Source organism: Myxococcus qinghaiensis, assembly GCF_024198215.1.
Taxonomy (GTDB): domain Bacteria; phylum Myxococcota; class Myxococcia; order Myxococcales; family Myxococcaceae; genus Myxococcus; species Myxococcus qinghaiensis.
Genome location: NZ_JAKCFA010000002.1, coordinates 459,655 through 573,964, shown reverse-complemented (window position 1 = coordinate 573,964; position 114,310 = coordinate 459,655). Strand labels below are relative to the sequence as shown.

General features: G+C 68.4%; 92 protein-coding genes and 3 pseudogenes (2 of these 95 running past the window's edge). 50 read left to right on the top strand and 45 right to left on the bottom strand.

Annotated elements, in window-relative coordinates:
- A protein-coding gene (locus tag LZ199_RS04855; RefSeq protein WP_323389218.1) for a ParA family protein crosses the window boundary here: on the top strand, positions 1-42 show its 3' portion. The gene continues 723 nt to the left of window position 1, outside the view; 42 of the gene's 765 nt are visible here — the last part of the coding sequence; its start codon lies off the left edge, out of view; its stop codon occupies positions 40-42.
- Positions 43-91: 49 nt separating this feature from the next.
- Here the strand turns inward: LZ199_RS04855 and rnk are convergent, their stop codons facing one another.
- Together rnk and LZ199_RS04845 are read right to left on the bottom strand one after the other, a co-directional pair.
- Complete coding sequence (gene rnk / locus LZ199_RS04850) at positions 92-508, bottom strand: nucleoside diphosphate kinase regulator (protein WP_253992454.1); 417 nt, start codon at positions 506-508, stop codon at positions 92-94.
- 102 nt (positions 509-610) lie between these two features.
- Positions 611-3,415, bottom strand: a complete 2,805-nt coding sequence (locus tag LZ199_RS04845) for an ELWxxDGT repeat protein (RefSeq protein WP_253992453.1) — start codon at positions 3,413-3,415, stop codon at positions 611-613.
- Between the two features lie 225 nt (positions 3,416-3,640).
- On the opposite strand from LZ199_RS04845, the gene LZ199_RS04840 reads away from it, so the two are divergent.
- A complete protein-coding gene (locus LZ199_RS04840; RefSeq protein ID WP_253992452.1) occupies positions 3,641-4,252 on the top strand; it encodes a hypothetical protein in 612 nt (203 codons plus the stop codon).
- A 3-nt stretch (positions 4,253-4,255) separates the two neighbouring features.
- Here the strand turns inward: LZ199_RS04840 and LZ199_RS04835 are convergent, their stop codons facing one another.
- Positions 4,256-5,716, bottom strand: a complete 1,461-nt coding sequence (locus LZ199_RS04835) for a glutamate synthase subunit beta (RefSeq protein WP_253992451.1) — start codon at positions 5,714-5,716, stop codon at positions 4,256-4,258.
- A 3-nt stretch (positions 5,717-5,719) separates the two neighbouring features.
- A complete protein-coding gene (gene gltB / locus LZ199_RS04830) occupies positions 5,720-10,279 on the bottom strand; it encodes a glutamate synthase large subunit (RefSeq protein ID WP_253992450.1) in 4,560 nt (1,519 codons plus the stop codon).
- Between the two features lie 314 nt (positions 10,280-10,593).
- Between gltB and LZ199_RS04825 the strand changes: the two genes are divergently transcribed.
- The 5 genes from LZ199_RS04825 (at position 10,594) to LZ199_RS04805 (ending at position 16,681) form a co-directional block, all read left to right on the top strand.
- Positions 10,594-11,082 carry an NUDIX hydrolase gene (locus LZ199_RS04825; protein ID WP_253992449.1) on the top strand — a complete coding sequence of 163 codons (489 nt, stop codon included), beginning with the start codon at positions 10,594-10,596 and terminating at the stop codon, positions 11,080-11,082.
- 129 nt (positions 11,083-11,211) lie between these two features.
- Positions 11,212-12,078: an energy transducer TonB gene (locus LZ199_RS04820; protein WP_253992448.1), complete on the top strand. Its 867-nt coding sequence runs from the start codon at positions 11,212-11,214 to the stop codon at positions 12,076-12,078.
- Between the two features lie 8 nt (positions 12,079-12,086).
- A complete protein-coding gene (locus tag LZ199_RS04815; protein WP_253992447.1) occupies positions 12,087-13,526 on the top strand; it encodes a PepSY-associated TM helix domain-containing protein in 1,440 nt (479 codons plus the stop codon).
- 231 nt (positions 13,527-13,757) lie between these two features.
- A complete protein-coding gene (locus tag LZ199_RS04810) occupies positions 13,758-15,983 on the top strand; it encodes a TonB-dependent receptor (protein ID WP_253992446.1) in 2,226 nt (741 codons plus the stop codon).
- Between the two features lie 17 nt (positions 15,984-16,000).
- Positions 16,001-16,681 carry a Fe2+-dependent dioxygenase gene (locus LZ199_RS04805; protein WP_253992445.1) on the top strand — a complete coding sequence of 227 codons (681 nt, stop codon included), beginning with the start codon at positions 16,001-16,003 and terminating at the stop codon, positions 16,679-16,681.
- A gap of 6 nt (positions 16,682-16,687) precedes the next feature.
- On the opposite strand, the gene LZ199_RS04800 is transcribed toward LZ199_RS04805, so the two are convergent.
- Positions 16,688-18,478 (bottom strand): DEAD/DEAH box helicase, encoded by a 1,791-nt coding sequence (locus LZ199_RS04800; protein WP_407667166.1) that lies wholly within the window; start codon positions 18,476-18,478, stop codon positions 16,688-16,690.
- Between the two features lie 66 nt (positions 18,479-18,544).
- On the bottom strand, positions 18,545-19,393 hold the full coding sequence (locus LZ199_RS04795; protein WP_253992443.1) for a metallophosphoesterase: 849 nt from the start codon (positions 19,391-19,393) through the stop codon (positions 18,545-18,547).
- 192 nt (positions 19,394-19,585) lie between these two features.
- On the opposite strand from LZ199_RS04795, the gene LZ199_RS04790 reads away from it, so the two are divergent.
- Positions 19,586-21,046, top strand: a complete 1,461-nt coding sequence (locus LZ199_RS04790) for a hypothetical protein (RefSeq protein ID WP_253992442.1) — start codon at positions 19,586-19,588, stop codon at positions 21,044-21,046.
- A gap of 16 nt (positions 21,047-21,062) precedes the next feature.
- Here LZ199_RS04790 and LZ199_RS04785 read toward each other — a convergent pair whose 3' ends face one another.
- Positions 21,063-23,819 (bottom strand): phospholipase D-like domain-containing protein, encoded by a 2,757-nt coding sequence (locus tag LZ199_RS04785; RefSeq protein ID WP_253992441.1) that lies wholly within the window; start codon positions 23,817-23,819, stop codon positions 21,063-21,065.
- 326 nt (positions 23,820-24,145) lie between these two features.
- On the opposite strand from LZ199_RS04785, the gene LZ199_RS04780 reads away from it, so the two are divergent.
- The 3 genes from LZ199_RS04780 (at position 24,146) to LZ199_RS04770 (ending at position 27,947) form a co-directional block, all read left to right on the top strand.
- A complete protein-coding gene (locus tag LZ199_RS04780; RefSeq protein WP_253992440.1) occupies positions 24,146-25,234 on the top strand; it encodes a hypothetical protein in 1,089 nt (362 codons plus the stop codon).
- 82 nt (positions 25,235-25,316) lie between these two features.
- Positions 25,317-27,023: a glycoside hydrolase family 71/99-like protein gene (locus LZ199_RS04775; RefSeq protein WP_253992439.1), complete on the top strand. Its 1,707-nt coding sequence runs from the start codon at positions 25,317-25,319 to the stop codon at positions 27,021-27,023.
- Between the two features lie 171 nt (positions 27,024-27,194).
- On the top strand, positions 27,195-27,947 hold the full coding sequence (locus tag LZ199_RS04770) for a carboxylesterase family protein (RefSeq protein ID WP_253992438.1): 753 nt from the start codon (positions 27,195-27,197) through the stop codon (positions 27,945-27,947).
- Positions 27,948-28,090: 143 nt separating this feature from the next.
- Here LZ199_RS04770 and LZ199_RS04765 read toward each other — a convergent pair whose 3' ends face one another.
- Positions 28,091-29,920, bottom strand: coding sequence for a Hint domain-containing protein (locus tag LZ199_RS04765; RefSeq protein WP_253992437.1), 1,830 nt, complete (start codon positions 29,918-29,920; stop codon positions 28,091-28,093).
- 31 nt (positions 29,921-29,951) lie between these two features.
- On the opposite strand from LZ199_RS04765, the gene LZ199_RS04760 reads away from it, so the two are divergent.
- Together LZ199_RS04760 and LZ199_RS04755 are read left to right on the top strand one after the other, a co-directional pair.
- Positions 29,952-30,167: a hypothetical protein gene (locus LZ199_RS04760; RefSeq protein WP_253992436.1), complete on the top strand. Its 216-nt coding sequence runs from the start codon at positions 29,952-29,954 to the stop codon at positions 30,165-30,167.
- A 210-nt stretch (positions 30,168-30,377) separates the two neighbouring features.
- Positions 30,378-30,577 (top strand): annotated as a pseudogene (locus LZ199_RS04755) (transposase); the annotation flags it as partial.
- Positions 30,578-30,698: 121 nt separating this feature from the next.
- On the opposite strand, the gene LZ199_RS04750 reads toward LZ199_RS04755, so the two are convergent.
- The 7 genes from LZ199_RS04750 to LZ199_RS04720 all read right to left on the bottom strand — a co-directional run bounded on the left by LZ199_RS04750 (position 30,699) and on the right by LZ199_RS04720 (position 37,693).
- Positions 30,699-31,556: a PA5033 family protein gene (locus LZ199_RS04750; RefSeq protein WP_253992435.1), complete on the bottom strand. Its 858-nt coding sequence runs from the start codon at positions 31,554-31,556 to the stop codon at positions 30,699-30,701.
- Positions 31,557-31,712: 156 nt separating this feature from the next.
- Positions 31,713-32,723 carry an MlaD family protein gene (locus LZ199_RS04745; RefSeq protein ID WP_253992434.1) on the bottom strand — a complete coding sequence of 337 codons (1,011 nt, stop codon included), beginning with the start codon at positions 32,721-32,723 and terminating at the stop codon, positions 31,713-31,715.
- The gene (locus tag LZ199_RS04740) at positions 32,716-33,474 is read right to left on the bottom strand and encodes an ATP-binding cassette domain-containing protein (protein ID WP_253992433.1); all 759 of its coding nucleotides are present in this window, start codon (positions 33,472-33,474) and stop codon (positions 32,716-32,718) included. Before LZ199_RS04740 ends, LZ199_RS04745 begins: the two co-directional genes overlap by 8 nt.
- A complete protein-coding gene (locus tag LZ199_RS04735; protein WP_163867163.1) occupies positions 33,471-34,217 on the bottom strand; it encodes an MlaE family ABC transporter permease in 747 nt (248 codons plus the stop codon). The genes LZ199_RS04740 and LZ199_RS04735 overlap by 4 nt, the downstream gene beginning before the upstream one ends.
- Entirely contained in the window at positions 34,214-35,020 is an 807-nt protein-coding gene (locus tag LZ199_RS04730; protein WP_253992432.1) for an MlaE family ABC transporter permease, read from the bottom strand. Before LZ199_RS04730 ends, LZ199_RS04735 begins: the two co-directional genes overlap by 4 nt.
- On the bottom strand, positions 35,017-35,715 hold the full coding sequence (locus LZ199_RS04725) for an ABC transporter ATP-binding protein (protein ID WP_253992431.1): 699 nt from the start codon (positions 35,713-35,715) through the stop codon (positions 35,017-35,019). Before LZ199_RS04725 ends, LZ199_RS04730 begins: the two co-directional genes overlap by 4 nt.
- Positions 35,716-35,734: 19 nt before the next feature.
- Positions 35,735-37,693: a putative metal-binding motif-containing protein gene (locus LZ199_RS04720; RefSeq protein WP_253992517.1), complete on the bottom strand. Its 1,959-nt coding sequence runs from the start codon at positions 37,691-37,693 to the stop codon at positions 35,735-35,737.
- Positions 37,694-37,895: 202 nt separating this feature from the next.
- Here LZ199_RS04720 and LZ199_RS04715 point away from each other — a divergent pair, with 202 nt between their 5' ends.
- From LZ199_RS04715 to LZ199_RS04705, 3 genes are read left to right on the top strand one after another with little or no spacing between them, the layout of a single operon-like run.
- Positions 37,896-39,353 carry a TolC family protein gene (locus LZ199_RS04715; protein ID WP_253992430.1) on the top strand — a complete coding sequence of 486 codons (1,458 nt, stop codon included), beginning with the start codon at positions 37,896-37,898 and terminating at the stop codon, positions 39,351-39,353.
- A gap of 5 nt (positions 39,354-39,358) precedes the next feature.
- The gene (locus LZ199_RS04710) at positions 39,359-40,570 is read left to right on the top strand and encodes an efflux RND transporter periplasmic adaptor subunit (protein ID WP_253992429.1); all 1,212 of its coding nucleotides are present in this window, start codon (positions 39,359-39,361) and stop codon (positions 40,568-40,570) included.
- The gene (locus tag LZ199_RS04705) at positions 40,567-43,701 is read left to right on the top strand and encodes an efflux RND transporter permease subunit (RefSeq protein ID WP_253992428.1); all 3,135 of its coding nucleotides are present in this window, start codon (positions 40,567-40,569) and stop codon (positions 43,699-43,701) included. Before LZ199_RS04710 ends, LZ199_RS04705 begins: the two co-directional genes overlap by 4 nt.
- Before the next feature lie 47 nt (positions 43,702-43,748).
- Here the strand turns inward: LZ199_RS04705 and LZ199_RS04700 are convergent, their stop codons facing one another.
- Positions 43,749-44,741 carry a right-handed parallel beta-helix repeat-containing protein gene (locus LZ199_RS04700; RefSeq protein ID WP_253992427.1) on the bottom strand — a complete coding sequence of 331 codons (993 nt, stop codon included), beginning with the start codon at positions 44,739-44,741 and terminating at the stop codon, positions 43,749-43,751.
- A gap of 302 nt (positions 44,742-45,043) precedes the next feature.
- Here LZ199_RS04700 and LZ199_RS04695 point away from each other — a divergent pair, with 302 nt between their 5' ends.
- The gene (locus LZ199_RS04695) at positions 45,044-45,502 is read left to right on the top strand and encodes a DUF2267 domain-containing protein (RefSeq protein WP_163867169.1); all 459 of its coding nucleotides are present in this window, start codon (positions 45,044-45,046) and stop codon (positions 45,500-45,502) included.
- A 61-nt stretch (positions 45,503-45,563) separates the two neighbouring features.
- On the opposite strand, the gene LZ199_RS04690 is transcribed toward LZ199_RS04695, so the two are convergent.
- Positions 45,564-46,115 carry a glutathione peroxidase gene (locus LZ199_RS04690; protein ID WP_253992426.1) on the bottom strand — a complete coding sequence of 184 codons (552 nt, stop codon included), beginning with the start codon at positions 46,113-46,115 and terminating at the stop codon, positions 45,564-45,566.
- A 267-nt stretch (positions 46,116-46,382) separates the two neighbouring features.
- Here LZ199_RS04690 and LZ199_RS04685 point away from each other — a divergent pair, with 267 nt between their 5' ends.
- Positions 46,383-47,048 (top strand): hypothetical protein, encoded by a 666-nt coding sequence (locus tag LZ199_RS04685; RefSeq protein WP_253992425.1) that lies wholly within the window; start codon positions 46,383-46,385, stop codon positions 47,046-47,048.
- A 70-nt stretch (positions 47,049-47,118) separates the two neighbouring features.
- Here the strand turns inward: LZ199_RS04685 and LZ199_RS46630 are convergent, their stop codons facing one another.
- The gene (locus LZ199_RS46630) at positions 47,119-47,259 is read right to left on the bottom strand and encodes an Imm52 family immunity protein (RefSeq protein WP_253992516.1); all 141 of its coding nucleotides are present in this window, start codon (positions 47,257-47,259) and stop codon (positions 47,119-47,121) included.
- A 407-nt stretch (positions 47,260-47,666) separates the two neighbouring features.
- On the opposite strand from LZ199_RS46630, the gene ygfZ reads away from it, so the two are divergent.
- The 3 genes from ygfZ (at position 47,667) to bsh (ending at position 50,187) form a co-directional block, all read left to right on the top strand.
- On the top strand, positions 47,667-48,572 hold the full coding sequence (gene ygfZ, locus LZ199_RS04675) for a CAF17-like 4Fe-4S cluster assembly/insertion protein YgfZ (RefSeq protein WP_253992424.1): 906 nt from the start codon (positions 47,667-47,669) through the stop codon (positions 48,570-48,572).
- A 14-nt stretch (positions 48,573-48,586) separates the two neighbouring features.
- Complete coding sequence (locus LZ199_RS04670) at positions 48,587-48,988, top strand: VOC family protein (protein WP_253992423.1); 402 nt, start codon at positions 48,587-48,589, stop codon at positions 48,986-48,988.
- A 251-nt stretch (positions 48,989-49,239) separates the two neighbouring features.
- Complete coding sequence (gene bsh / locus LZ199_RS04665; RefSeq protein WP_253992422.1) at positions 49,240-50,187, top strand: choloylglycine hydrolase; 948 nt, start codon at positions 49,240-49,242, stop codon at positions 50,185-50,187.
- A 104-nt stretch (positions 50,188-50,291) separates the two neighbouring features.
- On the opposite strand, the gene maiA is transcribed toward bsh, so the two are convergent.
- Positions 50,292-50,948 (bottom strand): maleylacetoacetate isomerase, encoded by a 657-nt coding sequence (gene maiA / locus LZ199_RS04660; RefSeq protein WP_253992421.1) that lies wholly within the window; start codon positions 50,946-50,948, stop codon positions 50,292-50,294.
- A pseudogene (locus tag LZ199_RS04655) lies at positions 50,945-51,253 on the bottom strand (fumarylacetoacetate hydrolase family protein); the annotation flags it as partial. The gene maiA and the pseudogene LZ199_RS04655, both read right to left, overlap by 4 nt.
- 4 nt (positions 51,254-51,257) lie before the next feature.
- Here LZ199_RS04655 and LZ199_RS04650 point away from each other — a divergent pair.
- Genes LZ199_RS04650 through LZ199_RS04640 form a run of 3 tightly spaced genes read left to right on the top strand, consistent with a single transcriptional unit; the run spans position 51,258 to position 51,945 of the window.
- The gene (locus LZ199_RS04650; RefSeq protein WP_407667169.1) at positions 51,258-51,458 is read left to right on the top strand and encodes a TetR family transcriptional regulator C-terminal domain-containing protein; all 201 of its coding nucleotides are present in this window, start codon (positions 51,258-51,260) and stop codon (positions 51,456-51,458) included.
- Between the two features lie 40 nt (positions 51,459-51,498).
- Positions 51,499-51,726, top strand: coding sequence for a hypothetical protein (locus tag LZ199_RS04645; RefSeq protein WP_253992419.1), 228 nt, complete (start codon positions 51,499-51,501; stop codon positions 51,724-51,726).
- A 3-nt stretch (positions 51,727-51,729) separates the two neighbouring features.
- Positions 51,730-51,945, top strand: a complete 216-nt coding sequence (locus tag LZ199_RS04640; RefSeq protein ID WP_253992418.1) for an alpha/beta hydrolase — start codon at positions 51,730-51,732, stop codon at positions 51,943-51,945.
- A gap of 329 nt (positions 51,946-52,274) precedes the next feature.
- On the opposite strand, the gene LZ199_RS04635 is transcribed toward LZ199_RS04640, so the two are convergent.
- Both LZ199_RS04635 and LZ199_RS04630 read right to left on the bottom strand, forming a co-directional pair.
- The gene (locus LZ199_RS04635; protein ID WP_253992417.1) at positions 52,275-52,661 is read right to left on the bottom strand and encodes a hypothetical protein; all 387 of its coding nucleotides are present in this window, start codon (positions 52,659-52,661) and stop codon (positions 52,275-52,277) included.
- Positions 52,662-52,839: 178 nt separating this feature from the next.
- Complete coding sequence (locus LZ199_RS04630) at positions 52,840-54,054, bottom strand: benzoate/H(+) symporter BenE family transporter (RefSeq protein WP_253992416.1); 1,215 nt, start codon at positions 54,052-54,054, stop codon at positions 52,840-52,842.
- A 397-nt stretch (positions 54,055-54,451) separates the two neighbouring features.
- Here LZ199_RS04630 and LZ199_RS04625 point away from each other — a divergent pair, with 397 nt between their 5' ends.
- The 3 genes from LZ199_RS04625 (at position 54,452) to LZ199_RS04615 (ending at position 61,855) form a co-directional block, all read left to right on the top strand.
- On the top strand, positions 54,452-55,507 hold the full coding sequence (locus LZ199_RS04625) for a hypothetical protein (protein WP_253992415.1): 1,056 nt from the start codon (positions 54,452-54,454) through the stop codon (positions 55,505-55,507).
- Positions 55,508-55,794: 287 nt separating this feature from the next.
- Positions 55,795-58,770 carry a Vps62-related protein gene (locus tag LZ199_RS04620; RefSeq protein ID WP_253992414.1) on the top strand — a complete coding sequence of 992 codons (2,976 nt, stop codon included), beginning with the start codon at positions 55,795-55,797 and terminating at the stop codon, positions 58,768-58,770.
- 151 nt (positions 58,771-58,921) lie between these two features.
- On the top strand, positions 58,922-61,855 hold the full coding sequence (locus LZ199_RS04615; RefSeq protein ID WP_253992413.1) for a Vps62-related protein: 2,934 nt from the start codon (positions 58,922-58,924) through the stop codon (positions 61,853-61,855).
- A 442-nt stretch (positions 61,856-62,297) separates the two neighbouring features.
- Here the strand turns inward: LZ199_RS04615 and LZ199_RS46625 are convergent, their stop codons facing one another.
- Complete coding sequence (locus LZ199_RS46625) at positions 62,298-62,624, bottom strand: ATP-binding protein (protein WP_323389200.1); 327 nt, start codon at positions 62,622-62,624, stop codon at positions 62,298-62,300.
- A gap of 6 nt (positions 62,625-62,630) precedes the next feature.
- Between LZ199_RS46625 and LZ199_RS04605 the strand changes: the two genes are divergently transcribed.
- On the top strand, positions 62,631-63,344 hold the full coding sequence (locus LZ199_RS04605; protein WP_253992412.1) for a hypothetical protein: 714 nt from the start codon (positions 62,631-62,633) through the stop codon (positions 63,342-63,344).
- Positions 63,287-63,520: pseudogene (locus tag LZ199_RS04600) on the top strand (tyrosine-type recombinase/integrase); the annotation flags it as partial. The gene LZ199_RS04605 and the pseudogene LZ199_RS04600, both read left to right, overlap by 58 nt.
- Before the next feature lie 266 nt (positions 63,521-63,786).
- Here the strand turns inward: LZ199_RS04600 and hflC are convergent.
- From hflC to LZ199_RS04585, 3 genes are all read right to left on the bottom strand, one after another.
- The gene (gene hflC / locus LZ199_RS04595) at positions 63,787-64,728 is read right to left on the bottom strand and encodes a protease modulator HflC (protein WP_253992411.1); all 942 of its coding nucleotides are present in this window, start codon (positions 64,726-64,728) and stop codon (positions 63,787-63,789) included.
- On the bottom strand, positions 64,725-65,771 hold the full coding sequence (gene hflK / locus LZ199_RS04590; protein WP_253992410.1) for an FtsH protease activity modulator HflK: 1,047 nt from the start codon (positions 65,769-65,771) through the stop codon (positions 64,725-64,727). Before hflK ends, hflC begins: the two co-directional genes overlap by 4 nt.
- Before the next feature lie 178 nt (positions 65,772-65,949).
- A complete protein-coding gene (locus tag LZ199_RS04585; protein WP_253992409.1) occupies positions 65,950-66,693 on the bottom strand; it encodes a hypothetical protein in 744 nt (247 codons plus the stop codon).
- A gap of 236 nt (positions 66,694-66,929) precedes the next feature.
- Between LZ199_RS04585 and gspG the strand changes: the two genes are divergently transcribed.
- The 4 genes from gspG (at position 66,930) to LZ199_RS04565 (ending at position 69,464) form a co-directional block, all read left to right on the top strand.
- On the top strand, positions 66,930-67,349 hold the full coding sequence (gene gspG, locus LZ199_RS04580; protein WP_253992408.1) for a type II secretion system major pseudopilin GspG: 420 nt from the start codon (positions 66,930-66,932) through the stop codon (positions 67,347-67,349).
- A 270-nt stretch (positions 67,350-67,619) separates the two neighbouring features.
- Complete coding sequence (locus tag LZ199_RS04575) at positions 67,620-67,949, top strand: YgdI/YgdR family lipoprotein (protein ID WP_253992407.1); 330 nt, start codon at positions 67,620-67,622, stop codon at positions 67,947-67,949.
- Positions 67,950-68,418: 469 nt separating this feature from the next.
- A complete protein-coding gene (locus LZ199_RS04570; protein WP_253992406.1) occupies positions 68,419-68,838 on the top strand; it encodes a DUF4189 domain-containing protein in 420 nt (139 codons plus the stop codon).
- Positions 68,835-69,464, top strand: a complete 630-nt coding sequence (locus LZ199_RS04565; protein WP_253992405.1) for a hypothetical protein — start codon at positions 68,835-68,837, stop codon at positions 69,462-69,464. The genes LZ199_RS04570 and LZ199_RS04565 overlap by 4 nt, the downstream gene beginning before the upstream one ends.
- A gap of 206 nt (positions 69,465-69,670) precedes the next feature.
- On the opposite strand, the gene LZ199_RS04560 is transcribed toward LZ199_RS04565, so the two are convergent.
- The 3 genes from LZ199_RS04560 to nhaA form a co-directional block, all read right to left on the bottom strand.
- Positions 69,671-69,991, bottom strand: a complete 321-nt coding sequence (locus LZ199_RS04560) for a hypothetical protein (protein ID WP_253992404.1) — start codon at positions 69,989-69,991, stop codon at positions 69,671-69,673.
- A 109-nt stretch (positions 69,992-70,100) separates the two neighbouring features.
- A complete protein-coding gene (locus LZ199_RS04555) occupies positions 70,101-71,792 on the bottom strand; it encodes an ABC1 kinase family protein (RefSeq protein WP_253992403.1) in 1,692 nt (563 codons plus the stop codon).
- Between the two features lie 35 nt (positions 71,793-71,827).
- Positions 71,828-73,183 carry a Na+/H+ antiporter NhaA gene (gene nhaA, locus LZ199_RS04550; RefSeq protein WP_253992402.1) on the bottom strand — a complete coding sequence of 452 codons (1,356 nt, stop codon included), beginning with the start codon at positions 73,181-73,183 and terminating at the stop codon, positions 71,828-71,830.
- Positions 73,184-73,334: 151 nt separating this feature from the next.
- Between nhaA and mutS the strand changes: the two genes are divergently transcribed.
- On the top strand, positions 73,335-76,106 hold the full coding sequence (gene mutS, locus LZ199_RS04545) for a DNA mismatch repair protein MutS (protein ID WP_253992401.1): 2,772 nt from the start codon (positions 73,335-73,337) through the stop codon (positions 76,104-76,106).
- Between the two features lie 19 nt (positions 76,107-76,125).
- On the opposite strand, the gene LZ199_RS04540 is transcribed toward mutS, so the two are convergent.
- Positions 76,126-77,811, bottom strand: a complete 1,686-nt coding sequence (locus tag LZ199_RS04540) for a HEAT repeat domain-containing protein (protein WP_253992400.1) — start codon at positions 77,809-77,811, stop codon at positions 76,126-76,128.
- A gap of 227 nt (positions 77,812-78,038) precedes the next feature.
- Between LZ199_RS04540 and LZ199_RS04535 the strand changes: the two genes are divergently transcribed.
- The 4 genes from LZ199_RS04535 (at position 78,039) to LZ199_RS04520 (ending at position 82,502) form a co-directional block, all read left to right on the top strand.
- Positions 78,039-79,061: a DUF3616 domain-containing protein gene (locus LZ199_RS04535; RefSeq protein ID WP_253992399.1), complete on the top strand. Its 1,023-nt coding sequence runs from the start codon at positions 78,039-78,041 to the stop codon at positions 79,059-79,061.
- 73 nt (positions 79,062-79,134) lie between these two features.
- On the top strand, positions 79,135-79,794 hold the full coding sequence (locus tag LZ199_RS04530; RefSeq protein WP_253992398.1) for a hypothetical protein: 660 nt from the start codon (positions 79,135-79,137) through the stop codon (positions 79,792-79,794).
- A gap of 57 nt (positions 79,795-79,851) precedes the next feature.
- The gene (locus LZ199_RS04525; protein ID WP_253992397.1) at positions 79,852-80,616 is read left to right on the top strand and encodes a DUF3592 domain-containing protein; all 765 of its coding nucleotides are present in this window, start codon (positions 79,852-79,854) and stop codon (positions 80,614-80,616) included.
- 86 nt (positions 80,617-80,702) lie between these two features.
- Positions 80,703-82,502, top strand: coding sequence for an N-acetylmuramoyl-L-alanine amidase (locus LZ199_RS04520; protein ID WP_253992396.1), 1,800 nt, complete (start codon positions 80,703-80,705; stop codon positions 82,500-82,502).
- 4 nt (positions 82,503-82,506) lie between these two features.
- Here LZ199_RS04520 and LZ199_RS04515 read toward each other — a convergent pair whose 3' ends face one another.
- Together LZ199_RS04515 and LZ199_RS04510 are read right to left on the bottom strand one after the other, a co-directional pair.
- On the bottom strand, positions 82,507-82,986 hold the full coding sequence (locus LZ199_RS04515; protein WP_253992395.1) for an anthrone oxygenase family protein: 480 nt from the start codon (positions 82,984-82,986) through the stop codon (positions 82,507-82,509).
- A 15-nt stretch (positions 82,987-83,001) separates the two neighbouring features.
- Complete coding sequence (locus LZ199_RS04510) at positions 83,002-83,889, bottom strand: NAD(P)H-binding protein (RefSeq protein ID WP_253992394.1); 888 nt, start codon at positions 83,887-83,889, stop codon at positions 83,002-83,004.
- Between the two features lie 159 nt (positions 83,890-84,048).
- Here LZ199_RS04510 and LZ199_RS04505 point away from each other — a divergent pair, with 159 nt between their 5' ends.
- On the top strand, positions 84,049-85,023 hold the full coding sequence (locus LZ199_RS04505; RefSeq protein ID WP_253992393.1) for an AraC family transcriptional regulator: 975 nt from the start codon (positions 84,049-84,051) through the stop codon (positions 85,021-85,023).
- 39 nt (positions 85,024-85,062) lie between these two features.
- Positions 85,063-86,049 carry an RNA ligase family protein gene (locus LZ199_RS04500; protein WP_253992392.1) on the top strand — a complete coding sequence of 329 codons (987 nt, stop codon included), beginning with the start codon at positions 85,063-85,065 and terminating at the stop codon, positions 86,047-86,049.
- A gap of 40 nt (positions 86,050-86,089) precedes the next feature.
- Here the strand turns inward: LZ199_RS04500 and LZ199_RS04495 are convergent, their stop codons facing one another.
- On the bottom strand, positions 86,090-87,091 hold the full coding sequence (locus tag LZ199_RS04495; protein WP_253992391.1) for a Xaa-Pro aminopeptidase: 1,002 nt from the start codon (positions 87,089-87,091) through the stop codon (positions 86,090-86,092).
- 155 nt (positions 87,092-87,246) lie between these two features.
- Between LZ199_RS04495 and LZ199_RS46620 the strand changes: the two genes are divergently transcribed.
- The 4 genes from LZ199_RS46620 to LZ199_RS04475 all read left to right on the top strand — a co-directional run bounded on the left by LZ199_RS46620 (position 87,247) and on the right by LZ199_RS04475 (position 92,728).
- Entirely contained in the window at positions 87,247-88,281 is a 1,035-nt protein-coding gene (locus LZ199_RS46620) for a HEAT repeat domain-containing protein (RefSeq protein WP_253992390.1), read from the top strand.
- A 218-nt stretch (positions 88,282-88,499) separates the two neighbouring features.
- Positions 88,500-89,495 (top strand): efflux RND transporter periplasmic adaptor subunit, encoded by a 996-nt coding sequence (locus tag LZ199_RS04485; RefSeq protein WP_323389187.1) that lies wholly within the window; start codon positions 88,500-88,502, stop codon positions 89,493-89,495.
- A gap of 55 nt (positions 89,496-89,550) precedes the next feature.
- A complete protein-coding gene (locus tag LZ199_RS04480) occupies positions 89,551-90,495 on the top strand; it encodes an efflux RND transporter periplasmic adaptor subunit (protein ID WP_253992388.1) in 945 nt (314 codons plus the stop codon).
- Positions 90,485-92,728, top strand: coding sequence for a peptidase domain-containing ABC transporter (locus tag LZ199_RS04475; protein ID WP_407667165.1), 2,244 nt, complete (start codon positions 90,485-90,487; stop codon positions 92,726-92,728). Before LZ199_RS04480 ends, LZ199_RS04475 begins: the two co-directional genes overlap by 11 nt.
- Before the next feature lie 200 nt (positions 92,729-92,928).
- Here LZ199_RS04475 and LZ199_RS04470 read toward each other — a convergent pair whose 3' ends face one another.
- The 5 genes from LZ199_RS04470 to LZ199_RS04450 all read right to left on the bottom strand — a co-directional run bounded on the left by LZ199_RS04470 (position 92,929) and on the right by LZ199_RS04450 (position 96,725).
- The gene (locus LZ199_RS04470) at positions 92,929-93,111 is read right to left on the bottom strand and encodes a hypothetical protein (RefSeq protein WP_253992387.1); all 183 of its coding nucleotides are present in this window, start codon (positions 93,109-93,111) and stop codon (positions 92,929-92,931) included.
- Between the two features lie 111 nt (positions 93,112-93,222).
- Complete coding sequence (locus tag LZ199_RS04465) at positions 93,223-94,644, bottom strand: radical SAM/SPASM domain-containing protein (protein WP_253992386.1); 1,422 nt, start codon at positions 94,642-94,644, stop codon at positions 93,223-93,225.
- A gap of 205 nt (positions 94,645-94,849) precedes the next feature.
- Positions 94,850-95,209, bottom strand: a complete 360-nt coding sequence (locus LZ199_RS04460) for a hypothetical protein (protein ID WP_253992385.1) — start codon at positions 95,207-95,209, stop codon at positions 94,850-94,852.
- Positions 95,210-95,392: 183 nt separating this feature from the next.
- A complete protein-coding gene (locus LZ199_RS04455) occupies positions 95,393-95,983 on the bottom strand; it encodes a hypothetical protein (RefSeq protein WP_253992384.1) in 591 nt (196 codons plus the stop codon).
- A 259-nt stretch (positions 95,984-96,242) separates the two neighbouring features.
- Complete coding sequence (locus LZ199_RS04450; RefSeq protein ID WP_253992383.1) at positions 96,243-96,725, bottom strand: hypothetical protein; 483 nt, start codon at positions 96,723-96,725, stop codon at positions 96,243-96,245.
- A 326-nt stretch (positions 96,726-97,051) separates the two neighbouring features.
- Here LZ199_RS04450 and LZ199_RS04445 point away from each other — a divergent pair, with 326 nt between their 5' ends.
- The gene (locus LZ199_RS04445) at positions 97,052-97,495 is read left to right on the top strand and encodes a hypothetical protein (RefSeq protein ID WP_253992382.1); all 444 of its coding nucleotides are present in this window, start codon (positions 97,052-97,054) and stop codon (positions 97,493-97,495) included.
- Between the two features lie 388 nt (positions 97,496-97,883).
- On the opposite strand, the gene LZ199_RS04440 is transcribed toward LZ199_RS04445, so the two are convergent.
- Both LZ199_RS04440 and LZ199_RS04435 read right to left on the bottom strand, forming a co-directional pair.
- Entirely contained in the window at positions 97,884-99,509 is a 1,626-nt protein-coding gene (locus tag LZ199_RS04440; protein ID WP_253992381.1) for a hypothetical protein, read from the bottom strand.
- 272 nt (positions 99,510-99,781) lie between these two features.
- Positions 99,782-100,561, bottom strand: coding sequence for a DNA/RNA non-specific endonuclease (locus LZ199_RS04435; protein WP_253992380.1), 780 nt, complete (start codon positions 100,559-100,561; stop codon positions 99,782-99,784).
- 171 nt (positions 100,562-100,732) lie between these two features.
- Between LZ199_RS04435 and LZ199_RS04430 the strand changes: the two genes are divergently transcribed.
- Positions 100,733-101,617, top strand: coding sequence for a beta propeller repeat protein (locus LZ199_RS04430; protein ID WP_253992379.1), 885 nt, complete (start codon positions 100,733-100,735; stop codon positions 101,615-101,617).
- A 142-nt stretch (positions 101,618-101,759) separates the two neighbouring features.
- Here the strand turns inward: LZ199_RS04430 and LZ199_RS04425 are convergent, their stop codons facing one another.
- Positions 101,760-103,523 (bottom strand): family 43 glycosylhydrolase, encoded by a 1,764-nt coding sequence (locus tag LZ199_RS04425; protein ID WP_253992378.1) that lies wholly within the window; start codon positions 103,521-103,523, stop codon positions 101,760-101,762.
- Positions 103,524-103,657: 134 nt separating this feature from the next.
- On the opposite strand from LZ199_RS04425, the gene LZ199_RS04420 reads away from it, so the two are divergent.
- The 4 genes from LZ199_RS04420 (at position 103,658) to LZ199_RS04405 (ending at position 107,049) form a co-directional block, all read left to right on the top strand.
- The gene (locus LZ199_RS04420; RefSeq protein WP_253992377.1) at positions 103,658-104,995 is read left to right on the top strand and encodes an AHH domain-containing protein; all 1,338 of its coding nucleotides are present in this window, start codon (positions 103,658-103,660) and stop codon (positions 104,993-104,995) included.
- A gap of 12 nt (positions 104,996-105,007) precedes the next feature.
- A complete protein-coding gene (locus tag LZ199_RS04415; protein WP_323389179.1) occupies positions 105,008-105,586 on the top strand; it encodes an imm11 family protein in 579 nt (192 codons plus the stop codon).
- 159 nt (positions 105,587-105,745) lie between these two features.
- The gene (locus tag LZ199_RS04410) at positions 105,746-106,555 is read left to right on the top strand and encodes a VOC family protein (protein ID WP_253992376.1); all 810 of its coding nucleotides are present in this window, start codon (positions 105,746-105,748) and stop codon (positions 106,553-106,555) included.
- 5 nt (positions 106,556-106,560) lie between these two features.
- Positions 106,561-107,049, top strand: coding sequence for a VOC family protein (locus LZ199_RS04405; protein WP_253992375.1), 489 nt, complete (start codon positions 106,561-106,563; stop codon positions 107,047-107,049).
- Positions 107,050-107,143: 94 nt separating this feature from the next.
- Here LZ199_RS04405 and LZ199_RS04400 read toward each other — a convergent pair whose 3' ends face one another.
- The 4 genes from LZ199_RS04400 to LZ199_RS04385 all read right to left on the bottom strand — a co-directional run.
- Positions 107,144-107,662, bottom strand: coding sequence for a hypothetical protein (locus tag LZ199_RS04400; RefSeq protein ID WP_253992374.1), 519 nt, complete (start codon positions 107,660-107,662; stop codon positions 107,144-107,146).
- Positions 107,663-107,918: 256 nt separating this feature from the next.
- Complete coding sequence (locus LZ199_RS04395; protein WP_253992373.1) at positions 107,919-108,419, bottom strand: hypothetical protein; 501 nt, start codon at positions 108,417-108,419, stop codon at positions 107,919-107,921.
- A gap of 190 nt (positions 108,420-108,609) precedes the next feature.
- The gene (locus LZ199_RS04390; RefSeq protein WP_253992372.1) at positions 108,610-111,423 is read right to left on the bottom strand and encodes a M20/M25/M40 family metallo-hydrolase; all 2,814 of its coding nucleotides are present in this window, start codon (positions 111,421-111,423) and stop codon (positions 108,610-108,612) included.
- 62 nt (positions 111,424-111,485) lie between these two features.
- Positions 111,486-114,310, bottom strand: the 3' portion of a protein-coding gene (locus LZ199_RS04385; RefSeq protein WP_253992371.1) for a pyruvate carboxylase. It continues 679 nt past the right edge of the window; the window shows 2,825 of its 3,504 coding nt (coding positions 680-3,504); its start codon lies off the right edge, out of view; the stop codon is at positions 111,486-111,488.

Sequence of the window (114,310 nt, the reverse complement as noted above, 5' to 3'; positions counted from 1 at the left end):
GCCCTGGCGCAGGAGCTGGCGAAGCGCGTGGGCCTGCGCTGACGGCGTGGGCACCCGCCCCGGGAGCACGGGACGGGCGCCTTCGCTCGAATCAGAGGTGGTAGTGGCCGGCCGCTTCGGGCTGGTAGGGCACGGCGACGATGCGCAGTCGCTTGGTGCGCCCGCTCGGCAGCGGCCAGGCGATGGACTGCCCCACGGACAGGCCGATGAGGGCGCTGCCGATGGGGGCGAGCACGGAGATGCGGCCCTCGTCGCTCTTCGCGTCCCTCGGGTAGACGAGCGTCACCTGCCGCTGCTCGCCGGTCTGCTCGTCCTCGAACAGCACGGTGCTGTTCATCGTCACGACGCTGGGGGGAACCGTCTCCGAGGACACCACCTGGGCCCGGGACAGCTCCGAATCAAGCATCTCCGCGAGCTCGGCCGTGCGGCCCCCTCCATGGTGGTCGATGACCTGGCGCAGACGCTCCAGGTCGGTCTCAGTCACGATGAGGGACTGCTCGCTGGTCATGTCGATGGCTCCTGAAAATAGAGAACGAGAATAGGGTCAACACGGCGGCAACGGCTGGGCGAAATATCTATTCCCGGCGAGCCCGGAGAGCCATGCGGGGGCTCAGCCGCCGTCGCTCGGGAGCTTCAGCACCCACCACTCGATGCCCTGCGCCCCGTCGTCCGCGAGGAAGAAGACCTTCCGCTCCGCGCGCGTGAAGAAGTAGGGGAACGAGCCGAGCTGTCCCGGGGCCAGTTCCTGTCGCAACCGCGTGCCCGGCTTGGTGCCGTCGGTCTCCCAGAGTTCCGCGCCGTTGACGCCGTCATCCGCGTGGAAGAGGGCCGTCGTGCCCACGCCCGTCATCCAGCGGGGCTCCGAATGCGCGGGGCCCGGCTGGATGTCCTTCACGAGGAATGCGCTGCCGGGCGTGCCGTCGGCGCGCCACAGCTCGATGCCGTGGGTGCCGTCATCGGCGCTGAAGAGGACGCTCGAGCCGAGCGCGCCGAACCAGAGGGGATAGGAGCCCTCCGGACCGGGCTGCACGTCGAAGGCGAGCGCGGTGCCGCTCTCGGTGCCGTCGCTGACCCAGGGCTCGCGGCCCGTGGTGGGGTCCGCCGCCGCGAAGAAGACGCGCGCTCCCGCCACCGTGAAGGTGTCCGCGAATGAGCTGCTCGGGCCCGGCCAGATATCCCGGAGGAGCCGGGTGCCCGCCTCGGTGCCGTCGCTGACCCAGGGCTCCTCGCCGTGCTCCTCCTCGTTGGCCGCGAAGATGAGCAACGTGCCGAGCGCGGTGAGCGACGTCGGGAACGAGCCGGTTGGCCCCACGAAGATGTCCTTCAGCACGTGTGTCCCGGCCTCGGTGCCGTCACTGACTCCCAGCTCCCAGCCGAGGTCCGGGAAGTCCGCGAGGAAGAAGAGACGCGAGCCCACCACCGTGAGGGCGCGCGGCGAGCTGTCCTCCGCGCCGGGAGCCAGGTCCTTGACGAGCGTGGTGCCCGCCGTGGTGCCGTCCGTGCGCCACAGCTCCTCGCCGTGGCTCGCATCGCGCGCATTGAAATAGGCGAAGCCGTCCATTACGACGGGCGCCCCTTCTCCCTGGCTGCCGCCGGAGCCGGGCCGCAGGTCCTTCACCAACACGGTGCCTTCGGCGGTGCCGTCAGTGCGCCACAGCTCGCGGCCCCGGACGCCGTCGTCCGCGAAGAAGAGGACCCACGGGCCGACGACGAAGAACTCGGAGGGCTCCGAACCCACGGGGCCCGGTCGCAGGTCCTTGATGAGCACGGTGCCCTCGGGCGTGCCGTTGGTGCGCCACAGCTCCTGGCCAATGCTGCCGTCGTCGGCGTCGAAGTAAAGCGTGTCGCCTCGCGTCGTCCATGAGCGGGTATTCGCGCCGCCCGAGCCCGGGAAGATGTCCTGGATGAGTCGGGCATACGCAGTGGAGTGCAGCGTGTCCTCGTCGTCGCCCGTCCATAGGAGATGACGGGTGGCGACGCGGAAGTCGTAGCCTACGTCTCTCGCCCACAGCTCCGCGCCGGTGCCTCGCTCGTTCGCGGTGAAGAACACGCGCCGACCGCTGACGGTGAAGTCGCGCGCGGCGGATGAGAACGCACCAGGGGCCAGGTCTTCCAGGCGGGAGGTGCCGCGTCCGGAGCCATTGCTGCTCCAGGGCTCGTGTCCCTTCCCGGGCTCGCGCGCGGAGAAGTAGAGCCGGCCCTTGGCCTCGCGCAGGAAGGCAATGGCGGAGCCCTTGGGACCGGGGACGACGTCCTTGACGAGCACGGTGCCCGAGGAGGTGCCGTCGCTGCGCCACAGCTCATCGCCGTGCTCGGGAGTCCAGGCGGAGAAGTAGAGGCGCCCATCCATCGTGGTGAGCTCACGTGGGTTGGAGCTGGCGGGGCCCTGCGCGATGTCGCGCACGGGGAAGGTGCCGAGCACGGAGCCATCGCTGCGCCACAGCTCATCGCCGTGGTCGGGGAAGCGGGTGACGAAGAAGAAGAGGTTGCCAGCGGCGCGAGCGCGCAAGGGCGCGCCGAGGGACGGGAACGGGAGGTCCTGGAGCCGCACCGTTCCATTCGTACCGCCGTCGCTCGTCCAGAGCGCGAGTGTCGAGGGGGCGCCGGGGACGTCCTCGTCCTGCTCGTAGCTCACGAAGAAGAAGAGGCGTCCGTTCACCTCGGTGAGCGCAGTGGGGCGCACGGTGACACCAGGTGGAGGGGTGATTCCCTTCACCGCGACGGTGCCGACCGTGGTGCCGTCGCTGCGCCAGAGGGTCCGGTCGACGAAGAAGTAGAGCCGGCCTTGCGCCGCGACGAGCGGAGAGGGGTAGGCACCGGAGGGACCTTCCGCGATGTCCTTCACCAGCGCGGTGCCCGCCTCGGTGCCATCCGTGCGCCACAGCTCGATGCCGGTCTGGCCGTCATGGGCGAGGAAGAAGAGGTGTGCTCCGAGCTGGATGAGGCTCTCGGGATTCGAGCCCAAGGGGCCGGGACGCAGGTCGACGACCATTCGGGTGTTCGAGGCCTTGCCGTCGCTGCGCCACAGCTCTTCTCCATGAACGCCGTCATGGGCGACGAAGTAGAGCGTGTTCCCCACGGCGGTGAGGTCGCGAGGCTCCGAGCCGAGGGGGCCGGCGCGGACGTCCTTGACGAGCAAGGTGCCCCGGTTGGAACCATCGCTCTTGAAGAGCTCGGCGCCTCGCGAGCGGTCCGTGGCGACGAAGTAGAGGACTCCGCTGACGTCGGTCAGCTCGCGCGGTCCACCGCTGAGGCGGCCTCCGGCGATGTCGTCCACGGGGTAGGGCGAGTCCAGCACGTCGGGGGTGGTACCCAGCCTTCCCATCGACAAGGTGTCATCGGCTCCACCTTCACAACAGAGGGCGGAGACGAGCAGCGTGAGGATCAGTGACAAAGGCAGGAGCGGCAACGCCATGTTGGACACCGTTCTTCGCGCGACAATTCTCGCGCGAGTGGGCGCCAAAGGTGGCTCGCCGCCGCCGTGTGAAAAGTCACCCTCCAGGGAAGGGGGATTGATGGCCTGGGGACATCGCCACGGTCGCTCAGAGACGGCTCAGAAGCCGAAGCCGCGTCGAGGGTCGCGCCACGGTGGATGGAACAGTGTCAGCTTGGGGACCGCTGGCTGGTCCTGAGGTCCAACATGGCCACGCCCTTCGAAGACCTGTCGTCCTTCCTCACGCCGTTTGTTCCCCGCAACTACTGTGACCTCCTGCCCCAGGAGGACCTCCAACCCGCGGACCTCGTCACACTAGGCATGGGCCTGGCGTGGATGCTGGAGCAGAAGCGGGATGACCTGGCGGGGTGGTATCGGCCGTTGAGCCTCGCGGTATTCGAGCGCTTCGGACTCATGGAACTCCCTCAGCACCAGGCGATGCGGGATCAGGCGTCCGGTGTCGAGTTGCTCAAGGTGCTCGGTGTCGTCGGCTCGCCGGGATTGGTCGATGGCCTGGGACGCGCGTGGTTGATGCGCGGCAGGCTCCTGGCGCTGCCCCAATGGGCCTCGGGAGTGCTGGCGGGGCACCCGTTCCAGCTCTCCGTCCTGCATCGAAAGATGCCCACCGAGCTGCGCCCCATGGCCGAGGAAGTGGCGGATGCGCTGGCCGTTCACGCCTCTTCGGCGAACAAGCTCGCGCGGAAGCTGGACCGCTCCATCGTCGCGCTGTGGGGGTGCCCGCTCGAAAAGCTCGACCCATCCGTCACGGTGGCCGAGCTCATCGTCGAGGGGCTTCAGTTCCAGTCGTTCGAGGATTGAAGCTCAGAACGGACTGTCCGCGCCGCGTGTCGGCAACACCGACACGCCGCCGGACAGGTATGCGTCGATGGACTTCGCGGCCTCGCGTCCGTCGGACAGCGCCCAGACGATGAGGCTCGCGCCCCGGCTGGCGTCCCCGGCGCTGTAGACGCCATCCGCCGAGGTGGCGAAGCGCTTGTCCACCTGCACCGTGCCGCGAGGCGAGAGCGCCACGCCCAGGTCGTCCACCAGTCCTGTTGTCTCCGGGCCGGTGAAGCCCATCGCGAGAATCAGCAGGTCCACCTCGAGCGTCGTCTCGGAGCCGGGGACCTCCACCAGCCTCGGGACGCCTCCGACGGCGCGCTGCAGCTCCACCTTCACGGCGTGTAGGGTCTCCAGCTTTCCGTCCGTGCCGACCAGTCGCTTCGTCTGCATCGCGAAGCCACGCTCGCCGCCTTCCTCCTGGCTCGACGAGGTGCGGAAGACCAGGGGCCACCGGGGCCACGGGTTGTCCAGCGCCCGCACGGACGGCGGCGCGGGGAACAGCTCGATCTGCTGCACGCTCTTCGCGCCCTGCCGCAGCGCCGTGCCCAGGCAGTCCGAGCCTGTGTCGCCACCGCCCAGGATGACCACGCGCTTGCCCGCCGCGTTCAGTCGCTCCTGCGCTTCACCATGCCCACCCACGAGCCGGTTCTGGTGCTCCAGGTACTCCATGGCCTGCACCACGCCGCTCAGCTCGCGTCCGGGCACCTCCAGCTCACGAGCCCGCCGAGCCCCCATCGCCAGCAGCAGCGCATCATGTCGCCCGCGCAGCTCGCGGAAGCTCACCGAGCCACCCACGTCCACGCCGGTGCGGAACACCACGCCCTCCGCCTCCATCAGCGCGATGCGTCGGTCCACCACGGACTTCTCCAGCTTGAAGTCCGGAATGCCGTAGCGCAGCAGTCCACCGGCCCTCGGGTCGCGCTCGTACACCGTGACGCTGTGCCCGGCCGCGTTGAGCTGCGCCGCCGCCGCCAGTCCCGCGGGCCCTGAGCCCACCACGCCCACGGTGCGCCCCGTGCGCCGCGTGGGAGGCCGAGGCTTCACCCAGCCCTCCGCGAAGGCGCGCTCGGAGATCTCCTTCTCCATCTGCTCGATGGTCACCGCGTCGCTGTCGATGGCCAGCACGCACGCGGCCTCGCACGGCGCGGGGCACAGCCGGCCCGTCATCTCCGGGAAGCCGTTGGTGCGCGAGAGGATGTCGTACGCCTCGCGCCAGCGGCCCCGGTACACGGCCTCGTTGAAGTCCGGGATGAGGTTCCCCAGCGGACAGCCCTGGTGACAGAAGGGGACGCCACAGTCCATGCAACGTCCGGCCTGTCGCTTCGCCTCCTCGGGCGCCAGTGGCAGCGCGAACTCGCGATAGTCGCCCAGCCGCTCCTGCTTCTCGCGCTTGTGCGGGTGGACGCGGGCCCACTCCATGAATCCGGTCGGCTTGCCCATGGTTCAGCCCCTCCCGCCGACGACGTGTTGGAGCTGCGCCCCCACCGAAGTCTCCGGTGGCTTCTTCGCCGCGCGTCGCGCCTGCAACACGCGCTTGTAGTCCGTAGGCATCACCTTCACGAACCGGGGCACCATCAGCTCCCAGTTGTCCAACACCCGCCGAGCCAGCGCGCTGTGCGTGTGCCGCTGGTGTCGCTCAATCATCCCGTGCACGAGCCAGATCTCCGACTCGTCCACCAGCGACTCCAGCTCCACCATCTCTAGATTGCACCGCTGGCGGAACGTCGTCTCCCGGTCCAGCACATACGCGGTGCCGCCGCTCATGCCCGCCGCGAAGTTTCGGCCCGTGGGGCCCAGCACCACCACCACGCCGCCCGTCATGTACTCGCAGCCGTGGTCTCCCACGCCTTCCACCACCGCCTGCGCGCCGCTGTTGCGCACCGCGAAGCGCTCACCCGCGAGTCCACGCAGGTACACCTCGCCGGCCGTGGCGCCGTAGAGGGCGGTGTTGCCCACCAGCACGTTCTCCTCCGCCACGAAGCGGCTGGACTGGTGCGGGTAGACGATGATGCGTCCACCAGAGAGGCCCTTGCCCACGTAGTCGTTGGCATCGCCCTCCAGCTCCAGCGTCACGCCCGAGACGAGGAACGCGCCGAAGCTCTGGCCCGCCGAGCCCTTCATCCGGACATGCAGCCGCCCATCCGGAAGCCCTCGCGCTCCGTGCCTCTTCGCAATCTCGCCGGAGAGCATGGCGCCCACCGCGCGGTGCGTGTTGCTCACCGGCCGCGTCAACAGCATGGGGGGCCCACCGTCCAGCACCGCCTTCGCGTCGCGAAGCAGCTCATGGTCCAGGTGGTCCGACACATCCTTGGAGCGGGGGACCTTGCAGTGGCGAGGCTCGCTCGCGGGCGCGGCGGGCGCGGCGAGGAGCGCGGAGAGGTCCACGCGGCGCGCCTTCCAGTGGTCCACCGCTGGACGCTGGCGCAGCAGGTCCACCCGGCCTACCAGCTCCTCCATCGTCCGGGCCCCCAGCTCCGCCATCTTGCGCCGCAGGTCCTCCGCGATGAGCAGGAAGAAGTTCACCACGTCCTCGGGCTTGCCCTGGAAGCGCTCCCGCAGCGCTTTGTCCTGGGTGGCGATGCCGGCCGAGCACGTGTTGAGGTGGCACTTGCGCAGCATCACGCAGCCCACGGCCACGAGGCTCGCGGTGGCCATGCCGAACTCCTCGGCGCCCAGCAGCGCGGCCACCAGCACGTCGCGCGCGGTGCGCAGACCTCCGTCCGCCTGCACGCGGATGCGCTCGCGCAGCCCGTTGTGCACCAGCACCTGCTGCGTCTCCGCGAGCCCCAGCTCCCACGGCAGGCCCGCGTGGTGGATGCTGGAGATGGGGGATGCGCCCGTGCCACCCTCGTAGCCGGAGATGACGACGCAGCCCGCGCCCGCCTTCGCTACGCCCGCGGCGATGGTGCCCACGCCCACCTCGCTCACCAGCTTCACGCTCACCCGCGCCTTCGGGTTGGTGGACTGGAGGTCGTAGATGAGCTGCGCCAGGTCCTCGATGGAGTAGATGTCGTGGTGCGGGGGCGGGGAGATGAGCGTCACGCCCGGCGTGGACCAGCGGACCTTGGCGATGCGCTCGTCCACCTTGTGGCCCGGGAGCTGTCCACCCTCGCCGGGCTTGGCGCCCTGGGCGACCTTGATCTGCAACTCGTCCGCGTTGACCAGGTACTCCGTGGTGACGCCGAAGCGCGCGCTCGCCACCTGTTTGATTGCGCTGCGGCGCAAGTCACCGTGCTCGTCCGGCTGGTAGCGCCGCGACTCCTCGCCGCCCTCGCCGCTGTTGGACCTGCCGCCCAGCCGGTTCATCGCGATGGCCAGCGTCTCGTGGGCCTCCGCGCTGATGGAGCCGAAGGACATGGCGCCCGTGACGAAGCGACGCGCCAGGGACAGCGCCGGCTCTACTTCCTCCACGGGAATGGGACGACAACCCTCGGTGACGATATCCAAGAGACCGCGCAGGTTGCAGTGCTCGTGAGTCTCGTCGTCCGCCAGCCGCGAGTACTCCGCGAACTGCGCCGCGTCGTTGCCGCGCACCGCCGCTTGGAGTTTGGCAATCGTCGCCGGGTTCCACTTGTGTCGCTCGCCCTGCCGGCGCCAGCGGTACTGGCCGCCCACGGGGACCTGGCCCTCCGCGGCCTCGAAGCCCCGCGCGTGGCGCTCCGCGACTTCGCGGCCCAGCTCGGGCAGACCCACGCCCTCCACGCGGGAGGACGTGCCGGTGAAGTGGCGCTCAATCAGGCCGCGCTGGAGTCCCACCGCTTCGAACAGCTGGGAGCCCCGGTAGGACTGGAGCGTGGAGATGCCCATCTTGGACATCACCTTCATCAGCCCTTCCTCCACGGCGTGGATGAAGCGCTCCTGCGCCTTCTCCGCGTCCACGCCCAGCTCGCCCCCGTCCGCCAGCGCCCGCACCGTGTCGAGCGCCAGGTACGGATTCACCGCCGCCGCGCCGTAGCTGAAGAGGCAGGCGAAGTGGTGCACCTCGCGCGCTTCCGCTGTCTCCAAGAGGAGGCCCGTGTACATGCGGATGCCGTCGCGGACCAGGCGCTGGTGCACCGCGGACATGGCGAGCAGCGCGGGGATGGCCCCGTGCGCGGCGTCCACGCCCCTGTCGCTCAGGAGCAGGATGCTCGCGCCCGCGTCCACCGCGTCGACCGCCGCCGCGCACAGCTTCTCCACCGCGACTTCCAGCGCGCCCTCGCCGCCGTTCAGCGGATAGAGCAGCGACAGGCGCTTCGTCTCGAACAGGCCTTCGCCGTGGATGGACGCCAGCCGCGCGAGCTGCCCGTTGGTGAGGATGGGACCGGGCAGCGAGAGCCGGTGGCACTGCTCCGGCGTCTCCTCGAACGTGTTGCTCTCCGGGCCCAGCGCCGTCGCCAGCGTCATCACCAGCGACTCACGCAGCGGGTCGATGGGCGGGTTGGTCACCTGCGCGAAGAGCTGGTGGAAGTAGGAGAAGAGGCTGGGGGCCTGGTCGCTGAGCACCGCGAGCGGCGTGTCGGTGCCCATGGAGCCCACCGGCTCCTTGCCCGTCTCCGCCATGGGGGTGATGACCGAGCGGATGTCCTCCACCGTGTAGCCGAACGCGCCCTGCAGCCGCGTCAGCTCGTCGCCGCGCAGTCGCTCCGGCGCGGCGACGGTGGGCAGGTCGTCGAAGGTGAAGACGTTGCGTTGAAGCCAGCGACGGTAGGGCCAGCGCGTGCTGATGTCGCGCTTCACCTCCTCGTCCTCCAGGATGCGGCCCTCGGTGGTGTCCACCAGCAGCATGCGGCCCGGCGTCAGGCGCCCCTTGCGGCGCACCTGCGAGGGCGGCACGTCGATGACCCCCGTCTCCGAGGCGAGGATGATGCGGTCATCCTCCGTGACGAGGTAGCGCGCGGGACGCAGGCCATTGCGGTCCAACGTCGCGCCGATGAGCTGCCCGTCCGTGAAGGCGATGGCCGCGGGACCGTCCCACGGCTCCAAGAGCGCGGAGGAGTACTCGTAGAACGCGCGCTTCTCGTCCGCCATGTGCGCGTCGCCCTCCCACGCCTCCGGAATCATCATCATCATCGCGTGGGGCAGGGTGCGCCCGCCCAGGTAGAGCAGCTCCACCATGTTGTCGAACTGGGCGGAGTCGCTCTTGCCCGGGACGATGATGGGCCACAGCGGCTCCAGGCTCCCACCCAGCCGCGCCGTCTGGAGCAGCCCGCGCCGCGCCGTCATCCAGTTGCGGTTGCCACGCAATGTATTGATTTCGCCGTTGTGCGCGATGAAGCGGAACGGCTGCGCCAGCTCCCACGTGGGGAACGTGTTGGTGGAGAAGCGCGAGTGCACCAGCCCCAGCGCGCTGACGAACTCCGTGTGCTGGAGGTCCGGGTAGAAGCGGGGCAGGTCCGCGGGGAGCAGCAGGCCCTTGTAGACGAGCGTCTCCGAGGAGAGGCTCGCCAGGTGGAAGCGGCCCTTCGGGTCCACGCCGCGCGCCTGCACGCGGTTCTCCGTCAGCTTGCGGATGCGGTACAGCTTGCGCTCGAAGGCGCTGGGCACCACGCGCCGCCGGGCGATGAACAACTGGCGGATGACGGGTGCGGCCTCGCGCGCCACCGGCCCCAGGTGCTCCGGCGCCACCGGGACGTCGCGCCAGCCGAGCACGCGCTGGCCCTCCTCGGCGACGACCTCCTCCAGCACCGCCTCGCACGCGGCCCGCGCCTCCACCTCCTGCGGCAGGAACACCTGGGCCACGCCGTACTGCCGACGCGGAGGCAGTTCGAAGCCCAGCTCCGGCGCCTCGTGCTCGAAGAAGCGGTGCGGCAGCTGGACGAGGATGCCCGCGCCGTCGCCTGTCCGAGGATCCTTCCCCGCCGCCGCCCGGTGACTCAGGCGGTTGAGCAGCTCCAGGGCGTCCTCGACGATGCCTCGAGAGCGCTCACCCCGCAGGTGAGCCACGAAGCCCACCCCGCAGGCGTCGTGTTCGGTCTCGGGCTCGTAGAGGCCGTACCGGCCGGGGGGGAGGGTCGCGGTCATCAACTTCCCCTTTCCCGCGTGACGCGGGAGGTCATCGTTGTTGTCGCTACACGCTAACGCGACGCGTTGACTCCCGTAAAGAAGTCGCGGGCGAGGGGCCGGTGGTCGGGCGGCGGACCGAGGGGCCTTGCCGGCCACCCTCAAGCCGGAGGCCTTCGTCAATGGGTGGGCGGTCGATTGCCCTCGGGGGAGGGGCGGCCTCGACACGCCTTGGGAGGGGCCCACCGTGGTGGGGGGCCCGGGCGCGGCCGGGATTCGCTATGAAGCGCCCGCCCGCGCGAGCTTCTCTCGCACGGCGTCATGAGGACCGCGCCATGCCCTACACCCCCATCATCGGCACCCTGGGCTACGTGATGTCGCCGGACCGGCAACGGGTGCTGCTCATCCACCGCAACGCCAGGCCCGAGGACGCCCACCTGGGCAAGTACAACGGGCTTGGCGGGAAGATGGAGCGCGACGAGGACGTGGCGGCGTGCATGCGCCGCGAGATTCGCGAGGAGGCAGGCATTGAGTGCACCCGCATGGTCCTTCGCGGCACGCTGTCATGGCCCGGCTTCGGCAAACAGGGCGAGGACTGGCTCGGCTTCGTCTTCCGCATCGACGCCTTCGAGGGGACGCCGCTGGAGCGCAACGCGGAGGGCACGCTGTCCTGGGTGCCGCTCGACGAGCTGCCCCGGCTGCCCATGTGGGACGGGGACCGGCACTTCCTGCCGCTCGTCTTCGACGAGGACCCCCGGCCGTTTCACGGAGTCATGCCGTATTCCGGGGGAAACGCGTTGAGCTGGAATTACACGCGACTCTGAATCACGTGGTGTCTGGGCGGATTCGCGGGCAGTGCGTGTATTTGAGCGTGTAATGAAAACAATACGCTCGGGTTGGCCTTGCGCGTTGACGAGCCCTGGCTTGTCGGCGTAGTTCTAGGTCACCCGAACATGAGAATGATTCTCAATTTCGACATGTCCTCCGTGGAAGACAGCCCGCCGGCCGAGCGGAGCGCGGAGTCGTCCGTGCGGTTGTTCCGCATGGGCGAGTCGTCGGAAGGAGAAGGTCTTTGGGGGCGCTGGAGTTGGGCGCTCGTCACGGCGGTGGTGGTTCACCTGGGAGTGCTCGTGGTGGGCCTGGCCCTGCCCGCGAGCGCGCGGCAGAAGGCGCCGGAGAAGGAGGAGCCGGAGCTGGTGTTCCTCTCCTTCGCGCCGCCGCCTCCCGCGCCGGGAGGTCCGTCCCGTCCCGCCTCGGCCGAACGGGCCTCGCGACAGTCCCGTCCGCGCATGCCTCGTCCGGTGGTGGCGCCTCGGGCCGTGGTGCCCGCGCCGAAGCCCGAGGTCGTCGAGCCCACGCCTCCCGAGGAGTCGCCCGCCGCTCCTGAGCCGACGAGCGAGCCCGAGGCCGCCACGGAGGCGGCTTCCGAGGCTCCCTCGGGGCCGAGCGTGCCGGGTGGAGTCGCTGGGGGCGTGGTGGGTGGCACCCAGGGCGGCATCGTGGGGGCGCCGGGTGGCATGGGCGAGGCGGTGGGGTTGGGGCAGGTGCTGCGGCCTCCGTCCGTCCTGAAGCAGCTCACGCCGGAGTACCCCCGACGGGCCCGCGTCGACGGCGTCCAGGGGCTCGTCCTGGTCCGCATCATCGTCGGCACCGACGGTGAGGTGGAGACCGAGCACACGCGGATCATCCGCTCCATTCCCATGCTCGACGCGGCGGCGATCGCCGCTGTGAATCGGTGGCGGTTCTCTCCGGCCATCGGACGTCACGGCAAGCCCGTGCGCGTCATCCTCGAGCTTCCCGTCCAGTTCTCCTTGAAGTGAAGCAGGCCATGGTCCTCCCGTTCCGCAAGACGCTCTTCTGGATTCACCTGGTCGTCGGTGTCGTCGTTGGCATCGTCGTCGCCATCATGTCGGTGACGGGGGTGGCCATCGCCTTCGAGTCCCAGGTGCTGGAGTGGGCGGAGTCCGACGCTCGCACCGTGCCCGCTCCGGCGGCGGAGGCGCGGCGGCTGTCCATCGAGGCGCTGGTGGCCAAGGTGCGCGAGGCGAAGCCCGAGGCCCAGGTGTCTGGCGTCACGGTGTATCCGTCCGCGACGGCCGCCGCGCAGGTGGCGCTGGGGCGCAGTGGGGTCGTCTTCGTCAATCCCTACACGGGCGAGGTTCGGGAGGGTGGGGCGAAGGGCTGGCGCGACTTCTTCCATGTGATGGAGGACTGGCACCGGTGGCTCGCGACGAGCGGTGACGGCCGTCCGGTGGGCAAGGCGCTCACGGGCGCGTCCAACGCGGGGTTCCTCTTCCTGGCGTTGTCGGGGCTCTATCTGTGGTGGCCGCGCAAGTGGACGCTGAAGACGGTGCGCCCGGTGATGTGGTTCCGCGGTGGGTTGAAGGGCAAGGCGCGTGACTTCAACTGGCACAACGTCATTGGCCTCTGGAGCATGCCGGTGCTGGTGGTGCTCACGGCGTCGGGCATGGTCATCTCGTACAAGTGGGCGTCGGACTTCGTCTACACGGTGACGGGAAGCCCGGTGCCGGCGACGGGAGGGCCTCCGGGGTCCGCTGGCGTGAAGGTGACGCCGCCGGAGGGCGGAGCGCAGCGCAAGGAGCTGGGTGTGCTCCTCGCGACGGTCCAGGAGCAGGCGCCCGACTGGGCGAGCATCACGTATCGCCTGCCGTCGCCGCCCCGAGGCGCGGGTGGACCCGGTGGACAAGGTAAGCCGTCCGAGTCGCCGGCCGCGCAGCCTGCGGGGGCAGGGCAGGGCGCCGCCGCTCCTGGTGGTGAGGGCGCGCGTCGCTCGGGCACTGAGGGCGAGCGTCGTGGCGAAGGTGAGCGTCGTGCAGAGGGTGCGCCTCGTGCCGACGGTGAGCGCCGTGGCGAGGGCGCGTCGCGCGAAGGGAAGGGCGCCTCCGACGGCAAGGTCGACGCGGTCACCTTCGCCGTGAAGCAGCAGGACGCCTGGCCGCTGTTCGCGTCCACGCAGTTCTCGGTGGACCCGTTCTCCGGCGCCGTCGCGAAGCGTGAGGGCTTCGCGGACTTCAACGCCGGACGCAAGCTGCGGACCTGGCTGCGCTTCCTCCACACCGGCGAAGCACTCGGTTGGATGGGCCAGCTCATCGCCGCCCTCGCCTCACTGGGCGGTGTCTTCCTCGTGTGGACCGGCCTCGCCCTGTCGTGGCGACGCTTCTTCCCGAAGCGCCGGCCGCAGCCCTCGTCGACTGTGCCAGCAGTACCCGAGCCCGCGCCCGCGAGCTCGACGGAGACCCCCGCCTAGGACACCTCGAAACGGGCGGGCGAGGTTCCCGCGACGCCCTCTGGGCGTCTCTCTTGAGTTTGGTTGATTCTGAAAATCGAAGTCATTCGCGAAACAATTTGGAACGGGCCCCATGGGGCCGGGGAGTGGGAGAGAGTCATGTCGTTCATCAAGTCACGCAGCCCTGGAATCCGGACGAGCGCAGGTCACTCCGGCGGAATTCGTTCCGCGCTGAAGCCGTGGGGCCCCGCCATGGGCCTCGCGTCCGCGCTGGCGGCCGGTGGGGCCGTGGCGCAGGAGCAGGAAGCACAGCAGGCGCCGGTGGCCGCGGAGGCTCCGGCCACGCAGGTGGAAGGCGCACCCGTCGCCGCGCCCGTCGAGCCCCAGGCCCCGCAGGCCAGCCCCGAGACGCAGGGCACCGAGGGTCAGTTCACGCTGCCCACCGTGCAGGTGCAGGGCGAGTCCGAGGGCTATCAGGTCCGTGAGAGCTCGCTGCCTCGCGCCCAGCGCGCGCTGGTGAACACGCCGCAGTCCGTGACGGTGGTCCCCGAGGAGGTGCTCGAGGAGCAGCAGGCCACCACGGTGCGGGACGCGCTGCGCAACGTCTCCGGCATCACCATGAGCGCCGGCGAAGGTGGCCGGCAGGGTGACGCCTTCATCCTGCGGGGCTTCTCCGCGCAGAACGACGTGTCCCGCGATGGCGCCAGGGACTTGGGCTGGTTCACCCGCGACACGTTCAACCTGGAGGGCGTGGAGGCGTACTTCGGTCCCTCCGCCGTGCTCTTCGGCCGTGGCTCCACGGGCGGCGCCATCAACCTGGCGACGAAGAAGCCCAAGCGCACGTCCTTCCAGGAGGTCGCCGTGAGCGGCGGCACCGCGCCGTCGGGCCGCGTCGAGGCGGACCTCAACGAGGCGGTGTCGGAGAACTTCCAGGCGCGCCTCAACCTCATGGGCCAGCTGGCCAACACGGCGGGCCGCGATGAGGTGAAGGACAACCGGCTGGGCCTGGCGCCCTCGCTGCGCTTCAAGGTGGCCGAGCAGACCACGCTGGAGCTCGACTACCTCTTCCAGCGCGAGGACGGCCTGCCCGACTACGGCGTGCCCTACTTCAACGGCAAGCCCGTCACGGAGACGCTGGATGTGCCGCGCGGCAACTTCTACGGCGTGACGGCGGACACCGAGCGCGTGGATGCCCACGTCGCCACGGCGCGCCTCTTCCAGGGCCTGGGCGAGCAGCTCCAGTTCACCAACACGCTGCGCTTCGGCCGCGTGGACCGCTTCGCCAGCCCCACCGCGCCGCGCGGACTCACCCCCGCGGGCGCTCCGACGACCATCGGCCGGCAGCGCTTCCAGACGGAGACGGACAACTCCTTCGTCTCCAACCAGGCCACCGTGGGCGGAGAGCTGGAGACGGGCTTCGTCAAGCACACCGCGAACGCGGGCGTGGAGCTGTCGTGGGAGAAGCGCGGCCAGTCGCGTGACAACCTCAACGCGGTGGGCCTGCCCACGGGCCCCAACATCCCGGCGGACCTGTTCGAGCCGGACGCGGACCCGGACCTGTCCGCGGTGTCGCCGGTGTTCTCCGGCTCCAACGTGAGCATCCAGCGGACGCTCGGCCTCTTCGCCGCGGACCAGGTGCAGCTCGGTCAGTACCTGGAGCTGGTGGGCTCGCTGCGCTGGGACGTCTTCAACACGGACTACTCCACCACGGGCAACACCGGCGCGAAGACGCGGCTGCGCAAGAGCGACCACCTCTTCAACTGGCGCGCGGGCGTCGTCCTGCACCCGACGGAGAAGGTGAGCGTCTACGGCATGTACGGCACCTCCTCCAGCCCCTCCGCGGAGCTGGGCTCGGTGTCCGCGGACACCGTGAGCCTGGACCCGGAGAAGAACGCCATCCTGGAGGCGGGTGCGAAGGCGGACCTGCTCGACGGCCGGCTCGGGCTGACGGGCGCGGTGTTCCGAATCACCAAGACGGACGCGCGCGTGCCCAACACGGACCCGGAAGGGCCGCCGCAGGTGCTCCAGGGTGAGCAGCGCGTGCAGGGCTTCAACGTGGGCATCGCCGGCACCATCGTCGAGCGCTGGAAGGTGCTCGCCAACTACACCCTGATGGACTCCGCCATCCTGGAGCACACCAACGCGTTCCTGGTGGGCCAGCGGCTGCCCAACACGCCGCGCCACAGCATCTCCCTGTGGACGACGTACTCGCCGCTGAAGGACTTCACCGTGGGCGGCGGCGCCGTCTACCAGGACGTGACGAGCGTCAGCAATCCCACGGCGCCCACCACGGCCACCAGCTACGTGCCGAACTTCTGGCGCTTCGATGCCTTCGCCAGCTACGCGTTCGGAAAGGCACAGGTCCAGCTCAACGTCTACAACCTCACCGACACGCTGTATTACGACCAGTACTACGGCGGCCACGCCGTCCCCGCGGATGGCGTGTCCGCGCTGCTGACGGCGCGGTACCGCTTCTAGGCGAAAGGCTCGCGGTCATGATGTTGCACATTCCCAATGTCCTGACCGCGGCCGAAGTCTCCCGCTGCCGCGCGGTGATGGAGCAGGCGGACTGGACGGACGGCAAGGTCACCGCCGGCCACCAGTCCGTCCAGGTGAAGAAGAACCTCCAGCTCCCAGAGGGAAGCGCCGCGGCGCGGGAGCTGGGGGAGCTGGTGCTCGCGGGGCTGGAGCGCACGCCGCTCTTCATCTCCGCCGCGCTGCCGCAGCGCGTGTTTCCTCCGCTGTTCAACCGCTACGACACGAGCATGTCCTTCGGCTCGCACGTGGACGGCGCCATCCGCTTCCTTCCCGGGACGGGGCAGCGCGTGCGCACCGACGTGTCGGCCACGCTCTTCCTCTCCGAGCCGGACAGCTACGACGGCGGAGAGCTCGTCGTCGAGGACACGTACGGCCACCACGCGGTGAAGCTGCCGGCGGGGGACCTCATCCTCTATCCGTCCACGAGCCTGCACCACGTCACCCCGGTGACTCGGGGCGCGCGGCTGGCTTCGTTCTTCTGGATTCAGAGCATGGTGCGCGACGTGTCCCAGCGCGCCCTGCTGTTCGACCTGGACACCGCCATCATGCAGCTCAACCAGGAGGTGCCCAAGAGCCCCTCCCTGGTCATGCTGACGGGCGTGTACCACAACCTGCTCCGCCAGTGGGCGGAGCCCTGACGGACCTCAGGTACCGCGGTCCTTGCGGACCACGACCTTGCGACCGCGGATGGTCGCCGCCTTCAGCGCGGCGATGACGCGGTTGGCATCCGGCTCGGGGACTTCCACGAGCGAGAACGCGTCGGTGATCTGGATGGCGCCGATGCGCGACGAGTCCAGGCCCGCTTCACCGGCGATGGCGCCCACCAGGTCCGCAGGACGCATGCCCGCCACGCGGCCCGCGCCAATCCACAGCCGGGTGGTGTCCCACGACGGAGGACCCGCGGGGCGCTTGGGGCCGCGCTCGGTGCGAGCCGGACGCGAGCCCGGACCGCTGGAGGGACCGCCGGGGCGGCTCGTCCGCTCCTTGCGCTCCGTCATCGGCGCGGTGGCGGGAATCTCCTCCTCTTCCTTCGCGCGGCCTTCGTCCTGCGAGTCCTGGAGGAGCTTCACGGCGGCCGCGGCGATGTCGAGCGGCTCGAACTCGCCGGCCAGGTCCTCCACGATGCTGCGCAGCGACTCCAGTCCGCCGGCCACCAGCGTCTCGCGCAGCGTGGCGCGCATCAGCTCCTGGCGCCGGGCCCGGAGGTCCGCCACGGTGGGGATGGTGGCCACCGTGATTCGCTGGCCGGTGACCTTCTCGATGTTGCGCAAGAGGCGAGTCTCGCGAGCCTCCACCAGGGTGATGGCCACGCCCTCCCGGCCCGCGCGGCCGGTGCGGCCGATGCGGTGCACGTACGCCTCCGGGGCGTTGGGCACGTCGAAGTTCACCACGTGGGACAGGCGGGGGATGTCCAGGCCGCGCGCCGCGACGTCCGTGGCGACGAGCAGGTCCGTCCCGTGGGACTTGAGCTGCTTGATGACGCGATCCCGCTGCTCCTGCGTCATGCCGCCGTGGAGCGCGTGCGCGCGCCAGCCCCTGCCGTTGAGGGAGACGGTGAGGTCGTCCACCTCCGTGCGGGTGCGACAGAAGATGATGGCGGCGGTGGGGGACTCCACGTCGAGCAACCGGCCCAGCGCGGCGATCTTGAACGAGCGCGGGACGACGTACGCGGTCTGCCGGATGCGGGGCAGCTCGCCCGGCTCCACCTTCTCCTTGGCGATGCGCACGCGCACCGGCTGGCGCAGATGGCGCTCGGCGATGCTCGCGATGCGCGGAGGGAGCGTGGCGGAGAACAGGGCGGTCTGACGGTTCTCGGGTGTCCCGGAGAGGATGGCCTCCAGGTCATCGGCGAAGCCCATGTCGAGCATCTCGTCGGCCTCGTCGAGCACGACGGTGCGGACGTTCTCGAGCTGGAGCGTGCCCCGGCGCAGGTGGTCCAGGGCGCGACCGGGGGTGGCGACGACGACGTCCACGCCGCGCTTGAGGACCCGAAGCTGCTGGCCGATGACCTGGCCGCCGTAGAGGGGCAGGACGGTGGCGCCGAGCTTCTGGCCGTAGCGGTGGATGGCCTCGGACACCTGCATGGCCAGCTCGCGGGTCGGCACGAGCACCAGGGCGGAGGTGTTGTGGGGGCTGGCTTCTCCCGGCGTCAGGTGGTGGAGGAGGGGCAGGGCGAAGGCCGCGGTCTTGCCGGTGCCGGTGGCGGCGATACCGAGCAGGTCCTTCCCTTCGAGCAGCGGGGGAAGGGCTGCCAACTGAATGGGCGTGGGCTCCTCGTATCCGAGGGCACTGAGCGCCTCTACGAGCTGGGGCTTGAGGCCCAGGGATTCGAAGGATGCGACGGGGGGCGAAGACGGCGGTGCGGAAGTCACGTCGGGGCTTGTACCACCGGCGTCCACCCTCGTGGCTCTAAGAATCACCGTTCTGTCCCACATCTATCGGGGCCCTGGTGGGCGTGGGTGGGTGAAAGGGCCGGGAGCCACCCTCTCACGTGAGGGAATTCAGCCCTGCTCCGAAGCCCCAAGGCGGCTGACCTCGTGAAGGCCTGTCGCAGTGGCGTGGAAGACGGCGAAGGCGTCCGCGCCCTGCTCGACGCTGGCGAGACAACACACCTGGGAGACGCGGCCCGAGGCGTGGGTGAGCGTGCCCCGGTAGCGCTTGTGCAGATGTCCACAGAGGACGAGCCGGGGTTCGAGCGCTTCGGCCACCAGCCGCGCGTAGTCGTTGCCCACGGCCTCGGCGTTGGGGCTGCGGCGCTGCTGCTCGAAGTCCCCCCGGTCCTCGGCGGCGATGATGCCGGAGGGCCAGTCGTGCACCAGGAGCACATCTGCCCGCTCCAGGGTCAGCGCGCGGTCGATGTCCTCTTCGTTGAAGCAGGTGAAGTCCTTGGGGGAGACGGTGCCCAGCAGGGACAGGGGCGGATGTGGCTTCTGGAAGCCGGCCTCGTCGTGGATGCCGGAGACGCCGACGACGCGCAGCCCCCTGGGCTCGATGACGCCCACGCGGCCCAGGTACTGGCAGTTGGTGGCGACCAGGGCGCCCGCGGGGGCGGTGTCCAGGTGGCCATGGGGCTCGTGGTTGCCGCCGATGAAGTAGACGGGCCAGGGGAAGCGGCGGCGGTTCTGGTGGTAGTCCGCGAAGTCACCCAGGTGCTTGTAGCGGGCGGGGGCGGCCATGGTCGCCAGGTCCGCCTCGTCGCGGTGGGGCTCGAAGTCTCCGACCTGGAGGACGAAGGCCAGCGGGCGGTTCGCGTTCTTCGTCCAGGTCTGGAGGAAGGACACCATCCGGTTCATCCGGCCGTGCACGTCGCCCACGGCGGCGAAATAAAAACCAGCGGAGCCCAGGGTCATGGTCGCCTCCCAGCATGACGCGTCCTGGCGTCGAGTGGCGCAGCGACGTTTCCCTGATGTGGGGGCTGACTGGGAGGGGGAGTTGTCCGGGTTTCGCAACTTCTACAAGGGGGCAGAGATAATCCCTTCAAGAAGTCGCGGCCGAGGTGCCCCTGGGGCCCGGCTGCCATCCAAACCCCCGGAGAACCTCCCATGACGCGCATCACCTCCAACGGAGGCACGCCGACCCGTGCCCCCCGCAGCGAGACGTCCGCCCCCGTGGCGCAGCCGAAGCCGGAGGTCCGCAACTCCGTGGTGGCCTCGCAGGACAGCTTCTCCCGTCCGACGCAGAAGGGCGTGGAGCGAGCCGCGGTGGCCATCAACCCGGATGAGTTCGTTCCAGGACCCACGCGTCGGGATGTCTTCAACGACCTCGACGTCCAGAAGATCCGCCAGCAGTCGAACGTCAAGAGCCTCCACGACGGCGAGACCACGCCCCGCACGCGCGAGGAAGCGCTGGCCAAGGCGGATCGCCTCCTGGGCGGCGCGGACTTCCTGCTCCAGCGGGAGACGGCGCAGGGTGCCACCATCACCCGTGATGCCAAGGACGTGAATGACGCGGCGGACACGGACCCGACGTCGCCGCGCCACCAGGCGGCCGTGGCCGAAGTCGAAGCCAACGCGGCGCTGGAGCAGGAGGCGCTGCAGAACCTGTCCCCCGAGGAGCAGCAGCAGTACCAGGCGGTGCGCGACGGGCTGATGGCGGTGGAGCCCGCGGGCGATCCGGTGGCGGCGCTCGCGCTCCAGAAGCTGCTCCTGGAGGGCAAGCTGCCGGGGGCGGAGGCGATTGGCGGCGAGGGCAACCTGTTGGATCAACTCCACACGCTGCAGACGCAGGAGCTGGGCGAGGGGATTGACCGGGGCGCGCTGCTGTCGGACGTGGTGCAGGAGCTGGCGACGCCCGAGTCCGTCAACCAGCGCAACAAGGGCACGTGCGCGGCCACCGCGGCGACCCTCCAGCTCATCCTGGAGAGCCCGGCGGAGTACGTGCGCCTCGTCGCGGGGCTCGCGAGCACGTCGGGCGAGGTGACGCTGGCCGACGGCGAGACGGTGATGAAGCGCGAGGCGCTGGGCGCGGAGGCCAAGGGCGGAGAGGACGTCCGCTCGGAGAGCCAGGAGCTGATTGCGCCGGCGTTCATGGAAGTCGCCAACGGTGGCGAGAGGGACTACCAGGACAAGCCGGACGCCCACTACGAGGACGGGGAGAAGACGCACAGCGGTCTGTATCCGTCCGAGTTCGACCGGCTCGCGGAGGCGGTGTTCGACCGGAAGGTCGACACGGTGTCTGGCATTGGCGGGGCCGAGGAGGAGGCGGAGGCGTGGGACCTCATCCAGGAGCGCACGGCCGCCGGTGAGACGGTGGCGGTGGGAATGACCTGGGGCACCGGAGGTCACCAGGTGGTGGTGACGGGCACGGGCGTGGACCCGAAGACGGGCGAGGAGTACGTCGAGTACACCAACCCCTGGGGCCGCACCGAGCGCATGCCGAAGGAAGAGTTCCTCAGCCGGCTCAACAGCATGCACACCCGCCCCGAGGAGAAGGTGAAGGAGAAGGAACTGGACCGCGACCCGAGGCACCCGGACGCGCCTGACCGCATCGCGAGGACGGGGTAGTCGAGCGGGCGCGGCTTCAGCCGACGAGCGAGGGCCAGTTCCGGCCGACCCAGGCGCGCTGTTCGACTTCGTCGCGCCAGCTCCGGTCCTCGCGGTCGATTCTTCGCGACGTGGCGAAGAGTCCTTCGAGGGCCGTGAGCAGCCGCTCGGCGAAGGGCGCGTCCTCCACGACGAGGAGCGCCTCGCTCTCCCAGTAGGCGGCGGTGACGTCCAGGTTGGCGCTGCCGATGGCGACGGCCGTGGTGTCACAGACCAGCAGCTTCGCGTGGACGTGGGGGAAGAGCCGCTCGAGCTCCGGCTCCCACTCCGGCATGGCGGGCAGGGCCCACTCGTAGGCGATGGCGCCCGCCTCGATGACGGCGTCCAGGCGGCTGCGCACGTAGCGGTCCGCCACCTCTCGCAGCGCGCCCCCGGGGAAGTACGTCCGCGCGGAGCCGTAGTGGGGCCTGACGCTGCCGAACAGCACCTCCACGCGGACGCCCCGGCGCACGGCGGCGATGAGCGCGTTCCGCAACTCGAGCAGCAACGGGAAGGTGTTCACCAGCACCAGTCGTGAGCGCGCGTGGCGGATGAGCGCGAGCTGCGTGTCGAGCGTGTGCGTGTCCTTGAGCCCTTCGTGCAGGGCGACGCGGGCCGCCATCGTCCCGACGGGTGCCGCGGGCGGGAAGGCGTAGGGCTCGCCGCCCGCGCGAGTCCATTCGGCCAGGAACGCGCTTTCGAGGGTGCTGACCAGCGGTCCCTCCAGGCGCGCGCCACAGTCGAGCCAGGGGATGTCGCGGTAGTGGGAGGTCCGCCGCAGGCCCACTTCATCGAAGCCCGTGTAGTAGGGCGCACCGAGATTTCTCCCCGAGACGAAGGCGCGAGCGGAGTCGATGAGGGTCAGCTTGCGGTGGTTGCGCTGCTTGAGCTCGGAGAGGCTGGGCACGCCGACGAGGGGGGCGATGGCGCGCACCTCGACGTTGGGCGTCTCGGCGAGCGTCACGAGCGCGGGGTTGAGGGCGCCAAAGGAGTCATGGCCGCTGTAGAGCGCGTCCGCGAGGAAGCGCACCTGGACACCGCGCGCGGCGGCTCGCTTCAGCGCGTCGGTGATGCGGGCGGTGACGCTGTCGTCCTCGACGATGTAGCACTGCCAATGGAGGGTGGTACGGGCCGCGTCGATGGCCGCGAGCACGGACTCACGCGCCAGACCGTTGTCGAGCTCGAAGTCGATGTGATGCCCCTCCAGGCGGGGACTGCATCCCGCGAGCGTCAGCTCCCGAGCCCAGGTGTTCGGCGCATCCGGAATGGGGAGAGGCTCCAGGAGGGTGGCTCGGGGCAGGGCCAGGCACTCCTGGGGGCTCAGCGTGCGAAGGAGCGGATGGACGGGCTTGTGTTCCTCGCGAGTGACGACGGCGGCGATGGCGATGCCCGCGGTGGCCAGCCGCGTGGCGACTCGGAGGAGGCGCTGTCCATCGACCTGCTGGGGCACGTCATCGGCGCGAGCGTCGTCGAGCCACGCGCTGGCATCGAGCAACAGGGGCCAGGGCGTCTCGGGCAGCAGCTCGCGGAGGTGGGCGCGCTGAGCGTCGAGCGAGTCCGTGTCGCGCAGCCGGACGAAGACCAGGTGATGGCGGTCCCTCGCCAGGGCGTGGGCCGCCGCGACCGCGTCCTCATCGAGCAGGCTGTCGACGAGGAGCAGCGGCTGCTCGGGTCCGAGCACGTAGCACGGCGACAAGTCCCTGGGCGCGGAGGTGCCAGAGAAGGAGAACGCGAGCGGGTGGAGTCCGCGAACGTGCTCGAACCAGGACGCGCTGAGCGCGGCGGTGCCTCCTTCGTGAGGGGTGGTTCCCAGGCAGGCTCCACCTTCGAAAACGGACAGCGCGCCTGCCTCGGGGACGGAGACGCTCGACATGAAGCCGACGCGCTCAACGGAGAAGCGGGGCTGAAGGCCAGGGACGGCCACGGAGTCGGAGACCGCGTAGTGGTCCTCGAACAACACGGACGCCGTCTGCGTGCGGGGCAGCAGGAGCGTGGGGACGCGGGCCTCCTGGAGCGCCTTGGCGCCGAGCATCCCGAGCACCAGGGCCTCCATGTCGGCGAGCGCATCGGCGGGGATGACCAGCAGGTCCGCGCCGGAGCGGACGGCCGCGACGTCGAAGGCCTCGACGCGGCTGTCGGCGGGGTTTTCGGTGAGCGCCTCGACGTGGAGCGTCTGGGTGATGCCCAGGGCGTGGGAGAGGGCCCGGAGGTGTGAGGCCTGCTCCGGGGCCGAGCCCGTGGTGAGCGCGATGAGCTCGGAGGGGAGGGCGCAGCCGGAGAGAAACGTGGCCATCGCGCCGAGGCCTCGCCCCTCCGGGGTGATGGCCACGGCCGTGCGCGAAGGCATCGGGGGCGGGGTGGGGGAGGTCTGCCCGATGGAGAGCACCGGGATGTGCTCCCTCAGCGACAGCATGAGCATGGCCCCCACGCGTGCGCGCGGTGACGTGTCGAGATGGGGCCCGAGGACGACGAGGTCGGCGCCGTGCTGCGTGGCGGTCTGGACGACTGCGCTGGTGTCGAGGTGGGTTTCGAGGGAGCCACGGACCTCGATGGAGGGGCTCCAGTCGCGAAGGGCGTGCCGAAGGCGGTCCAGCACGGTGAGGCTGGCGGGAGGAGGGGCCTCCAGCTCGCTGCGCTCGGGGACCAGGCCGTACAGGTAGACGGCCTCGGGCGCGGCGCTCAGTCGCTTCGTGGCGTGAAGCACCACCTCGGACTCCGAGCCGGCATCGAAGACGATCATCAGACGACGGAACATGGCGCGCGCGGTTCCCGGAGGATCTGGTCGCCCGCCTTCACCGACCCGCGGCTCCAGCGGTCGACCCGGGAACCATCATGCCGGAGTTGGGGCCGGGTGGCGTCCCTGGATGGCGCCGTGCCCGTCGGTCTCGGGCGGTGATGTGCGGCGCAATGCGTTTCAGCTCTGATATAAAACAGCCTTTTGTCCGGCTTGGCAGATGGCTTCAATGAGAGCCCTGTGAAATTGCAGGCGGATTGTAAATGGTTGCCTGAGGCAACGAATCTGGAATCAGGCTAGGCTTCAGCTTCATGACCGTTCCAGCGTGTCGCGGAAGTCGTCTGTTGATGGCACTCGTCGTGGTGGGTGTCATGGGCTGCGGAGCCGAAGTCTTCGAGCAGGAGGTCCGCGAGGACGTGGAGACCGCGCCGCTCCGTCTGGTGGACTTCGCGGTGGGCATCTCGGATTCGGATGCGGAGACGTTCACCCATCCAGCCTGGGATGGGCTCAACGTGATTCGGGCCCGGGTCGTCGTGCCCTATGACGTGGCCCAGCGACCCGCCAACGATGCGCGGCGGTTGAAGTTCGAGGCGTGGCTGCAAGCAGCGGCGGCGAAGTCCGTGGAGCGCTACGTGACGCTCGGGCCGAGCGACCTGCGCAAGGCGGCCAATGGGAAGTACCTGGCGCCCACGGACGTGGAGTTCCGCGCGGCCTTCGAGGCGTTCCACGCGACGTACCCGGCCATCACCCTGGTGGGGGCCTGGAACGAGCCGAACTTCCCGAACTCCGTCCTCCAGAGCGGAGTCCCGTTGGATCAGCCGACCTGCGCGAGCGAGGACCTGGAGCACTGTGGGCCGCTGAGGGCGGCGTTCTACTACCGGCTCGTCGTGAGCATCTGCCCGGACTGCACGGTGGCGGCGGGGGAGTTCGACGCCACGCCGAACGACCCCTATTGGGAGCGCTATCGCATCTTCCTGCGCGGCCATCGGCCGAAGCTGTGGAGCATCCATCCGCACCACGACGCCAATCGCTATCAGGCGAGCGGCGCGCACTGCGTACCGGGGGACCAGGGCTGCACGACGCGGACCTTCGTGAACTGGCTCGGCGGGTTGGACTCGAGCTGGGACGTGGGACACATCTGGCTGACGGAGGTGGGGGCCTTCTACCGGAACGCCGACGGCCAGGTGTTCGGGGATGCGTCGCAGCGCGACACCACGAAGTTCATCTTGCGCCTGCCGAACCTGAGCGGGCGAATCACGCGCATCTACTATTACAACTACACGAACCAGTGCTCGACGGCGGCGAACTGCGCCATGCAGGACCGGGGCATCATCGCGCCGGAGCCGTGGGATGGGACTCCGCTGGGCTACGACACCGCGGGCCGAATCCGGCCGTCCTACGCCGTGTTGAGGGACAGGGACACCAACGGCCCTTGAGTCCCAGGGCCTCAAGGGGCTTGCAAGGACACACAGCATGGACAGTAGGGTGCGGACTCCCCTCGCTCCCCGGAGTCTGTCCATGAAGCGAAGTCAGTGGCTGCACCTTGGCGTGGCCTTGGTCGCCCTTGTCCTTGCTGGTTGCAATGATTCGCAATCAGGAGAATCTCAATCGTCAGGGATTGAGCAGTCCTCGAGCGGCTCCGCCCTGGCGCCGGTCCGGGTGCCGAAGTCGGTGGGCAAGAAGATCTACGCCCACCTGATGCCATGGTTCGAGACCTCGTCTTCCTCCGGCAACGGTGCCTGGGGCATCCACTGGACGATGGCGAACCAGAACCCCAACAACGTGGATGGCTCCGGACGTAGGCAGATCGCCGCGCACTACTATCCGCTGATTGGCCCCTATGCCTCCGGGGACAAGGACGTCATCGAGTACCAGCTGCTGCTGATGAAGTACGCGGGCGTGGACGGCGTCCTCATCGACTGGCCGGGCACGGTGAATGCCTGGGACTATCCGAAGAACAAGCAGAACTCCGAGGCCTTCATCGCGCGCACCGCGGCGGTGGGGCTGGACTTCGCCATCGTCTATGAGGACCACAACATCCAGCTCGCGGCGAACGCGGGCATCATCACCGACAAGCTCGCGGCGGGGCGGGCGGACATGGGCTACCTGCGAGACCACTACTTCTCCCAGGGCAACTACATCCGCGTGAACAACGCGCCCCTGCTGCTCGACTTCGGTCCGCAGACGTTCCAGACGCCGTCGGACTGGACGAACCTCTTCGGCGCGCTGTCGCCCAAGCCGGCGTTCCTCACGCTCTGGTACGAGTCCCAGGAGGCGGGCGCCAACGCGAGCGGCGAGTACGCGTGGATCTACTCGGACTTCATGGCGGGGCTGAACCACTTCTACGCCAACCGTCCCCTGGGCCTGAAGATGGGCGTGGCCTACCCGGGCTTCCACACCTTCTACAGCGCGGGCGGCTGGGACGGGCCCACCTGGGGCATTCCCCACAACGGGCTCAACTCCTTCCAGCAGACGCTGGACGCGGCCCTCGGCAGCAGCGTGGGCCATGTCCAGCTCGCGACGTGGAACGACTACGGAGAGGGCACCATGCTGGAGCCGACCCGGGAGTTCGGCTACGGTTTCCTCACCACGCTCCAGCAGCGGCTGGGCGTGCCCTATTCGCAGCGTGAGCTGGAGCTCATCAACACCCTCTACCAGCAGCGCAAGCAGCACGCTGGCAACGCCGCGAGGCAGGCCGAGCTGGACCAGGCCTTCCAGCATCTTGTCGCGCTCCAGGTGGCCCAGGCGGAGGCCATCCTCAACGGCGGCTCCACGCCAACCACCATTCCGCTCACCAACCCCAGCTTCGAGTCGGGCATGACGGGGTGGTCCACGTGGTCCCCCAACGGCACGGGGTGGGCGGCCTTCAGCGAGACGTACAACGGCGCGCAGACCGGGGCCTACCATCTGACTCACTGGGGCACGTCCGCGTACGAGACATGGACATACCAGGTCGTCACGGGCCTCCCATCCGGTAGCTACAAGGCGAGCGCATGGGTGAGGAAGGGGGGAGACTTCGGGTTCGCGCATCTCCAGGTGAAGACCTGCGTCTCATGTGCGCCAGTCTTCACCTCCCTGGGGACGCATGGTTCCTGGACGCGAGTGGAGACGCCGAGCATCTCCGTCACTGGAGGCACGCTGGAGCTGGGCTTCCACACACAGGCTCCGGCTCAGAACGGCGCCAACTTCATCCACATGGATTCCGTCGAGCTGCGCAGGCAGTGAGACACCGCGCCTGCCCTGGTCTCCCCACATGGAGGCCAGGGTGAGGCGTGTCACGGAGACGTGACGTCTCGGTCTTGATTTATCTGCTTAGGCTGAAAATCTGGAAATTGCTGGTTGCGATGCAACCCGGTGGCTAACGTATCGACTCCCCAAGGTTGAAGAGGAGTTGCCATGTCGACATCGCAGCGCATCTTGTTGGGTTGTGTCCTGCTCTTCGCGCAGGGCGCGTTGGCCGCACAGGGGCAGATTCTCGCGCGGCCCAGGACGACGGTGCCGGGCATCAACTACGGCTACTGGGAGTACCTGCCGCAGGACTACGACGACAACTTCGAGGAGCGCTATCCGCTGGTCATCTTCCTGGGCGGCCTGGGGCAGGAGGGTGATGGAACGGCTTCAGCGACGGGGCTGGAGAAGCTGATGGCCATCACCGCGCCGCCTCGGCTCATCCGGAACGGACGGCACTTCCCGTTCATCCTCCTCTCTCCCCAGCGATTCAATGCGTGGTGGGGCAACAGCGAAATCGACGGCATCATCGAGTTCGCGAAGACGCGCTATCGCGTCGACCCGAACCGCATCTATCTGACGGGGCTCTCGGCGGGGGCCATCGTCATCTGGTCCTACACCGTGGCCTTCCCGCAGAAGGTCGCGGCCATTGTTCCCATCGCGGGGAACGGCAACGGGCTCGCCATCTGCAACATATGGAACGTCCCGGTGTGGGCCTTCCACGGCACGGCGGATGGAACGGTGTCTCAGTATGGGTCCATCGAGCCGGTCAACAAGCTGAACAATGTCTGCAATCCGGCGGCGAACCCGCCCGCGCAGCTCACGCTGTATCCGGGCGTGGGACACGACTCGTGGTCCCGGACCTACAACGGCTCGGCGGGTCATGACATCTACACGTGGATGCTGAGCCACTCGCTCTGAGCGTTCTCGGTCCGCAGATGGCTCCGGAGCGCGGGTCGAGATGGTGGGGCAGGGGCTCCAGTGGCTCCGCCCCCTCCCGTCACGGCTGGGAGGGGGCGTGTCACGACTGCGCGAGGCTCGGGACCCGATACCAGCGCTGAAGGTCAGTGTGCGACCTTCGGCTGGATGCCATTGCGGAAGTCCCGGTGCCACGCCTTGGGCAGGCGCTCCAGGAGGGACAGCTTCTGCTCGTTCAGGGGGCGCTGGAGGCCATCCTGCATCCCCAGGTCACCGACGAGGAAGCCCCCGGCGAACAGGGTGCGCCCGTTCTTCTCCAGGGTGAGCCGCTCCTGGTCCGTTCCGAGGCCCAGGTTGTAGACGCGCTGCTTCTCGGGGGAGACGGGGGTGATGGACGTCAGGGTGGAGATTCCCTTCGCGGTCTTCACCTGGTCCTGGACCTTCAGCGCCTTCGCGGCGACCACCTCGCCCGTGGCCATGATGACCGGGTGCATCTCGGTGAGCGTCGCGTCGTGGCCCGCGTCATCGCGCAGGCGCAGCAGGGGCTTGACCTCATTGCCGCGAGACACGTCGATGACCGTCAGCGCCGTGCCCTTGTCATTGGCGAGCACCTTGTCGCCCAGCTTGACCGTCTCCACGGGGACGACCTTGCCGTCCGCCAGGGTGATGCGGGTTCCGGAGGCCATGCAGCTATTGCGGAAGAAGATGTTCGGCGTGCCGTCTTCCGGCTGCTTCGGGTAGATGACGACGAACGGCTTGTCCACCCCGTTGCAGCGGACCTTGCCGGAGATGGTAATCAGGAGGCGCGTCATCTCGTTGATGACGGTCGACGCCGCGCAGTCGGCGGGGCTGGTGCCGTTGCCCGCGGTGTTGAACAGGCGGTTCATGTTCGTCAGGATGTTGAGGAAGACCTGGGTCCCCCCCGTCGGGAGGGAGCTGATGAACTGCGTGTTGTTCAGGCACGTGCGAGCGGAATCGTCCGTGATGAGCTGGACGCGCGCCATCGTGACGGATGCCAACGTGCACTGGAAGCCATTGCTCGCTCCCGCGTTGAAGGTGCCCCGAACGGGGACATAGAGGTTGTCGTACTGGTAGGGAGCGGTGAAGCTCCAGAAGTCGGAGGGGTTCAGGGTCCCCGGCTGGTTGGAGTAGGAGGCCGCGACCCCCGTCGGCGACGGCGGATAGGCAGTCAGGTTGCCATTCTGGTAGCCCGCGACGGCATAGTCACAGTCCAGACCGCCGCGAAGCTGACAGGCCATGATTTCAGCGGAGACGGGCGCGGGGAGAATCTTGCGCGGGTGCGTGAAGGTCATCGAGGGCAGGGTGTTGATGACCGCGGCCCGCTCGACGATGTAGGACGTCTGGTCGATGGTCGTTCCCAGTGCCAGCGCCAGCGACTCCATGCGCAGGACGCGCGACCTGCCCGTGGCGATGGTCGCCGGTATCTTGACGTCGTCGAACTCCCGCCCGTCGCCATACTCCTCGCCGGACGTGGAGGAGTGCAGGACGGAGTCCGACTCCGTCTCATGGGTGTCGTAGTTGAGGAGGTCGGCGTAGACGTAGTCCGCGCCGTCCTTGCATGACACCTGGACCACGGGGAAGAACGTGTGGACGTTCCCGTCGGGAATGTGAGCCCGGTCGAACTTGAGGAAGTGGTTGCACCAGGCGCCGTTCCTGGGGTCATCCGCCAGTGTCCCGCTGGCCTGGCGCGCCAGCGCGCGCTCGCGGATGAGCCCCATCCGCCGGAAGAGCTCCGGGGCGTTCTGCTCCGTCTTGCCTGCGGACGCCAGACGGTTGCGCAGGAAATCCCAGTCGGTCTTGTTCGCGAGGTTCAGGTTGATTTGATAGCTCCCCTCCTTCGCGGCGAGGTCATGTCGCTCGACCAGCGCCTGGGAGGCCGCCGAGTCGTCCTTCGGCGCGTTCAGCGTGTTGCTCCATCCCGCGCTCAGCAACATGACGCCAGTCAACGGCAGCATCCGTGCTAACTGCATTCCTGACGTGCTCTTCATGCAATCGCTCCTTGTTGGGGACTGGGACGGCACAACGATGGACGCGGTGAATGGACTGCACCACGAGGCCGCGACCGGCCTCATGGCTACAGGGAAGCCCGCGGTGGCGGTGCTGGATGGAGAGGCTCCCGTGGGCAAGACATGTAGACGGGGGATGACGGGCGTGGGTGGCGCCCGGTGGGGGATCCTCCGCTCGATGAATCTCTATCTATAGTGGGATTCACTGATATAGATAATTAAGCTGTATTTCGTGCATGGTGCTTGAGGTGGACGGGTGTTGGCAATAGTGCCTTCCCACCATCCCTTCGAAATATGTCTGCGTTTGACGAAGGGGCTTGAGCTGGCGGGTTCGAGCCCGCACGGGAGTTCTGGCCATGAGGCCGGACCTTCGACCGTGTCGGTGGGGCGCTTCGGCTTGGAGGGTGTCCGGCAGCGCCTGTGCCCCTGGCTGCGCCAGGGAGACGTGGTGCTGATGGACAACCTGGGGCACACAAAGTCAAAGGTGTGCGCCAGGCCATCGAAGCCGTGGGAGCCTGCGGGGTGTACCTGCCCACCTACAGCCGCGACTTCAACCCCATCGAGCTGTGGTGGGCTGACCTGAAGCGGCAACTGCGCAAGCTCGCCCTTGCGCCCTCGCCGCACTGGCCCGGGCAGTGCGACGGCTACGAGCGGCCACTCCTCTCGCGAAGCTCGCCGCCTGGTTCCGCCACTGCCTACCCTTCCCTCAACTCAACGGATCTCGGCGTTAGCGGATGATGCCCTGTGCGTCGTAGATGGTCTTGGTGGTGGAGCCGGAGTTGAGGACGACTTCATCCCCGGCCAGTCCGTCCATGTTGGTGATCATCCGCAGGGTCCAGAACCCGGGGACATGGTAGTCCCCGATGGTGCCATTGGCGTAGCGGACGATTTTCACGGTCGAGACGTTGTTGATGACCATCTCGGCGCCCGGCTGTCCATTCGTGTCGGCGACGCCCATCAGCGCCCAGGTCCCGCTGGAGATGGAGAAGTCACGAGTCACGGCCGTCTTGTGCTCGACGACTCGGATGGCGGCGCCGGTGTTGATGGGCAGCTCGGTCGCCCCATCGCCGTTCAGGTCATGAAAGCCCAGCGGGACCCACGCGCCTCCAGAGATGGCATAGTCGCGCGTGGCGGCGGTCCGGTGGGTAATCACCCGGACGAAGCTCCCCACGTTGATGGCCAGCTCCTGTCCCGCGACGCCATCCATGTTGCTGACGCCAATCGGAGCCCAGGAACCGTTGGAGATGGAGTAGTCGCGGGTGGCCGCGGTGCGATGGGTAATCACCCGGATGAAGCTCCCTACGTTGATGGCCAGCTCAGCGCCCGCTGCTCCATCCAGGTCCGCGGTCTGCAGCAGCGTCCAGGCTCCATTCGAGATGGAATAGGTGCGAGTCTGACCATCGGTCTGCTGTACTTCGATGTAGCTCAGGTTGTTATAGACAGACTCCAGCGTGCCATCGCCATTCAAGTCCCATGCGCCAATGAATACGCCGGCTGCGTACCCAGGACTCGCGCTCAAGGTCAGCAGGAGGAGCGTCGCGTGGAGCCAGGACCGACCTGAAATCGATGCACTCTTCGGGGACATGTTCGCCTCGGGGGTGAAGTCCAGATATGCATGAAAATCTGGACTTCCAGGCAATCTCCCCCGTTTCCGCCGCGCATGCAATTGGACTGACGGGCTGCCCTGGCGGCGGGAATGGCGCCGTCGCGCTGGGCAGGCGTTGAGGACTGACCTGTCTGGTCAGTCCTTCCACAGCATCTTCCACGGATGCTTGCGCAGGTCCGTCACCAGGGTGCGCAGCTCGTTGTAGAGGGTAGGGTCCTGGAGCACCGCGCCGACGGTGCCCTCGCCGGCCTCAATCCTCGCCAGCACGCGGTCCGCCCGGGCGGCGATGCTGTCCAATTGCCCCACGGCTGTCGTCAGCCTCTCCAACGCCAGCTTGACGCGCTTCCCGTCCTCCGGGCCCAGCTCGCCCGTGACGGCCGCCAGTCCGTCCAAGGTTGTCCCCGCCGACTTCGTCAGCCCGGGCAGCTCGCTGCGCAGCACCGCCGCGCTCGCCGCCGCGTCGTCCAACAGCCGGGCCGCCTTGCCTCCCGGCTGGAGGGACTCCCTGGCGAGTTGGGACAGCTGCCTCAAGTCCTTCGACGCCGCGGCCAGCTCCGAGACGAGCACCTTCACGTCGCCCTTGTTCTCCGTGAGCAGCTCATCCAGCGTCTTGGACAGCCGGGAGATATTCGTCACCAGGCCGGTGATCGCCTCCGGGTCCTTCTCCAGCATCCCAGACATCGTCTCCACGAATTTGGAGAGGTGCTCCGCCAGGAGATCCAGCCGCGGGGCATCCGTCCCTCGCAAGGCTTCACCCGGGGGCCACGTCCCCGGCTGCGTCCCTGGGTTCAACTCCAGATAGGGCTCACCCAACAGGCCCACCGAGGCCACCGTCACCCGCGCATCCGAGCGCAGCGCCGCCAGGGACTCCGGCGTCACCGCCAGCTCCATGCGCACGGGCAGGGGCTGTCCACGGGCATCTCGACGCTCCGGCTGCAGTTGAATCGCCTGCACCCGACCCACCTGGACGCCGCCCAGCTTCACCGGCGCGCCCTCCACCACGTTGCCCGTGTGCCCGAAGTCCACCGGCAGCACCGTGGACGAGCCCAACGACAGCTCCCCCATCAACCACAGCAACACCAGCACGCCCACCAGCGCCGCCAGCACCAGGGCGCCCACCTTCAATTCCAGCCGTCGCTCATCCATCCGTCGCACCCTCCATGAACGGCGCTGTCAGCACCCGCAACTCTGGCGCGGAGGACTCCAGGAAACCCGCCGGAGGCCCCAGGTACGCACACCGGCCTTGCGCCACCACCAACACCCGGTCCGCCAGCCCCTTGAGCTGTCGATAGTCATGCGTCACCACCAGCCCTCCCAGTCCCCGCGTCCGCAAGGATGCGATGACCTCTTCCACCTGTGTCGCCGCCCGCCGGTCCAACCCCGTGGTCGGCTCGTCCAGCAGCAGATAGCGCGGCTTCAACACCAGCGCCCGGGCAATCGCGGCCCGCTTCTTCGCTCCAGGCCCCAGCTCCGGAGGCAGCCGGTCCGCCCACTCCAACAGCCCCACCTGCGCCAGCGCCGAGTCCACCGCGTCATCGGGCGCCTTCGGGTCCGCCAGTCGCACGTTCTCCCGCAGCGTCCGCCAGTCGAGCAGGGCAGGGCCCTGCACCAGATACGGCGCCCGTCGCCGCAGGCGGACCAGCCCGCGCTCCGGCTGCGTATCCACCCGCTCGCCCCACAGCTCCACGCTGCCCGCGTCTGGCTTCAGCAGGCCCACCGCCATCCGACACAGGACGCTCTTGCCCGAGCCGCTCGCTCCCGCGATGAACGTCAGCTCTCGCGTCGACAGCTCCGCCGTCATCCCGTCCAGCACGCGCCGCCCGCCCTCGAACGCGACGCGCACGTCCGTGAAGCGGAGCGTGTCCTCGGGGCTCGTGGGGGCGTCGTTCGTGCTCACAGGCGCAGCAGTTGGAATGCGAGGGAGACGCCAAAGTCAATCAACAGACACCCCAGGCTCGCGGCCACGACGCCCTCGGTGGTGGCCTGCCCCACGGCCTCCGCGCCACCCCGGGCCCGCAGGCCCGCCACCGCCGCCGCCAGGGGAATGTACAGCCCGCATGCCACGGCCTTCATCCCCGCCGCGAGCAAATCCCAGCCATCCACATACCGGGGGTCCATGAAGGCCCGGCCGTCCACGCCGAACACCAGGCTCGCCACCAGCGCCGCCGACAGCGTCGCGGCCACCGTCCCCAGCGTGCTGAGCAGCGGCACGCCCAACAGCCCCGCCACCATGCGCGGTGCCACCAGGTCCGCGTACGGGTCTCCGGCGGACATCTCCAGCGCCTCCACCTGCTCGTTGACGCTCATGGTGGACAGCTCCGCCGCGTGGCCCGCCCCCGCGCGCGAGGCCGTCAAGAGCGCGGAGACCACGGGCCCCAGCTCGCGAATCAGCAGCTCGAAGTACGCGGGCCCGAGCACCGCCACGTTGCCCACGAAGCGCCGGGCCTGGCTGTTGGCGATGGTGACCAGCACCGCGCCGAAGAAGGCCATGCCCGACACCACGAGCCACACGCTGCGCCCACCCAGCTCGTGGAGCTGCACCGCGCACTCGCGCCAGGACACACCCTCGCGAGCCCCGGCCCGCACCGTGCGCGCGAAGAGCACCACCGGAGCCCCGAAGAACGACAGCACCCGGTTCATGCCATCCACCCGGCCAGCGCGAGCGTGAGCAGGAAGTCGATGACGAAGATGGCGGCGCACCCTTGCACCACCGCGCTCGCCGCCGCGCGCCCCACCGCCTGGGCGCCACCGCGCGCGGACAGCCCCACCGACGTGGACACCAGCGAGATGGCCAGGCCGAAGGCCCCCGTCTTCACCACGCCCCCCAGGATGTCGAGCGGGCTCAACATCTGCGCGAACGTGCCGAAGAAGATTCGCAGCGGCAGGCCGAGCGTGAAGAGGGCCGCCACGGACTCGAAGAGGATGGCGACCAGGAACGTGAAGGTGCTCATCGCGAGCATGCTCAGCTCCATCGCCACCACGCGCGGCGCCACGAGGATGGCGAACGGGTCCAAGCCGATTCCCCGCAGGCCCTCTATCTGTCCACCCACCTGCATGGTGGCCAGCTCCGCCGCGTTCCTCGCCCCAATCCGCGCGGACATGATGAGGCCCAGCAGCAGCGGACCGAATTCCCACAGCACGCCGTAGCCCGCGGCCCAGCCGAGGAACGCCCGCGCGCCGAAGCGCTGGATGTAGAGCCCCGACTGCAACACGACGATGACCCCCGCCAGCGCCGCCGTGGCCAGGGCCAGGGGCAGCGAGTCGTAGCCGAACTGCACCAGCGCCCGCGCCAGCTCGCGCCGCTCCAGCCGGGGGAGGCCGAGCACCGTGCGCGCCGCCACCAGCGCGAGCGCCCCGGTGCCTCGCACCGCCTCCAGTCCGAGGCTGCCCGCGCCGCGCACCGTCTTCAGCCCGAGGCTCGCGACGCGTGGCGGTGGGCTCACGGGAGCACCTCGTCCTGTTCGCGCTCCAGCTCCGGCGCGGGAGGCCCGTCGTACACCAACCGCCCTCCGCGCAGATAGAGCCAGCGGGGCAGGGGAACGTCCAGCGGGGCCTCCGGCGCGGCGACAATCAACGTGCCGCCCCGGGAGACCTCCAGCAGCACCCGCGCCACCTGCCGGGCCGTGCCCGGGTCCAGCCCCGCGAAAGGGTCGTCCGCGAGCAGCACCGAAGGCCGCGCCGCCAGCGCCCTCGCGAGGCCCGCGCGCTTCTTCATGCCTCCGGACAGTCGCTCCGGCATCGTGTCCGCGGCGTCGCGCAGGCCCACCGCGCCCAGGACTTCGTCCGCGCGCGCCTCGGCCTCCTCTCGCGGCACCCGTCGTCGCACGAGCGGCAGGAGCACGTTCTGCCGCACCGTCATCGAGTCGAACAGCGCATCCGTCTGGAACACCATGCCGAACGAGGCCTGCCGCTCACGTCGCGCCGATGCGGACAGGCGCGCCACGTCCTGGCCATCCCACAGCACCTGTCCGCTGAACGGAGAGACGAGGCCCGCGAGGGACTTCAGCAGCGTGGTCTTCCCCGAGCCCGAGCGCCCCAGCAGCAGCGCCTGGGTCCCCGGTGGCAACGCACAGCGCACGTCCGCGAGGACCGTGCGCGCGCCGTGCTTCACCGTCAGGGCTTCCGCGCGCAGGTCCATGGGCCGTGGGTCCCCTGTCTCACGGCGTCCAGCGCAGCAGGGTGCCGCGGTGTCCCGTGGCCCAGACATCCCCAGGCTCCGAGCCTCCCAGCGCATTCAGTGTCGCCGGAGACGGCGTGACGGTGCTCCAGGAGGTTCCATTGAAGAAGTGCACGTCGTTCACCTCGGACGACACCGCGTAGAGCGCGGTGCGACCGAAGGCCCGGAGCGCTCGGAGGTTGGGCGTGGCCCCGCCCGGCACCGTCAGCGAAGGCAGGCGAGTCCACGCGTCCCGCGAGTGCTCCAACAGCAGCGCGCCGTCACCCGCCACATAGGCCCGTCGGACCGTGAGAACCTGGACGTCGTTGAGGAAGCCCGAGGCGCTCGACACCCCCAGGTCCTCCTTTGTCCACGTCGTCCCATTCGCCGACGCCCGATACACCACGGGGCGCGGCGCTCCGTTTACCGTCTCCGCGCCCACCGCGAGCAGCGTCGTCGCATCCAGGCCGTGGATGGCCCTCAGGTTGGCGGGCACCTGGGCGAGGACCGTGGGCTGCTGCGTCGCGCCGCCGTCGTCGTAGCTCCAGCGCAGGATGCGGCCCTGGCTGGTGACGGCGTACAGGGTGACGACGTTGTTCCCCGCGTTCTCGAAGCCGACCAGTCCGTTGATGGCGCCGGCATGGCCGCTGTCGAAGTCCTCGCAGGGGGAGGGCAGCTCATCGGGACTCACCGTTCCGAACCGCCCCGCGCCGGAGCCCAGGAACACGCGGCCGTTGTTCGCGGCCCAGGCCGACTTCCATTCGCCCGGACAGCCCGTCACGGGGGTGACGCTGGCGTCCGCCACGTGGAGGACCCTGCCTGCCGCGCCGGCGAGCCACCCATGACCCCGCGAGTACACCGCCGCCGCATCGAACCGCGCATCCACGGCCCCCAGCTCCGTCTGCTCGTTCCACGCCGTGGAGGCACAGCCCGCCACCCCGTCGTCCGTCTGGCCGTTGCAGTCGTTGTCCAGCCGGTCACATGCCTCGGCGAGCCCCTGGCGCACGCGCGACGAGCCCTCGTCACAGTCGGTGTTCACCCGCGTCGCGCCCGCTACGGGCGGCATGCAGCCGAGCCCCACCGAATCACCAGCCTGGCCATCTCCATCGTCGTCGACGAAGTGCTCCACGGGCTGCTCGCTGCTGACGCAAGCGGAGGCGGAGAGGCCCTGACACGTGAGCACTCCCGCGCAGCCCAGAGGCGCCACGCACGTCGTGCCCACGAGGAACGGGTCGTTGTCCGTCACGCCGTCGCAGTTGTCATCCCGTCCGTCACAACGGAACTCCGCCTGGCCGGGATGCACGTCGCTGGCCGTGTCGTCGCAGTCGTCATCGTTCGGCGCGTAGCCCGCTGGCGCGACACAGCCGTAGGCCTGCGTGCCTCCCACGGCGCCGTGGCCGTCTCTGTCCGCGTCCAACCAGAACGGTGTCTCGCCGGGGGCATCGGTCTCGCCCGCGGCGCAGTTGTTGTCGATTCCGTCACACAGCTCCGTAGCGCCGGGGTGGATGTTCGCGTTGTCGTCGTCGCAGTCCGTGCCGGGGTAGGGCTGCTTCGCGGCGAAGGAGCCGTCGTCATCCAGGTCCTCGGCGCGCAGGTCCAACCCGAGGTCGGTGACGTTCTCCGTCGGGAACCGGACCTCCGCGGACTGGCTCGCGATGATGGGCCCGGCACACGAGCGCTCATGCGCCACGGCGGTCAGCCGCAAGTCCCGGCTCCAGCCCGCCTGCTCCAGGATGACGCCGGTGCGCGTGTCGCTCAGGCGCTCCGCCTCCACCTGCACCTCGCCCGACACGGTGTGCGACGCGTCGTGCACATCCACCACCGTGAGCGTCAGGCACTTTGGCCGGAAGGTCGCATACGTGATGAAGACCCGGAGCGCGCCTTCGGTGACGGGGGTCTCCGTCTTGCAACCAAAGAGCGGAAGTGTCAGCAGCAGCACACCCACCTGGAATAAACGCATCACCCGTGCATTCCCCGGCGCGCCGAGGCGCGCGCTGTCGTGACGTAACGCCTTAAAACTCAAGGACCTCTGGAACTCCCCCATAGACCGCCGCGCTGGCCATCGTCCAGAAGCCCCCGTCGCCAGGGGCATCCTTTCGCTCGTCGGGCCCCAGTGCGCGCCACCTTGTCTCCCCCTGGCCCGAGCCAACGCCTCCTCGCTCATGTCCCTTGTTCGAACCGCCCTCGTCGCGCCCCTGTGTGCCTGGATGGTCTTGTCCCCGTCCGAGTCCCGGGCGGCCCAGAGCGACGCACCCGTGGCTCCCACCCCCTCGCGCGGCGCTGCGGAATCCGCACCCGGGGCTGCCGATTCCGCACGGCCCGCTGCGGAATCCGCACCCCCTCCGCCGAGCGAGGCCACCGCCTCGAGTCCACCCGGTGACACCGCGCCGCTGACGTTGGAGCGCGCGGTGTCCATGGCGGCCGAGCGCAACGAGTCCGCGCTCGCGGCCCAGCAGCGCGCCAAGGCCGCCGAGGCCCGCGTGTCCCGCGCCCGCGCGTTCTTCTTCCCGGAGCTGACGGCGACGGGCACGTATACGCGCCGCTCCAATCAGTCGACGCGCGAGGTGGGCGGACAGCAGGTGGTGCTGCAGCGCTACAACGCCTTCGGCGCCAACATCGTCGCGCGTGTCACCCTCTTCGACGCGCGCGGCTTCCCGCTGTACCGCGCGGCGCGCCTGGAGGGCGAGGCGGTGGGCCTGGAGGCCGTGGAGGCCCGGCGCCAGATTTCGTTCGAGGCCGCCAACGCCTTCCTCATCACCCTCCAGGAGCAGCAGGTCTTCCAGGCCGCCGAGCAGCGCATCGCCTTCGCGCGGCAGTCCCACGCGGATGCGTCCGCGCGGGCGAAGGCGGGCCTCGCGAGCACCAACGACGTGACGCGCGCGGAGGTGGAGGTGGCCACCGCGGAGGTGGAGCTCATCAGCGCGCGCAATTCCGCGCAGACCAGCCGCCTGGAGCTCGGCTATCTGCTGGTGGAGCCGGTGGACGGGGCGCTCGTGATGCCGCGGACGCTGCTCGACGACGCGGCCCGGCCGCTCCAGACGCACGACGCCATCATCCCCGGCGCGGTGGAGCGACGCCCGGACATCCTCGCCTCGCGGCTGCGGGTGGAGTCGCTGGAGGCCAGCGCGCTGGAGCCCCTGGCGCGCGCGCTGCCCGCGCTCGGCGTGGGCGCGACGTACCGGCTCACGAACGAGGCGGGTCTGGCGGGCCGCACGGGTGATGGCTTCCTGTCGGCCGACCTCACGTGGAACCTGTTCGACGGCGGCGAGCGCTACGCGGAGCGCCATGAGCGCGTGGCCCTGGCTCGCGCGGCGGAGCTGGAGCAGCAGGCGGGCACGCGGCGCGTGGACGTGGACATCCAGCGGGCCCGGGTGGCCCTGGAGAACGCGCAGGCGGCGCTCACCCAGAGCGAGCTGGCGACCCGCGCGGCCCGGCAGAACGCGGACGAGCAGGGCATTCTCTACCGCCAGGGATTGTCCACGGCGCTGACATTGGCGGATGCCTCCCTCCGGTTGTTCGAGGCGGAGGTGGCCCTGGCGCGCAGCCGGTATGCGCTGGGCGTGGCCCTGCTGGGCCTGAGGGCGGCAGTCGGACTTGATCCCCTGGGGAAGGAACCGTGAAGGCGATGCGACGCGCAGGAACGCTGACGCTGGCCGTGGCCATGCTGGCCATGGGGGCATGCAAGAAGGACGGGGAGGCGGCGAAGGGCGGGGACGCTCCGGCGACCGGCAAGGCGGGCGGTCGTCCCGGCGGCGGTGGCGCGGGGGGCCGAGGGCCCATCCAGTTCCCCGTCGAGGTCGCGCCCGTGGAGGCCCGCGACGTCGAGTACGTCGTGAACGCGGTGGGCTCCGTGGAGGCCTTCGAGCGGGTGCAGATCACCGCCCGGGTGCCGGGCGCCGTGGAGCGCGTGCTCTTCATGGAGGGGCAGACGGTGAAGAAGGGCGACGTGCTCGCGGAGATAGAGCCCGCGCGCTACGCCATCGCCGTGCGCGCGGCCGAGGCCTCGTTCGCCAAGGCGCGAGCGTCGCTGACGGAGGCCCAGGCCGGCGCCGACCGCCGCACCGCCGTCAACCAGGCGAGCCCCGGCCTGCTGCCCGCCGAGCAGCTCGACACCTTCCAGGCGCGGGCGCGCACGGCGGAGGCGGACGTCGCTTCCGCGCGCGCGGCGCTGGACCAGGCCCAGCTCAACCAGCGCGACGCGTACGTGCGCGCGCCCATGGACGGCGTGCTCCAGACGCGCACGGTGCAGACGGGGCAGTACGTGCAGCCGGGAATCGTCCTGGCGACGCTCCTGCGCAAGGACCCGCTGCTTCTGCGCTTCACGGTGCCGGAGGCGGACGTGGCGCGGCTGAAGCCGGGCCTGGCCGCGCGGTTCTCGGTGCGCTCCGAGAGCGGCACGTACACGGCGAAGATCACCCACGTGGCGGAGGCCGCCGACGATGCCAGCCGCATGGTGCCGGTGACGGCCGAGGTCTCCGGCGAGGACGCGCACCGGCTGCGGCCGGGTGTGTTCGCCTCCGTGGCGGTGCCGGTGGAGACGCGCGGTGGCAGCCCGGTGGTGCCGCAGACGGCGGTGCGCGCCAGCGAGCGCGGCTTCATGGCGTTCGTGGTGGAGGGTGACAAGGCGCGCGAGCGCATCCTGGAATTGGGCATGCGCACGGCGGATGGACGGGTGGAGGTCCGCGAGGGCCTCAAGGCGGGAGAGATCCTGGTGGTGCGCGGCGGCGAGGCGCTGCGCGAGGGCGTGGCGGTGCGCGTGGCCCAGGAGAAGAAGCCCGCGCTGACAGCCGAGCCCCGCGTCGAAGACGGTGGCGGCGGTGAGGGAGCGGGTCGATGAGTCTGACGGAAGCCTGCATCAAGAAGCCGGTCCTCGCCTGGATGATCATGGCGGCGACCATCGTCTTCGGCGTGGTGGCGTCGCAGCGCATTGGCATCAGCCAGTTCCCGGACGTCGACTTCCCCACCATCAACATCAGCGTGACGTGGGAGGGCGCCAACCCGGAAGCGGTGGAGAGCGACGTCATCGAGCCGATTGAGGAGGCGGTGACGCAGGTGGAAGGCGTCACCAGCATCACCTCCAACGCCCGGCAGGGTGGCGCCAACATCACGGTGGAGCTGGACCTGTCGCGCAACGTCGACACGGCGCTCGCGGACGTGCAGACGAAGGTGAGCCAGGCGCAGCGCCAGCTCCCCGAGGACATCGACCCGCCCATCGTCACCAAGACGAACCCGGAGGACCAGCCCATCATCCAGGTGGGTGTGTCCGGGCCCTTCTCCCAGCAGGTGGTGAGTGACTTCGCGCGCTACCGCGTGAAGGAGAAGCTCCAGACGGTGCCGGGCGTGGGCGAAGTGCAGATTGGCGGCTCGCTGGAGCGCAACGTCCGCATCTGGGTGGACTCCAGCAAGCTGGACTCGCTGGGCCTCACCGTGACGGACATCACCGCCGCGCTCCAGCGGGAGCACGTGGAGCTGCCCGCGGGGCGCATCGAGACAGCGGGCCGGGAAGTCAACGTGCGCGTGCTGGGCGAGGCGCTCGACTTGGAGACGCTGCGCAACATCGTCATCCGGGAGCAGGGCGGCCAGCCCATCTACCTGCACGACGTGGCGCTGGTGGAGGACGGCTTCGAGGACATCCGCCGCATGGCGCGGGTGAACGGCACGCCCGCGCAGGGCCTGGGCATCAAGAAGCAGCGCGGCGCCAACGCGGTGTCCGTGGCGCAGGGCGTGCGCGCGGCGCTGGTGCGCATCCAGAAGGAGGCGCCGGAGGGCATGGACGTGGCGGTGCGCTTCGACTCGACGCAGTTCATCGAGGAGAGCGTCCATGAAATCGAGTTCGAGCTGCTCCTGGCCTGCATCCTCACCGCGTTCGTGTGCTGGGTGTTCCTGGGCTCGCTGTCGAGCACGATGAACGTGGTGCTGGCCATCCCCATGTCGCTGTTGGGCACGGTGGCCGTCATCTACTTCCTGGGCTTCACGCTCAACACCTTCACGCTGCTGGGGTTGGCACTGGCGGTGGGCATCGTGGTGGACGACGCCATCATGGTGCTGGAGAACATCTTCCGGCACGCGGAGGAGGGGAAGGACCGGGTGCGCGCCGCGCGCGAGGGCACCGCGGAGATCACCTTCGCCGCGCTGGCGGCGACGATGGCGGTCATCGCCATCTTCCTGCCCGTCGTGTTCATGAAGGGCATCATCGGCCGGTTCTTCCTCCAGTTCGGCGTCACGCTCTGCGTGGCGGTGCTGCTGTCGTACGTGGAGGCCATCACCCTGGCGCCCGCGCGGTGCGCGCAGCTCTTGAAGACGTCCCGCGAGGGCCGCAGCAAGATGGGCGTGTGGGTGGACAAGGGCTTCTCCAAGCTGGAGCACGCGTACGGCAGGGTGCTGGGCTGGGGGTTGAAGCGGCCCTGGCGGGTGCTGGGCGCGGCGGTGGTGATTCTCGGCGCCAGCGTGTTCGCGTTCCGCGCGCTGCCGGGCGAGTTCGTCCCCTCGCAGGACCAGAGCCGGTTGATGGTCCGCCTGCAGACGGCGGTGGGAAGCAGCCTGGAGGAGACGAACAAGCTCTTCCAGCGGGCGGAGGCGTTCGCCTCGTCCCGGCCGGAGGTGCTGGGTGTCTTCGCGGTGGTGGGCGGAGGCGGCGGCAACTCCAGCGTGAATGCCGGCATGTTGATGCTCACGCTGAAGCCACCCGACGAGCGCATGCCCCAGTCGGAGTTCCAGCAGATCCTCCGCAAGGAGCTCAACAGCTACCCGGGCCTGCGCGCGGTGGTGCAGGACCTGTCGCAGGCGGGCTTCACGGCGCAGCGTGGGTTCCCGGTGGAGTTCAGCGTGCGAGGCTCGGACTGGGACCAGCTCGTGAAGGCGAGCCAGGAGATGCGCGACAAGGTCCAGGCGAGCGGCAAGGTGGTGGACGTGGACACCGACTACCAGCTCGGCATGCCGGAGCTGCGCATCACCCCGGACCGGGCGCGCGCGGCGGACCTGGGGGTGCCCATCCAGGCGGTGGCGACGACCATCAACGCGCTCGTCGGTGGCGTGCGCGTGGGCAAGTACAGCACCGGAGGCCGGCGCATCGACGTGCGCATGCGCCTCCTGGCGGGCCAGCGCTCGCGCCCGGAGGACCTGGCGCTGCTCAAGGTCCGCACGGCGAGCGGCGCGCTGGTGCCCCTGTCGTCGCTGGTGACGCAGGAGGAGCGGCCCGCGCTCCAGGCGATTACTCGCAGGGACCGCGAGCGCGCCATCAGCATCTTCGCCAACGTGGCGCCGGGCTCCAATCAGGAAGAGGCGCTGGCCACGGTGGAGCAACTGGCGAAGGACCTGCCGGGTGGCGTGCGCGTAGTGCCGGGCGGCGCGAGCGTGGCGTTCCGCGACTCGATGAGCAGCCTGTTCTTCGCGCTCTTCCTGGGGATTGGCGTCGCGTACATGGTGCTGGGGGCGCAGTTCAACTCGTTCCTGCATCCCGTGACGGTGCTCACGATTCTGCCGCTGTCGGTGGCGGGCGCGTCCTTCGCGCTCCTGGGCACGGGCAGCACGCTGAACATCTTCAGCATGATTGGTCTGCTGCTGCTGATGGGCATCGTGAAGAAGAACTCCATCATCCTGGTGGACTACGCGCTCCAGCAGCGGGAGCTCGGGTTCAACGCGGTGGAGTCGATGCAGCGCGCCGGCCCGGTGCGCCTGCGGCCGATTCTCATGACGTCCACGGCGACGATGATGGCGGCGGTGCCGGCGGCCCTGGCGTTGGGCGCGGGCAGCGAGACGCGCGCGCCCATGTCCATCGCCGTGCTCGGCGGCCTGTCCGTCTCCACGGTGCTGAGCCTCCTCGTGGTGCCGGCCTTCTACGTGGTCGCCGACCGCATGAAGACGCGGCTGGCCAACTGGAGGGGCAAGCGTCCGGATGACGAAGCCGGTAGCCCCACGGCGCCTGGGCACCCCGGTGGCGAGGAGCCTCGCCCGGCGGCGCACGGCTGATGCCAGGGGGCTCGCGGCTTCTCTCCGCGAGCCTCTTGTCTCGGGGGTTACGGCGCGGCGAGACGTGTCGGCCGGTCGGCGGGCAGCGAGAAACACCCAGGGATGCCCCGTGAGAACACGGACCGGAGGTCCGGGGCGTCGTCGCCCGAGCGGCCCGGAAGCTCCACGTCGATGTTTCCGTTCTCTCCCATGACTATCCGATTGGGGACGTAGAACGTCTCCGCCACGGGCCCGCCGTTGCCCGCGAAGACGTTGCAGCGGATGTCGCCGGTCTGGATGTACATGTGGACGATGCCCGCATTCGAGCCGGCGATGAGATTGTAGCGGATGTCGATGGCTCCCGCCTGGACACCCAGGGCGAAGAACGCGTTCTTCCAGAAGACATTGCCCTCCACGGTGGCGGTGTCGTTGAAGTGATTGAACAGCAGGCCGTGCTGGTTGTGCTGGAAGAGGTTGTGGCGTACGTCGGCTCGTGCTCGGAAATAGAGGAGCATGGCGGTGTCGTTGTGTTCGAAGATGTTGAACGCGATGCGCGCGAAGACCTTCTCCTTGCCTCCCATCGCGTAGACCGCCGCCGTGTACCAGTTGCCGGAGCACCAGCTCGACAGGCTCGCGGGGAGGCCGCAGGGCGTGTCGGAGCCCACGTTCCTGAAGGTGAATCCCTCGATGACCACGTCGGAGGCGTAGGAGAAGTCGACCAGGGCCCGTGAGGCCCCCTGGGCGTCGAGGACCGTGAAGGGTGCGCCGCTTCCCAGCAGCCGGATGCCGCTCTTGAGGCGGACATGTTCGTTGTAGACCCCCGGGGCGACGTGCACCGTGTCACCGGGGGACGCGGCGTCCACGGCGGCCTGGATGGTGGGATACTCCCCGGGCACCCGGAGCACCGGCCCGCGAATGGCCTCCTCACTGCTTTCTTCGGGAGCCTGCTGCTCGGGGGCATCGAGCGCGTCCGCTTCCACCGGGCCCGCCATGTCTGGAGCCTCCCCGCATGCGGCGACGTAGACGACGAGGGCCAACGAGCCAAGCTGCTTCCAGGACATACCGACCTCTTCGAGGTGATTGATGCGTGGAGCAGGCGACCGGCCCATCGCCGCCAGGGCCGACTCTAGCTTCACGGCGAGCCCCATGGGGAGAGCCAAAAAGGTCCACGCCAGGTGGGGTGCGTCTTGTCCTGTGCTGAACCCGGGTTTCATCCCCGGAGGCCATGGGGGTGGATCCGGGGACTGGCGAGGGGACGGGCGGAGTCACGGCGTCTGGCTGATGCGCGTGCGCACCATGGCCACTGTCACAGACATGGCCGTGGATGGACATGCGAGTCCGCGGCGAGCAAGGAGATGACCCCATGGCGCAAGAGACCGAGCTTCCTCCCTCCATCACCCCGGTGAAGGAGCGCGACGAGTCGCTGGACCTCCAGGCGTTCCTCGACGAAATCGGCAACAGCCGCGAGGTCAGCGTCAACAAGGTGGAGGCGCGGGACGCGGCGCATGCGGTGCTGTGCACGCTGGCGCGCCGTCTGTCCGATGGTGAGGACGTGAAGCTGATGAACGCGCTGGGCAGCGACATCGGCGATATCGTCGGAGAGTGCACCATCCTCCGAGGCCCGTCCCATGCCCGGCGCATGCACCGCGAGGAGTTCATCTCCGACATCGCGGACCACCTGAAGATTCCGGTGGACCAGGCGGACCGGGTGATGAAGGTGGTGTTCACCGCGGTGAGGGACCGCATCCCCGAGGACGAGGTGTCCGCGGTGGCCTCTCAGCTCCCGCCGGACCTCGCGGACAGCTTCCGCCGGCCGGTGTAGCGGGGCGAGTCGCCGACACCGGGCTTCCATTCACCAGGAAGCCCGGCGTGGCTCACGACACTCAGGCCGGCTTCGCGAGCGCCGCGTCGATGGCCTGGACCAGGCGCGGGTCCTCCGCCGTCACGTCCGGGGCGAAGCGGGCGGCGACGCGACCATCGCGGCCGATGAGGAACTTCTCGAAGTTCCACTGCACTTCAGGAATCGGATTCGCCTCGATGCCGTAGCCCTTGAGCTTCTGGCGCATCGGCCCTTCGCCGGTGGCGTCGGGGACGGCGCTCGTCAGCTCGCGGTAGAGCGGGTGCTTGTTCTCGCCCACGACGGAGATCTTCGAGAAGAGCGGGAACTTCACCGCGTACGTCAGGTCGCAGAAGTCCTTGATCTCCGCCTCGGTGCCCGGCTCCTGGCCCATGAAGTTGTTCGCGGGAAAGCCGAGCACCTCCAGCCCCTGGGCGTGCTTGCTCTCGTAGAGCTTCTCCAGGCCCTCGTACTGCGGGGTGAGGCCGCACTTGGAGGCGACGTTCACCACCAGCAGCACCTTGCCCTTGAACTGCCCCAGCGTCAGGGCCGCGCCGTCGATGGACTTCAGGGGGATGTCGTAGAGGTTCTGGCTCATATGGGCGCGGAGCCTCGTACTTTGACCCAGCGCCCGTCAATCGCTGCTTGGGTGCGGGTATCCCGGCAATGCCTCTCGCCACGTCACTCGCCAGACGTCTACGGTTCAACTGGTGGGGGGGGCGTGCCGGACAGCGCATTGCCGGGTACGCACGAAGTGTGAAATGTGGGGCAGCGTCGCGTATTGACACTCTCGCACTGTTACGGTCACGCTGCGATGATGACAAATACTCATCACAGGGGCTCCCTTCGACAAGCGCTGACTGTAGTGGCCGCGTTCGTGCTCCTGCTCGGCAACGGCAACGAGGCGGAGGCTCAGCAAACGGGCAAGACGACCCGATACTGGGACTGTGCCAAGGGAAGCGCTTCGTGGACTGGGAAAGCCTCGGTGACCAGTCCGGTTAGAGCTTGCGCCAAGGATGGCGTCACCGTGCTTGGTCCGGATGTGCAAAGCGGTGCGAATGGCGGCAATGCCTATGCGTGTAATAACAATCAGCCGTGGGCTGTGAATTCGAATCTGGCGTATGGGTTTACCGCAGTGTCTTTGAAGGGCTTGTCAGAAGTCGCATGGAGTTGCGCCTGTTACGAATTGACATTCACCAGCGGGCCCGTGAAGGGCAAGAAGATGGTGGTTCAGGCGGTTAATACGACAGGGGCTGTGGGTGACAACCATTTCTCTCTGCTCATCCCTGGTGGGGGTGTTGGCATTTTCAACGCCTGTAGTAGTCAGTGGGGTGCTCCATCCTCGGGTTGGGGTGCCCAATACGGCGGTGTCAGCACTCGCGCCCAGTGCGACCAACTGCCGTCTCAATTGAGGCCGGGCTGTTACTGGCGATTCGATTGGTTCCTGAACACGGATAATCCTACCGTGAGCTTCAAGCCGGTCGCCTGCCCCACGGCAATCACTGACAAAACAGGCTGCATCCGCAAGTAAGGGTGGGCGAACGCATCGTTGACTACCTGCGCGGGCCGGGTTCCTTCGGGGACTCGTCCCTCCCATTCTTTTACGGTTGGGGATGAAACGGCTTCAACAACCCCGCTCTGTCCAGCAGTTCACGCACGCGCCTCGACAGCGCAGCATGTTCCGGGTTCGTCACGGTGAGTCGCTCGGGAGTCAGGATGATAAGCGAGCCTCGGTCTTCCACCGGCTCGACGCGCACTGGAGCAGGAAGCGGAGGCACCGTTTCGACGTGTTCGCCTGCGTGAGGTGTGGAGGCAGGCGGCGGGTCTTGGCGTACGTGAAGGGGGCCCCCGGGGTGCGGGCGATTCTGGAGCACCTGGGCTTGCCCACGGCATGTGCGAGGTTGGCCCCGGCACGAGGGCCACCCCAGGCCGTGTGGTGTTGAGGCTCAAGACAGCCAACAGGCCCAGGCTCCTGCCACGCACCTGATGGGAGCGCGGCCTGGGCAGGCGTGTGCCCCAAGGGGGCTCAAGCGGCCTGTCCACCGGCCGGGAGCATCGCTCGGGCGGCCCCGTCAGCGGCCCTCCTCGGCCCCTCTGCAGCCTCCCTCCCCCTCAACAGGGCTCCCATTCCTCTTATGCGCTGATCTCGGTGACCGGCGAGGACCGCGTCAGCTTCGTCCACGGCATGTGCACCCAGGACGTGAACGGGCTTGCGACCCCGGGCGCCGCGCGCGCGGCCATGCTCACCGCGAAGGGCGCGATGGTCGCCGACGCGCGCATCGTGAAGCTCCCCGAGGAGCTCCTGATCGACGTCGAGCCGGGGCTCGGGGAGAAGGTCCGCGCCTTCCTCGACACCTACCTCATCAGCGAGGACGCGGAGCTGGCCGAGGCGACCGGCCGCTTCGGCCAGCTCGGGCTCTACGGCCCCCGGGCCGCCGAGGTCTTCGAGCGCGCGTTGGGGATCGCCCCGGCGGCCGGGCTGTTCGAGACCCGCGACGCGCTGCAGACGATCACCTTCGGAGCGCACGCGCTGCACGCCCTCGGCAGCCCCGGCTACACGGGGGGAGGCGTGGAGCTCTGGATCCCGCCGGCCGCGTTGGAGGAGGTCTTCGTGGCCCTCGAGGCGGCCGGCGCCCGGCTGATCGGTCGAGACGTGCTGGAGGTGCTGCGGGTGGAGGGCGGGCTGCCCCGGTACGGCGCGGATCTCACCGACACCACCATCCCCCTCGAGGCGCACCTAGAGTCGTCCATCTCCTACAACAAGGGCTGCTACATCGGTCAGGAGGTGATCGCGCGTGCGACCTTCCGTGGCCAGATGAGCCGCAAGCTGGTGGGGCTCTCGCTGGGCGAGGCGACTCCCGCGCCCGGGACCGAACTCTTCAACGGGGAGAAGCGCGTCGGCTGGATCACCAGCGTGGTGCGCTCCTTCGCGCGCGGCGAGCACGTCGCGCTCGGCTACGTGCACCGCACCCTCCTCACCGAGGGCACCCGACTCTCCCTCGCCGGTGGCGCGGGCGAGGCGACGGTGGCCTCCCTTCCACTGGTGACCCCTTGAGATATCTCCACGCGATGCTCCGCGTCCGCGACCTGGACGCCTCCCTCCGCTTCTTCCGCGACGGCCTGGGCCTGGTGGAGGTGCGGCGCAAGGACAGCCCCGAGGGGCGCTTCACGCTCGTCTACCTCGCCGCGCCGCAGACGCCCGACGCGGAGGTCGAGGTCACCTACAACTACGACGACGAGGACTACGGGAGCGCGCGCAACTTCGGGCACCTGGCCTTCGAGGTCGACGACATCTACGCGACGTGCGCCCACCTGCAGTCGATGGGCGTCACCATCCTGCGGCCGCCCCGCGATGGCCGCATGGCCTTCGTGCGCTCGCCGGATCAGATCTCGATCGAGTTCCTGCAGAAGGGCGAGCGACTTCCGCCCGCCGAGCCCTGGGGGTCCATGCCCAACACCGGCTCCTGGTAGGCCCCTCCGCGCCACGAAAGGGACCGGACAGCTCGCCGCCCGGCTCGCCCGCTTGGGAGCCGGCTCGGAGCGCGCTGGCACGGCGGCGGCGCAAGCCCGCTCGCTTGAAAGCGTGCGAACTCCGAGGCGCGGTTGCCCGCGAGGCCGGGGACGCACGTGAAGCGCACCGGATTGCGCGCCAGTGCCCGGATGGCCACCTGAGGCCCAGGGCCTTCGCGGTCGACCTTCGCGAACGCCCGGGGGGCAGCGCCATGTGCACTGGGATCCGGTTCTCCGACGGTCGCGGCAACCTCTTTCTCGCCCGGAACCTCGACTGGACGAGCGGCTACGGCGAGCGGGTGGTGGTGACTCCCCGGGGATATGCCCCCAAGTCGCCGTTCAAGGCCATCCCGGGCATCCGCTTCGCCACCATCGGCATGGGCATCGTGGAGGAGGACACGCCGCTCTACTTCGACTGTGGCAACGAAGCCGGGCTCGCGGTCGCCGGACTCAACTTCCCGGGGTATGCGGCCTACGCCGCACAGCCGGTGGACGGCGCGACCAACGTGGCCGCGTTCGAGTTCCCCCTCTGGGTTGCCTCGCAGTTCGCGAGCGTCGACGAGGTGCAGACCGCGCTCGAGCGCGTGACGATCGTCGACAGGCCGATCAACCAGAAGTATCCCAGCTCGCTGCTCCACTGGATCATCGGCGATGCGAAGCGCGCGATCGTCGTGGAGACCACGCTCAGCGGCCTGCAGGTCTTCGACGACGACGTGGACGTCCTGACGAATCAGCCAGGGTTCGCGTGGCACCACGAGAACCTGCGCAACTACCTCAACACCTCGCCCGTGTACCCCGAAGCGATCGAACTCGGCAGGGCGCGCCTCGTCCCGTTCGGCTCGGGCTCGCACATGCGGGGCATTCCCGGCGACTATACCTCGCCCTCCCGCTTCGTCCGCGCCGCGTACGTCCACGGCCACTACCCGAACCAATCGACCGAGGAGGAGAACGTCAGCCGCGCGTTCCACACGCTCCAGCAGGTCGCGATGGTGGACGGCTGCGCCGCCATGGACTCGGGCGGGTTCGAGAAGACGATCTACAGCGGCCTCTTCTCGTCCCAGACGACGACCTACTACTGGAACACCTACGACGATCCGGCGATCCGCCGAGCCCGACTGGCGGATCACTCGCCGGGCGGGACCGCGCTGGTGGTCGTGTAGCCGCGGCGACTGGAGGCCGGGCCCGATCAAGACGCGCGTTGGCGCGCTTCGTACCCGCGCCCGCGAGCCGGGGCTCGCCGGCGTCGGTCCTCCCGTTCAGAGGCTCAGGGCTGCGCGTCGGGCTGCGCGTCGGAGTGGGCCTGGGCGAAGGCGGGGAGCTCCTCGCACGCGGCCTCCACGCGGCGCAGCGTGGGCCAGCGGTCGACCTCGAGCTTGTTGCGGCGGGCCGCGTTCAGCTGCGGGACCAGGCACGCGTCGGCCATCGTCACCGCATCGCCCACCAGGAAGGTCCCGGCAGTCCGCGCCGCGAGCGTCTCCAGGCTGTCGAGACCGCGCGCGATGAAGCCGGCGGCCCACGCCACCCGATCCCCGCCCAGGCGCTCGACCTCGGCCAGCACCGAGAGGTTCTGCAGGGGCTGGATGCCCGCATTCACCAGCTCGGCGTATTGCCGCACGGTCGCGCGCGCGAAGGGTTCGGCGGGCAGCAGCGAGGGCGTGGGGAAGCGCTCGTCGAGCCACTCCATGATGGCGAGCGACTGGGTGAGGACATGCGTCTTGCCGTGCTCGTGGATCTCGAGCGCGGGGACCTGGGCCAGCGGGTTGATCGAGCGGAAGGCCTCGCCGAACTGCTCCCCGCCGCCGCGCACCAGGTGCACCGGGGCGTAGCGAAACGAGAGGCCCTTGTGGTGCAGCGCAATGCTCACCCGCCAACTCGCGCTCGATCGCCAGTAGTTGTGCAGGATCAGGTCGGGGGCGCTCACGCGGGCACCACCTTCTGGTGGATGCGGCCGAAGACCGACACCCCGTCATGGCCGGCCATGTCGATGGTCACCACGTCGCCGTGCTGGAGGAAGCCGGTCTCGGGGCGCCCGTGATCGATGGTCTCGATCATGCGGCGCTCGGCCAGGCAGGAGATCCCGCGCTGGCGGTCGACGTTGGAGACCGTGCCGCTGCCCACGATGGTGCCCGCCGTGAACGCGCGGGTGCGCGCGATGTGCTGGACCAGATCGTAGAAGCTGAAGTGGATCTCGGGACCCGCGTCCGGATCACCCACCAGCTGGCCGTTGCGCCTGGCCCAGGCCGCGCGCATCGCCGTCGCGGAGGGGCACTTCCACAAGGACGTGGATGTGGAGCAGTTCGCCCACGATGAGAACGCGCTCCTGCTGGGCTTCCACCACTCCGCGCGCCTCTTGAAGGAGCCGCGCGCGGAGACGTGGGCCCGGCGTGCCTTCGACGCGCTCCTGCGCGCCGCCCGGCCCCAGCGCTCCTGAGCTTTCTTTGGCGGTGTGTCGTTCCGAGGAGGACCTCGTCATGGCGAAAAATAGCACGAACGTTCGGGCGAAATTGTCGATGTGGGGCGTGAAGGCGGCGGCGTTGAGCGTGGGGGCGGTGGCGCCGGGGCTGACGGCGGCGTGGGCGGACCGGATGTTCCGGACGCCGCGGCGGCCGCATCGCTCGAAGACGGCGGAGGCGGTGCTGGCGCGGGGGCAGCCTCGGATGCTGACGCTGGGGGGCGAGGAGGTGGCGGTGTGGAGCTGAGGCGTGGGCCCGCGCGTGCTGCTGGTGCACGGGTGGAGCGGGTATGGCGGGCAGCTCACGGCGTTCGTGGAGCCGCTGGTGGCGGCGGGCTTCTCCGTCGTGACGTACGACGCGCCGGGGCATGGGCAGTCGTCGGGGAGGACGAGCTCGTTGCCGGAGATGGCGGAGCTGGTGGCGGACGTAGGAGGACGATCGACTTCGACGTGTTCGCCTGCGTGAGGTGTGGAGGCAGGCGGCGGGTCTTGGCGTACGTGAAGGGGGCCCCCGGGGTGCGGGCGATTCTGGAGCACCTGGGCTTGCCCACGGCATGTGCGAGGTTGGCCCCGGCACGAGGGCCACCCCAGGCCGTGTGGTGTTGAGGCTCAAGACAGCCAACAGGCCCAGGCTCCTGCCACGCACCTGATGGGAGCGCGGCCTGGGCAGGCGTGTGCCCCAAGGGGGCTCAAGCGGCCTGTCCACCGGCCGGGAGCATCGCTCGGGCGGCCCCGTCAGCGGCCCTCCTCGGCCCCTCTGCAGCCTCCCTCCCCCTCAACAGGGCTCCCATTCCTCTAATGCGCGCCATGCAGCACGAGGGGGCGGCCGCTGGCGCGCAGCGTCTCCACGATGGTTCGCGCGGCCACGGTGAGAATCCAGAACGTCTGCTCGGATTCACGGTGGAGGCGACGCTCGGAGGGGGACAGCGCCAGGTCCTCGAGCGCGGGGACACCCTGCGTCGTGCCGGGGAACAGCCGGTTCCACTCGGAGGGGTGCGCGGCGGCGATGGCGCGGTGGACGTCGGGGGCCGCGTCCTCACAGGCCTTGAGCACCTTGCGCAGTCCACCGAAGGCGGTGGGGAGCGCCACGCCGACGTCGACTTCGATGGCGCGAGAGGGGAGGGCGGAGGGGACTCCCTGTTCCACGGACACTGCGAAGGCAAGACCGGGTCGGGCGCTCACGCTGGGGGGGCCTCGAGAGGGGGACGAATGCAGACGACCCGAGGCGTACTTTCTCATTCTCCAAGCAACCGAGCAATCCGGGGTCCCCGCTATCCACCCGGGGCGGAACGGCCAGGCGTCTCCAGCGATGTATCACGCGGCGCGCCATGTCTCGGGCGAGACGGGCGCGGGGGGCTTTCTAGCGTCGCCAGTTGACGACGGTGGTGGTGGCGAGGCCCAGGACCAGGGCCCAGAAGGCGGCGCCGACGCCGAACAGGGAGACATTGGACAGGGCGACCAGGAAGGTGACGACAGCGCCCTCTCGATGGCGCTCGCTGCTCATGGCCATGGACAGGCTGTTGGCGATGGTGCCGAACAAGGCCATGCCGGCGATGGCGAGGACGAGCTCGCGGGGGAAGGCGGTGAAGAGGGTGACGAAGGTCGCTCCGGCGAGGCCCGCCAGGAGGTAGAGGGCGCCGGAGACGACGCCGCCGGCATAGCGCTTGGAGGGGTCCTCGTGGGCTTCCTTGCCGGTGCAGATGGCGGCGGTGATGGCGGCGAGGTTGAGGGCGAAGCAGCCGAAGGGGGCGAGCGCCATCGTCGCGAGGCCCGTGGTGGTGATGATGGGCGAGATGGGCGTGGTGTAGCCGGACGCGCGGAGCACGGCGACGCCGGGGACGTTCTGGGACGCCATCGTCACGATGAAGAGCGGCACGCCGACGCCGAGCAGCGCGTGCCACGAGAAGGTCGGCGCGGTGAAGACGGGCGTGGCCCAGGCGAAGTGCAGCTCGGAGAAGCGCATCAGGCCGGAGGCCCAGGCCACGCACGAGCCGAGCCCCAGGACGACGAGGATGGCGTAGCGGGGCCACAGGCGCTTGCCGAGCACATAGGCGCCGAGCATGACGGCGACGAGCAGGAGCCGCGTCTTCATGGACACGAAGACGTCCAAGCCGAAGCGGGCGAGGATTCCGGCGAGCATCGCGGCGGTGAGGGGGAGCGAGATGTGGCCGAGGGCCCGCTCGAACCAGCCGGTGACACCGAAGAGGGTGATGAGCGCGCCGCAGAAGAGGAACACGCCGATGGCGTCGGACATCGGCAGGCCGATGAGGCTGGTGGCGAGCAGCGCCGCGCCAGGGGTGGACCATCCGGTGAGGACGGGGGTGCGGTAGCGCAGGGACAGGCCGATGGTCGTCACGGCGATGCCGAGACCGAGTGCGCCCATCCAGGAGCTCATCTGCGCGGCGGTCGCGCCCGCGGCCTCCGCGGCCTGGAAGATGAGGGCGCCCGTGCTCGAGAAGGCCACGAGCACCGTGACGAAGCCCGCGGACAGCGTGGAGCCCGTGAAGGCGGGCGCGGTTTCGCCGGTCAGCAGTTGACTGGCTTCAGCGGATGGCGTGACGGCGTGCTGTTTCATCCACTCGCCACCGTATGCCCGCGCGAGCGGTACAGAACAGGGGGCGCGGAAGCCAGTACAGAAATCACATCGCTGGATGCAGCTCGGAGGTGTGAATTTGAGTGGGTGCCGCGAGTCGAGATGTCTGGGTGAGCGGCCGCGTCTGACCTCTCCTGCCTGGACCCTTGCTGGTCGCTCGTCCAGAGGAGCACGTTCACGCAATCAACAGTCCGAGGACCTGGTGCCACCCCCACTGGTTTTTCCCGAGGCCCATTCTTACCTGCACTCACAGTCAAGTCGGATGAAGGGTGGGGCGAACGTGAAGGTGGGTAACAGAGGGCAGTGGTTCTTTGGCGTGGGGCTTCTTGTTGGCTGCGTGGGATTCTCATCTCCGGCATGGGCGGCGGATGGATGCGAGGTGGTTCCGGTCATCCAGCCGGAAGCGCTCGAGGCCTGGAAGTACGCCACCCAGGCGACGTCGACTTACGGTTCGTGTGATTACTCGGCGGTGGATGGTGCGGGCAACATCATCATGACCCAGATGCCCGAGAACCTCCGGTCGATGGGGTTCACGGTGTTGCGCCCCGACGGCAGCTATTTGTGGGGCGGCGGCGTCTCGAATGCGAACACCATGCAGTTGCTCGGTCAGTCGCGCGGGTTCCTGGGGCGGGCCTATCACCCGCTCGCGGACCTCTCGTGGTTGACGTTCCTCGACAACGTCAACCGGCAGTTCGCGGTTCTCTCGGAACCGGCGACGGGTGTGCTGTGGAACGCGGAGAATCCGATGGGGGGCCTGCATGAGGTGGGGGAGGACAAGACCGTCCGGGCCTACAGCGACGTCGGGCAGGTTCGCTGGAGCACGTCGCTGGCAACGATCCTGAGTGGCCCGCCGCACGTGGTGGGCGTGAACACGGAGGGCCATACGCTGGTGCTGTCCATCGCGCAGACGTCCTCGGGGGCGGCGGAGGTGGAGGGCGTCTGGGTGGACAACTCGGGTCAGCCTGGCACCTCGTTCTCCGCGCTCACGCTGCCGAATCCGCCGCAGTACGCGCATTACACGCTCGTGCCCCTGGTGCAGGGCGGTCTGCTTCTGAGCGCCCAGAACTATCTGGGCAAGTCGTGGGTGGCCTCCTTCGGTTCCCTGCAGACGTCGGCGGGTCCTGTCCCTGGCTGGCTTTCGAATGGGGACACGAGCCCGTTCGCGCTGCTTTCAGGCGGGAGGGGTTACATCCGGTGGACGACGGTGAATGAGGACCCCTCGGGTTGCCAGTTCGAGGCGCGGCTCACGGCGCCCTCGGGCGAGTCCTGCGGCACGGTGCGCCTGCCGAGCACGGGGATGGGGGATGCGTGTTTCATGGTCAGCATGGGCCGCGACGGGACGGTCGTCGAGAGCCTGCCTTCGATCTACGTCAGTGAGAGCCACAGGCCGTATTCCATCTGCCGCGCCCGGTGGTGGCCCGCCTTGTTCCACTGAAGCGGGCGGTCACGCTTCCTCGAACGTGCCCGCGCGAAAGGGTTCGAACGCCTCTCCCATCGCTGTCCGTACCGTGTCGGTGGGGTGAGGGGACCTCTGGGTTCAACTCATCGAGGAACAACACGACTTCGTGCAGGTACGTCGTCACGGCACACCTCTTCCACCCGGCCCTTTGTTGAAGAAGGACACAGCGCCCCAAAAATTCAGAAAGTGGCCGCGGAAAATAACAGCCCCCTCCCTCGCCCCGTCTCCTGCTCGCTGAATTCACGCTGGGAGAGGTCAAAGCAATGGGTCGGATTGGCAGGAAGCTGCTGGGATGCCTCACAACGCTCGTGATGGGCTGTCAGGGTGAAGTCCTGGAAGAGGAGGCGGAGTTCAGCCTCGCATCCCTCCAGCGGGAGCTCGCCCCTCCCCGGGAGGAATCGTGTCTGGACATCCAGCAGGCCCGGCCCTCGGCCCCGGATGGCGAGTACACGCTGTATGTGATGGGGAACCCGGACTGGCCATGGCGCGTCTATTGCCACGGGATGACAGGAGCACCAAAGGAGTACCTGCCCCTCCAGGAGCGCACCCTCTTCTCCAACTTCTCCCAGTACACCGCGGGCGACGCCTCACCGGGCACCAACGTCCGCACCCGGTACTCCAAGCTCCGCATCAATCCCCACACCCGGGAGGTGGACACCTCCGACACGACGTTCGCGACCAGCACGGGGCAGCTCCTCCACGCGAACCAGCCCGTCACCTCCATGCCCTTCGCCACGGCGATGTCGTGCGACTGGGGTGACACGGGCCGGGCCAACATCGACCTGCGTGGCACGCCGTTCAGGGTCGCCCCGGACGCCTTCGTGGTGAGCGGCTGGGAACAGGTCGGCTCCCAGGTCTACGGCTTCGCCGACCAGGTCGTCTCCCTGAAGGGTGGCGGGTACTGCGGCTCGAACGCCCCGCTCAACGCCGACGGGCTCACCGGCGGGAAGCTGCCCCTGTTCTACGCCCTCGCCAACATCCCCTGGGCGCCCGTCGCCCGCGTCTATCCCAGGGACGTCTCGGAGGCCACTGCGCAGCCGCTACAGCCCGGTTACTACAACACCCAGGACCTGAACCTGGGCACCCAGGGCCTCGGCGCCTTCCATGTCCCGCGCGGCTGGAGGGTCGTGCTCCATGCCGGCCCGGGCTTCACCGGCACCACGCACACCCTCAGCGCCGACACCGAGTTCGTCGGCAACGCGTGGTACCGCCAGGCGCGCGGCATCGAGGTGAAGGCCGAGGTCACCATCCACTCCCGCCACGGCTATGAGGGCGCCAGACAGACGCTGCGCGCCGGTCGCTACGAGCTGTGGCAGCTCACCATCGGCAATGACTCCGTGCGCTCGCTCCAGGTGCCGGAGGGCTTCCAGGTCACGCTCTACCAGCATGCTGGCTTCCAGGGCGAGCGGCTCATCCTCACCGAGAACACCGACCTCTCCGGCCACGCCTTCGATGCGCAGACCTCCAGCATCGTGGTCGAATCCACCACCGCCCGGTACAACAACGCCGTCCACGGCCGCTGGAACTCCTCGGGGGGAATGGACTGGAACAGCCCGCACAACCGCGCCTTCACGGTCGAGTACACGGGCCGCCCCGACATCGTGAGCTTCGATCTGGAGGCCCGCTTCGGTCCCTACCTCTACCTCCTGGATGCCAACGGCCAGTTGCTCATGGAGCGCGGAGAGACGATGGCAGACGGCCACGCGCGCCTCGCGTACTTCCTGACGCCGGGAACCTACAAGCTGGTGGCCGCCACCGCCGAGGTGGGCCAGACGATGGACTTCACGGTCCGCTCGGACAAGGCGCGCCTGAGCCTTCCGCAGCGGCTGTGGGTGAAGTCGGTGAGCACCTTCACGTGGGCCTACGACGACACCGGCACGGGCTCACACGACGATGTCTCCGTCTGGCGTCCCGACTTGAGCCAGCACCCCGGCTACTTCTCGCTGGGCGACATCGCCATGCCCGACCATGAACAGGCCCCCCGGACGACGTTCGTGGTCTCCGGCGAGGGAGACCTGCTCACCAAGCCTCTCTATTACAACCGGATATGGGAGGACCGAGGCACGCGAGGCAAGCACGACGCCGCCTTCTGGCAACCCGTTCCCCCTCCCGGATACACGTGTCTGGGTTCCGTCGTGGAGTTGGGGTACGGCCCGCCGCCCACGGACCGCATCCGCTGCGTCAAGGACGCGTACGTGCTGCCCGCGGCCGCCCACTGGGTCTGGAACGACAAGGGCTCCGGCAAGCATGGTGACATCGCGCTGTGGCAGGCGGACCCCGGGGACCACCGCACGCTGGCGACGTCCACCTTCGTGGGCCTGGATCACTACGACGATCCAGACGGCTCGCGGTTCTGGGCCCTCAACAACAGCGCGCTCGCCAACCCGGAGCTGCAAGGGGGCTTCGTCGACGACCTCGCGGTGCTGCGCTACGCTCCCCGCATCCGGCTCCACCCCAACGAGGCGTTCTTCCCCTCCGGCATGAACGACTTCGTGCCGCACATGGTGGATGACGGCGTGCGGCTCAAGACCTGGGACGCGCTCGCCTGCCCCGAATGCACGAACCTGCCGTTCCTCCACGGGCTGCGCCCGGACCAGCACAGCGTCCCCATCTACGCGCAGATCATCCCGCGCACCCAGGCGGGCCAGCCCACCCACACCACCGACGTCATCTACTGGCTCTTCTTCCCCTACAACCGTGGCAAGCCCCTCTGCACGAAGTGGGGCCCCTTCCGGACGTACTGTCTGCAATACACGACGTTCGACAACCACGTGGGGGATTGGGAGCACCTCACCCTGCGGTTCGTCGACGGCCGACCGACCCAGATGGCCCTGAGCCAGCGCGCGGGACTTGCTCCCACCCACTTCGCCAGCAAGGACGTGGCCCTCGTGGACCTCCACCCCGAGGTCTACGCGGCCCAGGGCTCCCATGGCCTGTATCCGGCCCCCGGCCGATACACCTACGCCCAGGTCAATTCCAGCGAGTACTACCACGATGACACGGGGCAAGGCCTCGCCTGGGACGGCTGGAACAATTCCCTCATCTTCCCCTGGCAGCCGGCGGGGACGTACACCACGCCCGGGCTGGAGCACTTCAACCTGACCGTGGACTGGGGCAATGACAAGGCCGGATGCGGAGATCCGAGCCAGGTCTACGTGAACGACTGCATCCTCAACCCGGGCCCCAAGGCCCCCATGGCCCAGCCGTTCACCCAGCCGGGCCACCTGCCGCTGCAATAGTCGCGGGAAATAACACGCGCGCCATCCCGCCGTCCTTTCGTCACGGGAGACATCACTCCTGGGATGAAAGGACGGTTCAGCAAGAATGCCTCGGCGTCGTGGATGGAAGCAGTGGAGCGCCCTCGCGGTGCTTTGTATGGGTTGTCAGCCGATGTCACCGGACGAAGTGGGCGCGGAGCCAGGACCCGGGGAGCTGGACGCGCTGCCCGTCGTGGAACAGCCGCTGGGGCCCCTGCGGGAGAGGTCCTGCCAGGAGATCCGCGCGGCCCGCCCCACCGCCGGAGATGGCGAGTACGCCCTGCACCTGATGGGAGACCCGGCCCGACCGTGGATGGCCTGGTGCCATGACATGGCGGGGACGCCGCGTGAGTACCTCGAGCTGAGAGAGCGGGGCACGTTCGCCAACTTCGCCCAGTACACCGCGGGAGACGCGGCCCCCGGCACCACGGTGCGCACCGCCTACCAGCGGCTGCGCATCGACCCGCACACCCTGCGGGTGGACACGACGGACAAGACCTTCGCGACCTCCACCGGACAGCTCCTCCACGCGAACCAGCCCGTCACCTCGGTGTCGTTCGCCACGGCGCTGTCCTGCGACTGGGCGGACTCGGGCCGGGCCAACATCGACCTGCGGGGCACGCCGTTCAAGGTGGCGACCGAGGCCTTCTCGGTGAAGGGCTACGCCCAACAAGGCTCGAGCGTCTACACCTGGGGCGACCAGGTTGTCGCGCTGCGGGGCGGTGGCTACTGCGGCTGGACCGGGCCCGCGGACTCCGAGGGCCTCACCGGGGGAAGCCTTCCCTTGTTCTATGGCTCCGCCGCGACGACGTGGACGCCCACCGTGACCGTCTACTCCGCGAGCACGTCGAACGCCGGGCTCCAGTCGCTCCAGCCCGGCTGGTACGACGCCCACGAGCTGTCCGTGGGTGAGGACGCCATCCACTCGGTCCGCGTGCCGCGCGGCTGGGTGCTCACGCTCTATCCGGACCGGTCCTTCAAGGGCACGCCGGTCACCCTCACGTCGGACACGGACCTGACGGGACGCGCGATCGACCAGAAGACGTCCAGCCTCAAGGTGGAGGCGCCGGTCACCATCTACAAGGGCAACCACTTCCAGGGGGCGAGTCAGCCACTGCTCGCGGGCCGCTACGACCTGGGCCAGTTGACCATTGGCAACGACACCCTGCGCTCCATCCGCGTTCCCGAGGGCTACCGCGTCACCCTCTACTGGCACAGCGGGTTCCAGGGCGACCAGGTCGTGCTCACCCAGGATACGGACTTCACCGGGCAGCCGTTCCAGGCGAACACGTCCAGCCTCATCGTCGAATCCACCACCGAGCGCGATGACCACAACACGCTGTATGGACGCTGGACGCCGTCCGGCGGACAGCTCCCGAACAGCCGCGACAACCGCCAGTTCATCGTCGACTACACCGGGGCCCCGGACGTGGTGACGTTCGAGCTGGAGGCCAGCGTCGGCCCCTACCTCTACCTGCTGGACACCAGCAACCGGGTGCTCGCGGAGGTCAACAACCTGGACGGCGGCACCGTCGCGCGCATCTCGTACTACCTGAGTCCGGGCACGTACAGGCTGGTCGCCGCGACGACGCTGACGGGCAGGACGGGAGAGTTCACGCTCCGCTCCGACAAGGCGCGCCTGCGCGCCCCGCTGCGGCTCTGGGTCCAGGCGACCAGCGGGTTCGATTGGATCTACGACGACTACAAGACCGGCGCGCACTCCGACCTCTCCGTGTGGCGTCCCAATCTCAGCCAACTGCCGGGCCATTACTCCCTGGGCGATGTCCCGGTGCATGGCCGTGGCGTGGCGCCGAGGATGACCTTCGTGGTCAAGGGCGAGGGGGACGTGCTGGCACGGCCGGTCGACTACACGTTCATCTGGAATGACAGCGGCACGGGCGGCAGGCACGACGTCGGCTTCTGGCACCCCGTGGCGCCGGCGGGATATACGTGCCTGGGCTCCGTGGTCCAGTTGGGTTACGACAAGCCGTCCACCGACCTCATCCGCTGCGTCCGCTCGGAGTATGTCGTTCCCGGCGGCAAGCTCTGGGTGTGGAACGACCAGGGCTCGGGGGGGCACCATGATGGCTCCGTCTTCCAGACGCACTCGCTGGACCACCGCGCGTTGACGGTCCCCGTCATGGTCGGCAATCCGGGCTACGATGCTCCGGACACCGCGCGCTTCTGGGCGCTCAACAAGAGCATGCTCGCCAATCCGGAGCTGCAGGGAGGACTGGTCGACGAGCTGGCGGCGCTCCAGTTCGCGCCGCGCATCTACCTGGCCCCGGGGGAGTACTACCTGCCCTCCTCGGTGGAGCACTTCCTCCCGAACGTGCACGACGCCGGAGGGTTCCTGTGGACGAACCAGGCACTCGGGTGCCCCTCGTGCACGGACCCCTCGTTCCTCGGCGGTCAGCGGCCGGACCAGACGCACGTGCCCGTCTACATCCAGAAGGTCCGCCGCACCTCGCAGGGACGGCCCACGAACGTCACCGACCTCATCTACTGGACGTTCTACCCGTACAACGCGGGCAAGGAGGTCTGCTTCGGCGTCCGCACCGACCTTGGCTGCGTCGGGGGGACGTCCACCTTCGGCAACCACGTGGGCGACTGGGAGCACCTCACCGTGCGGTTCATCGATGGGCGCCCGGCGTATGTCTACATGAGCCAGCACTCAGAGGGAGGGTTCTTCGAGTTCGGCAACAAGGCCATGGCGCTGGAGGGCTTCCGGCCGACGGCCTTCTCGGCGAAGGGCTCGCACGCGCTCTACTCCCACCCCGGCGATTTCACGTACAAGACCCTGCCCGTCTTCGGCCCGCTGACCGATGTGACGGGGTATGGCGTGAGCTGGAACACGTGGGACCGGCCGGTCATCTTCCACTGGCAGCCGATGGGGACGTTCACCGGCTCGCTGGCGTGGCTCAACATCACGTCGGACTGGGGCAATGACAAGGCGGGCTGCGACAACATCGCCACGCAGGTCTCCGGCGAGTGCATCCTCAACCCAGGCCCCAAAGCTCCGATGCTGAAGACCTTCGCGCACCCGAGCGCCATGACGATGGAGTAGCCAGCGCGCCGGCTCACCCGAAGAGCTTCGACCAGAAGGACTTCTTCTCCTTCGGCCGAGGCTCTTCGGCCGTGGGCTTGCCCCCCGCGTCGAAGTCGATGCTCCCTCAAGCAGGAGCGGAGGAGGCGAGCGCGGGGCTTGAGGCAGCGGCCAGGAAGGAGCGGATGAGGGAGAGGACACCGCGAGTGGACTTACGCCGAGTTGCTCAGGAGGACGATCGACTTCGACGTGTTCGCCTGCGTGAGGTGTGGAGGCAGGCGGCGGGTCTTGGCGTACGTGAAGGGGGCCCCCGGGGTGCGGGCGATTCTGGATGTCAAGGCTCGGCCAATCAGGTCGCTGTTCGGTTCGGCCAATCAGGTCCGGACGTGAAGCGCCCGGAAACCGCAGCGGAGTGGTCCGAGCGGGTTCGGCCAAACCGGTCCGGCAGGGGCTCCGTTGCGTGTCAGCGTGCGGCAGTCTCGGCCTGGGCCGCGCGCGGTGCGCGGGTGCGCTTGGCGAGCGGTGGGTTGCGGTAGCTGTCACCCTCGATGGTGAGGACATGGGAGTGGTGCAGCAGCCGGTCCATGGCGGCGCTGGCCAGCAGTGCGTCCCCAAACAGCGGCGGCCACTCCTCCAGAGCGCGATTGGAGGTGATGTGAGGCGGCCTTCGTTGATGCCCTGGTGCCGGGCGGCTCGGTGGACGAGCACCTGCGGCTGATGCTGGTCGTGCGCGACACTGGAGGTATGCGCCCAGCCGCTCGGTGACGCGAACCTCGCCACGCTCACGCATCAGGGCTTGGAGAAGCACCACGGACACGCGGGGCCTGCCTTCATCCTCGCGCTGATGGAGCAATTCATCCGTGCGGAGCGTCTGGACGAACTTCGCGAGCAACATCGGCAGCTCACCTCGAAGATGGCCACCGAAACGACGGAGCAGGCACGCTACGCGGCGCTGCTGGTGCTGGCCGACGTGCTCGCGCGCACGCTCGTCTGCGGCGAAGAAGAGTCCCGCGCCCGAGCCGCCGCACTCGACGCGGGGCAATCCTTCTGTGCCGCCGTGCGGAAGGAGTCCCGAGAGACGCAGACGACAGCCGATGCGGCTTACGACCTCACCATGGGCTACGTCGCCGCGAACTGGACCGCGTTCTCGCAGCCCGTCGCCCTCAAGCGCCCCGGCATGGTGCTGGACGAGAAGGACGCCAACGGACGGAGCATCGTCGCCATCTTCCAGACGACCATGCAGGAGATCGCGCGGGAAGGGCGCTTCGACACCCGGCAGGTGATGACGGAGTTGGCCGCAAGAGGGTTGGTCCACAAAGACGAAGGGCACCTGACGCGGAAGGTGTCCGTCGAGGGTAAGCGCGTCCGCGCCTACTGCGTGGTGCTGGACGACGCGCGGATGGAAACGGAGCGCACGCAGCAAGGCCCCGCGCGCGGGGCCCGCATGGTGGGCTGCGGAAGTGGAAGACGAAGGAGGGCAAGGTGCAGGAGGCGTGGTGGGTGGACGTGAAGTACCAGCACCCCAACGGGAGGGTGGAGCGAGTCCGCAAGGCATCGCCCATCAACACCCGCCGGGGCGCTGAAGAGTACGAGCGTCAAGTCCGCCAAGCCCTCCTGACGGGCACCTTCGGGAAGGAGAAGCAGAACGAGCCGGGCCGGGTCCTCACCCTCGGGGAGTTCGTCCCGCTCAAGGTCATCCAGGAGCTGATGGGGCACGCGACCATCGAGATGACCATGCGGTACGCCCGCCTCGCGCCGGAGGCTCGGGAGAGCGCGGTGCAGCAGCTTGACCGCCCCGTGCCCCACCACGCCGCACTGGGCAGAGACGCCGGAGGGGCACACTGAGGGCACATGAGGCAACGAGGCCAAAGAAAAAGCCCAGCAACCCGGTGAGATTGCTGGGCTTCTGAATGTGGAGGCGGCGGGAATCGAACCCGCGTGGAGCCGTGTCCCTACTTCTTCGCGCTGCTGCGCAGGTATCGGTAGAACTCCGAGTCGCTGCCCAGGAAGAGGGACGTGGAGCGGTCCACCACCTGGGGGTAGGCCTCCAGGGTGCGCATGAACTGGTAGAACTCCGGGTCCCTCCCGAAGGCCTCCGCGTAGATCTTCGTCGCCTCGGCGTCGGCGGTGCCGGTGATCTCCTGCGCCTTGCGGTAGGCCTCCGAGCGGATCTCCTTCAAGTCCCGCTCCCGCTGTCCTCGGACTTCGGCCGCGCGGCCCATGCCCTCGGAGCGCGAGCGCTCGGCGGTGCGCCGCCGCTCGGAAATCATGCGCTCGAAGACCTTCACCTGGACCTCGTCGACGTAGTTGATGCGGCGGATCTGCACGTCCACCAGCTCCACGCCGAACTCCTTGACGATCTCCGCCGCGCGGTCGCGAATCTGCCGGGTCAACTTGTCGCGGCCCTGGGAGACCTGCTCCAGCGACTCCCCGCGCTCGGCCTCGGTCGTGTACTCGTCATCCTCGAACGGCCGATTGGTGGAGCGCACCGCTTCAATCAGCGCGAACGAGGCGATGGTGTTGCGCGTCTCGCCGTCGATGATGTCATCCAAACGGGACTGGGCGTTGCGCTCGTCACGCAGGCGCTGGAAGAAGCGCAGCGGGTCCACGATCCGCCAGCGGCCGAAGGTGTCCACCCAGATGTACTTCTTGTCCTTGGTGGGAATCTGGTTCGGGTCTCCGCGCCAGTCGAGCCAGCGCTTGTCGAAGCGGTTCACCGTGTCGACGAAGGGCTGCTTGAAGTGGAGTCCGGGCTCGGTGATGGACTGGCCCCGGGGCTGACCGAAGCGGGTGATGACAGCCTGCTCGTGCTCGCTCAGCGTGTACGTGCTGGAGAAGCCCAGGACCGCGGCGAGCACGGCGACGGCGAGGAGAATCAATGCGACGCGGCTCATCGCTGGGCCTCCTTCACCTGCGCTGCGCCCGCGGAGACGGGGTCCGCCCCATCCATCCGAAGGAGGGGCGTGAAGCCCTTGAGGTTCTCATCCATCACGACCTTCTGTCCGGCACCCGTGAGCACCTGGCTGACGGTCTCCAGGTACATGCGGCGGCGGGTGACTTCCGGCGCCTTGCGGTACTCGTCGTAGACGCGAGTGAAGCGCTCGGCCTCGCCCTTTGCGCGGTTGATGCGTTCAATCGCGTAGCCCTCCGCGGAGCGCAGGGCCTCCTCGGCCTCGCCCTTGGCGCGGGGGATGGCGCGGTTGCGCTCGGCGTAGGCCTCGTTGATGGCGCGCTCCTTCTCCTGGATGGCCTGGTTGACCTCGTTGAAGGACGGCTTGACGGGGTCGGGCGGGTTCACGTCCTGGAGGACGACCTGCTGGATGTCCACGCCCGTCTCGTAGCGGTCCGCCAGGTCCTGGAGCAGCAGCTTGGACTGGGTGGCCACCGTCTGGCGGCCCGTGGTGAGGACCTCGTTGACGGAGTGGTCACCGACGACGGCGCGCATCGACGCCTCGGAGATGTCGCGGAGCATCCCCTCCACGTTCTTCACCTTGAAGAGGTACTTGTACGGGTCCTTGATCTTGTACTGGACGATCCACTCGACGACGGCGACGTTGAGGTCACCGGTGAGCATCAGCGACTCGCGCTTCAGGTCGGAGGTGCTCGCGGAGTAGGACGTGTTGCGCGTGCTGACCGACTCGGTGCGGAAGCCGAACTCCGCCTTGAGCTGGCGCTGCACGGGCACCTTGACGATGCGGTCCACCCAGAACGGCAACCGGAAGTGGGGGCCCGGCTCCACCGTGCCCGCGAAGCGACCGAGCCGGAGGATGACGCCGACCTCGTCGGGCTCCACCTGCGCGTAGCTGGTGAACAAGCCCACCAGCCCGAGGAGCGCCAGGGCGCCCAGCAGGAGCCTGCGTCCGAGGCCGCGATTCAGCCTCCCTCGCAGCTCACGCAGGACGTCACCGGGGTCCCGACCCTCCGGGTCGGGGTTCAATACTCGAGGATCCCATGCCATCCTTCAGTGTTTGGACTACATAACATCTGGATGCAAGCGGAACCCGGGCGGCGCGTGAAACGAGCCTGAACGCCTGGTGTTTGGGAGGGCCCCTCGCTCGCCGAGCGCGTCGTGACGGTGACGCCTGGCGTCAGCCTCATGGTGGTCAGGCCGGGCTTCACGGGTCGCAGTGGGCGGACCTGTTCTCGAGGAACACCGTGGACACCTGCGGGGCCAGTCTTCCGTTTTCGACGCTGTACTTCACCCGCCTCTCGATGACGTCCGGTTGGGTCCCGCAGCCGGATTCGTAGAAGAGGGAGGTGACGGTCGGCCCCGCTGCGTCCAGCGAGGCGCGGAACCCTGTCTCGCCCGTGGCGATGGCCCCGGTGGGGTGTCCGCTGCGCTCGTCCGAGCCCAGATGGCGCCCATCCGGTGCTCTCAACGTCACGCGTACGCTCTGCTCGAAGGAGGAGTCTGGGAGGTCCTCCTTCTCGAGGCGCTCCAGCACCACGGCCGTCAGCATGCCCTCCGCCTTCTTCCACGACCTCGATTTGAGGACTCGCCACGTGGGGCCGAGCTGGGGGCAGGCCAGCGGCTGCGCCCACGTCACGGTGTGCGCGTATGCCTCGGCCTCGAAGGCCTTGACGGTCTCCAGCACCTTCGGCGCCGCCGAGGGCTCACAGGCTCCGAGCACCACCACGAAGCCCGGCTTGAGGCCCGGCACGCTGTTGCTCGGGACGATGCGTGGGTAGCCCTCGGCCACCTTCAGCAGCCCATCCCATTCGTTCGCCTTCGCGCGCTCCTGCCACCGAGCCAGGGCCGCTTGGGCCTCGGCCATGTTCTCGCCGCCTCCCCAGATGATGAGCTGGGCGGGCCGGGGCTCCGCGCTCGCCAGGCCTGCCCCTGCGAGTACGACAGCCACCCCAAGACTTTTCAAGTGCACGACGACCCCCTTGGTGTCGCCGGCATCCTAGCAAGGCCTTGAGTCACTTCGTTGCGGCACGTGGCCTGCACTGGAGCCCCCTGGGTCCGTCGCCAGTGGTTGGCGGAGGGCCCGGAAGGGCAGCGCCATGCGCGAAGCCAGGGTTCTGAAGGACAGGGCGACACGCGAGGCGGGGCAGGGGCCTGCCAGAACGTCACATGAGGTGAAGAACAGTCATGAACCCGAACAAGTCCAAGCAGCATCGTCGTCGCCATCGCGGAATGACGCTCATTGAAATCATGGTGGTCATCACCATCCTCGGCCTCATCGCGACGGCCGTCGGAGTGTCGGTCATGGACTCACTGAAGGCCGCGAAGAAGGACAAGGCCTCGTTGGACATCAAGGCCCTCGAAACCGCGCTCAAGCTCCACTACACCAAGACGGGCCACTTCCCAGACACTCAAGCCGGGCTCGGAGCGCTGGTGGAGAGCCGGGCGCTGGAGCAGCTCCCCAAGGACCCGTGGCAGAACGACTACGTGTATCTCAACGAGGGAGGCCGGCCCGTCGTCATCTCCTACGGCGCGGACGGCGCCGCGGGAGGCGAGGGTGATGACGCTGACATCTCCTCCACCCCCGCGAACTCCCAGAAGGGTTGAACCCTCTCACTCAGACTTGGGGCTCGATGTCCCTGGGGGTGGGTGAGCCTCGGGTGGGGACCCCGCATGCAAACCCCGCAGTCAGCGGGGCCCCGCCTGAGCTCCCTGACGCCAACCACCAGAATGCCACACCCCGACTGTCTGATGTCTGCCGTTCGGGCCGACGTGTTTGTGTTTGTGAGTTTCGCGGCTTAGGCATGAAGGGCCGGATTTTGTCTGACGATCTGGCGGCGCCTCCAGGCGTCCTCACGTCCAAAGAAAGGCATGACCATGAAGAAGCTGCTCCTGGGAATGTTCCTGGCAATGCTGTCGCTCGTCGGCTGTGGCACCGAGGAGGCGAACCTGCCAGAGGCCGGGCAGGTGATGACCACCGAGGATGGCCGCGAGCTGGTCATCGAGCAGCGGTCGGCCGAGCCGGGTGAGGAGGCTCCGGACGTCGCTGCCGCCAATGTGAGCGTGGACGAGGGCAATCTCGCGTGTTGGGTGGTGCTCAATTACTGCCGGCATCCGAACACGGGACGGCCGCACTGCACGGCCACCGGCTGCACGATTGCCGACGCCATCCGGCACTGTCAGGCGCTCATCAAGAAGACCTGCTGAGCCGTCACTGGGGGAATCTCATAGGACCTCTCGGCCTCGGCCGGGAGGTCCCGGGGAGCTCTCGAGGGCGGCCGGGACGAGTCTGGCCCAGCCGCACGTGCCGTCGACCCGCGACGCTTCGCGGGGCTTCGAACACAACTCATTATTTGAATCTGCTAAGCTGGTAATCCAATAAAAACGGGGATGGTGTTCCAAGGGGGCGCCCCGGGAGGTCCGATGAGCGCTGGCAACCTTCGAAGTTCGCAGGTCCGTGCTTCGGGGGCCAGTCCCGGTCGGCGCTGCTCGCGAGGCTGCTCTGCGGCGAGGTAGGTGTCTCGCGCGCCAGGCCACGACAGCAGGCGTGACGGAGCGACTGTTCCGACGCCTCTTTGTCACACAAGAGGCAGGGCTCGGTACACCCACGGCTCCTTTCCGCTGAAAAACCTTCCTTGGCTTCGAGCGTAGAAGTGGAGACACGAGGGGGGACACGATGAACGCCCGACGAAGTCTGGTGATTGCGACACTGATGGTGGCAACGAACCCAGCGCTGGCCGCGAGCGCGGTCGCCACGGCCGACGACATGACGTACGGCTACAGCTACAACCAGCCGACACAGGAAGCAGCGGAGCGTGCCGCGCTGAAGTCGTGCCAGCGGCGCACGCGGCGTGCCTGCCAGGTCCACGTCTCATGCGACGGTCCCGGCTTCGGCTCCATCTCGTTCAGCCGGAAGGCGGGCGGGCACACGCGGGCACTTGGGGCGTCGTGTGGCGTGTCGAGCATCGAGGACGCGTACGTGGCGGCGGTCCAGAAGTGCAACAGCAGTGGTGCCGGGAAGTGTGGCTGGCCGCGCATCGGCTGGAATGACCGGTTCGGCGAGACGGCGGAGGATGCAGAGGAGGGTTCGCGATGAGGTTCGCACTCCTTCTCGTCTTGGTGGCTGGCTCGGTGGCCGCGCAGGAGCGAAGAACGATTGAAGTCGGGCAGACGACCTGCATCCAGGTCCGCCGCGCGGTCAAGAGCTCGACGGTGAGCGTCGAGCCTCCCGAGGTCGCCCAGGCCCGGTTCGACACCAACCTGAACAGGCTGTGCATCGACGGCCGGCACCGCGGAGAGGCGCGGGTGACTTTCAGCGGGACATACCGGCGAATCGTGGTGGGAAGCGAGCTGCGCGAGGAAGGGCTGCCCTTCGAGCACTCGGCGGCGGTTCGTGTGCTGCCGCCGAGTCCCGACGTCCGCGAGATTCCACGGACCTATTCGCTTGATCGCGGGCAGGTGCGCCGGGCGCAGCTCAGCGTCTTCCTCGGGTCAGCATTCTCCAGGACTTCCCACGAGGACGACCAGTGGCGCGCGGTCAACATCGAGGTGGACAACCCGGGCATCGCCAACGTGAGGACGACTGTCGACCGACACGGCCGATTGATGCTCGAAGTGACTGGCGACGGTGGCGGCAACGTGCGCGTGAAGCTCACGGGCGAGCGGCGCGTGCACGGAGACTGGCAGCAGGTGGTGCGCGTGCTCAACGTGGTCGTTTCGTGAGCATCTCGCGCCAAACTCGACCCGAACCTCTTCGCTGGCCTTGAAGGGCAACCGCCGCGGCGCTGGCGAGATGCCCTGACCCGCCGTGGGCCTCGGCCGGCTGACACGGCGCGGGGCCCCGGAGCCCGCCAGCCGGAGGCCTTCAACGTTCCGACAGCGAGACGCCCGTGCCCGTGTCGTTGAACCCGATGAGGTCGTCGGCATCGTCAGGGGCTGGAGAGGTTGTCTGGCTGCTCACCCCGCAGCTCCGTGGGGGGCAGGCACCGCGGCATCATCTCCGTCCGGTAGTAGGGCGGTCTCCAACCGTGCAAGGACGTCATGCCGCAGTTGCAGTACTCGGCGCCTATCGCATACCGGGAATCCTGCTCGTAGATGGTCATGAAGTAGTAGCGCACCCAACCCCCGGAGCACGGCTCGGAGAGCTCCGCTTCGTATGTGGTGACTGCGCTCTCCTCGACCACGCCCTCCGCTTCGGCACCACCACAGCCTGTGAGCATCAACAGCACCGCGGCCACCGCACCGCCCACGGAAAATCCTGCCTTCGTGCACGCCTCCTCGATGGTGGCGGAGAATGGAGGAGGCCGGCAGGGCAGGTCCATCCCAGGAAAGTAGGGACTCGCTCCCCCGCACCCAGGGCTATTTCTTCGGCTGCTTCTTCAAGAACCGGCTCAGCCGCACCTTGCCCAGTCCGCGTCCGCCGAACAGGTACCAGGTGATGGCCGCGCCGAAGAGGCCCGCCGCCAGGGCGATGCCCACCGCGCCGAGCACCGGGATGTTCCCGTACATCCACGGCTTGGGCGCGAAGGAGATGAACGCCCCCACGATGAAGCCACACGCGCACAGCCCCATGAAGGCAATCACCGCCGCGCTGCGCAGGTTCTCGTTCAGCTTCTCGAACTGGTCCGCGCGCACCGTCACCGTGAACTTGCCGGACTCCATGTCGAGCAGGATTTGCGACAGCTGCGTGGGCAGGTCCTGCGCCATCGACTGCAGCCGCAAGAGCGTCCGCATCAGCCCGCCCTGCAGCTGCGTCGGGTCATACCGCCCCGCCAGCAGCTCCTTCGCGTACGGCAGCGCCACCTCGATGATGTTCATCTCCGGGTAGAGGCTGCGCAGCATGCCCTCGGTGGAGATGGAGGCGCGGCTGAGCAGCGCGTACTCCTTGGGAATCCGGATGCGGTACTTCACCGCCAGGTCCAACAAGTCGCGCAGCAGCGTGCGCGCGTCCACCTGTCCCAGCGTGGTGGGCAGGTGCGCGCCGAGGATGCTCTCGATGTCGTTGCGGAACCCCACCAGGTTGGCCCGCGCGTCCGGCACGCCCACGCGGTAGAGGATGCGCGCCACCGAGTCGCTGTCCTTCAGCGCCACCGCCAGGCACAACATCACCAGCGTCTCCTGCATGGGCCGCGTCAGCCGCCCCACCACGCCGAAGTCCAGCAGCGCCAGCCGGTTGCCCTCCATCAGGAGGAGGTTTCCCGGGTGCGGGTCGCCATGGAACAGCCCGTCGTCGAAGAGCTGCCGGAAGCTCGCCTCCAGGATGTTCTGGGCAATGGCCTTCCGGTCCTCCTCGGCCAGCGTCTCCGGAGCAATCTTCACGCCCTTGATGAACTCCAGCGTCAGCACCGTGCGACTGGACAGCGCCGCATAGACGCGCGGAATCTTGAGGTACGTCCGCTCCCGGTGGTTCTCCAGGAACGCGCGGACGTTCGTCGCCTCGTTGATGAAGTCCAGCTCCTCGTGGATGGCCCGGTCGAACTCGTCCACGATTCCCGTGGGCGTGTAGATGCCCGTCTCCTCCACCACGGCTTCCAAGAGGCGCGCCAGGCCGCGCAGCACCCCGAGGTCGGAGTCGATGCTCGCGGCGATGCCCGGCCGTTGCACCTTCACCACGACTTCCTCACCCTCCAGCGTCACCGCCCGGTGCACCTGGGCAATCGACGCCGCCGCCAGCGGCACCTCGTCGATGTGCTTGAACAGCTCGCTGGCTTCCTTGCCCAGCGACTCGCGAATCTGGGAGAGCACCTGCTCCAGCGGAATCGGGTCCACGTTGTCCTGGAGCAGCGCCAGTTCCTCGACGAACTCGGCGGGCAGCAGGTCCGCGCGCGTGGACAACACCTGGCCCAGCTTCACGAAGGTGGGCCCCAAGTCGTTCAGCAACATCCGGAAGCGGCGCGCGGTGGAGGCGCGCTGGGCCTCCGGCGACACCTCCACCTTCTCCTGCCGCCCCAGGATGCGCCACAGGCCCGCGCGCTCGAGCACCTCGCCAAAGCCATGTCGCGCCGCGATGACGGTGATCTGCCGCACACGGTTGAGGTCCTGGAGAATCACGGGAGGGTCTGTCTCCTTGCCACCACGGTACGACGTTACGCCCGCGCCACCGGCTTCGCCACGAAGCGGAGCAGGACATAGCCCACCACCGCCGACAGCAGCGAGCCGACGAGGATGCCCAGCTTGGCCTCGTTCAGGAGGGCGGGCTGGCCGGCGAACGCCAGCCCCGCGACGAACAGGGCCACCGTGAAGCCGATGCCCGCGACCACCGAGACGCCGTGGAGCTGCCCCAGCCCCGCGCCCCCAGGCAGGGTGGAGACGCGCAGCTTCACCGCCGCCAGGGTGAACAGGAAGATGCCCACCTGCTTGCCCACGAAGAGGCCCGCGATGATGCCCAGGGGCAGGGGCGCCAGCAGGTCCTTCCACCCCATGCCCTCCAGGGAGATGCCCGAGTTGGCCAGCGCGAACAGCGGGACGATGCCGTAGCCCACCCAGCCGTGCCACAGGTGCTCGAAGCGGTTGAGCGGCGGCTCCAGCTCCTCGATTCGATCCTCGATGTAGAGCAGCTGCGCGCCCCGCATCGACTCATCCTCGGCGTTCTGGGTGCAGTCGCGGATGTACGTGGCCAGCTCCTCCAGCACGTCCCGGCCCGGCCGGGTGGGGCGCGAGGGGATGCACAGGCCCACCACCACGCCGGCCAGCGTGGCGTGGATGCCGCCATGGTGCATCGTGTACCAGAGCGCCACGCCGCCCAGCAGCCAGGCGATGCCGTTGCGGACGTAGAAGCGGTTGAGCACCATCAGCACGCCGACGACCGCGGCGGCTCCGAGCAGCCACTCCACATGCAGCCCCGTGCCGTAGAACAGGGCGATGACGAGGATGCCGCCGATGTCGTCGAAGATGGCGAGCGCGGTGAGGAAGACGATGAGCCCGTGGCCCACGCGCGCCTTCACCAGGGTGAGGCAGCCGATGGCGAACGCGATGTCCGTGGCCATGGGGATGGCCCAGCCCGCCATCGCCGGAGTGCCCGCGTTGATGGCGACATAGAGCGCCGCCGGCACCACCATGCCGCCCAGCGCGGCGATGAGCGGCAGCATCGCGCGAGACAGCGTGCGCAGCTCCCCGGCGCTCAGCTCCCGCTTCACCTCCATGCCGACCAGGAAGAAGAACAGCGTCATCAAGCCGTCGTTGATGAGCTCCTGGAAGGTGAAGGACGCCCGGGCGCCCGCCACCCCCAGCTCCAGGCGGGCGCCGAACAAGCCGACGTAGGAGGAGGCCCACGGCGAGTTGGCCCACACCATGGCGACCACGGCGCACAGGGCCAGGAGGATGCCGCTGCTGGCCTGGAGGCGGAAGAAGGCCTGGAGCGGCGCGATGGCCACCCGGAAGAGCGCGGGCACGGGCGCGGGTGAACGGGTCCGGGGAGAGGATGAAGTCGAAGGAGTCTCCATGGCGGGGGCCAAGATGCCCGCGCCTTCCGGTGGGCGCACCCGTTTTCGGACCCGGGTCCGCCGAAATGTCACCCGTGCGTGTTAGGGAACTCGGCGGGTAGGGTCAGCCGTTCGTTGATCCACGGGGCGGGGGCATGAGAGAAGGGCGGGGATGGCCGTGACGCAGCAGATGAAGGCAGCCAAGGCAGCAGTGGTGGAGCTCCCCGTGGACCCGACGCCCGACGTCGGCTCGGAAGGGGAGAAGGCGAGCGACGGCTCGGGCGCGAGGGAGATCGCGTCCCTGACGCCGATGATGCGCCAGTACCTCGAGGTGAAGGCGCTGCACCCGGACTCGGTGCTCTTCTTCAGGCTCGGGGACTTCTACGAGATGTTCTTCGAGGACGCCGTGCGGGCCTCGGAGATCCTCCAGATCACCCTGACCGCCAGGGCCAAGGGCGCCGACAAGGTGCCCATGTGCGGCATCCCCTACCACTCGTCGCGCCGCTACATCGCGCGCCTCATCGGCGAGGGCCTCAAGGTCGCCATCTGCGAGCAGGTGGAGGAGGCCGGCACCGGGCCCGGCATCGTCCGCCGCGAGGTGACGCGCGTCATCACCCCCGGCATGGTGCTGGACGAGGAGGTGCTGGAGCCTCGCGACAGCAACTTCCTGGCCGCCGTGTGCTGGAGCGAGCGCGGGTGGGGCGGGGCGCTGCTGGAGGCGTCCACCGGAGAGTTCCTCGCCCTGGAGGCCGCTTCCGCGGAGGAGCTGGCGGAGTCGCTGTCGCGTGTGGAGCCCCGGGAGCTGCTGGTGTCCGCGGGGCAGCGTGACTCGGCGGAAGTCGCGCGGGTGTGCGCGCGGCTGCCTCGCGTGCCCTCCATCGCGGAGAGCGAGGCCGCCGCCTTCGAGCCTGTGCGCGCGGCGGGTTTCCTGCGCACGCACTTCGCGGTGCAGTCGCTGTCCGCCTTCGGGCTGGATGACGCGCCCATGGCCACGGGCGCGGCGGGCGCGGCGCTGCGCTACCTGAAGGACACGCAGAAGACGCCCGCGGCCCACGTGGACCGGCTCAGCCGCCAGGAGCGCTCGGGCAGCCTGCTGATGGACGAGTCCTCGCGCGCCAACCTGGAGGTGCTGCGCTCGCAGCGCGACGGGGGACGCAAGGGCTCGCTGCTCGGCGTGTTGGACAGGACGGTGACGAGCCTGGGCGCGCGCAAGCTGGCGCGCTGGCTGGCGTCCCCGCTGGGCTCGCTGCCGGAGATCCACGCGCGGCTGGACGCGGTGGAGGAGCTGTCCGCGCGCAGCGTGTGGCGTGAGGAGCTGACCGGCATCCTCAAGGAAGTGGCGGACCTGGAGCGGCTGACGGGCCGGCTGTCGCTGGGCGCGGGCAACGCGCGGGACTTGCGCGCGCTGGGCCTGTCCCTGGCGCAGCTCCCCCGGCTGGGAGCGGCCCTGGCGCGGTGCCAGACGGCGCTGCTCCAGTCGCTCGCGGGGCCGCTGACGGCGCTGCCGGAGCTGGCGGAGCTGCTGGCGCGCGCGGTGGTGGACGAGCCTCCCGTGGTGCTGAAGGAAGGCGGCCTCATCCGCCAGGGCTACCACGCGGAGCTGGACAAGCTGGTGGAGCTGTCCACGTCCGGCAAGGACATCCTGCTGAAGATCGAGCAGCGGGAGAAGGAGCGGACCGGCATCGGCTCGCTCAAGATCCGCTACAACAAGGTCTTCGGGTACTACCTGGAGGTGACGAAGTCGAACCTGCACCTGGTGCCCGCGGACTACATCCGCAAGCAGACCACGGTGGGGGCGGAGCGCTTCGTCACCCCGGAGCTGAAGGAGCACGAGGAGCTGGTGCTCACCGCGGAGGAGAAGCGGTGCGCGCTGGAGCTCCAGTTGTTCGAGGAGCTTCGGGCGAAGGTCGCCTCGGCGGCGCCGCGCATCCGCTCGGCGGCGGAGGCGGTGGCCGCGGCGGATGCGCTGCTGTCCTTCGCGCGCTGCGCGTCCGAGTATGGCTACATGCGGCCGGAAGTCGACGCGTCGGAGGTGCTGAGCATCACCGCCGGGCGGCATCCGGTGGTGGAGCGGATGCTGGGGGCGGGGGAGTCCTTCGTTCCCAACGACGTGCGGATGGACCCGGAGGATGCGCAGTTGCTCGTCATCACCGGTCCGAACATGGCCGGCAAGAGCACGGTGATGCGGCAGGTGGCGCTCACGGCGCTGATGGCGCAGGCGGGCTCGTTCGTCCCGGCGAAGGCGGCGCGCATCGGCCTGTGTGATCGCATCTTCACGCGCGTGGGCGCGGCGGACAACCTGGCGCGCGGCCAGTCCACCTTCATGGTGGAGATGACGGAGACCAGCCACATCCTCCACCACGCCACGCGCAAGAGCCTCATCATCCTGGATGAGATTGGACGCGGGACGTCCACGTTCGACGGGCTCTCGATTGCGTGGGCGGTGGCGGAGCACCTGCATGACCACGTGAGCGCGCGCACGCTGTTCGCCACGCACTACCACGAGCTGGTGGACCTGGCGCGCGAGCGCACCCGGGTGAAGAACCTGTGCATCGCCGTGAAGGAGCAGGGCGGCAAGGTCATCTTCCTGCGCAAGCTGATTCCCGGTGGGGCCAGCCGCTCCTACGGCATCGAAGTCGCGAAGCTCGCGGGGCTGCCCTCGGAGGTGGTGGGGCGGGCGCGGGAGCTGCTCCAGAACCTGGAGTCGGGGGAGCTGGACGATGCGGGGCGTCCCCGCGTGGCGGTGCGGCAGAACCCCAAGCGCGCGGCGTCCACGGCGCAGCTCGGGCTGTTCGGAGAGCCTGCCCCCGTGGCCCCGGCCGCCCCTGTGCTTCCGGCTGCGCACCAGCAGGCGCTGGAGACGCTCAAGGCGGTGTCGGTCAACACACTGACGCCGCTGGATGCGCTCAACCTGCTGGCGAAGCTCCAGCGCGAGCTGGAGTAGGCGCGAAGTTCGCGAGGGGCTACTTCCCCTCGCTCTGGACGTTCTGGGGCGTCGCCATCTGGATGCCTCCCAGGGGGTCGACAACGACGTCTCCGCCCAGGCAGGAGATGAACAGGCGTCCGTTGGACAGGAGGCCCGATTTCAGGGGAGCTCCGGGGAGGGTTCTCCATGGCCTGGCCACGAACGACTGGCCTTGAGGGATGACCCGGAAGAGCACTCCTTCATTGAGGATGAGGTGAGCCAACCCGGTCACCGCGATGATGTGCTCACCGAGACGGTGGATGCGGTGGGTGTTGACATCGAGGACCCTCGTCGTGGTGGCGTCATCTTGGACGTGCATGAGCTCGCCCTCCCATTCGCCCCGGTCGGACCCCAGGAGTTGCCCACGAGGAACGCGGAGGCCGCAGTCGGGCTTTTGCTTGATGGGTGTCAGGTGCACGCCATCCGGTCCGAAGCCACGGATGACCGCGTCGTACTCCAGCCGTTCGAGTTCGGAGGCGGAAAGCTCGTCGGGTCCCGCGACAAGGGCAGGAGTCGGGCTGCGCGGTGCGAAGAACAGGACTCCGTCGGTGACGAACGCAACAGGGGTTCCGAAGCCAATCGCTGGAGATGTCTTGTCGCGGATGAGGCTCAGGGCCTTGCGCGCGGCAAGCCTGACGGGAGGGTACCAATGTCTCTGCGCGACTCGCTTCAGGGGGCTCATCGCATTGACTGCATGAAGTCGACCCAGCGCGTCGACCGAGGCGAGAACCCGTTGCCAATCCTCGTCATCCTCGAGCATGTCCACCAGGGAGGGGATGGCCTGGGCGTATTGGATGTGGCCGAGCGTCTGGGCCGCGAAGGCCCTCAGCTCCCAATCCTTGCTGGAGAGCAGCTCGAAGACGGCGCTGCCCGCATCCAGCCCCTGCTTTTGACGCTCCGAGAGCTCTCGCAATGTGCGGAAGGAAGGCTCCTCACGAAGCCGTGAGATGAGTTCAGCCACCTCGGGCGGTGGCTGGAGGTCCGCGATGGCGGCGCCGACAGCGTCTCGCAAGGTGCCATCTTTCTGCTGAAGCGCATCGAGGGTGGGGATGGCAGGCCGTGCAAGGACGCCAACGCAGCCCAACAATCTGATGGCATGACCCTTGTTCTCGTGCCGGGTGGTGCTCCCGGTCGCGACGGCCAGCAGGGGCGCCACCGCATCGGCCGAGCCGGCCTGCATCGTCCGGAGGACTTCGCAGGCGCGGTCGATGAACGATGGAGGCTGCGGTGCCGGAGCGCGGACGGTCTCTGCCAGGGCGACAGCGGCCTTGCTCCCCGCGACGACCAGTCCGTTTGTCAGGTGCCAGTTCGACTCGGGAGCGTTTCTGAGGCCCGCGATGAGGAAATCAATGGCGCGCGCCGTGCCAATGCGGCCGATGGCCTGCGAGAGAAACCCGCCATCACGGAGTTGGGCCCGCAGGAGCACTTCCAGGTGCTCTTCAGAGAGCCCCTCGATATCTCCGAGGACGTAGCCGGCGCTCTGGCGGACGGACTTCGATTCGTTCGAGAGAAGTGAGAGCAGGGCCGGAATGGCGGCCGGGCCATGGGCCTGGATTCTCACCGCGAGCCCATCCTCTTCGGTGACCATCGTGTCCGCCGCGACTTGCTGGAGTCGAGTCACGAGGGTCTTGAGTTCGGGTGGTTCGGCCGCCTCGGCGCGTGGGACTGGGAAGAACAGGACCACCAGGGCGAGTGTTCTCAGGCGACATGACAGGGACATGGGTGCGCTCCGTGCGGAATCGCGAGCACGTTCCCTCATGCGCGCCTGAGGACTCCTCACCCGGGTTTCATGGGTCCATCACGGCATCATCACGGCGGAGTGCTCGCGACGTGTCCCCGGATGTCTCGCAGCCCACACTTTCCACCGGGGGACTTCCCGCACGCCGGGGGCGTGACGAGATCTGGGGGTCTATGAGGCTGGCCTCCATCATCGTGGGAATTGGCATCGCGGGCTGTGCGGCCCGGGGCGTACAGGCAGGGTCGGAGAGCGTTCCGGCCCAGGGTGGTTCAGGTCGCGACGTCCTCGTCTTCGAGGGCATGTGCGACGCCTCCGGCGCGGTGGCGCTCGGCGGCTCGTTGTTCGTGGTGGGTGACGACGAAGACAACATCCTCCGTGTCTATGACGCCCGGCGCGGCGGTGCCCCCGTGCGCAGCGTGGACCTGTCACCCGAGCTGGAGCTGCCGGCCCACAAGAAGAAGCCTCCGGAGGCGGACATCGAGGCGGCCACGGGCTTGGGCTCGTACTCCTTCTGGCTCACCTCGCATGGACGCAACAGCTCCGGGAAGAAGGCGCCCAGCCGGCTGCGCTTCTTCGCCACCGAGGAGACGCAAGGCCTGCCCCGGCTCGTGGGTCGGCCCTATACGCAGCTGCTGGACGACCTGCTCGCGGCGCCTCAGCTCGGCGCGTTCCGTCTGGCGGATGCGGAGGGCCTGGCCCCCAAGGCGCCCGGTGGCCTCAACATCGAGGGCATGACGGCGATGGCGGACGGCGCGTCCATCCTCATCGGCTTCCGCAGTCCGGTGCCCCAGGGCAAGGCGCTGCTCGTCCCGCTCCTCAACCCGAAGGAGATGGTGCTGGAGGGCGCCTCCGCGCGCGTGGGCGAGCCCCGGCTGGTGGACCTGGGAGGCATGGGCGTGCGCTCCCTGTCCTGGTGGCACGGGCGCTACCTCATCATCAGCGGTGGCACCGATGGTGGAGGCACCTCGCACCTGTTCACCTGGGCCGGCGGCGAGGATGCGCCCGTCCTCGCGAGCGACGTCAACCTGACGGGCTTCAACCCGGAGGCGTTCTTCACGCCCGAGGACGCGGAGGAGATTTTGCTGCTCAGCGACGACGGCGCGATGCCGCTCGACGGCGTGGCGTGCAAGAAGCTCAAGGACCCCTCGCGCAAGCGCTTCCGCGGCGTGTGGGTGCGCCTGCCGCAGCGGGGCTGACGAGCGTCCTGTCTCATTGACGGGTCCACGGCGGTCTCGCGAGAATCACCGCTTTTCCCGCCGGGGAGTCTTCGTGAACCGTGTCTCAGGTCTGCTGGCGCTGCTCTGTTTCTGTGTCTCGTCAGGCGCGCTCGCGCAGCGCAAGGAGCTCACTCCCGCCACGCCGGAGGCGACGTGTGAGCTCACCCCCGCGCTGCGCCTCACCATGCTGGGCGGAGGCTCCTACGACCTCAAGGAGCCGGCCCTCTATTCCTTCTCGCGCTCGCGCAGCAACGTGCAGGTGTTCGTCTCCCAGCCGGAGGGCGCGACGGAGCCTCGGCTCGAGGCCGTGGGCTTCTGGCACTTGAAGTCAAACTGTCTCATCACCGTCGACGCCAAGGAGATTCAGTACGGCTCCAAGCTGGACTGCGAGGACGCGGAAATCGAGGCGAAGGTGAACGGCTCGGAGGTCACCATCCAGACGCCCGAGAAGGACGTCTTCAAGGTGACCTGGCCGTCGAAGGAGAGCTCCTCGCTGGGCCTGCGCATCACCCTCGTCGCCGAGGGCAACTTCCGGCGCGTGTTCGGCAGCCTGTGTGGGGAGTACAAGAATCCCCCCGCCGAGGTGCCCGGCAAGGAGGCTGAGCTGCGCACGCTCAAGCGCCGCTCGGTGGTGGGCCCGGACCTCAAGTACCGCGACCACAGCATCTTCTACAAGTTGGAGGAGGCCCAGAAGCGCGCCCGTGGAGAGTAGCGGCCGACGTGGGGCCCGGCTGGCGGACGCGTCAATCGCGTGTAGGCTGTCGGGCCGATGCAGCTCGCCATTCCGCATGCACCTCGCAAGGTGCGACTGACGCAGGTCCCCGGCGCGGTGGGGCGCCTCGCGAGAGACGCCGTGCTCGGGCTGGCCTTCATGGCGTTGCTCGGCGCCGGGGCCACCTGGGCGGGGCGCTTCTTCGTGGAGGAGCACGGCTTCAACGCGCGGGCCGAGGAGGTGGACGGCGTGCTGGTGGCCACGCGGCTTCCGCCGACGGACCAGCGCGACGGCGCCGAGGGCTTGCTCGAGGTCCTCTACACCTTCGAGAACGTGGAGCACTCCGTGTCGGACGTCCGCACCTTCGCGGAGTACGCGGAGGGGCTGGGGCACGGCGCGGTGGTGAAGCTCCTGGTGGACCCGGCCGCGCCGGGCCGTCCCCGGGAGGCGACCTTCGCGCGGGCCCGTGCGTCGCGCATGGGGTGGCTGCCCTTCGGCCTGGCGTTGGGCGCGCTCGGGGCGGTGGCCATGTTCACCCGCGAGGCCCGGCGGCTGGTGCGCTCGGAGGTGGAGCCCCTGCGACTGGGCGCGTTGGTGTGGCTGACGCCGGACGGGCCGCTGCCGGAGGCTCGGGGGGAAGTGGTGTTCCCCGCGCACTACTTCCGGCAGGACGTGAAGATGGAGGTCCGCGCGAGGGTGCGTCCGGGCCGGGCGCCGGTGCGCAACGGGACGAAGGTGCTCGCGGCGGTGGTGCCCAGGGAGCCCGGCTGGGCCCGGGTCATCGACCAGGACCTGGCGGGAGTGCTGGGCTGGCTGCGCTGAGCGGGTGCGGCGGGGGCCGAAAAGTTGCCGGTGACGTGGGGCCGTGTGACACACGCCTGTAGCTCCCAGTTCGCCGGAGGTTCTTCATGTGCCCACGCCTGTTGCTCGCGCTGCCCATGCTGCTGTTGCTCGTCCCGGGCACGGTCGGGGCCGCGAAGCGGGATGAGGCCGAGGCGGCGTACCAGGGGGCCCGGCGCGCCTACTACGCGCTGAAGGACGACGCGGCCCGACGCAAGCTGCGCCACCACTGGCTCAACGTGGTGCACAAGTTCGAGGCGGTGGCCAAGAGCCACCCCAAGTCCGAGCGCGCCCCCGACGCCCTCTTCACCGCGGGAGAGCTGCTCCAGGAGCTGAGCCGCATCTCCTTCGTCGAGGAGGACCTGAAGTCGGCCATCGCGGACTACGACAAGCTGAGCCGCGACTACCCGAAGCACCGGCTGGCGGATGACGCCGCGCTGGCCCTGGCCCGCATCCACGTCCACCGGATGGACCGGCCGGAGGACGCTCGCCGCGTGCTGACGGACATGCTCGCCTCCAACAGCAAGGGCGACCAGGCGAAGGAGATGAAGGCGCTGCTGGCCTCGCTCCCGACGCCCAAGGGCGCGCCCGCCGCGCCGGCTCCGTCGCGCGCCAGGCCCGCCACGCCCGTCAAGGCGCCCGCGCAGGAGGAGAAGGCCACGGCGGTGGCCAGGGTCGAGACGTCGTCGGAGCGCCCTGCCTCCGCGCTGGTGGGGGCCATCGAGAAGCTGGCCCGCGAGCCGTCCCCGATGATTCCCCGCCTGGACCCCAGCGCTCCCGTGAGCGGTGAGTCGTCCGGTGAGGGCCGTGGGCTGGACGAAGCCGTCGCCGCCGCGCTGGCCGCGAAGGAGCAGTCGTCGAAGGCCCCCGCTGTCGCCATGGCGTCGAAGCCCGTGGAGACCTCGAAGCCCGTGGGGACTCCCGTCGAGGTGGCATCGTCGAAGGTCTCCACGTCGCGTCTGCCGGAGCGTCGCCCGGAGCCCGAGCCCGTCCACGTCGCGCAGGTCGTCTCCGAGAAGCCCAAGGCGGTGGAGGCGCCGAAGAGCGTCGAGGTCGCGGTGGTCGAGCCGCCCAAGCCGATTACCCGTCCGGTGGATGACGAGGTGGCGCAGGCGCGGCTCAAGGCGGTGGCGAAGCAGTCGCGCCGCGCGGAGCTGACGCTGGCGGAGCAGCTGGGGCTCAAGGTGCGGCGCGTGGTCATCGACCCGGGGCATGGCGGACACGACTCGGGGGCCATCGGCAAGGAGGGGACGCGCGAGAAGGACGTGGCGCTCTCCATCTCCCTCAAGCTGGCGGACGAGCTGCGCGAGCGTGGGCTGGAGGTCGTCCTGACGCGCGAGGATGACCGGTTCATCCGCCTGGAGGACCGCGCGAAGTTCGCCAACACCGAGCGCGGTGACTTGTTCATCTCCGTCCACTGCAACGCCGCGACGAGCCGCAAGCTGCGCGGCATCGAGACGTACACGCTCAACACCTCGGCGGACCGCTACTCCATCCGGCTGGCCGCGCGGGAGAACGCGTCGTCCGAGAAGGGCATCAGCGACCTGCAGTTCATCCTCGCGGACCTGGCGACGAAGGCGAACACCGAGGAGTCCTCGCGGCTCGCCAACCAGGTGCAGCGCAGCCTGGTGACGTCCCTGGCGAACAAGTACTCGGACATCAAGGGCCTGGGCCACAAGGAGGCGCTGTTCTACGTGCTGCTCGGCGTGAAGATGCCGGCCATCCTCGTGGAGACCGCGTTCCTGTCGAACCTGGATGAAGAGAAGCGCCTGGCCACGAGCGCCTACCAGACGGACGTGGCCAAGGCGATTGCCCAGGGTGTCGAGGACTTCCTCGGCGACCGCAACCGCGTGGCGAAGGTCGATTGAGTCTTCAGCGAAGCGCGCGCGTGAGGAGCACCGTCGCCGAGAGGCACGCCACCGTCCGCACGTGATTCCACGCAGTCCAGCCTGACACGTAGCGGGCCCACGCGACGGCGGCTTCGGCGCTGTCCGGGTTGAGTGCGGCCAGCGCGTCATTGCGCGGCACGTTGAACGCCGCTGTCACCGCGAAGCTCCCGACGAGGAAGACCGCGCCTCCCAGGATTCGCGCCTGGGAGAGCGGCTCGCTCCAGGTGCCCAGGGACGACACCACCAGCCCCGCGCAGGCCAGCACGGTGCCGATGAAGGCCGCGATGAACAGGCCCGATACCGCCGAGACGTTGATGGCCTGCATCGCGGCGATGCCACGCGCGGCGGGCAGCTTCGTCAGGCCGCTCATGACGAAGGTCGAGAAGGCGAAGAACACGCCCGCCATCAGTCCGCAGCCCAGCACGGCCACCCACGTCAGGACTCCCAGCACCAGCTCCATCATCCGTCCCATTCCCAGTCACCGCCCCGTGGCGGCGAGCGCGAGCTCGTCCACGAAGTCCTCGAACCGCGTCGGCGTCGTGTTGGCCTCGGTCCGCCCCTCTCGTGGGAGGACCCGGCCTTCGTTGAAGGCGCGCGTCATCTCGACATAGAGCCCGGCGAACGTCTCTGACATTCCGGCCTGCGCCATCGCCTGGGTCATCTCCGCCGGGGCGAGCTGGACGTACTCGAGGCCGGGCTTGCCCAATCGCGCTCCGAGCAGGCGCGTGGCCTCGCGATAGCTGAGGTCCCTGGGGCCCAGCAGCTCGCGGATGGCCAGTCCCTTCCAGTCCCGGCGCAGCAGCGCCTTCGCCGCGACGTCGGCGATGTCGCGAGACGCAATCATCGGAATCGCGAGGTCCGCATCCACGGAGTCCGCGTTGACGCCCTGGTGCTCGATGACGTGGAGCGCGTCGAAGAAGTTCTCGAAGAAGGACACCGGGCGCAGGAGCAGCACGTTCGTGTCCTTCAGCGTCTTCAGCCGCTCCTCCTGCGCGTGCAGCGTGGCGAGCAGTCCCGTACCCGAGGGTTGCTCCGCGCCCAGGCTGCTCAGGGAGACGACGTGGCGCACGCCGCTGTCCCTCAGGCCCTGGACGATGGCCTCGCCCTTGCGGCGCTGGTCCGCGTGGTAGTCCGGCGACTCGCGGTCCGCGGGCAGCAGGGTGTAGACGGCGTCGGTGCCGCGAAACGCCTTCGCCAGGAACGCGGCGTCGCTCGGGTCTCCCGCGAGCACCTCCGCGCCGCGTGCGTGGAGCTCCGCGAGTCTGCCCTCGGAGCGGCCCAGTGCCCGGACCTCCTGCCCGGCCGACAGCAGCAGCTCCACCACCTTCTTGCCCGTGTTCCCGGTCGCTCCCATCACCGTCAACATGTGTCCTCCATGGGGCCCTGGGCCCCGGCGGCATTGGCTTGCCTGAAGTCCAATATCGAGGCTTCGGGCGGGACTCTCAATGATGGTAAGTCGCTGGTTCATGCTCATTCGTCCAGGAATGGCTGGACGAAGGGGAGGGCGGGTGCGGATACTGGGGGCATGACGGACCTGATGCCCCCGGTGGACTCGCTCGGCGAGGCGCTGCACTTCCTGCGGATGAGCGGCACGTTCTATTGCCGCTCGGAGCTGACGGCGCCGTGGGGGCTGTCGCTGCCGGTGATGAAGGGCAGCCTGATGTTCCATGTCGTGACCTCGGGGCAGTGCTGGCTCGAGGTCGACGGCGCGGAGGACCAGCTGCTCCAGCCGGGCACGTTCGCGCTGGTGCCGCATGGTGAGGGGCACCGCTTGTCGAGCGAGCGCGGTGGACCCACGCGCAAGCTGGAGGAGCTCCCCGAGGAGCTCGTGAGCGAGCGCTACTCCGTCCTCCGTCACGGTGGGGGCGGGGCTCCGACGACGCTCATCTGTGGCGCCGTGCGATTGGACCATCCCGCGGCCCAGCACCTGGTCACCCTGTTGCCGAGCCTCATCCGCGTGGAGCCCTCCGGCTCACCGCGCATGGACTGGCTCCAGAGCACGCTGCGCTTCATGGCCGCCGAGGCGAAGGAGCTGCGGCCCGGAGGCGAGACGGTCATCACCCGACTGGCGGATGTGCTGGTGGTGCAGGCGCTCCGGGAGTGGATGGCGCAGGACTCCAGCGCGCGCACGGGCTGGCTGGGGGCGCTCCAGGACCCGGAGCTGGGGCGCGCGCTCGCACTCATCCACCGCGAGCCGACGAAGCCGTGGACGGTGGCCTCGCTCGCCGCGCGGGTGGCGATGTCCCGCTCCGCGTTCTCCGCGCGCTTCACCCGGCAGGTGGGCGAGCCGCCCATGCACTACCTCGCGCGGTGGAGGATGTACGTCGCGCATACCGCGTTGAAGGAGGAGCGTCCCGGGCTGGGCGAGCTGGCGGCGCGCATGGGCTATCAATCCGAGGCGGCCTTCAGTCGCGCGTTCAAGCGCTTCATGGGCGTGTCACCGGGAGCCGTGCGAAGGGGCGAGGCGAAGTCGCCCCCGTCCCTTGCCGCGTCCGTGTGACGGCAGCGCGGCCCGGGCACTTCAGGCATTCTTCCAGGCATGGCACAGCCTCCTCCATTTCGGACGTACGCGAAGATGCCCGCGGCGGGCGAGCCGAAGTCAGTCGCCAGCCCCGGTGGCCCGTGGATCGCGCTGGAGAAGGTTCATGGCGCGCAGCTCGTCATCGCCGTGCGCGCCGGACAGGCGTGGTTCGGCAAGCGCAAGGCGTGGCTGACCGAGGAGGAGTCCTTCTTCGGCTGGCAGCTCGTGCGGGCGCAGCTGGGCTATGCGGCGGAGCGGATGGCACAGGCGCTGGGGGCGACCAGCGGCACGGTGTACTTCTACGGGGAGCTCTTCGGCGGGCACTATCCGCATCCCGAGGTGCCGCCCGTGCCGGGCCTGTCCGCCGTGCAGACGGGCATCTGGTATGCGCCGGACCTGCGCTGGTCTCCGTTCGACGTCCTGCTCGTGCGGGATGACGAAGACGAGGGCATTTTGCTGGCCCACCCGGAGCTGGAGGCCGCGGCAAGGGAAGCGGGGCTGATGACGCCACCCGTGCTTCGACGAGGGACTCGCGGAGACATGGACAGCGTCCCCACGCGGTATCCGACGCGAGTCCCCCACCTGTTGGGGTTGCCGCCCCTCTCCGGCAACGTGGCGGAGGGGCTGGTCATCAAGAGCGAGCTGCGCGCCTCCCCCAGCGCGCGTGCCTCCGTCAAACGGAAGATCGACGAGTTCAGCGAGGGCCGCTTCGACGAGAGCGAGGCGTGGAGCCCCCATCAGGCCCTCTCGGTGGAGACGCTCGCGGACTGGTCCGCGCGATTGGTCAACCCCGCGCGAATCGCCAGCGCGATGTCCAAGGTCGGACGAGACCAGGTCGAGTCGCTGCTCGACGAAGTCGTGCTCGACGTGCGCGTGGACCTGGAGCAGGCGTTTCCGCTCGCCTGTCGCTCGCTCGATGCCACGGGGGAGGACTTCCTGTCGGCGCGGATTCGCGAGCGGGCCCTGGTGCTCATCCGGGCCGCGCTCGCGCCAGTCGCGCAGTGAGGAGGGCTGACCCTACGGACGTTGAGGATGTCCAACCTCATCAGGGGCGGGGGAGCTCCAGCCCGAGCGCGCGCATGGGAATGCGGTACATGTCGCCGGTGCCACCGCCGATTCCCTCAATCGAGCGGTCATCCCGCGGCGTGTCGAACCGCTCGCCGACGTCACCGGTGAAGGGGCGGGTGCTGCTGAAGTAGAGCCACTGCCCGTCGGGGGACACGCTGTGGTTGTAGTCGCTGGCGCTCGAGTTCACCCCTTCGCAGAGGCGTCGCGCGGGCTCCCAGATGCCATTCACCCGGCGACTGAGGAAGAGGTCGTAGCCGCCCAGTCCCTCCGGGCGGCGCAGGGCGCTGAAGAGGAGGTAGCTCTCGTCCGGAGCAATCCAGGGCTCCAGCTCGTGGGCCGTCGTGTTGATGGCCGCGCCCAGGTTCTCCGGCGGTTGGTGCGCGCCGTCGACCCAGCGTGACACCCAGAGGTCGCTGCCGCCGTGGGTGCCCGTGCGCTCGCCGCCGAAGTAGAGGTTGCCGTTGGCGGCGACCGCGGGTGACCACTCGTCGAGGCTCGCGTCGTTGACGGGGGCGGGGAGGCGTCGCGCGTCTCCCCATGCTCCGTGCGCGTCCAGCGAGGCGGCCCAGATGTCGTACGACGTGCGGGCACCGGACTCGCCGGGGAGGGGGCGATTGGAGATGAAGTACACGGTGCGCCCATCGGGCGACAGATGGGGATCCGCGTTGCTCCACTCCGCCGCGAAGCGGGGGCGCTCGGGCTGGGACCAGGATCCATCGTCCGTGAGCCGCGTCTCGTACATCGTGTACTGCTCGAAGCGATTGTCGGCCCGTCCGAAGAGGACCCGGCGCTGGTCGGGTGAGAAGGCCATGAAGAAGTCCCAGGCCCCCGTGGTGAAGAGCCCCGCGCCATGGAGTTGGGGTGTGCAGGTGGCGTCGGACTTCGTCGTCATCCTCGCGCTTCCCGCATGGGCGCCACACGCCAGGGTGGTGAGTGCCGCCGCTCCGAGAATCCCTCGCATCCACTTCCATCCCTTCATCGCCTGCTCCTCGTGGACGCGCATTCCGTCCTGGAGAGGTCACCGGTAGCATCCGGGGACGAAGCGAAACTTTGGGAATGTTGCGGCGGGTCTGCTACTTCGATGCCTCTCCCCGAGGAGCCTTGGTGAACCGAGTCCGTCCCCTGGATGAGTGGGTGTCCCGTCTTTCCGCCGCTGCCCCGAAGGACGTGGCGCACGCGCTCGAGGTGCTGGGGGATGCGCTCTGCGCGGACGATGGGGCGGTCCGGGAGCACGCAGCGGGGCTCCTGGTGAAGGAGCTGGCGCGCGCGGATTCGGCCGTGCATGGCCCCATCCTCCGCCTGCTCCAGACGTCCTGGTGGCCGCCGCAGGAGCGGCTCGCCCAGCCCGCGCTGGAGGCGGTGCTGACGGCGGCGGCGGGGATGAACGCCGACGCTCCCGAGCTGGACGAGGCGGCGCTGCTCGTCTCGAACCTCTACCGGTCGCACCCGCTGCCGCTGGGCGTGTTGGAGGAGGCCCTGGTCCATGAGAAGGCCTCGGTCCGCCGGGTCGCCGCCGGGGCCGTGGGTCGTGTGGGTACGGCGGCGGTGTCGCTGCTTCCTTGCCTGCTCCTGGTGCTCGACGATGCCGAGCCCGTGGCGGGGGCGGCGTTGGAGTCCCTGGGCTCGCTGGCCTCGTCCGCGCCGGAGCTGGCCCTGCCCGCGCTGTTCGACCAGGTGAAGCGTGCGGAGGGCGCGCGGCAGTACCTGGCGCTGATGTCGCTCCGGAGCCTGCTGGAGGAGGGGCGCCGCGAGGGCAAGCCCGCGCCGGAGCTGGTGTCCCTGGAGCCGGTTCTCTTGAAGACGGCCGAGGACCCCCTGCCTCCTGTTCGACTGGAGGCGGTGTCCCTGCTGGGCCTGGGGCGCCTGTCCTCGCTGTCCACCGTGGCTACGCTGCGCCAGCGCCTCAAGGATGAGAGCCCCGCGGTGGCTGCTTGCGCCGCCGTGGCCCTGCTGCGTGTCGGAGCTCCGCCCCAGGAGGCCGCTTCGCTCCTGGCCGCGCAACTGGCGGCGCCCGAGCACTCGGAGCAGGTGGGCGCCGCGCTCAGCGCGCTGGAGGGCGTGGAGCCCGCCACGCTCGGTCGCATCCGGGACACCCTGGAGACGGCGGCACGAAGCGCGACGGAGCTCGTGGGCGAGGCCCTCCGCGAGCTGCTCCCGCGTGGCGGCTGAGGCTGAGTGCCCTCGCGGAGCGCGGGAGCGCTCGTGCGCCCGCCTCCTTCACATACAGGGCTCCAGACCGAAACTACGTCTGCTTGCCTCCCAGGCGAGAGAAAGCCATTCATTCAAAGTCATGGCGAGACTTTCGGGATGCCCGGTGCCTCGCTTGCTATTCGAGGTATTGACCAGGCGTCTGTCGGCCGTCTGCGCGTCGTTACGGGAAGAGAAGCATGCCCCGTATAGTCCGCCAACAGATGATCTCACGCGCGTCCATAGGAGTCCTGGGCTTGGTCCTTCTGGCGTCCCTTGGCGGAGTGTTCGCCGCCCGAAGAACGTGGCGGCGGCCGACACCGGAGAACGTCGCGGCGACTCCCAGACTCAGCGAAGGCGAGCGCCCGAACAGTTCCCGCACGAGCGAGACGGGCGACTTCTTGGGGGTCGTCATCGCCGAGGTCTCCGTGAACCTGGCCGCTCTCATCGATGGGCGGGTCGCAGACGTCAAGGTTCACGTCGGGAGCGAGGTGCGCCAAGGCGAGCTGGTGGCGACGCTGGAGGCCCGGTCGGTGCGCCAGGAACTGACCATCGCGGAGGCGGAACTCCTCTCCGCGCGGGCGGAGCAGTCCGTGGCCCGTGTGGCATTGGAGCAGGCAAAGGAACGACTCCAGCGGCGCGACACGTCACAGCAAGTCCTCACGGGGGCGATCTCCGAAGAGGAGCTGTCCACCGCGCGCTACGAGCAGCGGATGGCAGCGGCGCAGTTGGAAGTGGCAAGTAGCAAGGTGCAGGAGCGAGAGGCCCGGGTGGCGCAACTCAGTCAGCGGGTGGCGGAGACGTTCATTCGCGCGCCCTTCGATGGCGTCATCGCGAGCCGATTCATCCATCCGGGTGCGCTGGTGCAAGCGGGGACACCTCTCATCCACCTGGTGCGCCGGGGCGCTCCGCAGGCGCGCTTCGCCATTCCCGCCTCCCAGGTGCGACGCGTGTCCGTGGGGACGGCTGTCCAGGTGACGGTGCCCGAGCAGGGCCTGGTGCTCCAGGGCAAGGTGACCCAGGTGGCGCCCGAAGTGGATGTGGCCTCCTTGATGGTGTTTGCCCTGACGAGCCTGGAATTGGAGGGGCAGCAGTTCGCCCTTCCCGCGGGCTCCGTGGTGCGAGTGTCCTTGGTCGAAGGAGAGCGGCTCGGGCACGCAGATGCGCGCGTTCGGTCCGAACCGCACAATCCCTGAACGAGTTCCCCAGCCGGTGGATTCACCCGCGCCGTTGGGAGGAGCAGAGAGCACCGTGGAAGAAAAGCCATCCATCTTTCGAAAGCAGGCGGTCGAGTACTATCGACACTACCGTCGCCAGGAGGGAGATGTGCTCCATCTGGCACCCTCCTGGACGCGGTGGACCTACTGGCTGCTGGCCGCGCTCCTGCTCGGAGGTGGGCTCTTCTGCCTGTTGGGATCCATCTCCGAGTTCGCTTCCGGGCCCGCGCTCGTTCGACTGGATCGTCGCACGGAGGTAACGGCGCCCAGCGGCGGAGTGGTGGCCGCCATCGAGGTCCAACCCGGTCAGCATGTCGTGGCGGGACAGCCGTTGGTGACATTGCAGGCCGAAGAAGAGCGTAACACCCTGGCTCGCCTCCAGCGCGAGCTCGAACTGCACCTCGTGCGCTACATGAGGGACCCGTTGGATGAGTCCTCGCGTCAGGCCTTGACGACACTCCGCGCCGAGCGCGAACTCGCGCAGGCCCGCCTGGAGGCGCGTTCCCTGCGAGCTCCCGTGGCGGGCGTGGTCGGAGATTTGAGAATCCAGCCGGGCCAGTTCCTCGCGTCGGGCACGCGAGTGGCCTCGCTCGCGGATGACGATGCGTCCGTGCATCTCCTTGCCTTCCTCCCCGGTTACTACCGGCCCTTCCTTCGGCCAGGCATGACTCTCCGGGTGGAGTTGGATGGCTTCCGATACGATTACCACGAGCTGCGCATCGAGACCGTCGGCGACCAGATCATTGGCCCCAATGAACTGCAGCGCTATCTGGGGCAGGACCAGGCCGACGCTGTGAAGACCGTTGGGCCCATCGTCCTGGTCCGGGCGCGCGTGCCCTCGCACACCTTCACCAGCGATGGACGCATCTTTGGCTATTTCGATGGCATGCCAGCGCGAGCCGAAGCCGCGGTCCGGGTCGAGCCCATTCTCCTGACATTGATTCCTGGATTGAAGGCGCTCTTTCCCCATGATGACTGAACAGATGCCCTCTGGGCCGAAGCGTGGCCTCCTGGAGCGATTTCCCGCCCTGAAGCGCCTGCAGCCCAGGTTGACCCAGCGTCGTCTCCCCGAAGTGCGGCAGTTGTCGGCCACGGATTGCGGAGCCGCCTGCCTGGCCATGGTGTTGGGTTACCACGGCCGCGAGATGAGCCTGGACGCGGTGCGAGAGGTCACGGGTTCCAGTCGTGACGGCATCACCGCCCGGACCTTGCTGGACGCAGGGCGTCGCCTGGGGCTGCGCGGGCGGGCGGTCTCCCTCGACCTGGATCGGCTGAGTTTCCTGCCCACGGGCGCGATCTTGCACTGGGGCTTCAATCACTACGTCGTATTCGAGAGGATGGCAGGGGGCGCGGTACACCTCATCGACCCGGCGCAGGGACCTCGTCGGCTTGCGCTGGAGACCTTCGGCAAGCACTTCACGGGGGTGGTGCTGCTCTTCGAGAAGGCCGAGGACTTCCAGAAGCTCGCCGCCGAGCGCGAGGGCGTGTTTCGCTATCTCCTGCCGTTGCTCGGGCAGTCAGATACGCTGGGGCGCATCGTGGTGCTGTCGGCGGCGCTGCAGATCTTCGCGCTGGCTGTGCCGGCACTGATGGGCATGGTGGTGGACCGGGTGGTACCGCGTGGCGACTACCATCTCCTCGGTGTGCTGTCCGTGGCGCTGGCCGCGCTCGTCGTCTTCCAGTTGCTGACGTCGATCATCCGAGGACATCTGCTCCTGGAGTTGCGTGCGCGCCTGGACTCCGGGATGACGCTGGGGTTCTTGGATCACCTGGTCGACCTGGCGTACTCCTTCTTCCAGCTACGGCCAGCGGGGGACCTCATGATGCGCATGAGCGTCCAGACCACGGTGCGGGAGATCCTCTCCTCCACCGCCATCTCCACCGTGCTGGATGGCACCCTGGTGCTGCTCTATCTGGTGCTCCTGCTCACGGCCAGCCCATCCATGGGGCTCATTGTCCTGGGGCTGGGGTTGGCCCAGGTGCTCGTCTTCGTGAGCACACGTGAACGACGGCGCAGCCTGCTGACCCAGAGCCTGGAGCTGGACGCTCGCAACCAGGGCTACGTGATGTCGATGCTTACGGGCATGCAGACACTGAAGGCCTTCGGGGTGGAGCGGCGTTCGGTGGAGAGCTACTCACACCTCTTCGTGGACGTGTTGAACGTCTCCTTGGCACGGGGGCGGCTGACCTTGTGGCTGGACTCGGTCATCGGCATGTTGCGCCTGGCTTCGCCGCTGCTGCTCCTGAGTGTGGGCGCCTGGCAGGTGCTGGAAGGGCAACTGACGCTGGGAACCATGCTGAGCCTCAATGCGCTGGCGGGGGCGCTGCTCATGCCGCTGTCCAGCCTGATTGGCACGGCGGGACAGTTCCAGTTGCTGGGGGGCTACCTGGAGCGCATCAACGAGGTGCTGGATACGAGTCCCGAGCAGCCGCCAGGGAGTGCGGGGGCCACGTTGAAGCTCCAGGGCGCCATCGAGCTGGAGAAGGTGAGCTTCCGCTATGGTCCTACGTCGTCACTCGTCGTCCAGGACGTCTCGCTGCGCATCGAGCCGGGGCAGATGGTGGCCATCGTCGGGCGCTCGGGGGCGGGGAAGTCGACAATGGCCAATCTCTTGATGGGGTTGCACCTGCCGACGAGCGGACGCGTGCTCTACGACGGCGTTGAGCTGAGCCACCTGGACCTGCGCGCGCTGCGCGGCCAGCTGGGGACCGTGCTCCAGGAGCCAGCCTTCTTCAACTCGTCGTTGCGCGACAACATCACGCTGAACGATCCGGACATCCCCTTGGAGCGCGTGGTCGATGCGGCGAAGCTGGCCCATCTTCACGAGGACATCCTCCGCATGCCCATGCAGTACGACACGCTGCTGGTGGATCGCGGGCTGTCGATGTCGGGAGGTCAGCGGCAGCGGCTGTCCTTGGCACGAGCCCTGGTGCGCAAGCCTGCCGTGCTGCTGCTGGATGAGGCCACCAGTGCGCTGGACGCCATCACCGAAAGCCAGGTGCAGGGTTCCCTGGCCTCGCTGTGCTGCACGCGCATTGTCATCGCCCATCGGCTCAGCACCGTCCGCCGCGCCGACCTCATCGTGGTGATGGAGGCGGGGCGGGTGCTTGAGGTGGGCAGGCATGAGGAGCTCCTCGCGCGCAAGGGGTTCTATGCGCAGCTCGTGCTTGCCCAGCTGGAGCACAGCGTGGAGCACAAGTCCGCGGCGTGATGCCTCACGCGGTACGGGCACTTCGAACGGGACGACGCGCGGACAAGGTCAGAATGGGGCGCCTGGATGGCGGTGCCGGGCCCCTTCCGCCAGACTCGTCGAAGCCGCCCTGGTTCAGACGCAGGAAACAGCAAAGCCGCCTGGGTGCATGCTGCACCCGGCGGCTCTGCTTCGTGCCGTCGCGAACGACGGGACTTCAATCAGGCTCCCTTGCCACCACAGCCGGCAACGAAGTTGCAACCCGAGTTCGTGGTAGGGCAGTAGAGGTCGGCGTCGACCACGGGGGCATCAGCGAGGCCGCCCACCACGTTGGTGAGCATGGCATCATCCAGCTCCACCACTTCAAAGACGTGCTGCGGATTCTTCATCAGTTCATTCGACACGTGAGTGCTCTCCTGCGTACTACATGGCAAGTCCCCCAATGGGACTTGGAAACCTGGGCAGGGAAGGGGTGTCCTCCTTCCGATGCGTCCAGGAAGCTCGTGGGGATCGGGCTAGCGAGTCATTGCTGGGACCTGCTTGACCTTGCCGTTGTCGACATACTTCAAGGTCTCCAGCATCTGGCGCTTGGCATAACGGCGCGTCGGAACGCAGGGGGACTCCCCGGTCTGCATCCGGACCAGCGGACAAGAGATGCCCTGGCAGTTGGGCAGCATGATGCACTTCTTGCACTGGTTGTCCGACTCGAAGGCCGGCTCGGTCCACAGTCCCATCTTGTCCGGGTCCAGCGTCATCTCTCCAGAGGGCTGGATCTGCCCGACGATGTTGCGCTCATCCGTGTCGAGGACGACGGTGCACTTCATGACCTTCCCCGTCGCACCAATGATGAGGTTGTAGGGCCGGGCCGCGTAGCACACTTGTGCGCCGGGGAGGTTCAGTCCCCGGAGCGTCTCCACCTGGAGCCCCCGCTCATTGGCTTCGGCCTTGAGCTGAGCGCTGATGTCGAATCCGCTGCTGCCGCAGACCTCGACGTTGGCGTCATTGGCTCCGCCCCAGCGGCCCACCGGATGGAAGTGAAAGCGGAAGCGAGAGTCCGTACCCAGTTCCTGGCGGACCTGGTCCATCAGTCGCGGGACGTCCTCGTGATTGCCTGGAGCAAAATTGACGCGAAGCAGGACGCTGAAGTCGTCCTTTCGCTTCGCCAGGGACTTCAGGTTGTTGAAGATGGTCTGAAACGTTTCACTGCCATCGCGGGCTGGCCGGCTCTGATTGTGGTGCTCGGCGGGGCCATCCAGAGTGACCTGGAAGTGGTTGAGTCTCCAGGAGAGCAGCTTGTCGGCGACGTCTGGGGTCAGCAGATAGCCATTGGTCGTCATGGCGCTGCTGTACCGAACCCCGTGCTTCTCCGCCATGTCGCGGACCCAGGGAGCGATATCCTCGATGGCCGAAAGGCCATAGAGTGGCTCCCCGCCAAACCACTCGATGTGCAGATTGCGGAGCTGGGGCAGGCGCTTTTCGACCATGCGCTTGATGCCCGTGCGAACCAACGGGTGCATCGTGCCATGCTCGAACTTCTCGTAGCAGTACTGGCAGCGGAAGTTGCAATCCTCGGACGCCAGGAGGATCAGCTGCAGGACATCCGGCCGAAACTGCTGCTGCCCGTAGATCAGCTGAACCTGGCGGTATTCGTTGACGCCCCTCTGGATCAGGATGCCTCTCTCCACCAGGTACTTCACGAGGTCCCGCTGCGGAGCCTCGAAGCCCTTCTGGCTGAGCATGGAGATGACGGTTTCCGCCTGCTCGGCCTTGAAGACACTCATGGACCCACGCAGGGTGTTCCAGATGATGAGCCGGCCATCCTGCGCGGAGGCGCGAATGTTATAGCGAGATGGCACCCAGTGCTTCGCCCCTGGTTCCAGCGCTGGATGTAGAACGTGCGCTTTGTCGTCGTGTGGCGACCGCTTCAGAAGATTCACGGGGGAAGTGGAGTCCATTTTCACCAACTGTAGGATTGACGAACTGTGGGCGCGGGAAAGCCAACAGGTGCTCAGGTGCGCCTGCGCTTCGGATTCTTGAAATGGCAATTATTTGCTGGACGTTTCAAGCGTGGCCTAAGCCCCGGCAACGTCTTTCATTAGATTGGCAGGGGTCGCTTTCAAATTGCAAGTCCCCTATTTCCCGTCAAACCCGCCTGTCTCCACGAGTGTCCAGGTGACCTGATGGAAAGCCATTGCCAGTCAGGCTCATGAGCTTCCAGGCGGGCGAGCGCTCCAATCCCACACCGGTCATCGTGACAATGGCAATGTCGACGCCGAGTGCTTGGAGCGAATCAAGAACGCCAGACATGGATGACCATCTTTGGAGGTGTGCGAGCTCCTCCGTTCCGGCGGCGCCCCAGGGTTCGCCTCCATCCACTTCGGTCAGCGAACCCTCCAGTGCTCCCTCGACGCCGCGATGTGTCCACTCGCGCGTCGACTCGAGCTCGAAGACCACGCCCAGCAGCCCGCGCACCACCGCGCTCGCGCGCTGCAGCTGGGACACGACGCTGCTGCGTCAGCGCCAGCGTACGACGCGGGAGGGGGCGAGCCTGACTGCGCGGCGGCGACGGATGCAAACAACACTCGGCCCGTACGGGCGGTGGTCGCAATCACGTCGAGCGAGGGCTGCTTCACGGCGGGAGGCGGCGTTGGCCTGCCTCCCGCCGCTGACTTCTTCAACTGGGACTCAGCCCCGGATGGTGACGGACACCCGGACGGTGATGGTGGACCCGTTCGGGCAACGGACGGTGACGCTGACGGTGATGGTGATCTTCCACGCCTGCACTTCGTCGATGGAGGCCTCGACCACCGTCCGGGGGAACGGCAGCGGGTTGGGGACCTCCAGCGAGTGGGTGTCGATGCTCGACGGCAGCCGGGCGACGACCTTTCCGTCCAGGGAGATGAACTCGGTGGTGCCCGGGTACGCCCCCACGGTGACGTCGTCGCTCGCGGCATGGGTCTTCAGCCGGTAGTAGCCAGCGGGGATTCCGGCGGCCGGGAAGTCCACGTAGGCGAAGGCCACGTCCGTTCCGTTGGGGAACTCGGTGGCGGGCACCTGCTCGAAGCCCGCGATGCTGGTGCCCACGAAGGTGACGTTCTTGGACGTCGCCGAGACAATCTCCTCGACGTTGATGGGCACCTTGGCCGCGTGCGCGGCATCGATGAGGGCCTTGGCATCAACGCCGCTCGGCTGGGACTCTCCGGCCCAGGCGGCGGGCCCGGAGGTGAAGAGCACTGCGGCGACAACGGCAAACACACTGAGCAGACGATTACGCAAGCACGACTCCAAGGTGTAACTACGGGGGAAGGCCCTCGGGAGTGCAGTGGCGGTGCCATTCCAGATGGCGCTGGCGAGGATGTGCAAAGCTTCAAGTCCACGCGAAGGCCCGTAGCCATCCGTGTCACGCACCCGGTATCCGTGTGACCTCCGAGGTCACAGGCCCCTGGGTGGAGGACGAGCGGGTCGTGCAGGGTGCCCAGTCCCGACCACGCCCCCGGAATCGCCGGGGGCATGACCGGGCTCTACGCGTCCAGCATCAATCGCAAGGGAAGGTGATGCGTTTGCAGACACTCTCTCCGGGACAGCAGTGGAAGCCTGACCTGCAGGAGGGAGGACACACCGGCTCAGTGGGGCCGTAGTAGCCCTCTCCAACAACCGTGGTGAAGCCCAGCATCGTGGTGTGCGTCATCTCCGCATAGAGCCGGAACTCGTAGGTGTTGTCAGAGACGATCCACGTCGCGTCCTGACACCCGCTCTGGCCTCGGGCGAAGAGCGTTTCAGGGAGCCCATTCATGCTCAGCCATATCTCCGCCGTGGAGGTGCCGCTCGTGTTCCAGCAGATGGTCGTCGTGCCCGTATACGCTTCGTTCAGGTTGATGCGAACGGTCGAGGGACTGGAGGTGACGCTGCCGGCGGCCAGCTCGCTCGAAAGCTGCCCCAGTTCGTCGGTGTCCTGGGCGTCCGGCCCCGCGCAGGCAAGCGCGAAGGCAGTGAGGAGCAACAACAGGATGCGCTTCATGGTCAGCCACTCCTTGCATGGGGTTGCGCCGCGGAGCCGACCACGGACTCGCGCCCATGCTCAATCGGAATTCATACCGGGGGTGAATAGAGACATGGCGGATGACGAAACGACGGGCTTGCAGGGCCCACACGCCGATGCCGGCCCCTGGGCTTGGCGGTGTGCGTCGGGCGCGATGACGCTGTGCGCCGCTCTCGACGCCATGAGTCAAATCGGCGGTGCGACATGACAGAACCATGACAAAGGCATGGAGTCGTCATGGATCTTTCGCCTACACCGCCGCAGTAGGTTGGCCGTACTCGCTGACCTGCAACGGGGCTTCTTGCATGCGTGTCATCTCTCCGGGCCTCCTCGTGGCGGCCGTGACGGAACTCTCGCTGTCGCGGAGCGCGAAGTTGGTTCGGCTCAAGGACGTCATCGCCTGGTGTGAGTGGAACGGGGTGGACTACGAGGGGCCCGGCGGCAAGCAGCAGGCGCTCTGGGACGCGGACCGCGATGAGGCCGAGGGGCCGCGCCGCCTCCTCAAGTTCAAGAGTGGGGAGTGCAAGCAGTCCCGCGCGGGCTGGGCGCTCATCGCGCACGGCGACAAGGCGCGCGAGGCGGCGACGCAGCTCGGCTGGCGCGAGCAGCTCTGGGATGGGGGGAAGTGGGACTGGCTCGGCGGGAGTGCCCCTGTCGTGGCCCGGCGACCCAGCGCGAGCAGGGCGCGGGCCAGCACCGAGTCCCACACGGAGCTCGCCGTCGAGCAGCCGCGCCTCCAGGTCGGCTGATCCCGGGTTCTTGTCACTGGACGTGAACCGGGCGCGTTTTCTCGCGGAGTCGCTGGAGGGAGTTCGTTTCCTTCGCGGGGCCCATGGTGCTGGAGGCACCACCTCGGGGGTTGTGCGTCCTGCTGGAACGCCCCGGCTCACGTGCCGCGTCCCTCTCGTACGCGGCCGTGGGGCCTGCCCCGACGACACCTGACGGACGGCCGCGTGGTGCCCCCCTTGCACTGGGTAGGGCTCCCTCTCGCGAAAGTCCTGCTGGATGAGCCTCTTCCGACACCTCTTCGACAGCGCGCTGTATTCCCTCGCCCTCACGGGCCTCGCGCTGCTGTTGCTGAGCAACAGGGGCTGAGGGGCCGGGCGCGGCGCTCGCGCACCCGGCCCCGAAGTCCGCCTACTTGACGCGCGCCAGGTTCACCGTCGTGTTCCCGCCCACGGAGAGGAAGCGGGACGCGTCGCCGAAGAGGCCGAACGGGTCGAAGATGCTGTTCTGGTTCCGGGTGTCCTCGTCGTCGGTGTGGACGAAGCCCGTCGAGATGCGCTTGCTGAAGTCGTTCGCGGCGAACACGCCGTAGCGGAAGCCCAGGTCGGGCATCGCCGCCATGGTGCCGCCGGGCTCGGTGTTGCCCCGGAACACGCAGAACTTGAGCGTGGTGTTGCGGTCCGAGCCGTTCGGATACACCGGCCCCTGAGACGAGTTCGCGTTCCGGGTGTCCTCGTTGTCGAAGGAGCGCGAAATCATCCGGGAGCCGTTCGGGCAGCCGCCCGAGCCCAGCAGCAACACGGCGTAGTGGTTCTGCTGGATGCTGGCCTGCGACAGGGACTTGAACTTCCGTCCATCCACGCGGCAGAAGCGCCAGGTCGTGTTGTTGTTGCTGGTGATTCCGCCAATCCAGCCGCCACGGCCGTTGGCGTTGCGCTTGTCCTCGTCATCCATGTGGATGACGACCAGGTCGTTCCAGTTCGGGCAACCCTGGCCCTCGGGGATGACGCCCACGAACGGCTGGGGCGGCGGAGGAGGGGGAGGGGGCGGCGGCCAGTGTTGGCCGGGAATCGGACCATAGAGCCTGGCCGCCCACGTCTGGGAGAGGGGGTTCCAGGTGAAGCTGCGTCCGACCAGCGTGACGCCGCTTTCGAGCGCGTTCTGGGACACCAGCGTGAACTCGACGGCGCTCGTCGTCGTCTCACCCAGCGACCAGCTCTGGCCCTCCGAGTTGATGAGGAACCACTGGTAGAGGTTCGCACCAGCGCCCCCCTCGGCGCGGAACACGGTGTTGTCGTCGTTCTCCGCGAGGACGGCCAGGTGGGGCATGCCGCGGTTGATCACGGGCTGGGACTCCGTCTCCGGCGGCAGGTTCGCCAGCACCTGAAGGGGCAGCGGAACGTCCGCGATGTTGTCAATGGAGACGGCGCTCACCTCCGTGGAAGCCGCGGGCTCGTCGCACTTGTCGTCACAGGGCGTCTCCGCGCGGACGCCCAGCAGACGCTCGGGGGACAGGGTGACCACGGCGTCCACCTCCACCTCGTTTCCCTGAGGGAAGAGCTCTGCCAGCGTCCCGGCCGGCAGCACGAGGACGAGCCGCGCGACCTGTGCCTTGGCTTCCTCTTCCAGCTCGTCCGCGCTCACCGGCACCAGAACGCCGAGCTCCGCGCCCACCACCTGCGAGAGGACGTCCGGCAGGCTCATGCCCGCCTGCAGCGCGGCGAGGGACTCGTCTCCCGCGTCGACGAGCAGCAGGTCCACGTCCGCCAGCTCCTCGGGAGTCAGCAGCTCCTGCCACAGCTCGTTGGACGCGGGGATGACCGAGACCCCTTGTGAATACTGATACTGAACCAGGAACCCGGCCGCCGCCGCTCCGTCCACCGCTTCCCAGCTGGAACCGGAGATGCGCACCGCCCGGCCCGTTTCCGCCTGGGGCTCGGTCGGGGACTCGCTCGGTGTCTCGTCCTGCGCGAGCGCATGACTTCCCGCGAGGACTGACAGCGCCAATACCAGTCGCTTCAATGCGTTACATTTCATTTGCAGCACATGGCCACCTGCTCAAAGAGAAGGCAGGTAGAGAAGCATTTTGGGATTGTGTAGTAAATCCATGTAAAGCCTGACCCATGGGTGGCGAAATGCCAGGGCGCCTCGCACCCGGGGCGGGTGCGTCCGCGTGCTCTTGCATGGGATTGGCGGACGGTGAGGACATCCACCCTGGGCAGCTGGGCACGGGTTCTTGGTCGGGCGTGAGGGCCATGCTGACACCGCGCCGGGGGAGGGGCGGTCTTCACCCGGCGCGGCCTGACACCTCAGTTGCAGCCCTGGCTCGTCAGGAAGTCCACGCCCCGGGTCCGCGAGGCGGCGCCGTTCGAGCCGCCCCCGTCCGTGTTCGAGAAGGACAGCGACACGCTGGCGCCCGAGGACTGGTTGCGGAGCTCCATCGTCAGGTTGTTGGGGATGAGCGTCGTGGAGTTCGGGTAGTTCGCGCCGATGGTGTAGCGAAGCCGGCCGCTCGGCAGGCTCCCGCACCTGGCCATCTTGTTCTCGAGCTGCACCCAGTTGCCCCGGTTGAAGTTGGCATCCTGGGGCACCAGGTTCGCCCGCCCGCCCCAGCCGCCGAGCTGCGAGCCGATGAGGTGCCCGCCGTCATAGTCGTTGCTGGGGTTCTCCGCGTCGCCCCACTGACCGACGCTCGTCTGGCAGGTGTCGGCGCGCGGCGCCGCGGCGATGGGCGGCAGGTTCTTGTAGGCCCGGCTTGGCCGGCCCGCGGTGTCGATGAAGTAGTACTCGCCATCGAAGTTGTGCCAGACGTTCCGGTCGCTCGACGGGAAGTTCTTCGGGCAGTCGCGGATGGCGGCCTCGGAGACTTCCCCGTGGATGACGTAGCCGACGCCGTACTGCCCCAGTGCCTCGCGTATCTCCGCCTCCGGGTGGCTGTCGAAGAAGTCCATCAGCCCGCTCGGGCCACCGAAGTCCTGCTCGAGCTGACGGGCGACGCCGTCTCCGCCCAGGTCCATCTCCGTGGCGCCACAGCCGCCGAGCCACAAGACACACACCGCCGCAACGGAAAGCTTGTTCAGGGCACGCATTCTCTTGGGTCCTTCCAGAGCCGGGTTTTCGAGCTGCGTCGGCTTGTTTACCAAGAAAGAGAGAGTCGGAATGCGTGAATTTCTCGCGAACTGAGACGACGCGGCGATGGGGGGCCGTCGTCGCGCCTGGGCTCGTTCGGAGAGATGGGGTAGTCAGCCGCCGCGCACCCCATGAAAAATCCGATCATCGCGGCACGAGAGCTCGTCCGAGGCGCAGCGCGGTTTCATGACCTCCTCTACATCATCAGCAAGGGCAAGACGCTGCTCAAGGACGAGATAGCGCATACCAGCGTGGTGGCCATGGACGGAGGGGATTGGGCCGACTGCGTGGACACCACCTGGAACTCGACGGCCATCGCGGTGGCTCGGCGACCCTCGGAGAAGATGGTTGTGATTGGTGAAGACGGGGAGGTCGTCACCTACGCCAGTGGCAAGAGCAAGAAGGAGGCGCTGAAGCCCGCGCCGGTGATGATTCGCAACGCGCGCGAAATCGCGGGGTGGGTTTATGCCTGCGGGATGAAGCGGCAGGTCTACAAGCGCGTCGGTGATGGGAAATGGGTGGCGATGAATGCGCCTCTCGCGGCGGCCACGGAGGGGGCGGGCTTCGAGGCCATCGACGGCTCCTCGGAGACCGACCTCTACGCCGCGGGCTGGGGCGGAGAGGTCTGGCGCTACGACGGGAAGAGCTGGTCGCCCTGCGAGAGCCCCACGCGCGTCATCCTCAGTGCCGTCTGCTGCGCGCCGGATGGCACCGTCTACGTGGCGGGGCAGCAGGGCGTGTTGCTCAAGGGGCGAGGGACCTCCTTCGCCGTGGTTGCCTGGGCGGAGGAAGTGACGAGCGACTTGTGGGACCTGTGCTGGTTCCGCGGCAAGCTCTACGTCGCCACCCTGTCCGCGCTGTACACGCTGGAAGGCGACAGGCTCGTCAAGGTCGACTTCGGCGAGGCGGGAACGCCCACGTGTTACGGGCTGACGACCGCGGAGGAGGTCTTGTGGTCCATTGGCCGCGACGACGTGGCCTCGTTCGACGGCACCACGTGGACGCGCTACGAGTGAGGTGTTGCCGCGCCTCCGCCGGTCTGAACCGGTGTGTTGCCGTGCACTCGCGAGCACAGGCGTCATGACGGCCAGGGGCATGAGGTGAGGGCCTCCGGGTGGCATCGTCGCGGATGCGCACCCGGAGGGGGCTGCAAGCACTTCAGGGGATGACGATGTGCGACTGCATGGCGCGCCCGTCATAGGGCGTGGCGCCGCAGCGGGCCCGGGCCCAGTCTCCATTCACCGCCGAGCAGATGCGGAAGGCCTGGATGTTGGAGGCAGGCACGTTGATGCCGGGCGTGTCGCAGCGGCCCTGATAGGTCCAGGAGAGGCTCTTGTTGACGGCGCCGACGCCGATGCAGGGGCCAATCCACGCGCCGGTGTCTCGCCGCTGTACGTCGATGGAGTACTGGGCGGTGGTCTCCTCCTCGCTCCAGCTCAGGTCCACGAAGGGCGTGAATCCACCCGGCAGGTCCAGGGCGACGTCGTCGGAGATGCCGTCATAGGCCCGCTCGACGAAGGGGCCCCAGACGTTGTTGTTCGAGTAGAAGATGCGGAAGGCGGCGATGTCGCCCTTGGTCACCACGCGGTCCCCGGCGCTGCGGCACACGCCGTCGAAGACAGTCTTGTTGGCCTGTCCCAGCACCGCCACGGACAGGCACGGGCCCACCACCGTGCCGTCGCGCAGCACCACGTCGAGCGAGTAGCTGTAACCGGTCAGCTTGTTCCACCGGACGTTCACCTGGTTGAGCGAGTGCAGCGAGCCGTCCGGCTTGAAGGCGACGCGCTGCTTGTAGGTGCTGCGCCCGGTGAGGTTTCCCCCGGCGTCGAAGGCGCCGACGTGGAAGACGTTGAAGTACTCACCCCTGCGCTCGACGATGACGTTGTGGCCGTGGCTCTGCACCAGCCTGCCGGCGGTGTTGCGCAGGGGTTGCGAGAGCCGCCGCATCGCGCGTGCCCGCGTGAGCTGGGGAATGGAGTCCCCCATGATGTAATACATGGCGTACTGGCTGTTGTACCAACCGCCGCTCAGGAGCAGGTAGTACAGGCCATTGCGCTTGAAGACCTCGGGGGCCTCGTTGATGCCTTCCTCGTAGGCGGGCGTCGAGAACACCGCCGGGCCCGCGTGGTTGTAGACGGTGCCAGGGGCAGCGGTGTTGAAGGAGGAGATGTTGTTGCCCCGGTCGAACCAGACATAGAAGAGCCAGCGGCCCGACGTGTCATTGAACGTGGCCGAGTCGATGCGGATGTTCCGGTTGCATCCCTGCGGCAGGCACGCGGTGCCGGTGGAGGTGCGGGGCCACGTGGTGTTGGCGTGGATGGGCTGGGGCACTCCGAACTGGAGGTTCAGGTCGGGAGCGGTGGCCACGAAGGTCGTCACCTCCTGGCCGGACGGAGGGCACGCGGCGCCGTTGGGAACCCGGTGCGCGGAGAAGTATAGCTGGTACGCCCCGTTGTACTTGCCGAGGTCCGGCGCCCAGAGGAAGCAGTAGTCATACACGGGGTCGGCTACGGACGGGTCGTAGGAGCGCTTGAGCTGGTAGCTCGTGAGGTCTCGCGTCTCGTAGATGGGCAGTTGCCACCCGTTGCCGGTGCCGGCCAGGAAGAACAGGTCATCGTGTTCCTTGTAGACGTCGGGGTCGGCAAGTCCCGGGACGAGCAGGGTGCGCCGACCGTAGTCGCCACCGCGCGTGGCGCAGGCGGCGTCGGTGAAGCCTTCGTCACAGATGCAGCGCGCGGTGCCTGCCTCGTCGCGGCAGACGCCATGACCGCTGCAGGTGACGCCGTCGCAGACTCCGGCCAGGGGCTGAGTCGTCGAGCGTTCTTCGAGCGGGGGTTCCAACTCCGGTGATGGCTCGCCCCCGCATCCGACGATGGTCAGCAAGAGCGCGGACAGCAGGGAGATGACTCGGGCGGTGTGCATGGACTTCCTCCTGGTGGGAGCGTCGCAGGAAGGCGGCGTCGGATAAAGCTTGAGTTTCCGGACATCCAGCTCCAGAACGCGGCCATGGTCTGGCCTTGTCCCGGAGCTGGAGCCCCTTCCTGTTGGAGGGCTCGATGAGCGTGCGACGTATGGCCGCGCTGCTGTTGGTCTGGCTGACAGGCTGTGCTTCGGGGCGCGTGGTGCGCCTGGAGACGGGGAAGGGACCTCCGGTCGTCTTCACGCCTCACAGTGGCGAAGCCGGACCGGTGGAGGTGGAGCGGCGCGAGTTCACGGAGGCCGTAACCCGGCTGGCGCGGCAGATGCGGCTCCCTGCGAATCCCGAGCGGGCTGCGCGGAACCTCCTGGGCGTGGAGGCTCGCGCCGGCTCGTACCTCTTCAACCCGCGCACCCGGCAGGTGACTCCGCTGGAGGGAGAGTCGCTGGCCGCCGACATGCCGCCCACGGAGGTGGAGCTGTCGCGGGCATATCTGCGTTGGTGCGAGCGCACGGGACGCAAGGGCGACTGTCTGCGGCTGCTGGTGGACAGCTCCACCGTGAGCGGGGACGGGCGCTATGCGCTGACCATGGCCCTGGCCCAAGGCGTGGTCCTGGAGGAGATGTTGGACGCCTTCAAGGACATGGCCGACCCGCATGCGGCGCTGTCGGCGGCACTGTGGACCATGACCCTCTACATGGTGCTCTGGTCTGTGCCTGAGCCGGTGAGCAAGGGCCTGGCAGCCGTGATGACGGCGACAGCGATTGTCTACCTGGGGGTCGACACCTTCTGGTCGCTGGTCACGGGCTTCAAGCTGCTGGTGGAGGAGGCGGACCGGGCGACCACGTTTGACGAACTGCGCGAGGCAGGGGAGCGCTACGGACAGGTCATGGGCCGGAATGCGGCGCGAGCCTTCGCGCTGCTGGCGATGGTGGCCGTGGGGAACACGGCTGCGGGCTTCGCGAACAAAGTTCCCACGCTGCCCGGCTCCGCCCAGGCGGCGGTGCTGGCTGGGGACCGCGCGGGTCTCCGCCTTGCCTTCGTGGGCGAAGTGGGCGCGGTGGCTGTGTCAGGCGGGGCAGTCACCGTGGCACTCGCTCCTGATGCGGTGGCCTGGACCATGGCTGGCACCGTTGCCGCTCCGGTGGACGCGGAGGGCCACGACCACCACATCGCCACGAACAAGTGGTGGAAGTCGACGAACAAGGCAGGCCCGTGGTCGCCTCAGTTTCAGGCGATCTTCGACAAGGCTGGAATGACGCTGAATGACCCCGCCAACATCGTCCGTGTGAAGGGGCACAAAGGGCCCCACCCTCAGGAGTACCACGAAGCAATTTTTCAACGCCTGGCTGACGCAACCGAGGGGTGCCGCACCATGCAGCGATGTCGCGAGGCGCTCGCTGCGGAACTGCGCGACCTCGCCGGGGAAATCGGTTCGCCTGGGAGTGACCTCAATAGACTGGTGACGGGCACCTAGGAGGCCGCCACAATGGGCTTCATGCCGATGCGGTACTTCGACCTGAAGGACGACATGCGCATCGGGGGGCGGTGGCTACTCGGCACCCCTAGGGATGTTCACGGTCGGGAGGTGGATGACCCGTGGATGTTCTATCGGGGCGAGCGACTCTCGGACCCGGGGCCTTTGACGCTCCCTGTCACGGTTCCCGGCAGGGCACTCGACTTCTCACGAGCGGCGTTCGCTGCCCCGGTGGTCCATGCCCGAGTGGCGTCCGTTCTCTCGGAACTTGCTTCCGATGCGGTGCAGACCCTGCCCGTGCAGATTGAAGGCCAGCCGGAGCCGTTCTTCATTCTCGTCGCGACTCAGCTCATTCAGTGCATTGACGAGCGAGCCTCAAGGCACATCAGGAAATGGACCCCTGAAGATGGGCGGCCCGAGAAACTGGGGAAGTATCGAGACGTGCGGGGCATGCGAATCGACTCGGCTCAGGTAGGGGACGCCAAGATCTTCCGCCCCCAGGGCTGGGCCATCGTGCTGGTCGTCCGGGAGGACATCAAGGAAGCCTTGGAACGCATGGGGGCTACGGGGGCGATGTTTGAAGAGGTCTAGTTTCAGGAGGTCTAATCCGCTGACCTGAAGTGGGAGCAGGACCTGCTTGACGGGCGTGTCGGCGGGCAGGCGTTGATGGCGTCGTTGCAGACAGGCCGAGGGACGGCAAGCGGATGTTCCAGGACGGCTTCGTGCCCATCATCCCGAGGGAGGAGTGACATGCACGGCGACTTCATCTGGTACGAGTTGATGACTCCCGACGCGAACAGCGCCCGCACCTTCTATTCCAAGGTTGTTGGCTGGACGATTGGGGCGTCGGGGGGTGAACCCGGCTATGCCATGATCGAAGGTTCCGAGGGCATGGTCGGCGGCATGCTGACGCTGTCCGCGGAGATGCTGCGGCACGGCGCCCGACCCGCATGGCTGGGCTATGTCGCGGTCGACGATGTCGAGCAGGCACTCACTTCCATCAAACAGCTCGGCGGCAAGGTCTGGATGCCCACCACGGAGATCCCTCAGGGGCGCTTTGCGATGGTCGCCGATCCACAGGGCGCCGTCTTCTACGTCATGACGCCCAAGCCGCCGCCGGGCCAGGAGGACAAGGAGAGCCTCGCCTTCTCCTATGAGCGCAAGCGCATCGGGCACTGCGCGTGGAACGAGTTGATGACCTCCGACCCCGCAGCCGCCCTGCGCTTCTACAGCCAGAACTTCGGTTGGGTGAAGGACGGCGAGATGGAGATGGGGCCGCTCGGCAAATACGAGTTCCTGAGCCATCCCTCGCGGCGAAGCGCAGGCACCATGGGGAGTGGCATGATCGGCGCGGTGATGCCGATGATGCCGGGCGCCCCTGGGCCCACCTGGTTGCACTATTTCCGCGTCGCCGATATCGACGCGGCGAAGGCGGCCATCGAGGCCCAGGGCGGGCGGGTGCTCAACGGTCCGAACGAAATCCCCGGCGGCGATTTCTCGATGAACGGGGTCGATCCGCAAGGCGCGGTGTTCGCCCTGGTCGGTGCAAGGAAAGGGTAAGTGAGATGGCGGAGAAGATTATCAATTGCCTGTGGTTCGACCATGGCGAGGCGCGCAAAGCGGCGGAATTCTACGCCAGCGTGTTCCCCAACAGCCGCGTCGGACCGGCCCACGAAGCCGCGACCGACTTTCCCGACGGCAAGGCGGGGGACGAATTGACCGTGGAGTTCACCGTCCTCGGCCGCGATTTCGTCGGGCTCAACGGCGGGCCGACGTTCAAGCCTGACGAGGCGGTCAGCTTCATGGTGGTGACAGAGAACCAGGAAGAAACCGACCGCTATTGGAATGCGATTGTCGGCAATGGCGGCGCGGAGAGCGCCTGCGGCTGGTGCAAGGACCGCTGGGGCTTTTCGTGGCAGATCACGCCGCGCGTGCTGCTCGATGCGACGACCCACCCCGACAAGGCGGCGGCCAAGCGTGCGATGGACGCGATGATGACGATGCGAAAGATCGACATCGCGAAGATCGAGGCCGCGGTCCGCGGGAGAGCCTGATGCGCATGGTGTCTGTCCGCTGTCACGCATGTGTCTCCAATGCGTGACGCTCGGAGCCCTGTCCACCGGGCTCCGAGCGCTCACTGCCTCGGGGCTACAGTCGCGGCAGGCACGACAGGCCGGGGACCGGCCCGTAGATGTTCGAGCCGGACTGCATCAGGATGTACTTGTTGACGCCATAGCCGAAGGGGCTCGTGTCGCCGTAGCAGGTCCGGTAGGAGTAGGTGCCGAAGAGCGGACCGAAGCCAGTCATGAACACATTGCCATCCAGATAGACGTGCAGGTGGTTGGCGCCCGGCGACGCGTTCAGGTAGCCGCTGAGCTGCCAGTCCACGACGAAGGGGCCCTGGAGCTGGTTGCAATCGGTCCGGATGAGGCCGTCCTGACACCTGAAGTAGTCCATACGGAGGGCAGGCCCGAAGCCGATCCGCGTATAGGCGGTGAACGCATTGAGGGAGATCTCGAGGGCGGCCGACTCCGGCGAGTTCTGCCAGTGGCCCACCAGATGCGCCTTGCTGAAGAAGGGACCATCGTCCGACTGGGCAAACGCTGCCTGGGGCAGGGCGGTGAGGCACACGAGAGCGAGCAACAGCGTGGCGGAACGACTGTTCATCGTGACACTCCTGTGGTGGTGAAAGGGCGCGTTGACGTGCCCGCTATCATACGCGCGGGAAGTAAATCATTGTGCAGGCGCCAGTGTTATGCTGTGGGTGCTTGTGATTGACTCCTGCTGGAACCTCGTTTCTTGAGAAGCCGCACGAAGACCTGCCGGAGAGGGCTTCCACATGAGCAAGCTTCAGGTGTTTGTCGTTGCGTCCGGCGCCATCACCCCGGAGAAGCTCATTCAGTGCCCCGTACCGCCCCCTGCCTTATCGGCAGTTCGCGGGCTCCTTGCAGGAGAACTCCAGGGACACAATCGCGGTGTATTGGTCGGGGAACGGTTCCTCTGGCAGGAAGTCACACGCCACCTGGGTCTCAATCAGGTTGCAGGCCCCGGCCGGGCACATCCTGGCTGCCCGTCTCTCCGCATGCTCACTCGCCTTGCCATAGGCCTGGGCGCAGTTGAAGCCATAGCCCCCGGCCTCCTCGACATGGCGGGTGCTTCCACAGGTACACGCCGGAGGACAGTAGGTCCGGGCGGCGTCACACTCCACCCAGCCGCCGTTCTCCGCCCCCGAGCTGCAGACTCCGTTCGCGGAGCTGCAGGACACAGCAGGGGCCGTCGTGCACTGCCGCGACACCTGACAGGACAGCTCCGCCTCGGAGCTCTCCAGAGACAGCGCCCCCTCTTCAGCCTCGCCCGCGTTGCACGCGGCCAGCACCACGACTGCCAGCAGGACACCACGGCGCCAGAGCTCATCGGTCTGCATTCGCATCCCGAGACGCTAGCGACTCCGGCGCCACGGCATCCATCGTGGGAACCCGCACCGACGGCTCGGTGGTTCGCGAGTTCCTCGTGCGAGGCGGAAACACCGCAGGCCCGGGGCGTCCTGCTGGAACGCCATCCGGGCCCGCTCTGTGATTCGGCTTCTGGAGCTCTCTGGAGCCCCCCTGGTGTACCTACCGAGGGCGCTTGCTCTCCTGGAACGTCACCTGGAGCGGGACTTCCTTGCCCTCACGCAGCACGCGCGCCTCCACCGTCTCGCCGGGCTTGGAGGAGTTGAGGACGAACATCAGGTCCTCCACGCCGCTGATGGCGTGCTTGCCCAACCGCACGAGGATGTCACCGCGCAGCATGCCGGCCTGGTCCGCCGCGCCTCCCGCACGCACGCCCGCGAGCAACATGCCCTTCTGTCCGTTGGGCGGGCCCGCGTAGTCCGGCACCGTGCCCAGCGACGCGTTGAAGCTGCGCAGGTCTCCACGCGGCGTAGGGGAGGGGACCTTGCGGTACGTCAGCGCCGTCGTCCCATCCAGGCCCACCGTCACGGCGGACACGATGCGCGCCACCTGTGCCGTACCCACCGCGTTGATGCCCTCCACGGTGTCCGTGGGCTTGTGGTAGTCCGAGTGCGCTCCCGTGAAGAAGTGCAGCACCGGCACGCCCGCCGCGTAGAAGGGCGAGTGGTCGCTCGGGCCATACCCATCACCGCTCGGGTTGCAGGTGACGCGCGCCTCGTCGCAAGCACGCGCGAGCAGCGGGCCCCACTCGGTGGCGGACTCGGCGCCCAGCACCGACAGCCCACCGGACCGCAGCCGTCCCACCATGTCCAGGTTGAGCATCGCGGTGACTTGCTTCATCCCCGCGTCCCCTCGCTGCCGGGTGAAGTGCGTGGAGCCGAGCAACCCCGTCTCCTCGCCGGAGAACGCGAGGAAGAGCACGTCGTGCTTCAGCTCCGCGCGGCGCTCCTTCAGCATGCGGGCAATCTCCAACATGGCCGCGACGCCAGAGGCATTGTCATCCGCGCCCACATGCGGCTCGTGCCGGTCCGGCATCAGCGAGCCCCGTCCGCCGAAGCCCAGGTGGTCATAGTGCGCGCCCACGACAATCGTACCCGGCAGCTTGCCCTCGCCAGCCTCCAGCACCGCCGCGACGTTGAAGGCCGAGCGCTGCTCGAACTCCAGCTTCACGTCGACCTGCGCGTCCACGCGCTTGCGCGCCAGCAGCGCCCCCATCACCGGCTCCATCGCCGCGCGCTTCACCACGATGACAGGGAGGCCCGCGTCGCCCACGCCTTCGGGATGCAGGGCGGGCAGGGTCGCCTCGGGAGGCATCTGCCACTCCTTGGGCGCGGGCGTGGGAGCCTGCGGCCAGTCCACGACGATGAGCGCCTTCGCGCCCCGCTGCGCCGCCTGCCAGGCCTTGTAGCGGAGGTCACCGAAGCGCCGCTGCTTGTCCGTGTCGGAGAACTCGGGCGCGTCCGGCACGAAGCGGCGCACCACGACAATCTTCCCCTTCACCGACAGCTTCGCGTAGTCGTCCACCTTGAGCGTCGGCTCGACGACTCCGTAGCCGGCGAACACCAGCGCGCCCTGCGCCTGTCCCTGCCCGGAGAAGCCGAGCACCGTGTACGCATCCGCCGGGAGCACCGTCTTCCCGAGCCGCACCTGCGTCCCAGCCCCCGGCTGCACGGCGGTGGTGACGGGGAACGCCTGCCGGAACGTCCCGGTGTCGCCCGCGGGCGTCAGGCCCAGCTCCTGGAACCGCGTCTCGATGAGTCCCCCCGCGGCGTCGATTCCCTTCGTGCCGATGCCCCGGCCCTCCTGCGCGGGCGCGGCGAGGAACGACACGTCCTCGCGGATGCGGTCCGCGGCGGCCGACGGCGCCCCCGAGGCCGGCTTCGCGTCGTCCACCCAGCGGGCGATGAACAGGTTGGTGTCGGTCTTGCCCTGCGCGGTGGCGCGGTTGCTGGAGAAGGCCAGCCACTTGCCGTCCGGCGAGAACATCGGGAAGCCGTCGAAGCCCGGGGCGTGCGTAATCCGCTCCAGGTTGGCGCCGTCGACGTCCACCGCCCAGATGTCGAACTCGCGGCCCTTCGGGTCTCCGTGGTTGGAGGCGAAGAGGATGCGCCGGCCATTGGGGTGGAAGAAGGGCGCGAAGGCGGCGCCGTTCAGCCAGGTGATCTGCTTCGCCTCCGAGCCGTCCGCGTTGGCCACGTACAGCTCCAGCTTCGTCGGCCGCACCAGGCCGCGCTTGAGCAGCCCCTGGTAGTCGTCCAGAGCCTTGCCGGGCTGCGGACGCGACGCGCGCCACACAATCTTGGAGCAGTCCGCGCTGAAGAACGCGCCGCCGTCATAACCGGGCGTGTGCGTCAGCCGCTTCACGTTCTTCCCGTCGCGGTCCATCCGGTACAGCTCCAGGTCCCCGTCCCGCACGGACGTGAAGATGATGGAGCCATCCTTCCCGCAGACGGTGCCCTCCGCGTCGTAACCCGGCGTCTCCGTCAGCCGCGTCAGCCCGCTGCCATCCGCGTTCGACTTGAAGATGTCGTAGGTGTCGTACAGGGCCCAGACGTAGCCCATCGAGTGGTCGGGCTTGGGCGGGCACGCCTCGCCGCCCAGGTGCGTGGAGGCGTAGATGACCTCCTGGTCGCCGGGCAGGAAGTGCGCGCACGTCGTTGCGCCCTGGCCGCTGGAGACGGGCGTCACCGTCGCCGCGGCGCCGCTCGCGGGGTCCACCGCCATGCGGTAGATGCGGTCACACCCCATGCCCTCGTGGCGGGCCTGGAGTGAGAGCTGCTTGCCGTCGAAGGCCCAGTAGGCCTCGGCGTTCTCACCACCGAAGGTCATCTGCCGCAGGTCGGCCAGCCGGACCTCCTCCGGGAGCGCGGGCGTCTGGGGCGGGGTGGACGCGGAGGCCTCCGAGGCCGACGGCGACGTCGCGGAGGGAGTGGCGCAGGAGACCAGGGCCAGGAAGGACAGGAGTGCACGCTTCATGGGGCGCGACCATGTCAAAGGCCGCGCCCACACTCAACGTTCCGCTGTTCCTTCTCACGGCCCTACTGGAGCACCACGAGCAGGTCTCCGCCCTGGACCGAGCCCTTCAGCGTGGTGGCGACCTCCGCGACGGTGCCCGCGCGAGGCGCTCGCACCACCGTCTCCATCTTCATCGCCTCCAGCGTGACGAGCGGCGCGCCCGCCTCCACGGCGGCCCCCGCCTTGATGTGCACGGCGATGACCGTGCCCGGCATGCTCGCGGCGACGTGGTTGGGGTTGGCGCGGTCCGCCTGTCGGCGCGACTCCACGCGAGCCGCGCGGCTGCGGTCCCTCACCTGCACCGTGCGGTTGTGGCCGTTGAGCGCGAAGTAGACGGTGCGCAGGCCGTCGTCGTCCGGCTCGCCCACCGCGGACAGGCTGATGACCAGCGTCTTGCCCGGCTCCAGGTCCACCCAGATCTCCTGTCCCACCTCCATGCCGTAGAAGTAGTTGGGCGTGTCCAGGATGGAGACATCCTCGAAGCGCGCGGCGTCGTCCAGGTAGCCCGCCATGACGCGCGGATAGAGCGCGCTGGAGATGGCGTCCACGCGAGACAGCGCCTGGCCCGTCTTCTTCGAGAGCTCCGTGCGCAGGGCCTCCAGGTCCAACGCGGGGAGGCTCGCGGACGGGCGGCCCTCCACGCGCGGCAGGCCCTTGAGCACCGCGGCGCGCAGGTCCTCGGGGAAGCCGTTGGGCGGCTGGCCCAGCTCGCCCCGGAAGTAGCCGACGACGCTGGAGGGGAAGTCCAGCCGGGGCGCCTCCGCGATGAGCTTCGCGTGCGTGAGCGTGGCGGCCTCCGCCAGCGTGGGCGCGCGCACCATCAAATCGTTCTTCAGGAGGAAGATGGCGAAGTCGCCCACCATCTTCGACGACGGCGTCACCTTGGGGATGTCGCCCACCAGCACGTTGACCAGCGCGAACGCGTCCTTCACGTCGTTCCACCGGCCGAGCAGCCCCATCTCCGCCACCTGCGGCCGGAGGTTGGAGTACTGACCGCCCGGAATCTCGTGGTAGTAGACCTCGCTCGTCGTGCTCTTGAGGCCGCTCTCGAAGGGGGCGTAGTACTCGCGCACATCCTCCCAGTAGTTGGCGAGCGGCTGGAGCCGCGCGTTCGCCAGCCCCGTCTCACGCGGGTGGCCGCGCAGGGCGCTCACCAGCGCGTTGAGGCTGGGCTGGCTGGTGAGGCCCGCCATGCTGCCCAGGGCCACGTCGACGATGTGCACCCCGTGCTCAATCGCCTCCAGGTAGCTGGCGATGCCATTGCCCGCGGTGTCGTGCATGTGCAGGTGGATGGGCAGCTTCGTCACCTCGCGCAGCCGGTCCATCAGCATGGCCGCCGCGCGCGGACGCAGCAGGCCCGCCATGTCCTTGATGCACAGGAAGTGCGCGCCCGAGTCCTCGATGCGCTTCGCCAGGTCCGCGTAGTAGTCGAGCGTGTACTTCTTGCGCTTGGGGTTGGCGACGTCGCCCGTGTAGCAGATGGCCACTTCCGCCACCTTGCCCGTCTGGAGCACGCGGCGGATGGAGACCTCCATGCTGCCCAGGTCATTGAGGCTGTCGAAGATGCGGAAGACGTCCACGCCCGCCTCGGCCGCCTCGTCGATGAACGCCTCCACCACGTTGTTCGGATAGCTGGTGTAGCCCACGGCGTTGGCGCCGCGCAGCAGCATCTGGAGCAGCAGGTTGGGCGCCGCGGCCTTCAGCGCGCGCAGCCGCGCCCACGGGTCCTCGTTGAGGAAGCGATACGCGGTGTCGAACGTCGCGCCACCCCAGCTCTCCAGGCTGAACAGGTCCGACGCCAGGTGCGCCGTGGCCGGAGCCACCCGCAGCACGTCCCGGGTGCGCATGCGCGTCGCCAGCAGCGACTGGTGCGCGTCCCGCATCGTCGTGTCCGTCAGCAGCACGCGCTTCTGTGCGAGCACCCACTCAGCCAGTCCGCGAGGGCCCTTCTCCGCGAGGATCTGCGCGGTGCCTCGGGGCGGGGGGCCGGGAGGCGCCACCGGCAGGCGCGGCTCCATGAACTGGGTGGGCTTGAGCCGCTGGTGGCTCTTGATGGTGGGGTGGCCGTTGACGATGACCTCGGCCAGATAGGTGAGCAGCTTGCTGGCCCTGTCCCGGCGAGGCACCAGGTGGAACAGCTCCGGCGTCTCGTCGATGAAGCGCGTGTACGTCTCACCCGCCTGGAACGCGGGGTGGTGCAGCACGTTCTCCAGGAAGGGGAGGTTGGTCTTCACTCCGCGGATGCGGAACTCCCGCAGGGCGCGCTGGCCCTTCATCACCGCGCCCTGGAACGTGGGCGCGTAGGCGATGACCTTCACCAGCATGGAGTCGTAGAACGGGGAGATGTGCGCGTTGGTGTAGCCGTTGGAGCCGTCCAGCCGGATGCCGAAGCCGGTGGCAGCGCGCCAGGCGGTGATGACGCCCGCGTCCGGCATGAAGTTGTTGGACGGGTCCTCCGTGGTGACGCGCAGCTGCACCGCGAAGCCGCGTGGCTGGATGGACTCCTGCGAGGGGATGCCCACCTCGGGCGAGCCGAGCGCATAACCCTCCGCGATGCGAATCTGGCTCTGCACCAGGTCCACGCCCGTCACCTGCTCCGTGACGGTGTGCTCCACCTGGAGTCGCGCGTTGCACTCGATGAAGTAGAAGTGGTCGTCGCCGACGAGGAACTCCGCCGTGCCGGCGCTGCTGTAGCCCGCCTCCTTCGCCAGCCGCACCGCCGCGTCGCAGATGGCGCGCTTGAGCGCCGGGGCCAGGTTGGGCGCGGGGGCAATCTCGATGACCTTCTGGTGCCGGCGCTGCACGGAGCAGTCGCGCTCGTGCAGGTGGACGAGCTGCCCGTGCAGGT

What these genes read in the sequence shown, in the direction of transcription:
- LZ199_RS04520 (WP_253992396.1), top strand. Translation starts at nt 80,703, where the DNA reads ATGTGCCCACGCCTGTTGCTCGCGCTGCCCATGCTGCTGTTGCTCGTC.
- LZ199_RS04670 (WP_253992423.1), top strand. Translation starts at nt 48,587, where the DNA reads ATGCTCCGCGTCCGCGACCTGGACGCCTCCCTCCGCTTCTTCCGCGAC.
- LZ199_RS04475 (WP_407667165.1), top strand. Translation starts at nt 90,485, where the DNA reads ATGATGACTGAACAGATGCCCTCTGGGCCGAAGCGTGGCCTCCTGGAG.
- gltB (WP_253992450.1), bottom strand. Translation starts at nt 10,279, where the DNA reads ATGACCGCGACCCTCCCCCCCGGCCGGTACGGCCTCTACGAGCCCGAG.
- LZ199_RS04440 (WP_253992381.1), bottom strand. Translation starts at nt 99,509, where the DNA reads ATGAAATGTAACGCATTGAAGCGACTGGTATTGGCGCTGTCAGTCCTC.
- LZ199_RS04780 (WP_253992440.1), top strand. Translation starts at nt 24,146, where the DNA reads ATGGCACTCGTCGTGGTGGGTGTCATGGGCTGCGGAGCCGAAGTCTTC.
- LZ199_RS04710 (WP_253992429.1), top strand. Translation starts at nt 39,359, where the DNA reads ATGCGACGCGCAGGAACGCTGACGCTGGCCGTGGCCATGCTGGCCATG.
- LZ199_RS04630 (WP_253992416.1), bottom strand. Translation starts at nt 54,054, where the DNA reads ATGAAACAGCACGCCGTCACGCCATCCGCTGAAGCCAGTCAACTGCTG.
- LZ199_RS04735 (WP_163867163.1), bottom strand. Translation starts at nt 34,217, where the DNA reads ATGAACCGGGTGCTGTCGTTCTTCGGGGCTCCGGTGGTGCTCTTCGCG.
- LZ199_RS04810 (WP_253992446.1), top strand. Translation starts at nt 13,758, where the DNA reads ATGGGCCTCGCGTCCGCGCTGGCGGCCGGTGGGGCCGTGGCGCAGGAG.
- LZ199_RS04845 (WP_253992453.1), bottom strand. Translation starts at nt 3,415, where the DNA reads ATGGCGTTGCCGCTCCTGCCTTTGTCACTGATCCTCACGCTGCTCGTC.
- LZ199_RS04415 (WP_323389179.1), top strand. Translation starts at nt 105,008, where the DNA reads ATGGGCTTCATGCCGATGCGGTACTTCGACCTGAAGGACGACATGCGC.
- LZ199_RS04435 (WP_253992380.1), bottom strand. Translation starts at nt 100,561, where the DNA reads ATGCGTGCCCTGAACAAGCTTTCCGTTGCGGCGGTGTGTGTCTTGTGG.
- LZ199_RS04820 (WP_253992448.1), top strand. Translation starts at nt 11,212, where the DNA reads ATGAGAATGATTCTCAATTTCGACATGTCCTCCGTGGAAGACAGCCCG.
- LZ199_RS46625 (WP_323389200.1), bottom strand. Translation starts at nt 62,624, where the DNA reads ATGCGTGAGCGTGGCGAGGTTCGCGTCACCGAGCGGCTGGGCGCATAC.
- hflC (WP_253992411.1), bottom strand. Translation starts at nt 64,728, where the DNA reads ATGAGCCGCGTCGCATTGATTCTCCTCGCCGTCGCCGTGCTCGCCGCG.
- LZ199_RS04445 (WP_253992382.1), top strand. Translation starts at nt 97,052, where the DNA reads ATGCGTGTCATCTCTCCGGGCCTCCTCGTGGCGGCCGTGACGGAACTC.
- LZ199_RS04410 (WP_253992376.1), top strand. Translation starts at nt 105,746, where the DNA reads ATGCACGGCGACTTCATCTGGTACGAGTTGATGACTCCCGACGCGAAC.
- bsh (WP_253992422.1), top strand. Translation starts at nt 49,240, where the DNA reads ATGTGCACTGGGATCCGGTTCTCCGACGGTCGCGGCAACCTCTTTCTC.
- LZ199_RS04420 (WP_253992377.1), top strand. Translation starts at nt 103,658, where the DNA reads ATGAGCGTGCGACGTATGGCCGCGCTGCTGTTGGTCTGGCTGACAGGC.
- LZ199_RS04500 (WP_253992392.1), top strand. Translation starts at nt 85,063, where the DNA reads ATGGCACAGCCTCCTCCATTTCGGACGTACGCGAAGATGCCCGCGGCG.
- rnk (WP_253992454.1), bottom strand. Translation starts at nt 508, where the DNA reads ATGACCAGCGAGCAGTCCCTCATCGTGACTGAGACCGACCTGGAGCGT.
- LZ199_RS04575 (WP_253992407.1), top strand. Translation starts at nt 67,620, where the DNA reads ATGAAGAAGCTGCTCCTGGGAATGTTCCTGGCAATGCTGTCGCTCGTC.
- LZ199_RS04715 (WP_253992430.1), top strand. Translation starts at nt 37,896, where the DNA reads ATGTCCCTTGTTCGAACCGCCCTCGTCGCGCCCCTGTGTGCCTGGATG.
- LZ199_RS04765 (WP_253992437.1), bottom strand. Translation starts at nt 29,920, where the DNA reads ATGCTGCCGTTGACTGGCGTCATGTTGCTGAGCGCGGGATGGAGCAAC.
- LZ199_RS04450 (WP_253992383.1), bottom strand. Translation starts at nt 96,725, where the DNA reads ATGAAGCGCATCCTGTTGTTGCTCCTCACTGCCTTCGCGCTTGCCTGC.
- LZ199_RS04805 (WP_253992445.1), top strand. Translation starts at nt 16,001, where the DNA reads ATGATGTTGCACATTCCCAATGTCCTGACCGCGGCCGAAGTCTCCCGC.
- LZ199_RS04790 (WP_253992442.1), top strand. Translation starts at nt 19,586, where the DNA reads ATGACGCGCATCACCTCCAACGGAGGCACGCCGACCCGTGCCCCCCGC.
- LZ199_RS04825 (WP_253992449.1), top strand. Translation starts at nt 10,594, where the DNA reads ATGCCCTACACCCCCATCATCGGCACCCTGGGCTACGTGATGTCGCCG.
- LZ199_RS04695 (WP_163867169.1), top strand. Translation starts at nt 45,044, where the DNA reads ATGGCGCAAGAGACCGAGCTTCCTCCCTCCATCACCCCGGTGAAGGAG.
- LZ199_RS04690 (WP_253992426.1), bottom strand. Translation starts at nt 46,115, where the DNA reads ATGAGCCAGAACCTCTACGACATCCCCCTGAAGTCCATCGACGGCGCG.
- LZ199_RS04775 (WP_253992439.1), top strand. Translation starts at nt 25,317, where the DNA reads ATGAAGCGAAGTCAGTGGCTGCACCTTGGCGTGGCCTTGGTCGCCCTT.
- LZ199_RS04425 (WP_253992378.1), bottom strand. Translation starts at nt 103,523, where the DNA reads ATGCACACCGCCCGAGTCATCTCCCTGCTGTCCGCGCTCTTGCTGACC.
- LZ199_RS04725 (WP_253992431.1), bottom strand. Translation starts at nt 35,715, where the DNA reads ATGGACCTGCGCGCGGAAGCCCTGACGGTGAAGCACGGCGCGCGCACG.
- gspG (WP_253992408.1), top strand. Translation starts at nt 66,930, where the DNA reads ATGAACCCGAACAAGTCCAAGCAGCATCGTCGTCGCCATCGCGGAATG.
- LZ199_RS04535 (WP_253992399.1), top strand. Translation starts at nt 78,039, where the DNA reads ATGAGGCTGGCCTCCATCATCGTGGGAATTGGCATCGCGGGCTGTGCG.
- LZ199_RS04505 (WP_253992393.1), top strand. Translation starts at nt 84,049, where the DNA reads ATGACGGACCTGATGCCCCCGGTGGACTCGCTCGGCGAGGCGCTGCAC.
- LZ199_RS04815 (WP_253992447.1), top strand. Translation starts at nt 12,087, where the DNA reads ATGGTCCTCCCGTTCCGCAAGACGCTCTTCTGGATTCACCTGGTCGTC.
- LZ199_RS04760 (WP_253992436.1), top strand. Translation starts at nt 29,952, where the DNA reads ATGCAATCGCTCCTTGTTGGGGACTGGGACGGCACAACGATGGACGCG.
- LZ199_RS04645 (WP_253992419.1), top strand. Translation starts at nt 51,499, where the DNA reads ATGGCGAAAAATAGCACGAACGTTCGGGCGAAATTGTCGATGTGGGGC.
- LZ199_RS04795 (WP_253992443.1), bottom strand. Translation starts at nt 19,393, where the DNA reads ATGACCCTGGGCTCCGCTGGTTTTTATTTCGCCGCCGTGGGCGACGTG.
- LZ199_RS04510 (WP_253992394.1), bottom strand. Translation starts at nt 83,889, where the DNA reads ATGTTGACGGTGATGGGAGCGACCGGGAACACGGGCAAGAAGGTGGTG.
- LZ199_RS04525 (WP_253992397.1), top strand. Translation starts at nt 79,852, where the DNA reads ATGCAGCTCGCCATTCCGCATGCACCTCGCAAGGTGCGACTGACGCAG.
- LZ199_RS04840 (WP_253992452.1), top strand. Translation starts at nt 3,641, where the DNA reads ATGGCCACGCCCTTCGAAGACCTGTCGTCCTTCCTCACGCCGTTTGTT.
- LZ199_RS04395 (WP_253992373.1), bottom strand. Translation starts at nt 108,419, where the DNA reads ATGCAGACCGATGAGCTCTGGCGCCGTGGTGTCCTGCTGGCAGTCGTG.
- LZ199_RS04700 (WP_253992427.1), bottom strand. Translation starts at nt 44,741, where the DNA reads ATGTCCTGGAAGCAGCTTGGCTCGTTGGCCCTCGTCGTCTACGTCGCC.
- LZ199_RS04515 (WP_253992395.1), bottom strand. Translation starts at nt 82,986, where the DNA reads ATGATGGAGCTGGTGCTGGGAGTCCTGACGTGGGTGGCCGTGCTGGGC.
- LZ199_RS04565 (WP_253992405.1), top strand. Translation starts at nt 68,835, where the DNA reads ATGAGGTTCGCACTCCTTCTCGTCTTGGTGGCTGGCTCGGTGGCCGCG.
- LZ199_RS04800 (WP_407667166.1), bottom strand. Translation starts at nt 18,478, where the DNA reads ATGTGGGACAGAACGGTGATTCTTAGAGCCACGAGGGTGGACGCCGGT.
- LZ199_RS04720 (WP_253992517.1), bottom strand. Translation starts at nt 37,693, where the DNA reads ATGCGTTTATTCCAGGTGGGTGTGCTGCTGCTGACACTTCCGCTCTTT.
- LZ199_RS04785 (WP_253992441.1), bottom strand. Translation starts at nt 23,819, where the DNA reads ATGTTCCGTCGTCTGATGATCGTCTTCGATGCCGGCTCGGAGTCCGAG.
- LZ199_RS04750 (WP_253992435.1), bottom strand. Translation starts at nt 31,556, where the DNA reads ATGTCCCCGAAGAGTGCATCGATTTCAGGTCGGTCCTGGCTCCACGCG.
- mutS (WP_253992401.1), top strand. Translation starts at nt 73,335, where the DNA reads ATGGCCGTGACGCAGCAGATGAAGGCAGCCAAGGCAGCAGTGGTGGAG.
- LZ199_RS04495 (WP_253992391.1), bottom strand. Translation starts at nt 87,091, where the DNA reads ATGAAGGGATGGAAGTGGATGCGAGGGATTCTCGGAGCGGCGGCACTC.
- LZ199_RS04620 (WP_253992414.1), top strand. Translation starts at nt 55,795, where the DNA reads ATGGGTCGGATTGGCAGGAAGCTGCTGGGATGCCTCACAACGCTCGTG.
- LZ199_RS04430 (WP_253992379.1), top strand. Translation starts at nt 100,733, where the DNA reads ATGAAAAATCCGATCATCGCGGCACGAGAGCTCGTCCGAGGCGCAGCG.
- LZ199_RS04615 (WP_253992413.1), top strand. Translation starts at nt 58,922, where the DNA reads ATGTCACCGGACGAAGTGGGCGCGGAGCCAGGACCCGGGGAGCTGGAC.
- LZ199_RS04570 (WP_253992406.1), top strand. Translation starts at nt 68,419, where the DNA reads ATGAACGCCCGACGAAGTCTGGTGATTGCGACACTGATGGTGGCAACG.
- LZ199_RS04390 (WP_253992372.1), bottom strand. Translation starts at nt 111,423, where the DNA reads ATGAAGCGTGCACTCCTGTCCTTCCTGGCCCTGGTCTCCTGCGCCACT.
- LZ199_RS04770 (WP_253992438.1), top strand. Translation starts at nt 27,195, where the DNA reads ATGTCGACATCGCAGCGCATCTTGTTGGGTTGTGTCCTGCTCTTCGCG.
- nhaA (WP_253992402.1), bottom strand. Translation starts at nt 73,183, where the DNA reads ATGGAGACTCCTTCGACTTCATCCTCTCCCCGGACCCGTTCACCCGCG.
- LZ199_RS04745 (WP_253992434.1), bottom strand. Translation starts at nt 32,723, where the DNA reads ATGGATGAGCGACGGCTGGAATTGAAGGTGGGCGCCCTGGTGCTGGCG.
- LZ199_RS04705 (WP_253992428.1), top strand. Translation starts at nt 40,567, where the DNA reads ATGAGTCTGACGGAAGCCTGCATCAAGAAGCCGGTCCTCGCCTGGATG.
- LZ199_RS04405 (WP_253992375.1), top strand. Translation starts at nt 106,561, where the DNA reads ATGGCGGAGAAGATTATCAATTGCCTGTGGTTCGACCATGGCGAGGCG.
- LZ199_RS04485 (WP_323389187.1), top strand. Translation starts at nt 88,500, where the DNA reads ATGCCCCGTATAGTCCGCCAACAGATGATCTCACGCGCGTCCATAGGA.
- LZ199_RS04835 (WP_253992451.1), bottom strand. Translation starts at nt 5,716, where the DNA reads ATGGGCAAGCCGACCGGATTCATGGAGTGGGCCCGCGTCCACCCGCAC.
- LZ199_RS04400 (WP_253992374.1), bottom strand. Translation starts at nt 107,662, where the DNA reads ATGAACAGTCGTTCCGCCACGCTGTTGCTCGCTCTCGTGTGCCTCACC.